97 protein-coding genes, 18 pseudogenes and 1 riboswitch (2 of these 116 running past the window's edge) are annotated in these 113,409 nt (G+C 66.4%); of the genes and pseudogenes, 58 read left to right on the top strand and 57 right to left on the bottom strand.

Annotation, left to right across the window (positions count from 1 at the left end):
• Both QP164_RS14165 and QP164_RS14160 read right to left on the bottom strand, forming a co-directional pair.
• Positions 1–1,119: pseudogene (locus QP164_RS14165) on the bottom strand (ABC transporter permease/substrate-binding protein) (it extends 419 nt beyond the left edge of the window).
• Positions 1,116–1,877, bottom strand: a complete 762-nt coding sequence (locus QP164_RS14160) for an ABC transporter ATP-binding protein (protein WP_333923549.1) — start codon at positions 1,875–1,877, stop codon at positions 1,116–1,118. Before QP164_RS14160 ends, QP164_RS14165 begins: the two are co-directional and overlap by 4 nt.
• A gap of 55 nt (positions 1,878–1,932) precedes the next feature.
• Here QP164_RS14160 and QP164_RS14155 point away from each other — a divergent pair.
• Positions 1,933–2,723, top strand: a pseudogene (locus tag QP164_RS14155) (SDR family oxidoreductase).
• 43 nt (positions 2,724–2,766) lie between these two features.
• Here QP164_RS14155 and QP164_RS14150 read toward each other — a convergent pair.
• Positions 2,767–3,063: a 4a-hydroxytetrahydrobiopterin dehydratase gene (locus tag QP164_RS14150; RefSeq protein WP_128453864.1), complete on the bottom strand. Its 297-nt coding sequence runs from the start codon at positions 3,061–3,063 to the stop codon at positions 2,767–2,769.
• Between the two features lie 48 nt (positions 3,064–3,111).
• Between QP164_RS14150 and QP164_RS14145 the strand changes: the two genes are divergently transcribed.
• From QP164_RS14145 to QP164_RS14135, 3 genes are read left to right on the top strand one after another with little or no spacing between them, the layout of a single operon-like run.
• On the top strand, positions 3,112–3,558 hold the full coding sequence (locus QP164_RS14145) for a metallopeptidase family protein (protein ID WP_435368377.1): 447 nt from the start codon (positions 3,112–3,114) through the stop codon (positions 3,556–3,558).
• Positions 3,559–3,599: 41 nt separating this feature from the next.
• Positions 3,600–4,127: a heme ABC exporter ATP-binding protein CcmA gene (gene ccmA, locus QP164_RS14140; protein ID WP_333923547.1), complete on the top strand. Its 528-nt coding sequence runs from the start codon at positions 3,600–3,602 to the stop codon at positions 4,125–4,127.
• A complete protein-coding gene (locus QP164_RS14135) occupies positions 4,124–4,765 on the top strand; it encodes a heme exporter protein CcmB (protein WP_333923546.1) in 642 nt (213 codons plus the stop codon). The genes ccmA and QP164_RS14135 overlap by 4 nt, the downstream gene beginning before the upstream one ends.
• Positions 4,766–4,851: 86 nt before the next feature.
• Here QP164_RS14135 and QP164_RS14130 read toward each other — a convergent pair whose 3' ends face one another.
• Both QP164_RS14130 and QP164_RS14125 read right to left on the bottom strand, forming a co-directional pair.
• On the bottom strand, positions 4,852–4,977 hold the full coding sequence (locus QP164_RS14130) for a hypothetical protein (protein ID WP_259457500.1): 126 nt from the start codon (positions 4,975–4,977) through the stop codon (positions 4,852–4,854).
• Positions 4,978–5,056: 79 nt separating this feature from the next.
• Positions 5,057–5,470 (bottom strand): DUF1810 domain-containing protein, encoded by a 414-nt coding sequence (locus tag QP164_RS14125; protein ID WP_333924269.1) that lies wholly within the window; start codon positions 5,468–5,470, stop codon positions 5,057–5,059.
• Positions 5,471–5,549: 79 nt separating this feature from the next.
• Here QP164_RS14125 and QP164_RS14120 point away from each other — a divergent pair, with 79 nt between their 5' ends.
• Both QP164_RS14120 and QP164_RS14115 read left to right on the top strand, forming a co-directional pair.
• Positions 5,550–6,059 carry a hypothetical protein gene (locus QP164_RS14120; RefSeq protein WP_332756060.1) on the top strand — a complete coding sequence of 170 codons (510 nt, stop codon included), beginning with the start codon at positions 5,550–5,552 and terminating at the stop codon, positions 6,057–6,059.
• A 3-nt stretch (positions 6,060–6,062) separates the two neighbouring features.
• Complete coding sequence (locus QP164_RS14115; protein ID WP_132895776.1) at positions 6,063–6,680, top strand: YbhB/YbcL family Raf kinase inhibitor-like protein; 618 nt, start codon at positions 6,063–6,065, stop codon at positions 6,678–6,680.
• A 451-nt stretch (positions 6,681–7,131) separates the two neighbouring features.
• Here the strand turns inward: QP164_RS14115 and QP164_RS14110 are convergent, their stop codons facing one another.
• Entirely contained in the window at positions 7,132–8,196 is a 1,065-nt protein-coding gene (locus QP164_RS14110) for a GGDEF domain-containing protein (protein ID WP_333923545.1), read from the bottom strand.
• Between the two features lie 151 nt (positions 8,197–8,347).
• Positions 8,348–8,884, bottom strand: coding sequence for a peroxiredoxin (locus QP164_RS14105; RefSeq protein ID WP_132895774.1), 537 nt, complete (start codon positions 8,882–8,884; stop codon positions 8,348–8,350).
• A 90-nt stretch (positions 8,885–8,974) separates the two neighbouring features.
• On the opposite strand from QP164_RS14105, the gene QP164_RS14100 reads away from it, so the two are divergent.
• Entirely contained in the window at positions 8,975–9,817 is an 843-nt protein-coding gene (locus QP164_RS14100; RefSeq protein ID WP_333923544.1) for an inositol monophosphatase family protein, read from the top strand.
• Between the two features lie 517 nt (positions 9,818–10,334).
• On the opposite strand, the gene QP164_RS14095 is transcribed toward QP164_RS14100, so the two are convergent.
• Positions 10,335–12,470 (bottom strand): AsmA family protein, encoded by a 2,136-nt coding sequence (locus tag QP164_RS14095; RefSeq protein WP_333923543.1) that lies wholly within the window; start codon positions 12,468–12,470, stop codon positions 10,335–10,337.
• Positions 12,471–12,638: 168 nt separating this feature from the next.
• Here QP164_RS14095 and rpmI point away from each other — a divergent pair, with 168 nt between their 5' ends.
• The 7 genes and pseudogenes from rpmI to QP164_RS14060 all read left to right on the top strand — a co-directional run bounded on the left by rpmI (position 12,639) and on the right by QP164_RS14060 (position 20,433).
• Positions 12,639–12,842 carry a 50S ribosomal protein L35 gene (gene rpmI, locus QP164_RS14090; protein ID WP_031395289.1) on the top strand — a complete coding sequence of 68 codons (204 nt, stop codon included), beginning with the start codon at positions 12,639–12,641 and terminating at the stop codon, positions 12,840–12,842.
• Between the two features lie 19 nt (positions 12,843–12,861).
• On the top strand, positions 12,862–13,227 hold the full coding sequence (rplT, locus tag QP164_RS14085; RefSeq protein WP_056054375.1) for a 50S ribosomal protein L20: 366 nt from the start codon (positions 12,862–12,864) through the stop codon (positions 13,225–13,227).
• Positions 13,228–13,512: 285 nt separating this feature from the next.
• Positions 13,513–13,842 (top strand): GIY-YIG nuclease family protein, encoded by a 330-nt coding sequence (locus tag QP164_RS14080; protein ID WP_333923542.1) that lies wholly within the window; start codon positions 13,513–13,515, stop codon positions 13,840–13,842.
• A 22-nt stretch (positions 13,843–13,864) separates the two neighbouring features.
• Positions 13,865–14,959, top strand: a complete 1,095-nt coding sequence (gene pheS / locus QP164_RS14075; RefSeq protein ID WP_333924268.1) for a phenylalanine--tRNA ligase subunit alpha — start codon at positions 13,865–13,867, stop codon at positions 14,957–14,959.
• Positions 14,956–17,371: pseudogene (pheT, locus tag QP164_RS14070) on the top strand (phenylalanine--tRNA ligase subunit beta). The gene pheS and the pseudogene pheT overlap by 4 nt, the downstream one beginning before the upstream one ends.
• 284 nt (positions 17,372–17,655) lie before the next feature.
• Complete coding sequence (locus QP164_RS14065; RefSeq protein WP_333923541.1) at positions 17,656–18,537, top strand: aldose 1-epimerase family protein; 882 nt, start codon at positions 17,656–17,658, stop codon at positions 18,535–18,537.
• Positions 18,538–18,864: 327 nt separating this feature from the next.
• Positions 18,865–20,433, top strand: a complete 1,569-nt coding sequence (locus QP164_RS14060) for a peptide chain release factor 3 (RefSeq protein ID WP_132895768.1) — start codon at positions 18,865–18,867, stop codon at positions 20,431–20,433.
• A gap of 140 nt (positions 20,434–20,573) precedes the next feature.
• Here QP164_RS14060 and QP164_RS14055 read toward each other — a convergent pair whose 3' ends face one another.
• The 5 genes from QP164_RS14055 to rpmF form a co-directional block, all read right to left on the bottom strand.
• Positions 20,574–20,894, bottom strand: coding sequence for a MerR family transcriptional regulator (locus tag QP164_RS14055; protein ID WP_333924267.1), 321 nt, complete (start codon positions 20,892–20,894; stop codon positions 20,574–20,576).
• A 73-nt stretch (positions 20,895–20,967) separates the two neighbouring features.
• Positions 20,968–21,264 carry an integration host factor subunit alpha gene (locus QP164_RS14050; protein ID WP_132734757.1) on the bottom strand — a complete coding sequence of 99 codons (297 nt, stop codon included), beginning with the start codon at positions 21,262–21,264 and terminating at the stop codon, positions 20,968–20,970.
• 99 nt (positions 21,265–21,363) lie between these two features.
• The gene (locus QP164_RS14045) at positions 21,364–22,332 is read right to left on the bottom strand and encodes a beta-ketoacyl-ACP synthase III (RefSeq protein WP_333923540.1); all 969 of its coding nucleotides are present in this window, start codon (positions 22,330–22,332) and stop codon (positions 21,364–21,366) included.
• Positions 22,329–23,357, bottom strand: a complete 1,029-nt coding sequence (plsX, locus tag QP164_RS14040; protein WP_132895865.1) for a phosphate acyltransferase PlsX — start codon at positions 23,355–23,357, stop codon at positions 22,329–22,331. Before plsX ends, QP164_RS14045 begins: the two co-directional genes overlap by 4 nt.
• Positions 23,358–23,398: 41 nt before the next feature.
• Complete coding sequence (gene rpmF / locus QP164_RS14035) at positions 23,399–23,578, bottom strand: 50S ribosomal protein L32 (RefSeq protein ID WP_056054400.1); 180 nt, start codon at positions 23,576–23,578, stop codon at positions 23,399–23,401.
• Positions 23,579–23,861: 283 nt separating this feature from the next.
• Between rpmF and QP164_RS14030 the strand changes: the two genes are divergently transcribed.
• Together QP164_RS14030 and QP164_RS14025 are read left to right on the top strand one after the other, a co-directional pair.
• Positions 23,862–24,227 (top strand): MAPEG family protein, encoded by a 366-nt coding sequence (locus QP164_RS14030; protein WP_443027444.1) that lies wholly within the window; start codon positions 23,862–23,864, stop codon positions 24,225–24,227.
• Positions 24,224–25,837 (top strand): annotated as a pseudogene (locus QP164_RS14025) (M28 family metallopeptidase); the annotation flags it as partial. The gene QP164_RS14030 and the pseudogene QP164_RS14025, both read left to right, overlap by 4 nt.
• Positions 25,838–26,105: 268 nt before the next feature.
• Here QP164_RS14025 and QP164_RS14020 read toward each other — a convergent pair.
• On the bottom strand, positions 26,106–26,735 hold the full coding sequence (locus QP164_RS14020) for an MBL fold metallo-hydrolase (RefSeq protein WP_333923539.1): 630 nt from the start codon (positions 26,733–26,735) through the stop codon (positions 26,106–26,108).
• Between the two features lie 127 nt (positions 26,736–26,862).
• On the opposite strand from QP164_RS14020, the pseudogene pabB reads away from it, so the two are divergent.
• Both pabB and QP164_RS14010 read left to right on the top strand, forming a co-directional pair.
• Positions 26,863–28,622, top strand: a pseudogene (pabB, locus tag QP164_RS14015) (aminodeoxychorismate synthase component I).
• Between the two features lie 50 nt (positions 28,623–28,672).
• Positions 28,673–29,872, top strand: coding sequence for a pyridoxal phosphate-dependent aminotransferase (locus QP164_RS14010; protein WP_333923538.1), 1,200 nt, complete (start codon positions 28,673–28,675; stop codon positions 29,870–29,872).
• A 326-nt stretch (positions 29,873–30,198) separates the two neighbouring features.
• On the opposite strand, the gene QP164_RS14005 is transcribed toward QP164_RS14010, so the two are convergent.
• Entirely contained in the window at positions 30,199–30,339 is a 141-nt protein-coding gene (locus QP164_RS14005) for a hypothetical protein (RefSeq protein WP_333923537.1), read from the bottom strand.
• Between the two features lie 58 nt (positions 30,340–30,397).
• Here QP164_RS14005 and msrA point away from each other — a divergent pair, with 58 nt between their 5' ends.
• Positions 30,398–31,057 carry a peptide-methionine (S)-S-oxide reductase MsrA gene (gene msrA / locus QP164_RS14000; RefSeq protein WP_333923536.1) on the top strand — a complete coding sequence of 220 codons (660 nt, stop codon included), beginning with the start codon at positions 30,398–30,400 and terminating at the stop codon, positions 31,055–31,057.
• Between the two features lie 176 nt (positions 31,058–31,233).
• Here msrA and pdeM read toward each other — a convergent pair.
• Positions 31,234–31,895: pseudogene (pdeM, locus tag QP164_RS13995) on the bottom strand (ligase-associated DNA damage response endonuclease PdeM).
• Positions 31,896–32,020: 125 nt separating this feature from the next.
• On the opposite strand from pdeM, the gene QP164_RS13990 reads away from it, so the two are divergent.
• Positions 32,021–34,027: a potassium transporter Kup gene (locus QP164_RS13990; protein ID WP_333923535.1), complete on the top strand. Its 2,007-nt coding sequence runs from the start codon at positions 32,021–32,023 to the stop codon at positions 34,025–34,027.
• A 40-nt stretch (positions 34,028–34,067) separates the two neighbouring features.
• Here the strand turns inward: QP164_RS13990 and QP164_RS13985 are convergent, their stop codons facing one another.
• From QP164_RS13985 to QP164_RS13975, 3 genes are all read right to left on the bottom strand, one after another.
• Entirely contained in the window at positions 34,068–35,465 is a 1,398-nt protein-coding gene (locus QP164_RS13985) for a M20/M25/M40 family metallo-hydrolase (protein WP_333923534.1), read from the bottom strand.
• Between the two features lie 74 nt (positions 35,466–35,539).
• The gene (locus tag QP164_RS13980) at positions 35,540–36,508 is read right to left on the bottom strand and encodes a retroviral-like aspartic protease family protein (RefSeq protein WP_333923533.1); all 969 of its coding nucleotides are present in this window, start codon (positions 36,506–36,508) and stop codon (positions 35,540–35,542) included.
• A gap of 204 nt (positions 36,509–36,712) precedes the next feature.
• A complete protein-coding gene (locus QP164_RS13975) occupies positions 36,713–39,100 on the bottom strand; it encodes a ligase-associated DNA damage response DEXH box helicase (RefSeq protein WP_333923532.1) in 2,388 nt (795 codons plus the stop codon).
• Positions 39,101–39,227: 127 nt separating this feature from the next.
• Here QP164_RS13975 and QP164_RS13970 point away from each other — a divergent pair, with 127 nt between their 5' ends.
• From QP164_RS13970 to QP164_RS13960, 3 genes are all read left to right on the top strand, one after another.
• Positions 39,228–39,833: a hypothetical protein gene (locus QP164_RS13970; protein WP_333923531.1), complete on the top strand. Its 606-nt coding sequence runs from the start codon at positions 39,228–39,230 to the stop codon at positions 39,831–39,833.
• A gap of 89 nt (positions 39,834–39,922) precedes the next feature.
• Positions 39,923–40,921 (top strand): ligase-associated DNA damage response exonuclease, encoded by a 999-nt coding sequence (locus QP164_RS13965; RefSeq protein ID WP_277984548.1) that lies wholly within the window; start codon positions 39,923–39,925, stop codon positions 40,919–40,921.
• 62 nt (positions 40,922–40,983) lie between these two features.
• On the top strand, positions 40,984–42,609 hold the full coding sequence (locus QP164_RS13960) for a S10 family peptidase (protein WP_333923530.1): 1,626 nt from the start codon (positions 40,984–40,986) through the stop codon (positions 42,607–42,609).
• A 149-nt stretch (positions 42,610–42,758) separates the two neighbouring features.
• On the opposite strand, the gene rpoN is transcribed toward QP164_RS13960, so the two are convergent.
• From rpoN to QP164_RS13935, 5 genes and pseudogenes are all read right to left on the bottom strand, one after another.
• Positions 42,759–44,258, bottom strand: a complete 1,500-nt coding sequence (rpoN, locus tag QP164_RS13955; RefSeq protein ID WP_333923529.1) for an RNA polymerase factor sigma-54 — start codon at positions 44,256–44,258, stop codon at positions 42,759–42,761.
• A 155-nt stretch (positions 44,259–44,413) separates the two neighbouring features.
• Positions 44,414–45,196 (bottom strand): LPS export ABC transporter ATP-binding protein, encoded by a 783-nt coding sequence (lptB, locus tag QP164_RS13950; protein ID WP_056474335.1) that lies wholly within the window; start codon positions 45,194–45,196, stop codon positions 44,414–44,416.
• A 122-nt stretch (positions 45,197–45,318) separates the two neighbouring features.
• Positions 45,319–45,861: an LptA/OstA family protein gene (locus QP164_RS13945; RefSeq protein ID WP_132895753.1), complete on the bottom strand. Its 543-nt coding sequence runs from the start codon at positions 45,859–45,861 to the stop codon at positions 45,319–45,321.
• Between the two features lie 5 nt (positions 45,862–45,866).
• A pseudogene (gene lptC / locus QP164_RS13940) lies at positions 45,867–46,518 on the bottom strand (LPS export ABC transporter periplasmic protein LptC).
• The gene (locus tag QP164_RS13935) at positions 46,518–47,138 is read right to left on the bottom strand and encodes a ribonuclease D (RefSeq protein WP_055881883.1); all 621 of its coding nucleotides are present in this window, start codon (positions 47,136–47,138) and stop codon (positions 46,518–46,520) included. The pseudogene lptC and the gene QP164_RS13935 overlap by 1 nt, the downstream one beginning before the upstream one ends.
• A gap of 304 nt (positions 47,139–47,442) precedes the next feature.
• Here QP164_RS13935 and QP164_RS13930 point away from each other — a divergent pair, with 304 nt between their 5' ends.
• Together QP164_RS13930 and QP164_RS13925 are read left to right on the top strand one after the other, a co-directional pair.
• A complete protein-coding gene (locus tag QP164_RS13930; RefSeq protein WP_333923528.1) occupies positions 47,443–48,309 on the top strand; it encodes a cold-shock protein in 867 nt (288 codons plus the stop codon).
• Between the two features lie 46 nt (positions 48,310–48,355).
• Positions 48,356–49,138 carry a glutaminyl-peptide cyclotransferase gene (locus QP164_RS13925; RefSeq protein WP_207901126.1) on the top strand — a complete coding sequence of 261 codons (783 nt, stop codon included), beginning with the start codon at positions 48,356–48,358 and terminating at the stop codon, positions 49,136–49,138.
• Between the two features lie 89 nt (positions 49,139–49,227).
• Here the strand turns inward: QP164_RS13925 and QP164_RS13920 are convergent, their stop codons facing one another.
• Positions 49,228–50,880: a uroporphyrinogen-III synthase gene (locus QP164_RS13920; RefSeq protein WP_333923527.1), complete on the bottom strand. Its 1,653-nt coding sequence runs from the start codon at positions 50,878–50,880 to the stop codon at positions 49,228–49,230.
• Positions 50,881–50,887: 7 nt separating this feature from the next.
• Positions 50,888–51,793: a hydroxymethylbilane synthase gene (gene hemC, locus QP164_RS13915; RefSeq protein ID WP_333923526.1), complete on the bottom strand. Its 906-nt coding sequence runs from the start codon at positions 51,791–51,793 to the stop codon at positions 50,888–50,890.
• A gap of 64 nt (positions 51,794–51,857) precedes the next feature.
• Between hemC and tsaD the strand changes: the two genes are divergently transcribed.
• Positions 51,858–52,883: a tRNA (adenosine(37)-N6)-threonylcarbamoyltransferase complex transferase subunit TsaD gene (gene tsaD, locus QP164_RS13910; protein ID WP_333923525.1), complete on the top strand. Its 1,026-nt coding sequence runs from the start codon at positions 51,858–51,860 to the stop codon at positions 52,881–52,883.
• Positions 52,880–53,857: an NAD(P)H-dependent glycerol-3-phosphate dehydrogenase gene (locus QP164_RS13905; protein WP_333923524.1), complete on the top strand. Its 978-nt coding sequence runs from the start codon at positions 52,880–52,882 to the stop codon at positions 53,855–53,857. Before tsaD ends, QP164_RS13905 begins: the two co-directional genes overlap by 4 nt.
• Before the next feature lie 127 nt (positions 53,858–53,984).
• Here QP164_RS13905 and QP164_RS13900 read toward each other — a convergent pair whose 3' ends face one another.
• The 3 genes from QP164_RS13900 to QP164_RS13890 all read right to left on the bottom strand — a co-directional run bounded on the left by QP164_RS13900 (position 53,985) and on the right by QP164_RS13890 (position 56,153).
• A complete protein-coding gene (locus QP164_RS13900; protein ID WP_333923523.1) occupies positions 53,985–54,143 on the bottom strand; it encodes a hypothetical protein in 159 nt (52 codons plus the stop codon).
• Between the two features lie 62 nt (positions 54,144–54,205).
• Complete coding sequence (locus QP164_RS13895) at positions 54,206–55,840, bottom strand: AsmA family protein (protein ID WP_333923522.1); 1,635 nt, start codon at positions 55,838–55,840, stop codon at positions 54,206–54,208.
• Positions 55,841–55,994: 154 nt separating this feature from the next.
• Entirely contained in the window at positions 55,995–56,153 is a 159-nt protein-coding gene (locus QP164_RS13890) for a DUF1674 domain-containing protein (RefSeq protein ID WP_082441494.1), read from the bottom strand.
• Positions 56,154–56,257: 104 nt separating this feature from the next.
• On the opposite strand from QP164_RS13890, the pseudogene QP164_RS13885 reads away from it, so the two are divergent.
• The 6 genes and pseudogenes from QP164_RS13885 (at position 56,258) to QP164_RS13860 (ending at position 63,796) form a co-directional block, all read left to right on the top strand.
• Positions 56,258–57,534 (top strand): annotated as a pseudogene (locus QP164_RS13885) (RsmB/NOP family class I SAM-dependent RNA methyltransferase).
• A gap of 71 nt (positions 57,535–57,605) precedes the next feature.
• Positions 57,606–58,262 (top strand): ribulose-phosphate 3-epimerase, encoded by a 657-nt coding sequence (gene rpe, locus QP164_RS13880; protein ID WP_333923521.1) that lies wholly within the window; start codon positions 57,606–57,608, stop codon positions 58,260–58,262.
• Positions 58,259–59,995 (top strand): heparinase II/III family protein, encoded by a 1,737-nt coding sequence (locus QP164_RS13875; protein ID WP_333923520.1) that lies wholly within the window; start codon positions 58,259–58,261, stop codon positions 59,993–59,995. Before rpe ends, QP164_RS13875 begins: the two co-directional genes overlap by 4 nt.
• A 235-nt stretch (positions 59,996–60,230) precedes the next feature.
• Positions 60,231–61,792: pseudogene (gene purH, locus QP164_RS13870) on the top strand (bifunctional phosphoribosylaminoimidazolecarboxamide formyltransferase/IMP cyclohydrolase).
• Positions 61,793–62,111: 319 nt separating this feature from the next.
• Positions 62,112–62,450 (top strand): P-II family nitrogen regulator, encoded by a 339-nt coding sequence (locus QP164_RS13865; RefSeq protein WP_056053652.1) that lies wholly within the window; start codon positions 62,112–62,114, stop codon positions 62,448–62,450.
• Positions 62,451–62,473: 23 nt separating this feature from the next.
• Entirely contained in the window at positions 62,474–63,796 is a 1,323-nt protein-coding gene (locus QP164_RS13860; RefSeq protein WP_431358312.1) for an ammonium transporter, read from the top strand.
• A 721-nt stretch (positions 63,797–64,517) separates the two neighbouring features.
• On the opposite strand, the gene QP164_RS13855 is transcribed toward QP164_RS13860, so the two are convergent.
• The 3 genes and pseudogenes from QP164_RS13855 to recQ form a co-directional block, all read right to left on the bottom strand.
• Positions 64,518–64,916 (bottom strand): hypothetical protein, encoded by a 399-nt coding sequence (locus QP164_RS13855; protein ID WP_333923519.1) that lies wholly within the window; start codon positions 64,914–64,916, stop codon positions 64,518–64,520.
• Positions 64,913–65,341: a TIGR01244 family sulfur transferase gene (locus tag QP164_RS13850; protein ID WP_333923518.1), complete on the bottom strand. Its 429-nt coding sequence runs from the start codon at positions 65,339–65,341 to the stop codon at positions 64,913–64,915. Before QP164_RS13850 ends, QP164_RS13855 begins: the two co-directional genes overlap by 4 nt.
• Positions 65,338–67,105, bottom strand: a pseudogene (gene recQ, locus QP164_RS13845) (DNA helicase RecQ). Before recQ ends, QP164_RS13850 begins: the two are co-directional and overlap by 4 nt.
• Before the next feature lie 276 nt (positions 67,106–67,381).
• Here recQ and QP164_RS13840 point away from each other — a divergent pair.
• The 3 genes from QP164_RS13840 to QP164_RS13830 all read left to right on the top strand — a co-directional run bounded on the left by QP164_RS13840 (position 67,382) and on the right by QP164_RS13830 (position 69,483).
• The gene (locus tag QP164_RS13840) at positions 67,382–67,681 is read left to right on the top strand and encodes a metalloregulator ArsR/SmtB family transcription factor (RefSeq protein WP_333923517.1); all 300 of its coding nucleotides are present in this window, start codon (positions 67,382–67,384) and stop codon (positions 67,679–67,681) included.
• Positions 67,663–68,322, top strand: coding sequence for an SdpI family protein (locus QP164_RS13835; protein WP_333923516.1), 660 nt, complete (start codon positions 67,663–67,665; stop codon positions 68,320–68,322). The genes QP164_RS13840 and QP164_RS13835 overlap by 19 nt, the downstream gene beginning before the upstream one ends.
• An 87-nt stretch (positions 68,323–68,409) precedes the next feature.
• Complete coding sequence (locus QP164_RS13830) at positions 68,410–69,483, top strand: type I restriction endonuclease (RefSeq protein ID WP_333923515.1); 1,074 nt, start codon at positions 68,410–68,412, stop codon at positions 69,481–69,483.
• 474 nt (positions 69,484–69,957) lie between these two features.
• On the opposite strand, the gene QP164_RS13825 is transcribed toward QP164_RS13830, so the two are convergent.
• On the bottom strand, positions 69,958–71,787 hold the full coding sequence (locus tag QP164_RS13825; protein WP_333923514.1) for an ABCB family ABC transporter ATP-binding protein/permease: 1,830 nt from the start codon (positions 71,785–71,787) through the stop codon (positions 69,958–69,960).
• A gap of 133 nt (positions 71,788–71,920) precedes the next feature.
• Here QP164_RS13825 and QP164_RS13820 point away from each other — a divergent pair, with 133 nt between their 5' ends.
• The gene (locus tag QP164_RS13820) at positions 71,921–72,151 is read left to right on the top strand and encodes a hypothetical protein (protein ID WP_121886522.1); all 231 of its coding nucleotides are present in this window, start codon (positions 71,921–71,923) and stop codon (positions 72,149–72,151) included.
• Between the two features lie 72 nt (positions 72,152–72,223).
• Here the strand turns inward: QP164_RS13820 and QP164_RS13815 are convergent.
• The 4 genes and pseudogenes from QP164_RS13815 to crtY form a co-directional block, all read right to left on the bottom strand.
• Positions 72,224–73,171: pseudogene (locus tag QP164_RS13815) on the bottom strand (phytoene/squalene synthase family protein).
• Positions 73,172–73,354: 183 nt separating this feature from the next.
• On the bottom strand, positions 73,355–73,936 hold the full coding sequence (locus QP164_RS13810) for a TIGR00730 family Rossman fold protein (protein WP_333923513.1): 582 nt from the start codon (positions 73,934–73,936) through the stop codon (positions 73,355–73,357).
• Between the two features lie 197 nt (positions 73,937–74,133).
• Positions 74,134–75,561 (bottom strand): phytoene desaturase, encoded by a 1,428-nt coding sequence (locus QP164_RS13805; RefSeq protein WP_333924266.1) that lies wholly within the window; start codon positions 75,559–75,561, stop codon positions 74,134–74,136.
• Positions 75,476–76,774 (bottom strand): lycopene beta-cyclase CrtY, encoded by a 1,299-nt coding sequence (gene crtY / locus QP164_RS13800; RefSeq protein WP_333923512.1) that lies wholly within the window; start codon positions 76,772–76,774, stop codon positions 75,476–75,478. The genes QP164_RS13805 and crtY overlap by 86 nt, the downstream gene beginning before the upstream one ends.
• Before the next feature lie 214 nt (positions 76,775–76,988).
• Between crtY and QP164_RS13795 the strand changes: the two genes are divergently transcribed.
• On the top strand, positions 76,989–77,546 hold the full coding sequence (locus QP164_RS13795; RefSeq protein WP_333923511.1) for a GNAT family N-acetyltransferase: 558 nt from the start codon (positions 76,989–76,991) through the stop codon (positions 77,544–77,546).
• Here QP164_RS13795 and QP164_RS13790 read toward each other — a convergent pair.
• Positions 77,530–77,718, bottom strand: a complete 189-nt coding sequence (locus QP164_RS13790) for a hypothetical protein (protein ID WP_132895730.1) — start codon at positions 77,716–77,718, stop codon at positions 77,530–77,532. The genes QP164_RS13795 and QP164_RS13790 overlap by 17 nt on opposite strands.
• Positions 77,719–78,207: 489 nt before the next feature.
• Positions 78,208–78,618, bottom strand: a complete 411-nt coding sequence (locus QP164_RS13785; protein WP_333923510.1) for a hypothetical protein — start codon at positions 78,616–78,618, stop codon at positions 78,208–78,210.
• 481 nt (positions 78,619–79,099) lie between these two features.
• On the opposite strand from QP164_RS13785, the pseudogene QP164_RS13780 reads away from it, so the two are divergent.
• From QP164_RS13780 to thiC, 7 genes and pseudogenes are all read left to right on the top strand, one after another.
• A pseudogene (locus QP164_RS13780) lies at positions 79,100–79,867 on the top strand (sterol desaturase family protein).
• The gene (locus QP164_RS13775) at positions 79,821–80,222 is read left to right on the top strand and encodes a DUF2141 domain-containing protein (protein ID WP_333923509.1); all 402 of its coding nucleotides are present in this window, start codon (positions 79,821–79,823) and stop codon (positions 80,220–80,222) included. Before QP164_RS13780 ends, QP164_RS13775 begins: the two are co-directional and overlap by 47 nt.
• A 69-nt stretch (positions 80,223–80,291) precedes the next feature.
• Positions 80,292–81,155 (top strand): MipA/OmpV family protein, encoded by an 864-nt coding sequence (locus tag QP164_RS13770; protein WP_132734682.1) that lies wholly within the window; start codon positions 80,292–80,294, stop codon positions 81,153–81,155.
• A gap of 492 nt (positions 81,156–81,647) precedes the next feature.
• Positions 81,648–82,670, top strand: coding sequence for a ferritin-like domain-containing protein (locus QP164_RS13765; RefSeq protein WP_333923508.1), 1,023 nt, complete (start codon positions 81,648–81,650; stop codon positions 82,668–82,670).
• A 52-nt stretch (positions 82,671–82,722) separates the two neighbouring features.
• A complete protein-coding gene (locus QP164_RS13760) occupies positions 82,723–83,772 on the top strand; it encodes a ferritin-like domain-containing protein (RefSeq protein ID WP_333923507.1) in 1,050 nt (349 codons plus the stop codon).
• A gap of 81 nt (positions 83,773–83,853) precedes the next feature.
• Positions 83,854–84,732 (top strand): outer membrane protein, encoded by an 879-nt coding sequence (locus tag QP164_RS13755; protein ID WP_333923506.1) that lies wholly within the window; start codon positions 83,854–83,856, stop codon positions 84,730–84,732.
• 392 nt (positions 84,733–85,124) lie between these two features.
• Positions 85,125–85,233: riboswitch (TPP riboswitch) on the top strand.
• A gap of 39 nt (positions 85,234–85,272) precedes the next feature.
• Positions 85,273–87,186: a phosphomethylpyrimidine synthase ThiC gene (thiC, locus tag QP164_RS13750; RefSeq protein ID WP_333923505.1), complete on the top strand. Its 1,914-nt coding sequence runs from the start codon at positions 85,273–85,275 to the stop codon at positions 87,184–87,186.
• A gap of 147 nt (positions 87,187–87,333) precedes the next feature.
• Here thiC and dprA read toward each other — a convergent pair.
• A pseudogene (gene dprA, locus QP164_RS13745) lies at positions 87,334–88,424 on the bottom strand (DNA-processing protein DprA).
• Between the two features lie 6 nt (positions 88,425–88,430).
• Positions 88,431–89,031, bottom strand: a pseudogene (gene plsY / locus QP164_RS13740) (glycerol-3-phosphate 1-O-acyltransferase PlsY); the annotation flags it as partial.
• A 216-nt stretch (positions 89,032–89,247) separates the two neighbouring features.
• On the opposite strand from plsY, the gene murI reads away from it, so the two are divergent.
• Together murI and hemA are read left to right on the top strand one after the other, a co-directional pair.
• Positions 89,248–90,036 (top strand): glutamate racemase, encoded by a 789-nt coding sequence (murI, locus tag QP164_RS13735; protein WP_333923504.1) that lies wholly within the window; start codon positions 89,248–89,250, stop codon positions 90,034–90,036.
• A 136-nt stretch (positions 90,037–90,172) separates the two neighbouring features.
• Positions 90,173–91,435, top strand: coding sequence for a 5-aminolevulinate synthase (hemA, locus tag QP164_RS13730; RefSeq protein WP_333924265.1), 1,263 nt, complete (start codon positions 90,173–90,175; stop codon positions 91,433–91,435).
• Positions 91,436–91,437: 2 nt separating this feature from the next.
• On the opposite strand, the gene QP164_RS13725 is transcribed toward hemA, so the two are convergent.
• The 5 genes and pseudogenes from QP164_RS13725 to QP164_RS13700 form a co-directional block, all read right to left on the bottom strand.
• On the bottom strand, positions 91,438–91,944 hold the full coding sequence (locus QP164_RS13725) for a Uma2 family endonuclease (RefSeq protein WP_333923503.1): 507 nt from the start codon (positions 91,942–91,944) through the stop codon (positions 91,438–91,440).
• 97 nt (positions 91,945–92,041) lie between these two features.
• Positions 92,042–92,506 (bottom strand): DUF3429 domain-containing protein, encoded by a 465-nt coding sequence (locus QP164_RS13720; protein WP_333923502.1) that lies wholly within the window; start codon positions 92,504–92,506, stop codon positions 92,042–92,044.
• A 10-nt stretch (positions 92,507–92,516) separates the two neighbouring features.
• On the bottom strand, positions 92,517–93,224 hold the full coding sequence (locus QP164_RS13715) for an anti-sigma factor (RefSeq protein WP_333923501.1): 708 nt from the start codon (positions 93,222–93,224) through the stop codon (positions 92,517–92,519).
• A pseudogene (locus QP164_RS13705) lies at positions 93,217–93,781 on the bottom strand (sigma-70 family RNA polymerase sigma factor). The gene QP164_RS13715 and the pseudogene QP164_RS13705 overlap by 8 nt, the downstream one beginning before the upstream one ends.
• 16 nt (positions 93,782–93,797) lie before the next feature.
• On the bottom strand, positions 93,798–94,220 hold the full coding sequence (locus QP164_RS13700) for a hypothetical protein (protein ID WP_333923499.1): 423 nt from the start codon (positions 94,218–94,220) through the stop codon (positions 93,798–93,800).
• A 237-nt stretch (positions 94,221–94,457) separates the two neighbouring features.
• Here QP164_RS13700 and rpiB point away from each other — a divergent pair, with 237 nt between their 5' ends.
• The 6 genes and pseudogenes from rpiB to QP164_RS13670 all read left to right on the top strand — a co-directional run bounded on the left by rpiB (position 94,458) and on the right by QP164_RS13670 (position 98,279).
• Positions 94,458–94,898, top strand: a complete 441-nt coding sequence (gene rpiB / locus QP164_RS13695) for a ribose 5-phosphate isomerase B (RefSeq protein WP_333923498.1) — start codon at positions 94,458–94,460, stop codon at positions 94,896–94,898.
• Positions 94,895–96,205 carry a serine hydroxymethyltransferase gene (locus tag QP164_RS13690; protein ID WP_333923497.1) on the top strand — a complete coding sequence of 437 codons (1,311 nt, stop codon included), beginning with the start codon at positions 94,895–94,897 and terminating at the stop codon, positions 96,203–96,205. Before rpiB ends, QP164_RS13690 begins: the two co-directional genes overlap by 4 nt.
• A 5-nt stretch (positions 96,206–96,210) precedes the next feature.
• Positions 96,211–96,390: a hypothetical protein gene (locus QP164_RS13685; protein WP_056053298.1), complete on the top strand. Its 180-nt coding sequence runs from the start codon at positions 96,211–96,213 to the stop codon at positions 96,388–96,390.
• Positions 96,391–96,854, top strand: a pseudogene (gene nrdR, locus QP164_RS13680) (transcriptional regulator NrdR).
• A 193-nt stretch (positions 96,855–97,047) separates the two neighbouring features.
• Complete coding sequence (locus tag QP164_RS13675; protein ID WP_333923496.1) at positions 97,048–97,569, top strand: GIY-YIG nuclease family protein; 522 nt, start codon at positions 97,048–97,050, stop codon at positions 97,567–97,569.
• Positions 97,570–97,619: 50 nt separating this feature from the next.
• Positions 97,620–98,279, top strand: coding sequence for an RNA methyltransferase (locus QP164_RS13670; protein WP_333923495.1), 660 nt, complete (start codon positions 97,620–97,622; stop codon positions 98,277–98,279).
• Here the strand turns inward: QP164_RS13670 and QP164_RS13665 are convergent.
• Positions 98,276–98,575 (bottom strand): chorismate mutase, encoded by a 300-nt coding sequence (locus tag QP164_RS13665; RefSeq protein ID WP_333923494.1) that lies wholly within the window; start codon positions 98,573–98,575, stop codon positions 98,276–98,278. The genes QP164_RS13670 and QP164_RS13665 overlap by 4 nt on opposite strands.
• 191 nt (positions 98,576–98,766) lie before the next feature.
• Here QP164_RS13665 and rpsD point away from each other — a divergent pair, with 191 nt between their 5' ends.
• The 3 genes and pseudogenes from rpsD to QP164_RS13650 all read left to right on the top strand — a co-directional run bounded on the left by rpsD (position 98,767) and on the right by QP164_RS13650 (position 102,170).
• Positions 98,767–99,381, top strand: coding sequence for a 30S ribosomal protein S4 (gene rpsD, locus QP164_RS13660; protein ID WP_056053294.1), 615 nt, complete (start codon positions 98,767–98,769; stop codon positions 99,379–99,381).
• A 186-nt stretch (positions 99,382–99,567) separates the two neighbouring features.
• Positions 99,568–101,199: a M28 family peptidase gene (locus QP164_RS13655; protein WP_333923493.1), complete on the top strand. Its 1,632-nt coding sequence runs from the start codon at positions 99,568–99,570 to the stop codon at positions 101,197–101,199.
• Positions 101,200–102,170: pseudogene (locus tag QP164_RS13650) on the top strand (agmatine deiminase family protein).
• Between the two features lie 162 nt (positions 102,171–102,332).
• On the opposite strand, the gene QP164_RS13645 reads toward QP164_RS13650, so the two are convergent.
• From QP164_RS13645 to coxB, 10 genes are all read right to left on the bottom strand, one after another.
• Entirely contained in the window at positions 102,333–103,202 is an 870-nt protein-coding gene (locus QP164_RS13645) for a class I SAM-dependent methyltransferase (protein ID WP_333923492.1), read from the bottom strand.
• On the bottom strand, positions 103,199–104,599 hold the full coding sequence (gene thrC / locus QP164_RS13640) for a threonine synthase (protein WP_333923491.1): 1,401 nt from the start codon (positions 104,597–104,599) through the stop codon (positions 103,199–103,201). The genes QP164_RS13645 and thrC overlap by 4 nt, the downstream gene beginning before the upstream one ends.
• A gap of 247 nt (positions 104,600–104,846) precedes the next feature.
• Positions 104,847–105,449, bottom strand: coding sequence for an SURF1 family cytochrome oxidase biogenesis protein (locus QP164_RS13635; protein ID WP_333923490.1), 603 nt, complete (start codon positions 105,447–105,449; stop codon positions 104,847–104,849).
• A 23-nt stretch (positions 105,450–105,472) separates the two neighbouring features.
• Complete coding sequence (locus QP164_RS13630; protein ID WP_333923489.1) at positions 105,473–105,856, bottom strand: DUF983 domain-containing protein; 384 nt, start codon at positions 105,854–105,856, stop codon at positions 105,473–105,475.
• Between the two features lie 270 nt (positions 105,857–106,126).
• Entirely contained in the window at positions 106,127–107,053 is a 927-nt protein-coding gene (locus QP164_RS13625) for a cytochrome c oxidase subunit 3 (RefSeq protein ID WP_333923488.1), read from the bottom strand.
• 30 nt (positions 107,054–107,083) lie between these two features.
• Positions 107,084–107,635, bottom strand: coding sequence for a cytochrome c oxidase assembly protein (locus QP164_RS13620; RefSeq protein ID WP_132734637.1), 552 nt, complete (start codon positions 107,633–107,635; stop codon positions 107,084–107,086).
• Positions 107,635–107,772 carry a hypothetical protein gene (locus tag QP164_RS13615; RefSeq protein WP_165886435.1) on the bottom strand — a complete coding sequence of 46 codons (138 nt, stop codon included), beginning with the start codon at positions 107,770–107,772 and terminating at the stop codon, positions 107,635–107,637. Before QP164_RS13615 ends, QP164_RS13620 begins: the two co-directional genes overlap by 1 nt.
• Positions 107,769–108,668, bottom strand: coding sequence for a heme o synthase (locus QP164_RS13610; protein ID WP_333923487.1), 900 nt, complete (start codon positions 108,666–108,668; stop codon positions 107,769–107,771). The genes QP164_RS13615 and QP164_RS13610 overlap by 4 nt, the downstream gene beginning before the upstream one ends.
• 554 nt (positions 108,669–109,222) lie before the next feature.
• Positions 109,223–110,887 carry a cytochrome c oxidase subunit I gene (gene ctaD, locus QP164_RS13605; protein WP_333923486.1) on the bottom strand — a complete coding sequence of 555 codons (1,665 nt, stop codon included), beginning with the start codon at positions 110,885–110,887 and terminating at the stop codon, positions 109,223–109,225.
• Position 110,888: 1 nt separating this feature from the next.
• A complete protein-coding gene (gene coxB, locus QP164_RS13600; RefSeq protein ID WP_333923485.1) occupies positions 110,889–112,064 on the bottom strand; it encodes a cytochrome c oxidase subunit II in 1,176 nt (391 codons plus the stop codon).
• A 342-nt stretch (positions 112,065–112,406) separates the two neighbouring features.
• On the opposite strand from coxB, the gene pyrE reads away from it, so the two are divergent.
• Together pyrE and QP164_RS13590 are read left to right on the top strand one after the other, a co-directional pair.
• On the top strand, positions 112,407–112,991 hold the full coding sequence (pyrE, locus tag QP164_RS13595) for an orotate phosphoribosyltransferase (RefSeq protein ID WP_056066243.1): 585 nt from the start codon (positions 112,407–112,409) through the stop codon (positions 112,989–112,991).
• A pseudogene (locus QP164_RS13590) lies at positions 112,988–113,409 on the top strand (pyridoxine 5'-phosphate synthase) (it continues 306 nt past the right edge of the window). The gene pyrE and the pseudogene QP164_RS13590 overlap by 4 nt, the downstream one beginning before the upstream one ends.

The raw sequence follows: 113,409 nt of genomic DNA, 5'->3' as shown, positions 1-113,409 counted from the left end.
GCGCGGCCTTCACCAGATCGTCGAGGCTGGCGATGCCCTTCGCCTTGGCCACATCGCCCTTCATCGCGAACGCATAGGCATTCTCGAACCCGAGCGACCCGATCAGCCCGACCCCGTGCTCGCGCTTCGCCCATGCACCGATCGCCGCGACCATCGCGCCGTGCTCGGGCACATCGTTGCGCTTCATCTCGTTCGCCCAGATCGTCCCGGCGTAATCGACATACACATCGATATCGCCGCCCGAGAGCGCGCCGAACACCACCGCGGAGCCCAGCCCGTCACGATACTCGACGGTATAGCCGGCCCGCTCGAGCCGATCGCCGAGCAGCCGCGCAAGGATATATTGCTCGGAAAAGTTCTTCGCGCCGACCACCACCGTTCGGTCGCCACCACTTTTGGCCAGAGCGGCAGCGTCGCCACCGCGGTTCCCGCCACCAATACCGCGGTGCACGCGATCCACAGCCACCGCCGCCGTGCGCGAAAACCATATTCGATCCCACCGATCAGCGCGTCGACCGCCAGCGCCAGCGCCGCCGCGGACACGCAGCCGGCAAGCACCAGTGCCCAGTTTTGCGTCTGGAGCCCGGCAAAGATCATGTCGCCGAGACTCGGCTGGCCGACCGTCGTCGACAGCGTCGCCGCGCCGATCGTCCACACCGCCGCGGTGCGGATACCGGCGACCAGCACCGGCGCGACCAGCGGCGCCTCGACCAGCCGCAGCTTCTGCGCGGGTGTCATGCCCACCGCATCCGCCGCCTGGATCACGGCGGGGTCGATCCCGTGCAACCCTGCCACCGCGTTCCGGATGATCGGCAGCAACGCATACAGCGTCAACGCGATCAGCGACGGCAGGAAGCCGAGCGCCGGGATCCCGCCGCCGACCAGCGCCGACAGGCTGAGCAACAGCGGATAGAACAAGGCCAGCAGCGCAAGGCTCGGGATCGTCTGCACCAGGCTCGCAAACCCGAGCGAGACGCGCGCGACAGTGGCATTGCGCGCCGACCAGATCCCGAGCGGCAGGCTGATCGCGATCCCCAGCAGCAGTGCGGATGCTGACAACAGGACATGCGCGGCAAGCAACGGCGGCACGCGGCCCAGTGCATCGAGAAACGCACTCATGCTACTAACGCCTGCAAGCGTTCGGCCTGCGCGCGCGGCACCTGCACCAGCGCCTGCGCATCGTCGCCACCCTTGCCCGCGACCAGTTCGGCCGGGGTCGCATCGGCGACGATCCGCCCCGCCTTCATCACCAGCACGCGGTCCGCCAGCAGCAGCGCCTCCGCCATGTCATGCGTCACCAGGATCGTCGTCAGCCCGAGCCGATCGTGCAGCTCGCGGATCCGCGTCCCCAGCGCATCGCGCGTCACCGGATCGAGCGCGCCGAACGCCTCGTCGAGCAGCAGCAATTTCGCGCCCGGCGCGAGCGCCCGCGCGATCCCGACGCGCTGTCGTTGGCCACCCGACAGCGCCTCCGGCATCCGCCCGGCGATGTCGCGCGGCAGGTCGACGAGGTCGAGCAGTTCGCCGACCTTCGCCTCGTCGGAGCGCCCCGCGATCCGCAACCCGATCGCGATATTCTCGGCGATCGTCATGTGCGGGAACAGGCCGATATTCTGGAAGACATAGCCGATCCGTCGGCGCAGGTCTGGCGCAGGCTCGGCAGCGACGTCGGCGCCATCGATCGTCACGCGGCCGTCGCTTGGTTCGACCAGCCGGTTGATCGTCTTGAGCAGCGTCGACTTGCCCGATCCCGACGTCCCGACCAGCGCGACGAAGCTGCCGCCGGCGATCGTCAGCGAGACCGCATCGACCGCGATCGTCGACCCGTAGGTCTTGGTGACGCGTTCGAAAGCGAGCGCGGGGGAATTGTCTGGCATCTGCGCGCAGGATGCGGGAAACATACCGGAAAATCAAATCATAGAGAGAGGCGTCATGACCGAGCAGAGCATTTTCATCACCGGCGGCGGATCGGGGATCGGTCGTGCCACCGCGCAGCTGTTCGCGCGGAAGGGTTGGCGCGTCGGGCTGGCGGACGTCAACGTTGCCGGGCTCGCCGAGACCGCCGCGCTGCTCCCCGCGGGCATGGCGACCACCTACCAGATGGACGTGCGCGACCGCGATGCATGGGTGACCTGCCTCGATGCGTTCGTCGCGACCACCGGCGGGCGCCTCGACGTGCTGTTCAACAATGCCGGGATCGGCTCGGGCGGCCCGCTCGCGGAGACCGACTTCGCCGAGATCGACCGGGTAATCGCGATCAACCTGGTCGGCGTGCTGAACGGTGCGCGGATCGGCTATGCGTATCTCAAGCGCACGCCGGGATCGTGCCTGCTCAACACCGCCTCCGCGTCGGCGATCTACGGCTCTTCGGGGTTGGCCCCCTATTCGGCGACCAAGTTCGGCGTTCGCGCGATCACCGAGGCGCTCGACGGCGAATGGGCAGCGGACGGCATCAAGGTGCGTTCGATCGTGCCGAGCTTCATCGACACGCCGCTGCTCGATTCGGGCGCGGGGGAAGCAACCACTCGATCCGCGAGACGGTGACCGGCGCGGGGCTGGAGCTGACCGGCGTCGACAAGGTCGCGGACGCCGCCTGGGCCGCGGTGCACGGCGACAAGGTCCACACCTATGTCGGCAAGACCGCGCACCGCATGGCATTTGCGGCACGCTGGATGCCAGGCGCGCTGCGCAAGCGGATGCGGCGCAGCATGACGCGGGAGTGACATTTGTTGTTTCCTCCCCTGGCGGGGGAGGATTACAGGAGACTCAGGCGTCGCCGACGATCGCGTCGATCGCTTCGGCCATCTCGATATCGCGTGGGGAAAGACCGCCCGCATCATGCGTCGTCAGCAGAATCTCCACCCGGTTCCAGACGTTCTTCCACTCCGGATGGTGGTTCGCGCGCTCGGCGATCAGCGCGACCTGCGCCATGAAGCCGAACGCCTCAACGAAATCGGCGAACACGATCGTCCGCGTGATCGCATCGCGCGCATCGTCGTAATCCCACTCGTCGAGCCCATCGAGCGCCTCGGCCCGCTCGGTCTCGTTCAGTGCTTCGATCATTCGCGTGTCCCTTGCCGCTATCCTCGGGCAACGACTATGGCTGACGACATGAGCGGGCAAGCAGCAATACGGGCAGAGGCGCGCGGCGAAGCACCGGACGCCGACGCGATCGAGGCAATCGCGCGTGCGACGATCGCCCGGTTGCCGGCGCAGTTCGCGATCCATCTCGGCGACATCGTCTTCGCGGTCGAGGAATACGCCGACGACGAGACGCTCGCCGCGCTTGGCCTGGAGCACCCGCTCGATCTGTCGGGGCTGTATCATGGTCGCCCGCTCGGCGAGAAATCGTCGATGGATACCGGCGCGATGCCCGACCGCATCGTGCTGTACCGCCGCGCGATCCTGGAGGAGTGGATCGACACCGGCGTCCGCCTCGACGATCTCGTCGCGCACGTCACGATCCACGAGATCGGCCATCATTTCGGCCTCAGTGACGACGACATGCACGCACTTGAAGACGCGGCGGAAGATTCGGCGGAAGATCCGGCCACGTGACCCTCGGCTTTCGCGACGTCGCGTGCATGCGGGGCGGAAGAATGCTCTTTTCAAACGTCTCGTTCGATCTCGGTCCCGGCGAGGCCGCGATCGTCACCGGCCCCAACGGGATCGGCAAGTCGAGCCTGATCCGGATCGCCGCTGGCCTGCTCGCACCGTTCGAAGGTGCCGTGACCTGTAAGGCGGACAAGGCGTTGCTCACCGAAGCGAGCGCGCTCGACACCGATCGTTCGCTCGTGGCGGCGCTTCGGTTCTGGGCGACCCTCGACAGCGCCCCCGATCCAGACGCACGCGTTGCCCGCGCGATGCAGGCGCTCGATCTGGACGCACTGGCCGACATTCCCGTCCGACTCCTGTCCACGGGACAACGCCGTCGCGCCTCGATCGCCCGTGTCGCCGCGACCGGCGCGCCGGTCTGGCTGCTCGACGAACCCGCCAACGGGCTCGACCTGACCTCGATCACGCGGCTCGAAGCGCTGATCGCCCGACATCGGTCAAGCGGCGGCATCGTGCTGGTCGCCACACATCTGCCGCTGTCGCTACCTGGCGCGCGGGAGATCGCGTTGTGATCGCGCTGATCCGCCGCGATCTTCGCCGCAGCGTGTCGAGCGGCGGCGCGACCTTGGTCGTCGCGTTCTTCCTGCTGGTGGCGACGCTGTTCCCGTTCGCGATCGGCCCCGACGCCGCGCTGCTCGCCAGGATTGGCGGCGGCGTGATCTGGACCGCGGCATTGCTGGCTGCCTTGCTCCCGGTCGAGCGGCTGATCGGTCCCGATCTGGAGTCCGGCGTGTTCGACCAGTTCGCGGTGCGCGGTCTGTCGACGACATTGGTCGCGGTGGCCAAGACGATCGCGCACTGGCTGAGCTTCGGTCCGCCGCTGATGCTCGCCGCGGTGATTGCCGCGGGGCTGCTCAACCTCTCGGGCGAAACGCTGCTCCGCGTCGAGATCGGCCTGCTCATCGGCACGCCGGGTCTGGCGACCCTCGCGGTCGTCACCAGCGCGCTGGTCGCGGGCGTGCGCGGCGGTGGTGCGGTCACCGGGCTGGTGATGCTCCCGCTCGCGGTGCCACTGCTGATCTTCGGCGCCGGTTCGCTCGACCCGGCGGGCGGCGCAGGCGCGATAAAACTGCTCGCCGCGGTCAGCCTCGTGCTGGTCGCGGGGGCACCGTTCATCGCCGCCGCCGCGATCCGCGCCGCGCTCGATTAAGCCGCGACCGGCGCGCTCGGTAGTCCTTACCCTCGCCGCCTCCAGCGTCTCGCCCTCTCCCGAGGGGAGAGGGAAGGCGCGCGCGCTTAGTTGAGCGTCGTCATCTCGACGGGCTTGCCCTTGGTGGTCGGGTTGGACGCATTGGCCTTGGGCGCCTTTTCGGCCTTGGGTTTGCGGACTTCCTTGCTCGACTTCTTCTGGCTCTTGGCCATGACGACACCTCATGGGGCGGAAGGCCCCGCACCATCCTACACCGTTGCGACAGCGCGCGCGCCTCTTATCGAAAAACGCTTATTGGAGCCTGTGCAAGGTCGCCTCGTCCGCCGACCCGTCGAAGAACCGGTCGAGCGCCGCGCGGAACGGCGTAGGGTCGTCCGCGACCGACGCGAACAGCGTCATCGACGATCGCAGCTTCACCGCATCGATATCGCCAAGGATCGTCGCGGCCGAGCCCTGCGCGGCGGTCACGGCCTTGGTCGCTTCGAGCAGACGCGGCCCGAGGACCGGATGCGCTAGATACGCCCGCGCCTCGCTCGCATCGGCGATCGCATAGGTCCGCGCCATCATGCTCTGCCCGAGACCCGCGATTTGCGGGAAGATGAACCACATCCAGTGGCTGCGTTTGGCACCGGCGTGCAGTTCGGCAAGCGCCTGCGGGTACACGCCGTGCTGCGCGGTAACGAAGCGGGTCAGATCGTGCGGCATGTCCTCGAAATGGTCGCGATCCTCCTCGACGCAACCCCCGACAAGGCCGATGCGTTGATCGACCAGAAGAGGAATGCGCATGAAGACGATGGTGATGATCGCGGTGCTTGCCCTCCCGTTGCTGAGCGGTTGCGGCAAGAAGGACGATCCGACCGACACGCTCGCTGCGAGCAACTTCACGCCGCCGCAGACGCGCGCGCCGACGCCGATCCCGGGGCAGGCACAGACCACGCCGATCACCGCTTATGTCGGGAAATACCCGCATGACGCGGTCGGCGGCGTCGATTTCTTCGACCGTACCGATGTCGCCTCGGGGCTGGTCATGGCGGTTGGCGATGCGAAACTGCGCGAGACGATCCGCGGTCGTTCGGGGCCCGAAACACCGGTGTTCAAGATCGGCGAGCGCGTCGCGGCCTGGGGCTGCGAGGAGCATAATTGCGGCGATCACAACTGGACCGTGATCGTCGATAGCAAGGCCGCCAAGACCCAGGTCTGCTACCATGATGCTGCGAAGATGGGCACGCGGAGTGACTGGTATGACGGCGCCGCCCCCGTACGCCGTGCCGAAACCTGCCCTTCGGAAGGATAAGCGATGCTCGAACACATCCCGGCGTGGCTCGGCCACGCGATGAGCGGTCTGCGTGCGGGCGCCGAAAAGCTCGCCATCGTCCAGCTTGGCAACCGGTTCGAGACGCTCGACCTGACCAGCCCGGCATTCGCGCATGAGAGCCGGATGCCGCCGCGTTTCACGGCCGATGGCGAAGGCGTGTCGCCGCCGCTCGTCTGGAGCGAACCGCCGGCTGGCACCACGCATATGGTGTTGATCGTCGAGGATGCCGATGCACCGACCCCGCAGCCGCTCGTCCATGCGATCGTCTGGGGCCTCGAAGCCGATGCGGGGCGTCTTGCCGAAGGTGCGATCGCCGCCGATGGGGAGGGCGATGCGGCAGGACGCGACGTTGGCCGTAATTCCTATCTTCGCGAGGGATGGCTGCCACCCGATCCACCGAGTGGGCATGGCGATCATCGGTATGCGTTTCAGATGTTCGCGGTTGGTGCGGGCGCTGAAGACGTCGGCGCGACACCCGGACGCTCTGCGGTGATCGACGCCATAACCGGCCATGTGCTGGCAGCGGGATTGTTGATCGGTACCTATTCGCGCGAGGCGGAGGCACCGGTCGGGCCGGTGGGCTTGGGTGCGCCTGCATGACGCAGGGCGGCGGTGGCGGTTTGGCCCTGGGGCTGAACCGACGCTGCCGCGGCCGGCTCAGACCAGCGTCGTCCCGCTATGCGTGACGATCAGCAAGAGGGTAGTCGAGAAGGCGGCAAGGCCTATGAGAATGCTGCGACCCATGATGGTTCTCCGTGACGTGAGGATCAGGCGATCGGGATGATCGGCGTGGCGGTGCTGACGGCGATCGCAGCGAAGACGATCGCACCGACGAACGAGCAAGCAATACGCTGGACGGTTTCAAAACGGATCGACATGAGATTTTCCTTCGAGTGTCAGGCGCCGGACCATCCGGCTGCCGATATCGAATGAATTGCACGGTGCGTGCCAGTTTCGTAACGTGTTGAACCGCCGTGAATTTCTGATTTGCCGACGCTTCGAGTGGTAAAACGCACCACGAAACCATCGTAAATTCCGCCAACTTACGGGATCAACCGGCGCAGACCCGATCGCGTCCCTGTTTCTTGGCGGCGTACAACAGGCGGTCGGCCCGCAAGAACGCGATTTCGGCGACCTCGTCGGCATGGATCGCCGTCACGCCTGCGGAAAACGTGATGGTCCCGAGCGCGGTGTCGGTCTCCCGGTTGCGGAAGCGCTTCGCGGCCACGACCGCGCGGACCGAATCGAGCAACTCGGCCGCCTCCGCCAGGCCCAGCCCCCCGAGCAGCACGGCGAATTCCTCGCCGCCGTGGCGCACGACCAGGTGCGGCGCGCATTCTGCGGCCATGGCTTGGCCGATCGCGACCAGCACCCGGTCGCCGACGCCGTGGCCATGGAGGTCGTTGACGCGCTTGAACCGATCGATGTCGCAGACCGCCAGGCAGTACGGACCTGCGTCCAGATCGCGCGCGGCATAGGCTTCTTCGAAGGCGCGTCGGTTGGGCAGGCCGGTCAAGACATCGCGTCGTGCCGTATCCCGGGCTTCGGCCAGTTTGGCGCGTAGCGCATCGGTTTCCGCCGTGGCCAGCGCCAGCCGCACCTCGCTGTCGTGGATCCGCGCGATCATCGAGCTCGTGATGCGGGTGATCTCGTCGAGTTCGGCCAGATGCGTGATCGCCGCCGCGCTTTGCGCGAGTTCATGTCCGAAACCTTCGGTCTCGGCCTGCATCGTTCGCACGATCTGCGCGAACCCGTCGACCTGCTGCTGCGTCTCGATCACCAGCGCGATCGCCGTGTCGGTCCGCATCTCGATGCTAGGCTTGGCGGGCGCCGCTGCATCGGCGTCGGTGCGCGACAGGACGAGGGGAGGGCCCTGTACCACCTGCCCGCCAAGTCGCTCGATATCGTGTCGGGTCAATCTGATGCCGAGGTCGGTCTGCTGCCGTACGGCTTCCGCCAACTCGCTGTCAGGTGACGATAATACGGCAAAGGCGAAGGCGTAGTGGGCGGGATCGGGGCTGAGTTTCTGCGCGTCGAGGAACCTACCGATCCGTTCGAATATCGTCTCGTTCGGAAATGACCCGGCCGTAGTTCTGGCCGCCTGTACGTCGCGCATCTCGTCCCCCGAGTTCTCGCAGTCTCCGATAAACCCGAAAGCGTTAGAATTAAGTCACCAAACCGGCAGGTAATTGCCGGTTCGATGACTATAGGCCGGTGACGACCGAGCCTCATCCATCAAGCGAGAACAACGCTCCGTGTTCGATGGCTTACTTGCCGGTGAGTTTCTCGACTGCGGCAAGTGTCGTCGAGACGTGCGCCGCGGGGTTCATGTCGTCATGGACGAACGCGATGCGACCGTCCTTGGCAATGACGTAGCTGGTCCGCTTGGTGATATCCCGACCCGCCATCTGCTTGCCGAGCGCGACGTCGTAGCCTTTGACCACGCCCGGCCCTGCGCTCGCGACCGCGAACTTACCCGCACACTTCTCGGCCGAGAACTTGCTCAGCGTCTCGACATTGTCCGCCGACATGCCGATCACCGTTGCGCCAGCCTTGGTGAACGCCGGGATCGCCTCGGCAAAGGCATGCGCCTCGGCGTTGCAGCCGCCGGTGTACGCGGCGGGGAAGAAGTACAGCACGACCGGGCCCTTCTTGAGCTGCTCGGCGAGATGGACCGTGAACACCTTGCCGGCGATCGCGCCACGCGTCGTAAAGTCCGGAGCCCTGGCGCCGGGTGCGAGCGCGGCGAAGGCGGGCGTTGCGGCGAGAAGAGCGGCGGCGGCGAGAGTCGAGACGAGGCGCATGGACGATACTCCGGTTGGATTGCAACGACCTACGCCGACGTGAGCGTTCCGTCCATTGCTCCCTGCGTCAGGGGCCGATAGGCAGGGGCCATGCCAGTGACCCAAGCCGATATCGACCTCGCGCACCGCCTCGCGGATGCTGCGGGCCACGTCATCCGACCCTATTTCCGTCATGAGCACGGCGTCGAGATCAAGGACGACCAATCCCCCGTGACGCGCGCCGACCGCGAGGCCGAGGCCGCGATGCGCCGGTTGCTCGATGCCGAGCGCTCGGGCGACGGCATCATCGGCGAGGAGTTCGGCGAGAAGCCCGGCGTCACCAACCGCAAATGGGTGCTCGACCCGATCGACGGCACGCGCAGTTTCACCGTCGGCCGGGCAATCTTCGGCACGTTGATCGCGCTGGTCGAGGATGGCTGGCCGGTCCTTGGGATCATCGACCAGCCGGTTCAGCGCGAACGCTGGGTCGGTGTCGCGGGCCGCCCGACGACTCTCAACGGCGTGCCGGTTCGCACCCGTGCCTGCCGCGAACTCGCCGGCTCGACGATCGCCACCACCAGCCCGCATCTGTTCGAGGACGGCGATGTGCAGCCCTATCTCGCGCTGGTCGCGGCGATCTCGGGCGGCAATCCGCGCCAGGGCCCGGTCTATGGCGGCGACTGCTACAATTACGGCCTGCTCGCGAGCGGCCATCTCGATGTTGTGTGTGAATCCGGTCTCAACCTCTACGACTTCGCCGCCCTGGTGCCGGTGGTCGAAGGCGCTGGCGGCATGATGTGCGACTGGAACGGCGACCCGCTGACCGCCGCCAGCGAAGGCCATGTGTTGGCGATCGGCGACCCCGCGCGCATGGATGACGTGCTCGAGGCGATGCACCGGTTGCAGGGTGAGGCGCACGATCACGACGATCACGACGGCCACGATCACGGATAGAGATTCCCCTCCCGCCTTCGGGAGGGGCTAGGGAGGACACGACGTACGTACGGGCGTCCGGCATGCGATCAGCCCTCCCCAACCCGCAAGCGGGAGGGAGCACTAAAGCGGTATCGCAAACCGCAAAGCCCCCACATCATCCCCCTTCCGTCATCCCGGCGGATGCCGGGACCCACGGACACGGAGCGCTAGCCGTCTAAGCGGACCCAACCATGGGCCCCGGCGTCCGCCGGGGTGACGGGGGTGTCTGGAGACACAGCCTTGGTTTGGAACTGAGTCGCAGGTACGCCGGCCCAATCCAAGCGGCGCGCGTTGTTCAAACGAACGGGGTTCCAATCAGCCCGCCGCATACTCACCGCCAAGCCCCGCTCACATCTCTATCCGTCATCCCGGCGGACGCCGGGACCCATGGACGCGGAACGCTAGCCATCGACGCGCGCCCAATTGTCGGCGACGGTGCCCGCCTGATGCCAGGATGAGCGAGTTAGGGAAGGGACCGTACAGTTCGCCCGCCCCTTCAGAAGATTCCCAGAAACTTCTTCCGCTGCGCTTTGCCCTCCGCGCGGGTTGGCTCGCCATCCTCGGCCTTGGCGGTGGTGCCATGCCCGACGTCGTCGCGCGGCTGACCCTTGGTCGTCCGCTGCGCCGCTGCCGTCGCCCCGGCCAGCACCGGCCCGCAGGCGGTCGACTTCGCATCGCCGACATCGACGAACGCCAAGATTCCCGCGACCGGCGTCGCGACCAGCGCCAGCCCGAGCCCGCTGCCGACGCGCGCGAGCAGGTCCTTCGAGATCACGTTGAGCTTCGGCGCAGCGAACATCCCGCCAACACTCACGGGCGACTGCCCAGCAAACAGGCTGAACTTCTTCGAATCCGCTCGAAACGCCAGATCCACCGCCTCGTTGCGGAAACTGAACCCGCCGCGGCCGACGATCACGTTCTTGCGGGTATCGATCAGGATCGGGTCCGCCGCAGCCACCCCGCCGCGCACGGTAAAGCCGATCAGCCCGCAGTTCATCTGGACCGGCTCATCAAGCTTGCCTTGGAACATCCGCTGCGCGAACGTGCCGATGTCGAGTTCGGCGAGTTGGACGTTACGGACAGACAGCGCCCCCGACGGCAGCACGAATGCGATCCGGCCGCGCGACGACGCCAGTGAATCGTGAATCGAATCGCCACGACCCTCCAGCCTGATCCGCCCCTTAACGGTCCCGGTCGTCCCAGCTTCGGTTAGCCCATAGCCCTTGAGCAGCCGACCCAGCGGCGTCGGCGCAAGGCGGATGTCGTAGGACACCGCGCTCGGCCGTGCGCGCGTATCGAAGATAACGTCCGAAGCCACGTTGCCGCGCGCCATAGAGAAGGTCAGCGGCGACAGTGCCAGCCGCCCGCGCTCAAGATCGAGCGTCAGGTCGATGTTTGAGATCGGCAGGTTGCGCGACTTCACCACGCCGATCGTCCATTTCAGGTCGGCATCGAAGATCTGCATCGTCGCGACCGGCAGGTTCCCGTCGGGGAGCAGGCGCTGCGGTGCGGCGCCCGTCGCCGCTGCCGCCGCGACAGCTCCCTTCGATTCGACGATGTCGGGATTGAAGCCGATGAACGGCGCCGCATCGATGATGTCGAGACTCTTGGTCGTGAGCACCGAATCGAGATGGATGCGCTCGCCGTTGGTAATCGTCAGCTTGCCCGCGAGATCGGTCCGGCCCGCAAAGCCGCGCAGGTGCGTGAAGGCGTATTCGTCGCCCTGCTTGATGAGCTGCGCGCGCAGCTTGTAGGTCCGCGTGTTCGGGATCGCGACGTCGATCACGCCCAGCAGCGTCGACAGGTTTGCGCCGCGTGCGGTGACGGCGAGCGGCACGTTCTCGACATCGGCGATGCTCGGCAGCGTCCCCGCGACGTCGATGATGTTGCCCGCCGCCCGCGCCCTCGCGACCAGCTTGTTCTGCCCGCGATTGGCGGTCGCGTCGGGCGACAGCAACTGCGCGGTCACCGTGAACGGTGTCTCGCGCAACCGCCCCTTGCCGGTCAGCCCGACCGCGCGGCCGATCGTCGCGTCGACCGAGCGGATGTCGGCGACCTTGAGGTCCGCCAGCACGCGCATCCGCGGATCGAGATAGCGCACCGTCGTGCCCGTGACCGTCGCCACGTCGATCCGCGGGAATTCGAGCGGCTTGCCACCCTTCTTGTTCGAAAACGTCCAGGTGTTGGCCGAATGCGACGCGTTCCACTCCAGATCGACCGCGCCGTTGACGAGATCGAGCCAGTACAGCCGCCGCTTGCCGAAGATCAGCGACAGCGGCGCGATCCGCGTGTCGAGCTTGTCCGCCTGGAACAGGTTGGGCTTGCTCGCCCAGTCGGGGTTCGAGAGCGTGAAGTTCTCCGCATACAGCTTGATGCGGAAGGGCGCGAAATAGAGCTGGAAATCGCCGCGCACGGTCAGCGTCCGATGCGTGAGCGAGCCGACGACGCGCTCGAACGGATGCTTCAGGAAACGCCCCTTGGTGATGTACAGCACCAGCCAGATCGCGACGATGACCGCGACGATCCCGAGCAGGATGTTGCGCAGTATCGGCCGCTTGCGACGTTTTTGCACGGAGGCTGCTTCCGGGGCCGCGGAAGGGGTCTCGATCGGCTGCGTCGGGCTGTCGTCCATGCTTGGCCTATCGCACGACAGCCGCGTCAGTTCCACAACGGTTGATATGGCGGATCATTGCGTCTATGCGGCCCGCTTCCTCGAAGGGAACGCGTTCGACGAATCGCCCGGCCAGTGTGGGCTGCCGCGGCGATTTCAGCGTCCTCCTTCGTAACCGAAAGGATAAAAATGCCCAAGCTGAAGACCAAGAGCGGCGTCAAGAAACGCTTCAAGCTCACCGCCACCGGCCTGCTCAAGCACGGCGTCGCCGGCAAGCGTCACCGTCTGGCGCATCACAACGGCAAGTACATCCGTCAGAACCGCGGCACCAAGCTGCTGTCGAAGGCCGATACCGCAGCAGTGAAGGCCTGGGCGCCTTACGGCCTGCGTTGAGCTGAGAAGGAATTAGACAATGGCACGCGTAAAACGGGGTGTTACCACCCGCGCCAAGCACAAGCGTATTTTGGTTCAGGCGAAGGGCTATTATGGCCGTCGCAAGAACACCATCCGCATCGCCCGTCAGGCCGTCGAGAAGGCCGGACAGTACGCATATCGCGACCGCAAGGTTAAGAAGCGCACGTTCCGCGGCCTCTGGATCCAGCGCATCAACGCCGGCGTCCGCGCCGAGGGTCTGACCTATTCGCAGTTCATGCACGGCGTGAAGCTTGCAGGGATCGAACTCGACCGGAAGGTCCTGGCCGACATCGCCATGCACGAGGGCGCAGCATTCAGCGCCATCGTCGCCCAGGTGAAGGCGGCTCTTCCCCAGGCCGCGTAATTTCGCGACTGAGTTGAGTTTCGGGAGGGCGTCGGTGGGAGACCACCGGCGCCCTTTCTGTGTTTGGGGCTTGGTGGGACGCCCCAACTATGATCACCCCTGCCCCCATCCGTCATCCCGGCGAACGCCGGGACCCATGGTTACGGCGGACCCGGCGATAACGTGCTACCATAACCCGCCCGCTACCGTGGGTCCCGGCGTCCGCCGGGATGACGGGGTGTTGATGGACGAAACTGCGAAGCACTTCGCTTTACAGATCAAGCGGGCGATCAAGGGGAGCACGAAATGCGCGAAACCTTCCAGCCCCGCGTCTACATCCTTCACTCCCGCCGCCACGGCACGCTCTATATCGGCGTCACCTCAAACTTGCTCGCAAGGCTGGTTCAGCACCGAGAGGGGTTGATCCCCGGCTTCACTCGCCGGTACGGCATCAAGCGTCTCGCTTATTACGAGATGTTCGACACGATGGAGGCCGCGATCGTACGTGAGAAGCGGCTGAAGGAATGGCGAAGGGCGTGGAAGATCGAGTTGATCGAAGCGTGTAACGAAAATTGGGACGATCTGGGTATCAGCCTCGGGCTGCCCCGCCTGACCGAACCCGCCCTGGGAGTATGACGTGACGCAAGACCTGAACCAGATGCGCGACCACATGCTGACGGCGATCGCCGCCGCATCCGGGCTCGACGCGCTCGATGCGTGCCGGGTCGAGGCTCTCGGCAAGCAGGGCACGATCACCGCGCTGCTGAAGACGCTCGGCAAGATGACGCCGGACGAGCGTCTCGTCCAAGGCCCGCTGATTCAGGGGCTCCGCGAAGCCGTCGCCAACGGCATCGCCGAGCGCAAGGCCACGCTCGAACGCGCCGCGCTCGACGCGCGCCTCGCCAGCGAAACGCTCGACATGACGCTCCCCGCCGACGCGACGCCCGCCGGCACGATCCACCCCGTGTCGCAGGTCATGGACGAACTCGCCGAGATCTTCGCCGACCTCGGTTTCGCGGTCGCGACCGGTCCCGAGATCGAGACCGACTGGCATAATTTCACCGCGCTCAACATCCCCGAGACGCACCCCGCGCGGGCGATGCACGATACTTTCTACCTGCAGCAGGGGATCGACGCGAAGGCTGCCGGCACCGCCGACGAGAAGACGACCTTCTCGCTGCTCCGCACGCACACGTCGCCGGTCCAGATCCGCACGATGTTGAGCCAGAAACCGCCGATCCGCGTCATCGCGCCGGGCCGCACCTACCGCTCGGATTCCGACGCCACGCACACGCCGATGTTCCATCAGGTCGAGGGTCTCGTGATCGACAAGGGCATCACGCTCGGCCACCTGAAGTGGACGCTCGAGACGTTCGTGAAGGCGTTCTTCGAGCGCGACGACATCGTGCTCCGTCTGCGGCCCAGCTACTTCCCGTTCACCGAACCCTCGGTCGAGATCGACGTCGGCTACACGCTGGTGAAGGGCAAGCGCGTCGTCGGCGGCGCCGAGCCGGACGGCTGGCTCGAGATCCTCGGCTCGGGCATGGTCCACCGCAAGGTCATCGAAGCCTGCGGGCTCGACCCCGACGAATGGCAGGGCTTCGCGTTCGGCTGCGGCATCGACCGGCTGGCGATGCTCAAATACGGCATGGATGACCTCCGTCCGTTCTTCGACGGCGATATCCGCTGGCTCAAGCATTACGGGTTTTCGAGCCTCGACGTCCCCACCTTGTCCGGCGGAGTCGGCGCATGAAGTTCACCCTCAGCTGGCTCAAGCAGCACCTCGAAACCACCGCCACGCTCGACCAGATCGTCGAAGCGCTGACCCGCATCGGCCTCGAAGTCGAAGGCGTCGAGAACCCCGGCGAGAAGCTCGCTGCGTTTAAGATCGCAAAGGTCCTCAGCGCCGAACGCCACCCTCAGGCCGACAAGCTACAGATCCTGTCGGTCGATGCCGGTAACGGTCCGCTCCAGGTCGTCTGCGGCGCGCCCAACGCGCGCGCCGGCCTGGTCGGCGTGTTCGGCGCGCCCGGTGCCTACGTCCCCGGCCTCGACGTCACGCTAAAGCTCGCGAGCATCCGCGGCGTCGAATCCAACGGCATGATGTGCTCGACGCGCGAACTGGAACTCGGCGAGGATCACGACGGCATCATCGAGCTGCCCGAGGACGCGCCGATCGGCACCGCGTACCCGGACTATGCCGGCCTGACCGACCCGGTCATCGACGTCGCGATCACGCCCAACCGCCAAGACTGCATGGGCGTCCGCGGTATTGCCCGAGACCTCGCCGCCGCCGGCCTCGGCACGCTTAAGCCGCTGACGTTCGACGCGTTCACGAGCGAGGGCGCAGGCCCCGATGTCCGCACCGACGATACCGCCGGCTGCCCCGCGTTCTTCGCGCAGACCGTCACCGGCGTGACCAACGGCGAGATCCCCCGAGTGGATGCGCCGCAGCCTGCTCGCGATCGGCCAGAAGCCGATCTCCGCGCTCGTCGACATCACCAACTATCTGATGATCGACCTCGGCCGCCCCCTGCACGTCTACGACCGCGCCAAACTCTCCGGCGGCCTCGTCGCGCGCAAGGCAAAGGACGGCGAGCAGGTCGTCGCGCTCAACGGCAAGACCTACACGCTCGACGCGACGATGACCGTCATCGCCGACGACACGGCCGTGCACGACATCGGCGGCATCATGGGCGGCGAGCATTCGGGCGTCTCCGCGGACACCACCGACGTGCTGATCGAATGCGCGTATTTCGATCCCGACCACATCGCGCGCACCGGCCAGAAGCTGACGCTGACCTCCGACGCGCGCAGCCGCTTCGAACGCGGCGTCGACCCGGCGTTCCTCGAAGACGGCCTGGCCATCGCTGCTGCGCTGGTCCTCCACATCTGCGGCGGCACGGCCAGCGACGTCACCCGCTCGGGCGAGCCCCCGCTCGAACCGCGCGTGATCCACTACGATCCTCGCCTGTCAGCAGACCTCGGCGGCCTCCACGTCGCCCCCGAACGCCAGGCGCGGACTTTGTTGTCGCTCGGCTTCACGATCGGCGCGATCAAGTCCGCCGACGCGTTCAGCGACGCGCTGTTCTCGACGATCGAGGGCAAATGGCCGGTCACGATTCCGAGCTGGCGCCGCGACGTCGACGGCCCCGCCGACCTCGTCGAGGAAGTCGTCCGCATCGAAGGCATCGACACCATCCCCTCGACGCCGCTCCCCCGCATGCCCGGCGTCGCCAAGCCGACCGCCACGCCCGAGCAGAAGCTCGAACGTAGGGCGCGTCGCGCGGCGGCGGCCCGAGGGCTCGACGAAGCGATAACCTGGAGCTTCCTCTCCGACGCCGAAGCCGCGCCTTTCGGTGGCGGTGCCTGGACACTCGCCAATCCGATCAGCGAAGATCTGAAAGTCATGCGCCCCTCGCTGCTTCCTGGTCTGCTCGCAGCGACCGGCCGCAACCTCAAGCGCGGGGCACAGAGCGTCCGCCTGTTCGAGATCGGCCGCCGCTATCTGGCCGACGCCGAGCGCGCGACGCTAGGCGTGGTGCTCGCCGGCGACCGCCGCCCGCGAGGCTGGCGCGAGGGCAAGGCCGCGAGCTTCGACGCGTATGACGCGAAGGCCGAAGCGCTGGCGCTTCTCGCGGCCTCGGGCGCGCCGGTCGATAACCTGCAAGTGATGGGGGAGGCCGGCGACGCCTGGCACCCCGGCCAGTCCGGTACGCTCCGCCTCGGACCGAAGACGGTTCTGGCAAGCTTCGGCATGCTCCACCCCTCCGTCCTGAAGGCCTTCGACCTCGACGGCGCCGTCGCCGCGGTAGAAGTCTACCTTGACGCGATCCCGCCCAAGCGTGCGTCTGGCTTCGCGCGTCCGGCCTACACGCCGCCGGCGCTGCAAGCCGTCCGCCGCGACTTTGCGTTCCTCGTGCCGGCGGCGCTCGCCACCGACACGCTGGTCCGCGCGGTCAAGGGGGCGGACAAGGTCGCGATCGTCTCGGCCCGCGTGTTCGACGTGTTCACCGGGGCAGGGGTGGAGGACGGGTACAAGTCGGTCGCGGTCGAGATCGTCCTGCAACCGACCGCCAAGAGCTTTACCGACGAAGAGATCAAGGCGATCGCCGACAAGGTGGTCTTGGCGGCGGCCAAGCAGGGCGCGAGCCTACGCGTTTAAGCGTGCCCTCACCCTTCCCACGGCCAAGCAGCCGCGGGCCCCTTCCCTCTCCCCCGAGGGGAGAGGGAGAGACGCCGGAGGCGGCGAGGGTGAGGGCACGGGCCGTGTACCTTAGTACCACCCCGGCGAAGGCCGGGGCCCAAGTGGCAAGGCCAGTGTAACGGAGCGATGCGCGTCGTTGGCGACGTCTCCCAATTAGGCCCCGGCCTTCGCCGGGGTGGTGCGCGGGCAGTATCGTGAGCGTTTTGAAGCCTCGCGCGTTTGAAGCTCACGGAAGGAACCCCATGACCGACCTGATCACGATCGCCAACGACCACTTCACCGCGCAGATCAATCCGCACGGTGCCGAACTCACCCACCTCCACGACGCCGATGGCCGCGAACTGATGACCGACGCCGACCCGGCCTATTGGACCGGCCACGCGCCGATCCTCTTCCCCGTCGTCGGCGTCGTCAACGAAGGCGTCATTCGCCTCGACGGCCAGGCCTACCCGATGCAGAAGCACGGCTTCGCGCGCCATTCGACGTTCGACGTCATCGCGCAGACCGAAACGTCGGCCAGCTTCCGCCTCACCGACAGCGAGGAAACCTGGAAGGCCTACCCGTTCGCGTTCGCCCTCGACATCGTCTTCACGTTGGACGGCGCGACGCTCGCGATCGAGGCGCGCATCCACAATCGCACCGACGCGGCGATGCCGGCGAGCTTCGGCTTCCACCCCGCCTTCGCCTGGCCGCTCCCCTATGGCGAGCCCCGCGCCGACCACCGCATCACGTTCGACGCCGACGAACCCGGCAAGCTGAAGGCGATCAGCCCCGACGGCCAGATCGCCGTCGACGAGCGCCCCTCGCCGGTCGAGGACCGCGTAATCGCCCTGCGCGACGAGCTGTTCGCGAAGGATGCGCTGGTCTGGGACCCGGTCCATTCGGACTCGGTGACCTATGGCGCCGAGACCGGGCCGCAGTTGAAGATCGCCTTCCCCGACACCCCCAAGCTCGGCATCTGGACCAAACCCGGCGCGGCCTATGTCTGCGTCGAACCCTGGCACGGCATCGCCGACCCCGAAGGCTATACCGGCGACTATCGCGACAAACCCGGCGTGTTCGAGGTGGCCGCGGGGGGCACGAAGCGCATCGAGATGAGCGTGACGCTCGTACCCGATCACTGACGAACCCCCTCCCTGGAAGGGAGGGGCAGGGGTGGGTCGGTTTCTGCATTACGGCACGGTTGCGACCAAAGCTGACCTACCCACCCCCAACCCCTCCCTTCCAGGGAGGGGGAGCGTTGCGTTTGGGGAGCGGAGGCGCTCCTGCCACCGGTCCTCATCCAAGCCCCTCTGTCCTACACGCCTCGCATCTGCCAATAGCACGCGATGATCGCCGCATGCCGCCTCCGCCCGATCCCGCCGCGTCCCGCGCGGGAAGAGGATTGCGAGCGGCACGTAGCCTGAACTTCCTTACCTTCCGAGCCCAGACTCGGCGCACCGGACCTTATCATGACCCAATTTCCCCGCCGCACCTTCGCGATCATCTCGCATCCCGATGCCGGCAAGACCACGCTCACCGAGAAGCTGCTCTATTTCGGCGGTGCGATCCATCTCGCCGGCGAGGTCAAGGCGCGCGGCCAGACCCGCCGCGCGCGCTCGGACTGGATGAAGATCGAGCAGCAGCGCGGGATCTCGGTCACCTCGTCGGTGATGACGTTCGAGCGCCAGGGGATCACCTTCAACCTGCTCGACACGCCGGGGCATGAAGACTTTTCCGAGGACACGTATCGCACGCTGACCGCGGTCGACTCGGCCGTGATGGTGATCGACGCCGCGAAAGGCATCGAGCCGCAGACGCGAAAACTGTTCGAGGTCTGCCGCCTGCGCAACGTGCCGATCATCACCTTCGTCAACAAGGTCGACCGCGAGGGCCGCGATCCGTTCTCGCTGCTCGACGAGGTGGCCGAGATGCTCCAGCTCGACGTCTGCCCGATGAGCTGGCCGGTCGGCATGGGCGGCGAGTTCGAGGGCGTCTACGATCTCTACGCCAACACGCTGAGCCGCCCCGAGGGCGACAGCCGCGAGTTCATGGGCAAGGCGATCCCGTTCACCGGCATCGACGATCCCGAACTCGCCAAGATCCTCAGCCCCGAAGCGATGATCCGCCTGAACGACGAGGCCGAACTAGCACAGGGCGGCTATTCGACCTTCGACCCCGAAGCCTATCGCGCAGGCAACCTGACCCCCGTCTATTTCGGCTCCGCGCTGAAGGACTTCGGTGTCGCCGAACTGATCGCAGCCCTCGCCGACTACGCCCCGCCACCGCGCGCGCAGCCCGCCGAGCCGGCCCCCATCTCGCCCGACGAGCCCGAAGTCACCGGCTTCGTGTTCAAGGTGCAGGCCAACATGGACCCCAACCACCGCGACCGGATCGCGTTCATGCGGCTCTGCTCGGGCGTGTTCAAGCGCGGCATGAAGCTGACCCCGACCGGCCACGGCAAGCCGATCGCGGTCCACTCGCCGATCCTGTTCTTCGCACAGAACCGTGAGCTCGCGGACGAGGCGTTCCCCGGCGACATCATCGGCATCCCCAACCACGGCACGCTGCGGGTTGGCGACACGCTCAGCGAGAAGGCCACGATCCGCTTTACCGGCCTGCCGAACTTCGCGCCCGAAATCCTGCGCCGCGTCGTGCTGAAGGATTTCACCAAGACCAAGCAGTTGCGCAAGGCGCTCGACGACATGGCCGAGGAGGGGGTCACGCAGGTGTTCTACCCCGACATCGGCTCTAACTGGATCATCGGCGTGGTCGGGCAGCTCCAGCTCGAGGTGCTGCTCTCGCGCCTCGACGCGGAGTACAAGGTCGCGGCCGGGCTCGAACCCGCCCCCTACGAGACCGCGCGCTGGATCACGGCGGAAGACCCGCTCGAACTGAAGACCTTCGCCGAGATCAACCGCGGCGCGATGGCCAAGGACCGCGACGGCAACCCCGTCTTCCTCGCCAAGAGCGCCTGGGAAGTGAACTACATCGCCGAGCGCTATGCGAAGATCCGCTTCGCCGCGACGCGCGAGCGATAGGTTACCCGCTAATCCTCCCCTGTGAGGGGAGGTGGCAGTCCGCAGGACTGACGGAGGGGTATCGCGCTATGAGAACGGGTCACCCCTTCGTCTGCAAGCGCCAGCCACCTCCCCTTGCAGGGGAGAATCACGCGGAAAAGTCAGTCCGCCGCCAGCGCCTCGGCAAGCATATCGCGGATTGCACGCAGGGCAGTCATCGGCGACTCGGCCTGCGCGACGATCTCGCCAGGACCCGGTATCGCACCCGCGCCCTTCTCCCCCGCCAGCAACTGCTGTACGCCGCGCACGGTATAGCCCTCGCGGTTCAAATACTGGTCGATCCGCCGCACCAGTGCGACGTCCTCGGCGCGGTAATAGCGCCGGTTGCCCGCGCGTTGCAGCGGCTTCAGCTGGGGAAAGCGCGTTTCCCAATAGCGCAGGATGTGCTGCGGCAGGCCAGTGTCGCGCGACAGTTCGCCGATCGTCCGAAACGCCGCACTGGCCTTTTGCCCCCGGCATCGGGCAGTGCGTCGTCGGTATCAGGCATATCGGGTGTCAGTCGGCACCGACGATGCGTTCCCGCATCATCTGGCTTGCGCGGAACGTCAGCACGCGGCGCGGCGCGATCGGTACTTCGATGCCGGTCTTGGGGTTGCGGCCGACGCGCTCGCCCTTGTCGCGCAGCACGAACGTGCCGAATCCCGAAATCTTGACGTTCTCGCCCTGCGACAGCGCGCCGCACATCTCGGTCAGGATCTGTTCGACGATCTTGGAGGAATCCGAACGTGACAGCCCGACCTCCTTGTGGAGCGATTCAGCCAAGTCGGCCCGCGTCAAAGTACCCGTCGTCATGATCTTCAAGCTCCCACACTCGGCGAACCTCCTACACAAGCACGTCGGCGACCGGAAGAACTTTTGTTCTACAAGCGAGATCGATATGTTTCGAACGGCTTAGAAGCGGATAACTGCAGCGCCCCAGGTGAAGCCGCCGCCCATCGCTTCGAGCACTATGATCTGCCCCTGCTTGATCCGTTCGTCGCGTACGGCGACGTCCAATGCGAGCGGTACGGAAGCAGCCGACGTGTTGGCATGCTGGTCGACGGTGACCACGACTTTCGCCGGGGCAAGGCCCAACTTCCGCGCGGTCGCGTCCAGGATACGCGCATTGGCCTGATGCGGCACGACCCAGTCGACCTGGTCCGACGCCAGCCCCGCCATCGCCAGCGACTCCGTCATGACCGAGGCCAGATTGGTCACCGCGTGGCGGAAGACCTCGCGGCCCTTCATGCGAAGCTTGCCGACCGTCCCGGTCGTCGAGACGCCGCCGTCGACGTAGAGAAGCTCGTTGTGGCGGCCATCGGCGTGCAGCTTCGTCGTCAGGATGCCGCGGCCGCCTTCGTCCGCGGTGTCCTGCGCTTCAAGCACGATCGCACCGGCGCCGTCGCCGAACAGCACGCAGGTCGTCCGGTCTTCCCAGTCGAGGATGCGGCTAAAGGTCTCGGCGCCGATCACCAGCGCGCGCTTGGCGACGCCGCTGCGGATCATGCTGTCGACCACCTGGACCGCGTACAGGAAGCCCGAGCAGACGGCGGCGACGTCGAACGCGACGCAGTCGTCGATGCCGAGCATCGCCTGCACCTTGGTAGCGCTCGACGGGAAGGTCTGGTCGGGGGTCGCGGTGGCGAGCACGATCAGGTCGATGCTCTGCGCCTCGATCCCGGCCGCGGTCAAAGCCGCGCGGCACGCGTCGGCAGCCAAAGTCGCGGTCGTCTCGCCTTCGCCGGCGATGTGGCGGAAGCGGATACCGGTGCGCTCGACGATCCACTCGTCGCTGGTGTCGACCTGCTCTGCCAGTTCCGCGTTGGAGACGCGGCGCGCGGGCAGGGCGGAGCCGGTGCCGATGACGACCGAACGGATCATGCCGCCTTCTCCACATTGCCGAGATCGTCGGCGATCCGCCGGATCAGATCGTTGCGGACCATCTTGGCGGCATTGCCGATCGCGGTCGCGACGCCGCGATCGGTCGCGCCGCCGTGGCTCTTCACGACGATACCGTTGAGCCCGAGGAATACCGCGCCGTTGTGGTTGTTGGGATCGAGATGATCGCGCAACAATTCGGTGGCGGGGCGCGAGATCAGGAAGCCGAGCTTCGAGCGCACCGAACTGCGGAACGCGCGCTTGAGCAGGTCGGCGACGAATCGCGCGGTGCCCTCGGCGGTCTTCAGCGCGATGTTGCCCGAGAAGCCGTCGCACACGACGACGTCGACTTCGCCGCGCGATAGCCGGTCGCCCTCGATGAAGCCGTTGAACTGCATGTCGACCGCCGGGGTCGCACGCAGCTGCGCGGCCGCATCGCGGATCTCGTCCGTGCCCTTCATGTCCTCGCTGCCGATGTTCAGCAGCGCGACACGAGGGTGCGGGATGTCGAGCGCGGTGCGGGCGTAGGCGGCGCCCATGATTGCGAACTGGACGAGGTTGCGCGCATCGCACTCGGTGTTCGCGCCGAGATCGAGCATCACCATGTCGGTATCGCCCAAGGTCGGCAGACGCGCCGCGAGTGCCGGCCGGTCGATCCCGGGCAGCATCCGCAGCGACAGCTTCGCCATCGCCATCAGCGCGCCGGTATTCCCCGACGACACAGCAGCGGCGGCGCGACCCTGTTTGACCAGGTCGATCGCGATGCCCATCGACGTCTTCTTCGCACGCCGGATCGCCTGGGTCGGCTTTTCGCTCGACCCGACGACTTCTGGCGCGTGGACGATCTCCGAATTCTGCGACAGGTTCGGATGAGCCTTCAGCCCCTCGCGAATCGCAGCTTCGTCGCCGACCAGCAGAAAGCGCATGCCCTCGAATTGATGACGCGCGAGCGCGACACCGGCGAGCATCACTGCCAGCCCGTCATCGCCACCCATCGCATCGACCGCGATCCAGCCGCTGTCGGGCATCATCAATCCTTCGTTCAAGTTAGAGGTTCCGGATGGAAGCCTCAGCCCTCGATCGAGAGGATTTCACGACCGTTATAGTGACCGCACGAACCGCACAGGTTGTGCGGACGCTTCAGTTCGCCACAGTTCGGGCATTCCTGGAACGACGCGATCGTGAGCGAGTCATGGCCACGGCGCATGCCGCGCTTGGAGGGCGAGGTTTTTCTTTTGGGGACGGCCATTTCGGCACCTTGTTCAATCTAAAGGTCGGGGCTCCGAGTACGCCCGGACACGGAACTCGGCAACCGACATGAATGCCGGCCGCCTGAAGCAACCCATGCGGCCTGACGCTCGCGAAGCGTGGCGCTATAGCGATTTCGTCCCGCGTTGCAACCATTGGTCACCAGTGGCAGGACCCCGGCCGACATCCAACGAGGGGCAACGCCGTGATATTACCCGTAACGCTGACGATCGCCGCGGCTGCTGCCGTCGTCAACCTGTGGCTCGCCTTCCGAGATCGTGCCGATGCGCGTGAAGGGCAACGTGCTGATCGGCGACAATGGTGATGCGCGGTTGCAGGGGCGGATGCGTGCGCATGCGAATTTCACCGAATATGCGCCGTTCATTCTGATTCTTATCGGGCTGATCGAACTGGCGGGGGGATCGACGCTCTGGCTGTGGATCGCGGGCGCGGTGTTCGTGATTGCGCGTGTAGCGCATGCGTTCGGGATGGATCGGACGACGTCGAGCGTACCGCGGGCAGGCGGTGCACTGGCGACGTGGGCGCTGATGGCGTTGCTCGCCGGCTGGGCGCTGACGATCGCGTATCAAGCGAACGCGGTGCCGGCCGCCAAGACCTTCCAGGTCGTGCCGTCGGGGTCGCAGGCATGAGCGCGCGCTATCTTCTTGCCGCAGCCACGCTGCTCGCCGCGTCGCCCGCGGTTGCACAAGTTTCGCCGGAAAGCCTGTCGGCCGACGTAAAGACGCTCGCCTCCGACGCGTTTGAAGGACGTGCGCCTGGGACGGCGGGTGAGACCAAGACGCTCGACTGGCTGATCGCGCAGTTCAAGGCGATGAAGGCGCAACCCGGCGGCCCGAACGGCAGCTGGACGCAGCCCGTGCCGCTCGTCCACACCCGGATGGGGTCTGGCAACGTCCGCGCTGGCGACACCGCTCTGGTGCAGGGCCGCGACGTCTATCTCAGCACGGTGCGCGGCGTCGACCGGGTTGCGATCGCGGGCGCGCCGATGGTGTTCGTCGGCTACGGCGTCAGCGCGCCCGAACGCGGCTGGGATGACTTCAAGGGCCTCGACCTCAAGGGCAAGGTGGCCGTCTTCCTGGTCAACGATCCCGATTTCGAAGCGGTCGCAGGCGACGATTCGAAGGGCAAGTTCGGCGACCGCCGGATGACCTATTACGGCCGCTGGACGTACAAATACGAAGAAGCCGCGCGACGTGGCGCGGTCGGCGCGCTGATCGTCCACGACACGCCGGGCGCGGGCTATGGCTGGGGTACGGTGACCGCGCCGGCCGGCGAGAATTACGACATCGTCCGTAAAGATCCCGAGTCGCGGGTGATGCTTCAGGGCTGGCTGGAGGGTGGCGTAGCGACCCGGTTGTTCGCGGCCTCGGGCCTCGACCTGGCGGCGTTGCGCAAGGCGGCGCGGCGGAGCGACTTCCGCCCGGTCGCGCTGAAGCAGGCGTTCACCACCGACTTGCCGGTCAAGCACGACACCGCCGTAAGCCAGAACGTGCTCGCCAAGCTGCCGGGCACGAAGCACGCGGACGAAGTGGTCATGTTCGGCGCGCACTGGGATGCGTACGGCATCGGCGCTCCCGACGCGCAGGGCCGCACGATCCGTCCCGGCGCGAACGACGACGGCCTTGGCGTGGCGGGCGTGCTCGAACTTGCGCGCAACTTCGCCAAGGCTCCCCGCACCGATCGCAGCCTCGTCTTCGCGCTATGGAGCGGCGAGGAGCGGGGGCTGCTCGGCTCGGAGACCTACGCGGTGAACCCGGTCTATCCGGCGGCGAAGACGGTCGCCAACCTGACGCTCGACATCCTCCAGACGGCCGGTCCCGCGAAGGACGTCATGCTGGTTGGCGCAGGCCAGAACAGCCTTGAGGACATGCTGGGCGATGCGGCGAAGGCGCAGGGCCGCGTCGTGACGCCCGAAGCGCTCCCCGAACGCGGGCTGTTCTACCGTGCCGACCATTTCTCGGTCGCGCGGCGCGGCGTGCCGACGCTGCTTCTGATGGCGATCAGCGGTGCGCCTGACCTCGTCGCAGGTGGTCGTCCCGCCGGACAGGCGTGGCTCGACGGCTATATGAAATGCTATCACCAGACGTGTGACGCGTGGGGGGCGGACTGGGATCTGCGCGGCGCGGCGCAGGATGTCGGGCTGTTCCAGACGATCGGGACGAAGCTGGCGAACAGCCGGTTGTGGCCCGAGTGGCGCGACGGGTCCGAGTTCAAGTCGGTGCGGGCTGAAAGCGCGGGGAGCGTGAGTAAGACTAACCCTCACGCGGACAACCACCCCGGCGAAGGCCGGAGCCCAGTTGGAAAGGTTGCCGTAACGGAGCGCCGCCCTCAGTCAGTGCCGTTCCCCAACTGGGCCCCGGCCTTCGCCGGGGTGGGGCCGTTGAGTCGTGGTGTCTCTGCCTCTTCTCGTTCTCCCGCGAAGGCGGGAGCCCAGGGTTACAGGCGTTATCGCTTGGTATCCTGGCCCCCCGCCTTCGCGGGGGAACGGGTAGGGCCGCGGGCGGACGTTACGCCGCCAAGACCCGATCGCTAACGAACATATTCGTCGCCCGCTCATGCGCGAACGTGCTCGCCGGGCCGTGCCCCGGAATAAAGCTCGTGTCGCTCCCCAGCGGCCACAACTTCTCGACGATGGACTTCACGAGCGTCTGGTGATTCCCTCCAGGCATGTCCGATCGCCCGACCGACCCCTGGAACAACACATCCCCCACCTGCGCGAACTTCGACGGCGCATGGTGGAAGATCACGTGCCCCTCGGTATGTCCCGGCGTCTCGTACACATCGAGCACCAGACCCCCTACCGAGACCGTATCGCCCTCGACCAGCCACCGGTCCGGCTCGAAATTCACCCCCGAAATGCCGTATTTCGGGCCATCCTGGTCGAGCCGCTGCAACCAGAAGCGGTCGGCCTCGTGCGGCCCCTCGATCGGTACGCCAAGATCGTTCGAGAGCCGCTTGGCACCGCCCGCATGATCGATATGGCCATGCGTCAGCAGGATCTTCTCGACCGTCACGCCCGCCTGTTCGACCGCCGCCATGATCCGCGGCAGGTCGCCGCCCGGATCGATCACCGCCGCCTTCATCGTCGCGGTGCACCAGATAATCGTGCAGTTCTGCTGGATCGGCGTGACGGGCACGATGGCAGCGCGGAGCGGGGCGCAGCGCGGAGGGGAGGATTTGTCATGCCCTCGAAATAGGATAGCGCGCCCGTAGGAGCAATCGCCGCTTGCGGTTTGCCTTGCGCTCCGTGCAACAGTCGCGACGATGTGGACCGCGCCCTTCGTTTTGCTCGATGACGCCCGCGAGGGGGTGCGCCAGCACGATTATACCGCGACCCGGTCCGGATCGTCCGCGCCGACACGCTCTCCGAGGTCCGCCCCGCGCTCGACGCACTCCGCGACGCCCGCAAGGGAGGGCTGCACGCCGCCGGCTACCTGACCTACGAAGCCGGCGCCGCACTCGCGTCGAGGCCGGTCGACGTCCGCACCGAAGGCCCGCTGCTTTGGTTCGGGCTGTTCGCCAAGTACGACACGATAGCGCCCGAAGACGTCGCGGCGTTGCTCCCCGACCCCGCCGGCGCGTGGACCGGTGCGCCCGAGCCGCTGATCGACCGCTACACCTACGACGCCAGCCTCACGCGCGTGCTCGACCTGATCGCGGCGGGCGACATCTACCAGGCCAACCTCACCTTCGCCGCCACCGTCCCGTTCGTCGGCGACCCGCTCGCGCTCTACGCCCGGCTACGGCGCCAGGCGAAGGCGGGCTACGGCGCGCTGATCGACACCGGCGAGACCCGCTTCCTGTCGCTGTCCCCCGAACTCTTCTTCGCGCTCGATAGCGACACGCTCACCTGCCGCCCGATGAAGGGCACCGCACCGCGAGGTGAGACGCCCGACACCGATCGCGCGCTCGCCGAAACACTCGCCGCCGACTCCAAGCAGCGCGCCGAAAACCTCATGATCGTCGACCTGATGCGCAACGACCTGTCGCGCGTCGCCACCCAGGTCGCGGTCCCCGATCTGTTCACCGTCGAGACCTATCCGACCGTCCACCAGATGACCTCGACCGTCACCGCGACGCTGAAACCAGACTGCGACGCGGTCGACGTCCTGACCGCACTGTTCCCCTGCGGATCGATCACCGGCGCCCCGAAGCAACGCGCGATGGAGGTCATCGCCGAGGTCGAGCACGCGCGCGTCCGCAGCATCTATACCGGCGCGATCGGGCGGTTCGACACGACCGGCGACGCGATCTTCAACGTCGCGATCCGCACCTTGGCGATCGAGTACGGTGCAGCCATGATGAGCCTCGGCTCAGGCATCGTCGCCGACAGCGACGCGGACGCGGAATGGGCGGAATGCCATGCGAAGGGCGCATTCGTCACCGCCGGCCAGCGCCCCTTCGACCTGATCGAGACGATGGCGTTCGACCCTGACGAAGGCCTGACCCGCCTCGAAGCCCATCTCGCCCGGATGAAGGCGAGTGCCGAGGCGCTCGGCTTCACCTTCGACCGCCACACCGCGCGCAACGAACTGCAGGCCGCCACCTTCCGGTTACGCGGACCCCGCCGCATCCGCCTGTTGCTCAGCCCATCGGGCGCGATCGCGATCGAGGCAGCGCCGCTCCCGCAATCGCCTGCGCAAGCGACTGTTGCAATCGTACCGCTGCCCGTCGCCGCGACCGACTTCCGCCTCCGCCACAAGACGAGCGCCCGCGCCTTCTACGATGACGCGCGGAAAGCCGCGGGGACGTTCGAGGTGCTGTTTGAGGATGCTGACGGCTTCCTCACCGAAGGCAGCTTCACCTCCTTGTTTGTCCAGCGCGGCGAAGCACTCGTCACGCCGCCGCTACGGCATGGCCTGCTCCCCGGGATATTGCGAGCCGACCTCCTTGAATCGGGCCGCGCAACCGAAGCCCCGCTAACCCGAGCCGACCTGCCCGCCGGATTCTTCATCGGAAATGCGGTCCGCGGGCTCATTCCCGCCATCGTTACGGTTGCGAATTCGACCACGCGGAGCGTATAGCGCCCGCGAATTCCGCGGCGACGTTCGCGGACAACCGCAAAGGTTACACCATGCACGCATCCGCCGCGCTCGGCCGCATCAGCCCCTCGCCGACGCTCGCGATCACCTCGCGCGTCCTCGAACTGAAGCGTGCAGGTGTCGACGTGATCGGCCTCGGTGCGGGCGAACCCGATTTCGACACGCCGGACTTCGTGAAGGAAGCCGCGATCCAGGCGATCCGCGACGGCAAGACCAAGTACACCAACGTCGACGGCACGATCGAGCTGAAGCAGGCGATCGTCGCCAAGTTCGCACGCGACAACAACCTTACCTACACGACCGACCAGATCAGCGTGAACGTCGGCGGCAAGCACACCCTGTTCAACGCGATGGTCGCGACGATCGATCCGGGCGACGAAGTCGTCATCCCCGCGCCGTACTGGGTCAGCTATCCCGACGTCGTCCAGTTCGCGGGCGGCGTGCCGGTGATCGTCAAGGCAGGCCCCGAGGTCGGCTACAAGCTCGATCCCGCGGCACTCGATGCCGCGATCACGCCGAAGACCAAGTGGGTGATCCTAAACTCGCCGTCGAACCCGACCGGGGCCGGCTACACGATCGACGAGCTGAAGGCGCTCGGCGCGGTGCTCGCGCGGCATCCGCACGTGTGGATCTTCGCCGACGATATGTACGAGCACATCGTCTATGACGGCTTCAAGTTCGCGACGATCGCCGAAGCCTGCCCCGAGCTGTTCGAGCGCACGCTGACCGTCAACGGCTGCTCGAAGGCCTATGCGATGACCGGCTGGCGGATCGGCTACGGCGCAGGCGCGTCGTGGTTGATCAAGGCGATGGCCAAGCTCCAGTCGCAGTCGACCTCGAACCCGTGCTCGATCGCCCAGGCCGCCGCTGTCGCCGCCCTCAACGGCGACCAGTCCTTCCTCGCCGAGCGCAATACCGCGTTTCAGGGCCGTCGCGATCTGGTCGTGAAGATGCTCAACGAGATCGACGGCATGCACTGCCCGACGCCGGAGGGCGCGTTCTACGTCTACCCCTCGTTCGCCGAGCTGATTGGCAAGACGACGCCGAACGGCCGCCTGATCGACACCGACGAGGCGATGGTCGGCTATCTGCTCGACGATGCCAAGGTGGCCGTCGTGCAGGGCGCCGCGTTCGGCCTCTCGCCGGCGTTCCGGATCAGCTACGCCACCTCCGACGCGCTGCTCCGCGAGGCCTGCACGCGCATCCAGACGGCCTGCGCCGCGCTGAAGTGAGATCTGATCCTCCCCCGCCAGGGGGAGGTGGCGCGAAGCGACGGAGGGGAGGGCACGGAACAGCGGTAGTCGCTGACCGCCCCCTCCGTCTGGCAAGAGTCAGCCACCTCCCCCTGGCGGGGGAGGATCTCAAGGTTCGAGAAACATTCGAGACACATGGCGACATCGCCCAGCAATCCTGCCGGGCGATGCCTGCTGCACGATGAACGCATCGGCCACGGCGCGTTAATCGAGAGTTTCTAAAAACGACATTGTGGTTGGCCGGCATCTCTACGACATGCCGGTACGTAGCTGATCCCGACCTATCCGGTTGGTGTCGGCAAAATTCATTGGGATCGCATCATGCGCAGCATCATCAAGTCGAGTTTTTCTGGCAGTTCAGCGGCGGGTTCGTCTTGGGTGCGCTCGGATTGCTCGTGATGCAGCCTGCCGAAGCGCGCCAGACCTTCGCCAGCCATTTCGAACACAGCGTCACGCGCTGACGGCTACTTGGCGAAGGCTTGCGGCAACACCATGTATCTACACATGAAAAAGCCGCTCCTCGCCACGCTCGCCGCCGTCGGTATCGCCGGTGCATTCATGTCCACCGGTGCTGCACAAGGCGCTCGCGCGGTCGTCATTCCCGCCGTCAAGACCGACCTTCCCGCGACGCCCAGTCTCCAGACTGCGGTGCTCGCGGGCGGCTGTTTCTGGACGATGGAGGCGGTGTTCGAGCATGTGAAGGGCGTGAAGGCCGTAACAACCGGCTATGCCGGCGGCACCAAGGCGACCGCGACCTACGACCAGGTCTCGGCCGAAACGACTCGGCATGCCGAAGCGATCAAGATCGCGTACGATCCCCGAGTCGTGAGCTACGGCACGCTGCTCCGCGTGTATTTCTCGATCGCGCATGATCCGACGAGCTTGAACCGCCAGGGACCGGACAGCGGCACCAGCTATCGCTCGGCGATCTTCCCGCAGTCGCGGGCGCAGGCGCAGGTCGCCCGCGCGTACATCGCGCAGCTTGGCGCCACGCATGCGTTCTCCGGGCCGATCGTGACGAAGCTGGAGACGGGCGCGTTCTACCCGGCCGAGGCGTATCACCAGAATTTCTACGACCGGAACCCGACCCATCCGTACATCGTGATGTGGGACAAGCCGAAGGTGGCGGCCTTCCGTGCGGCGTTTCCGACGATCTCGAGCTGAGGCGATAGGCTTAAGCTGAGGCGAAACGCTTAAGAAGACGCCCACCCCAAGTCCGTCATTCCAGCGAAAGCTGGAATATCCCAGTTTGGAGGATTTCCCGAGCCACGAGGGAGACCCCAGCGTTCGCTGGGGTGACAGTCGTGGAATAGTGACGCGCGAGCAAGAACCAAGAAGCTCTAAGCAGCCACCGGAAAGCGCAGCATCCGGTCCGCTACCGGCACCATCGCCTCCGCCCCGATCCCAACCGCCCGGACGATCTCCGGATGGTCGACATCCAGTCCCCCGTCAGCGACCCGAACGCGGGTAAAATCAGCTTCGTCGCCGTCGCCACGAAACAGCGTCGCGCGACCGACTTCCCCCGCACGCGCAATCGCAGCTTCGGATGGAAATGCCCCGACAGTTCGGGCCGCGTCTCCGCCCGGTCGGCCTCGTGCCGCAGCATCAGTCCGTCGACGACGACCTCGTCCACGACCTCGCCGCCGCACCGATCGAGGATCGCCGGATCGTGATTGCCCGTGATCCACGTCCAGCGCGTCATGTCGGTCATCGCGCGCAGCATGTCCTGCGCGCGCTGCGGCAACCGTTCGCACCCGTCGCTGTCGTGGAAGCTATCGCCCAGGCACCAGACTTCGCCCGCGCCGGTTGCCGCGACCAGCGCAGTGAGATCGGCCAAGGTCGCGATCGAATCATACGGCGGCAGCATCTGGCCGCGCCCCGCGAACCAGCTTGCCTTCTCGAAATGTAGGTCGGCGACCAGCAACGCGCGCCGCTCCGGCCAGAACAGTGCGCCTTGTGGCAACGCCAAAAGCGCATGTCCACCGAACGAAAAGGGAACCATCCTTCCGCCATGCCGCCCCCGTCGCACCGAATCAACCCGCCATCGTCGCGAACCGGGTGGGGCTTGCGCATGCCTCCAATCGGCGTAAAGCGCGCCGTCCCCTCAGGAGGAGCGCTCTTCGCGCCATGACGTCCGTAGCCGGAACACCCCAAACTGCCGTCGTGACCGAACCGACCGCCGAGCAGACGGCGGCGCAAGCGTGCGCGCCCTCCGATCTTTCCGCAGCGCATCTGCATCCGCACCCGGCGCTGGCCGCGCTGACCGTCGGCGCGATCGGCGTGGTGTTCGGCGATATCGGCACCAGCCCGCTCTATGCGTTCCGCGAGGCGCTCGGGCAGACCTCCGCCGGCGGCATCGATCCGAGCGAGATTCTCGGCGTGCTGAGCCTCGCGCTCTGGTCGCTGTTCCTCGTCGTCACCGTCAAATACGTCATCTTCCTGATGCGCGCGGACAACCAGGGCGAGGGCGGCGTGCTGGCGCTGGCCGCGCTCGCGCGTCGTGCGCTCGGCATGCGGTCGCGGATCGCGATCGTGCTCGGCGCGGCGGGCGCGTCGCTGTTCTACGGCGATGCGATCATCACGCCGGCTTTGTCCGTGCTGTCGGCGATGGAAGGCCTCAGGACGATCCCGAGCGCGGCGCACATCTTCAACGAAGGCGTCGTCCGCGCGCTGACGATCGGCATCCTGATCGCGCTGTTCATGATCCAGGCACGCGGGACGGCGCAGGTGTCGAAGCTGTTCGGCCCGGTCTGCATCCTGTGGTTCGTGTCGATCGGTGCGCTGGGCGTCTGGCACATCGCCGACGAGCCCTCGATCGTCCGCGTGTTCCTGCCGACCTACGGCATCTCGTTCCTCGCGACGCACGGCGTCACCGGGCTGTTCGTGCTCGGCGCGGTGTTCCTGACCGTCACCGGCGCCGAAGCGTTGACCGCCGACATGGGCCATTTCGGCAAGCTGCCGATCCGCATCGGCTGGTTCTTCCTCGTCTTCCCGGCTTTGGCGCTCAACTATCTCGGGCAGGGCGCGTTCGCGCTCGCCAAGCTCGAGGACGCGGCACGGCAGGGCGTGCCCTTCGTCAATCAGGACTGGTTCTTCCTGATGGCGCCCGAATCGCTGCGCCCCGCGCTGATCATCCTCGCCGGGTTCGCGACGGTGATCGCCAGCCAGGCGGTCATCACCGGTGCGTTCTCGCTGACACAGCAGGCGATCCAGCTCGGGCTGCTGCCACGCCTGCGCATCCGCCAGACCTCGGCGGTGTTCGCGGGACAGATCTACCTGCCCGCGATCAACTGGTTGCTACTGATCGGCGTGCTGGTGCTGGTGATCCAGTTCAAGACGTCGTCGGCGATGGCGGCGGCGTACGGCATCGCGGTGACCGGCACGATGGTCGTCACGACCCTACTTGCATATATCGTTGTCAGGCATCGCTGGAACTGGTCGCGCCCGCTGGCGCTCGCAGCGATCCTGCCGTTCCTGACGCTCGACCTGATCTTCTTCGGCGCCAACATCCTCCGCGTGATCGAGGGCGGCTGGGTGCCGCTGGTCATCGCCGCGTCGATCGGGCTGATCATCTTCACCTGGGTGCGCGGCAAGAAGATCGTCAGCGCGTTCGAGAAGCGCCAGAGCATTCCGCTCAGCGATCTTGCTTCCGCGCTGGAAAAGCGTCCGCCCGAGCGCGTGTCGGGCACCGCGGTGTTCCTGACCGCCAATCCGCATGCGACGCCGGGCGCGCTGCTGCACAATCTGAAGCACAACAAGGTGCTCCACGAGCGCAACCTGATCGTCAGCATCCGCACCGCGGACCGACCATTCGTCGAGGAATCCGCGCGCGCGAAGGTCGAGCGGGTCGACGAGAATTTCTCGATCGTCGTGCTCACCTACGGGTTCATGGAATCCCCCGACGTGCCCCGCGATCTCGGCGTCGGCAACAAGACCGAGCAGCTCGGGCTCGACCCGATGCGCACCTCGTTCTTCATCGGCCGCAACACGCTGAAGCCCGATGCGGAGAAGGGCATGCCGCCGTGGCAGGACCGGATCTTCCTGTTCCTGCAAAGGAACGCCAGCGACCCGACCGACTTCCTGAAGATCCCGCCCGGCAAGGTGCTCGAACTAGGCGAACAGGTCACGGTGTAACGCCAACTCCCTCTCCCCGAAGGGGCGAGGGACGAGGCACTCAGCCTGCAAACGCCTTCACCAGGTCGAACAGGTAATCGCGGCCGTCATACAGCGACGTCACACGAATGCGTTCGTTGAGGCCGTGGATGCCGCCCATGTCCTTGTCGATGAAGACGCCCGGCGCGCCGTAGACCGGGATGCCGATCGCCTCGAAGAAAATGCCGTCGGTCGCGCCCGTAGACATCATCGGCAGGATCGGGATGCCGGGGAAGTGCTTCGCCGCGACCTTGGTCACCGGGCCCATGATCTTCGGATCGAGCGTCGGCGGGATCGCGGTCGGGCGGACCGGCTGGTTCGCGGTCACCGTCACCTTCGCCCCCGCCAGTTCCTTCAGCTTGGCGAGCGTGCCGTCGACCGTCTCGCCCGGAAAGATGCGGCAGTTGATGTTCGCCGTCGCGCGCTGCGGCAAGGCGTTCTCCGCGTGACCTGCGTTCAGCAACGTCGCCACGCACGTCGTCCGCAGCGTCGAATGCATCGCCTTGTCGCGGCTGACGATCGCATCCGCCGCCTTGTCCTCCGGATTGGCGAGCAACCGCGTGATCGCGTTGCCCATCTCGCCCGGCATCGCCTTCGCGCTGGCCGCAAAGAACGCCTTGGTCGTATCGGTGAACTTCACCGGGAACTCGTAGCCCTGCACCGCCTTCACCGCGTCGGCGAGCTCGTAGATCGCGTTCTCGGGGATCGGCTGCGAGCTGTGCCCGCCCGGGTTGGTCGCCAGGAACGTATAGTTCTGCGCCGCCTTCTCGCCGACCTGGATCGCCAGCAACTGGCGCTTGCCGTTGTCGTCGAGCCGTCCGCCGCCGCCCTCGTTGAGCGCGAACTCGGCCGCGATCAGGTCGGGCTTCGACTTGGCGAGATACTGCGCGCCGTTCCACGCGAACGTCGTTTCCTCGCCGCAGGTGAGCGCGAGCTTGATCGTCCGCTTCGGCTTGTACCCGCCGGTCTTGAAGCGGATCATCGCGTCGGACCAGATCGCCGCCTGCGCCTTGTCGTCGACGGTGCCGCGCGCGTAATAATAGCCGCCTTCCTCGATCAGCTTGAACGGATCGCGCACCCAATCCTCGCGCTTGGCCTCGACCACGTCGAGATGCGCTAGCAGCAGCATCGGCTTGATCGACGCGTCCGCCCCCTTCAGCACCGCGACCAGCCCGCCATCCTTGGGATGCTCGGGCACCGAAAAATAGGTGATGTCGGCATCCGCATAGCCCGCCGTCTTCAGCCGCGCGCCGATCTGCGCCGCGGCCTGCGTGCAACTGCCGGAGGATATGGTCGTGTTGGTCTCGACCAGCTCCTTGTAGAGCCCGAGAAACGCCTTCTGGTCGGGCCGCGATTGCGCCTGTGCAGTAACAGGCGTGGTCAAGATCGCCGCCGTGAGTAGCCAGCCAGTCGCGCGCATCGTCGTCCCCTTGTTCGTTCCGGTACAGAGAGTTGCAGCGAACAGGCGCCGACGCAACCTCGACGCCGCGGCGCTCACCGTCGGCGTGTTCCGCGGGGCAAAGTGAGCCGCACCTCGCGGTTGGCAAAGTCGATGTCGACGCGGCGGAACAGTTGCAGCACGTCCATCCCGAGCAGCATCGCCGGGCGCTCGGACAAGCCGAACTGGCGGAACGGCGGCGCATCGATCGCGGTGAACGCGACGGGCAGGTCGCCGAGCGTCAGGCTGCCGATCGAGACGCGGTCGATCGTGGTGTAATCCGCGACCACGGTTTCGCCGGTGACGCCGGTCAGCGACACGGGCTGCGACGCCCCCGCGCTGCCGAGGCCCTTGCGCGTCACCTTCCGGCGGAGCGCGGCATTGGCCATGCTGACCGAGGTGCCGGTGTCGAGGATCACGCGGATACGGATGCCGTTGCAATAGGCGTCGGTGACGACGAGCTGCCCGAACAGGCTGCGCGCGCGGATGACGATTTCTTCGGGGGCGGCGCGTTCGCGAGTCTGACGTTTGCGCGAGGGGGTGACGGTCATCGTCTTCGTGTCGAAGTCGATCCCCACCGCATGATCCTGCAACATGTCGATCCCGAGCAACCCGCGCGCGCCGAGGTTGATCGCGCTGATCGCAGGGGCCTCGATCGCCGCGCTGCCGATCACGCTGACCTTGAGCGAGGGGATGATGACGGTACCGATGCTGTCCGATCCGGTCATGCCGGTGACGCGGACGGTCCGGCCGGGGGCAAGGCCGAGCGTCGCGGCGAGTTCGCGGGCGATGACGGTACGCTGCGCACCGGTATCGACGACGAAGGGGAAGGGGCCGGCGCCGGCGATCGTTACCGGTACCGTCATGCGGGTCTGGTCGTCCCCGAACAGCAGCGTGGCGGGGTCGGGGTCTGCTGCGGATTCTGCACTGGTCAGGGGTGCAGCATTGGGCCGCGGGAGCGCTGCGTCCTGGGCGCTGGCCTGGGCGGCGATGGCTAGCAGTAGAGGGGCTAGCCACCTGTGCATGCTGCAAATGCTGCGCCTGAATTCGTCCATGCGCAACTACCGTTGTTAAGCCCGAACGTCCCTCCCAAACGCTACCACCCCGGCGGAGGCCGGGGCCCAATTGGGGGGATTGCTAATGGAGGGCAACGTTCCGTTACGACCACCTTTCCAATTGGGCCCCGGCCTTCGCCGGGGTGGTGTTTGAACGTGGGCAGCCGCAGCCGCTCAATCCGGCCGCATCGCATCCGCGATCATCGCTTCCGCCTCGATCAGCAACGCATCGTCAGAACTGTTCGTCGCCACCTTCTCCCGCCCGATCAGCGTCAGCACCGGCACCGCCAGCGGCGTCACGCGCTCCAGATCGACATGCACCATCGTCGCCGCCGCGCGGTCGAGCAGCGACGCCAGCCGCCCGACATCGGTCATCCGTGCGCGCGCGTCGGCCCAAGCCGCTTCCAGCAACAGATGCGTCGGCTCGTACTTGCGCAGCACGTCGTAGATCAGGTCGGTCGAGAACGTCACCTGCTTGCCGGTCTTGCGTTTGCCGGGATGCTGGCGCTCGACCAGCCCGCCGATCACCGCGACCTCGCGAAAGGCGCGCTTCAACAGATGCGATTGCTGCACCCATTCGACAAACTCATGCTCGAGAATATCCGCCGAGAACAGGGCCGCTGGATCGGTGATCTTCTCCAGCCCGTACACCGCCAGCGCATAATCATTCGCGACGAAGCCGAGCGGTTTCAGCCCCTGCGTCTCCATCCGCCGCGTGATCAGCATGCCGAGCGACTGGTGTGCGTTCCACCCCTCGAAACTGTACGCGACCATGTAGTGCCGCCCCTCGCGCGGGAACGTCTCGACCAGCAGCTGGCCGGGCTCGGGCATGACCGATCGATACGCCTGCATCTCCAGCCATTCGCGCACGTCGTCGGGGAAGCGCGCCCAGTCGCCGGGATGCGCAAGGAACCCGCGGACGCGGTCGGCGAGGTTGGTCGACAGCGGCATCCGGCTGCCGCCATAGGTCGGGATCCGTGCCGGCTTCGACGTCGCGCGCACGACAAGATCCTCAAGGTCGATCTTCATCACCTCCAGGCTCAGCCCCGCGAAGAAGAACGTGTCGCCGTGGCTCAGCTGTGCCGCGAACGCCTCCTCGACGCGCCCCAGCACGCGGCCATTGCCGAACCGCACGTTGAGCATCGTCGCTTCGACGATGATGCCTGCGTTCAGCCGGTGCTGGCCGATGAATTTCGGATGGCTGACGCGCCACGTCCCGTCCGCGTCCTTGGTCAGGCGCTTGAACCGGTCATACGCCTTCAGCGAATACCCGCCGTCGCTGATGAAGTGCAGCACGCGCTCGAACGTCTCGGTTGGCAGCGCGGAGTACGGCAGCGCGGAGCGGATCTCCTCAAGCAACGCAGCTTCATGGAACGGCGCCGCGCACGCGCACGCCATCACGTGCTGCGCCAGCACGTCGAGCGCACCGACCCGAAAAATGTCCGCATCGAGTTCGCCTGCCTCGACCGCGTCGAGCGCCGCGCGCGCCTCCAGATATTCGAACCGGTTGCCCGGCACGACGATCGCTTGAGACGACTCGTCGAGCCGGTGATTGGCGCGACCGATCCGCTGCAACAGACGTGACGATCCCTTCGGCGCGCCCATCTGGATCACGCAATCGACGTTGCCCCAGTCGACCCCGAGGTCGAGACTCGACGTCGCGACCAGCGCGCGCAGTTTCCCCTCGGCCATCGCGTTCTCGACCTTCCGCCGCGCCTCCTTCGCCAGGCTGCCGTGGTGGACGCCGATCGGGAGGTTCCCAGCATTCACCTTCCACAGATCCTGGAAGATGAGCTCGGCCAAGCTGCGCGTGTTGCAGAACACGATCGAGGTTTCGTGCGCCTCGATCTCGGCCATCACCTGCGCGGCGGCATAGCGGCCCGAATGTCCCGACCACGGCACGCGGCCCTCGGGCAGCAGGATCGCGATGTTGGGATCCGCGCCGGGCTCGCCGCGGACCATCGCGACCTGGTCGATATCGCCATCGGGCGCGAGCCACGCACGATAGCCGTCCGCATCCGCGACCGTCGCCGACAGCGCGACGCGGCGCATCCCCGGCGAAATTTTCTGCAACCGCGCCATGCAAAGCGACAACAGATCGCCACGCTTGCCGGTCGCGAACGCGTGCACCTCGTCGACCACGATCGTGCGGAGATTCTCGAACATCGTGATGCTGTCCGGGTAGCTCAGCAGCAGCGACAGCGATTCGGGCGTCGTCAGCAGGATTTGCGGCGGCTTGATCCGCTGCCGCGCCTTCCGGTCGGAGGGCGTGTCACCGGTGCGCGTTTCCACCCGGATGTCGACGCCCATCTCGTCGATCGGCGTCAGCAAATTGCGCTGCACGTCGACCGCGAGCGCCTTCAACGGCGATACGTAGAGCGTGTGGAGGCCCGTCGTCGGCGCCTCAATCAACTCGGCAAGCGTCGGCAGGAACCCGGCGAGCGTCTTCCCCGCGCCCGTCGCCGCTACCAGCAGGGCATGATGCCCCGCACGGCCCTCGGCGAGCATCTCGAGCTGATGCCGCCGCGGCCGCCAACCGCGTGTGGCAAACCAGTTTTCCAAGGGGAGGGGAGGTCGCTCACGGCCTGTTCACGCATTGTCGTCATATGGGGGCATCGCGCCGCACCGCTATGGACCGCGTGCGGAACGACCGCCACTTTGGCTAAAGCTCTGTTGTGAAAGACGATCGGTGTCGCTTTTTCGTTATCTCCTGCCCCTACCGTTGCTCGCACTCCTGCCCTTCGCCAATGCCACTGCCGCCAGCAAGTCGTTCGTCGGCGGGGGCGGCATGGTCCGCTTGTCCTATGCCTCCAGCCTGACGCCGACGCGCAATTTCGCAGGCCGGCCGCTGATGAACAGCGGCTGGCGACAGATGTGGGACGGCGCGCCGGTCGGGCGCGGCGTCGGCATCGTCCGCTTCTGGGAGGTCGCCAAGCCGACCGATGGCCAGGGGCAGGTGACCGAGATGATCCAGGTCGGTTTCAGCCGCAGCGCCGACGTGGTGGCGACCTGCGGCACGGCGGGGATGGTCTCGGGGCATGCGAAGCGCTTGCCGAACCGCATGCTCGGCGGCCATCGCTGGACGGTCTACACCAATGGCGACGCCGGCATGAGCCAGCAGGTCAACGCGACCAACTTCCGCAGCGTCATCAACGGCGCCTGCTACGCGATCGACCGCGTCACCTATGCGGTGAAGGCGGCGGCGCCCGCGGGCCGGAATGCGCCGCCGCAGGCGGTAGCCGCGGCACGGATGGACGCGATCCTCGCGACGATAAAGATCGGCGGACGGCGCTGACCGATCCCCCTATGGCGGGGGAATGACGACGTAAGGCGGTGCATACGCTGCCGACGGCACCGCACGCCGACGTCACGCGTTACTCCCACATGGCAAAACTCGGCGACTGGCTCGAACCGCATCCGCACGGCATCCTCGTCAAGCCGATCGACGCGTGGATCGACCCCTCGATCCCGACCGCAAAGGCGCTTGTCACGCACGGCCACGCCGATCACGCACGTGGTGGTCACGAGGCGGTCTGGGCCACGCCCGAAACGCTCGCGATCATGGACGCGCGCTATGGTCCGCAAGCCGGCAACCCCGTTGCCTACGGCGAGACGATCCGGATGGGGGAAGTCGATATCGGCTTTGTCCCCGCCGGCCACGTCCTCGGCTCCGCGCAGATCGTACTCGACTATCGCGGCGAGCGGATCGTCGTCTCGGGCGACTATAAACGTCGCGCGGATCCGACCTGCACCCCGTTCGAACCCGTCAAATGCGACGTCTTCATCACCGAGGCGACGTTCGGCCTGCCGGTGTTCCGCCACCCCGACACCGGCGACGAGATCGACAAGCTGATCGCCGCGCTGCACGCCAACCCGGACCGCTGCGTCGTCGTCGGCGCCTATGCGCTCGGCAAGGCGCAGCGCGTGATCGCCGAACTGCGCGAGCGCGGGCATACCGCCCCGATCTACATCCACGGCGCGCTGCAAAAGCTGTGCGACCTGTACGCCGAACACGGCGTCAGGCTCGGCGAACTTCTTCCCGTGGCGGACGCGAAGAAGGCGGACATGGCGGGGCATGTCGTGATGTGCCCGCCCGGCGCGCTCAACGATCGCTGGTCGCGGCGGCTGCCCGACCCGATCACCGCGATGGCGAGCGGCTGGATGCGTGTCCGGGGTCGCGCGCGGCAGAAGAACGTCGAACTGCCGCTGATCCTGAGCGATCACGCCGACTGGGACGAATTGACCACGACGCTGACCGAGATCGCGCCGCAGGAGGTGTGGGTCACGCACGGGCGCGAGGATGCGCTGGTCCACTGGTGCATGACTCGTCAGATCAAGGCGCGCGCGCTGGCGCTGGTCGGGTTCGAGGACGAGGACGACTGAGGCCTTGCGCTTTGTGGAGGCTGCGGCAGGATAGGACATTGCCCCTGTCGCAAGGATGATCCGTGGCCCGTTCGACCAAGTTCACCGCTCTGTTGCTGCTAGCGCTCTCGACCACCGCCATCGCGCAGGACGCGCCGAAGAAGGACAAGTCGGAGAGCAACGCCGATCGGATGAAGGCCGAGGCGGAGGCGGACTACGCCAATGCTCCTGTTGCCGAACAGGAGGTCAAGTCGAAGGGCCGCGTCACGGTCGGCGGCAAGTCGCTCGGCTATACGGCAACGGTCGGCACGCTTACGCTGCGCGATACCGAGGGCAAGCCGACCGCGAGCCTGTTCTACACCGGCTATACGCTCGACGGGGTGAAGCCCGGTACCAAGCGCCCGGTGACGTTCTTCTACAATGGCGGGCCGGGGTCCCCCAGTTTCTGGCTGCACATGGGCTCGTTCGCGCCGGTCCGGCTGCGCACCGCCAACCCCGAATACATCAAGCCCGCGCCCTACGACTTCGGCCCCAACCCCGACACGCTGCTCGACAAGACCGACATGGTGTTCATCGATGCGGTCGGCACCGGCTATTCGCGACCGCTCGGCGACACGAAACCGTCCGCGTTCTACGGCGTCGACGAGGATGCCGACGCGTTCGCCAAGGGCATATTGCGCTACGCCACCAAATACGGCCGCTGGAACAGTCCGAAATTTCTGTTCGGCGAGAGCTACGGCACCACGCGCTCGGGCGCGCTCGCCTACCAGTTGCAGGACCGCGGGATGGCGCTGAACGGCGTCGTGCTGCTGTCGTCGATCATGAACTACGGCTACCGCCAGCCGGGACTCGACGAGATCTATCTCAACTATCTGCCGAGCTATGCGGCAAGCGCCTGGTATCACAACCGCCTGCAGAACCGTCCCGCCGACGTCGCGACGACGGTCGCCGAGGCGCGGGCGTTCGCGACCGGGCCGTATGCGGCGGCGCTGTCGAAGGGGCAGACGATCTCGGACGCGGAGCGCGATGCGGTCGCCACCCGGATGAGCCAGCTGATCGGCATCTCGCCCGACTTCATCAAGCGCGCCAACCTCCGCATCGACCTCGCGCGGTTCCAGAAGGAGTTGTTGCGCGATCAGCGGCTGACACTCGGGCGGTTCGATTCGCGCTACACCGGCGTCGACAGCGATGCGGCGGGCGAGCGGCCCGAGACCGTGATCGCCGGCGCGTTCATCGCGACATTCAACGACTATGTGACACACACGCTCGGCTACAAGACCGAAATGCCGTACCGCCTCAGCGCGCGCGATGCGCCCGGCTGGACGTGGAACTGGAAGCACGACGCGCCGGGTCGTGGCGGCCAGTCGCAGAACAACCCCAACACCGCGGTCGATCTCGCCGCGGCGATGCGCGAGAATCCGTATCTTAACGTGCTGTCGATGAACGGCTATTATGACATGGCGACGCCGTTCTTCGGGACGGAGAACGACCTGGGGCACATGATGCTCGATCCGTCACGGCAGCGGAATTTGGCGTTTCGCTATTATCCCGCGGGGCACATGACGTATCTCAACCCCGAGGCGCTGCACCAGATGAAGGCGGATCTGGCGCGCTGGTACGATCAGGCGGTCGGCGAGGCGCGGAGTGCGACGCCGCCAGGTGGCGCGAGTGTTTCGGGTGTGGAGGGTTCGGGGCAGGCGCCGAACTAACCCAACACGCTCCGTCATGCCGGGCTCGTTCCGGCATCCACCGTTCCGCACAATCGAGAGACGTGAGATCGCGGAACCGTGGGTCCCGGAACAAGTCCGGGGTGACGGAGTGGTTGGCGCACGCGGTCATCCGCACCCAAGCCGACAGCCTACCGAACCCCCTCCAGCGCCTTCGCCCGGCGGCGTTGCACCGAACTCCCGATCCCGAGCGCCTCGCGGTATTTCGCCACCGTCCGCCGTGCGATGTCGAAGCCCTTCGCGTTCAGCAACTCGACCAGCGTATCGTCCGACAGGATCTTCGCGCCCTCGGTGTCGATCAGCGCCTTGATCGCCGATTTCACCGCCTGTGCCGACACCGCCTCGCCGCCGTCCGCCGACTGGATCGCGCTCGTGAAAAAGTATTTCAGCTCGTACAGCCCGCGCGCGCACGAGACGTATTTGTTGCTCGTCACACGACTGACGGTCGATTCGTGCATCTCGATCGCGTCCGCCACCTGGCGCAGCGTCAGGGGCCGCAAGTGCGCGACGCCCTTCAGGAAGAACGCCTCCTGCTGCTTCACGATCTCGGTCGCCACCTTGATGATCGTCCGCTGGCGCTGGTCGAGCGCTTTCACCAGCCAGTTCGCGCTGGCGAGGCAATCCGACAGCCACGCCTTCGACGCCTTGTCCTGATGCCCGCCCGACAGCTCAGTATAATAACTCCGGTTGACCAGAACGCGCGGCAAAGTCGAGGCGTTGATCTCGATCGCCCAGCCGGCTTTCGTGCGCGCAACGAACAGGTCGGGCGTCACCGACTGCGATGGCTCGCCGCCATAGCGACAGCCGGGCTTCGGATCATAGCCGCGCAGCTCGCGGATCATGTCGGCCATGTCCTCGTCGTCGACGTCGCACATCCGCTTCAGCCGCGTCAGTTCGCCACGCGCGAGCAGGTCGAGATTGTCGATCAACCGCGCCATGCAGGGGTCGTAACGATCCGCCTCGCGCGCCTGCAATGCAAGGCACTCGGCAAGATCGCGCGCGCCGACGCCGGTCGGGTCGAACATCTGGATCGTCGCCAGCACGCCCTCGACACGGACCAGCGGCACGCCAAGCCGGTTGGCGATGTCGAGCAGCGACACGGTCAGGTAGCCCGCCTCGTCGATCTGGTCGATCAGGTGCGCAGCGATGAACGCGTCCTCGTGCGGAATTGCGGGCCCGGCTTGCGCGAGCAGGTGATCCGCGAGGCTCAGGCTGGTATCCGCGAACGCGTCGAGATCAGGGCCGTCCTCGCCGCCGGCACCGCCCGCGCTCGCGCCGGTCATCGAGAGCGCGCCGTCCATCCCGCTGCCGCCGTCGGCGACGCTGTCCTGCTGGTGGCTTTCGGTGGCGTAGTCGACGTCGAGCGTCGGTTCGTCGCCACTACCCGTGCCCGCGACGAGTTCGTCGGCGGCGACGCGTTCGTCGCGGGCTTCGGGGGCGGGTTCGCGGTCGGGGGCGTCACTGTCTTCGGCGGCGCTGGCCTCAAGCAACGGGTTGCGCTCGACTTCCTCGGCGATGAAACCCTCGATCTCGAGGTTCGACAGCGCCAGCAGCTTGATCGCCTGCTGGAGCTGCGGGGTCATCACCAGCGATTGCGACTGGCGGATGTCCAGGCGGGGGGCGAGGCTCATGCCGGGGAGTCCCGCAGAGAGCCGAACAACTCAATTCCGTCACCCCAGCGAAAGCTGGGGTCTTCCACGATCAGAGCGCGCGCCCTCACCGGGAGATCCCAGCTTTCGCTGGGATGACGGGTGGGGGTGGGGGCTGGGAGGAGGGCGGCATAAGCTTAAAGCGAGAAGCCTTCGCCGAGATACAGGCGGCGGACATTGGCGTCGGCGACCAGTTCTTCCGGCGAGCCCGAGAACAGCACCCGGCCGTCATAGATGATGTACGCGCGGTCGACGATTTCGAGCGTCTCGCGGACATTGTGGTCGGTGATCAGCACGCCGATATCGCGCCGCTTCAGGTCCTTCACCAGGTCGCGAATGTCGGCGATCGAGATCGGATCGATGCCCGCGAACGGCTCGTCGAGCAGCATGATCGACGGATCCGCCGCCAGTGCGCGCGCGATTTCCGCACGTCGCCGCTCGCCGCCCGACAGCGCCATCGCCGGTGCCGCACGCAGCCGGGTCAGGCCGAACTCCTCCAGCAGCGTATCGAGTTTCCGCTGGCGCGCCGCCTTGTCGGGCTCGGACAGCTCCAGCACGGTCAGGATGTTCTTTTCGATCGTCAGCCCGCGGAAGATCGACGTTTCCTGCGGGAGATAGCCCAGGCCGAGGATCGCGCGCCGGTACATCGGCAGCTTCGTGATGTCCTCGCCGTCGAGCATGATCCTCCCTGAATCAGGCTTCACCAGACCCATCACCGAATAGAAGCACGTTGTCTTACCCGCGCCGTTGGGCCCGAGCAGGCCGACCACTTCGCCGCGCCCGACCGACACCGACACGTCGGTCAGCACGACGCGCTTGTCGTAGGACTTGGCGATCGAGACGACCTGAAGTCCGTTGCTGACGGGCGGCTCCGAGATCGGTTCTACGGCTTCGATCGGGGGCAGCGTGGTGGCGTCCATGGGATCAGGCCCTCGCAAAAGTCAGTCGCCGGCGCTCCGGCTGGAGGTTGGCGGCAAGAGGTTGGCAGGAAACATGCATGAGCGCGCCGCGGGAGGGAAGCCCCGCGGACACGCTCAAGCGATCAGTTGCGCTTGGGGACCGAGAAGGTGCCGGTCACGCGTCCGCCCGATTGCGTCACCGTGCCGCCACCGGTGGTCGCGCCCGTGCTGCCACCGACCGACGAGCCGTCGATCACCGCGCGACCGGTGTCGAGATTCATCGTCAGGCGCCCGCCATTGACGACGTTGCCGCCCTGGTTGAGCGTCACCGCGCCGAGCATCGTGATCACGCGCTTGTTGAGGTCGTAGATCGCGTACTGGCTCTTGGCGGTCTGGTCGGGCCGCCTGACCGTGACGCCGCCCGACGCGTCGAGCCGCGAGACCTGCGGGTTCCCGCCGATCACCTGGCCGGTATACGCGACCGTCATCCGCGCCGAGTTCAGCGTCATCTCGGCCTGCTTGACCGCGACGTTACCGGTCAACAGCGCACGGTTCGCCTTGTCCTGCAGCTCGATGTGATCCGCGCCGAAATCGATCGGAGCGTTGGAATTGTGCGGCTGCTGCGCGACCGCGGTCGTGGACAGCAGCAGGGCGGACAGGCCGGCAAGGATGTGGGTGGCGCGCATGGCGGCTATTTCGGCCCTCTGGGGATGATCCGCAAGCGCGCATTGCCATCGAGCGTCACGGTGCGCTCCTCGAGGTTCGCGCGCAGCTTGTTCGCGCTGAACGTGCCCTGCTGAACGGTGCCGGTCGCAGCCCCCGCTTTCGAGCGTGCGCGCCTTCATGTCGATCGTCGCGTTGGTGGTCTTCAGGTCGTAGCCGCCCGCCGCGGTGGCGTTGAGCGGGCCGAACAGCTGCACCTTCTCGGTGTCCATGTCGTAGCGACCGGTGTTCGCCTTGATGTTGGCGGGGCCGTCGGTCAGCTGGATCTGCGCGGCGAGCTGATTGAGCTGGACGATCGGTTCGGCCGAGCTCTTCTGAATCGCGGACTTCGCATCGAGCGTGAACGACTGGCCCTTCGAATCCTCGCCGCGATAGCGCGCGGACTGGATCTTCATCCGCTCCTGCGCGACGTCGACCTTGTTCTTGTCGAGCAGGAACGACACGTCGCCGCCCGCGGTCAGCGGCGCCATCACCAGGAACGCCGCCAGCACGCCGATCGCGGTCGGCAGCGCGACGCGCGCGATCGCCACGAATCGATCGTGGCTGCCACCGGGCGCAGCCCAGTCCTGCCGCGCGGTGCGTGCGCGGCGGGCGACGGGTGAGGGCGGCGGAACGTCCATCAAGCGTGCGCGAAAATGTCGATTTCGGGCCAGCCGGCGAGATCGAGTGCGGCGCGGGTCGGCAGGAAGTCGAAGCACGCCTGCGCGAGCTCCATCCGGCCTTCGCGAATCAGTCGCTTGTCGAGCTCGGTCCGCAAGCGGTGAAGGAAGCGCACGTCGGACGCCGCGTAGTCCTTCTGCGCGTCGGACAGTTCGGGGCTGCCCCAGTCGGACGATTGCTGCTGCTTCGAGATATCCTGGCCGAGCAGTTCGCGGACCAGTTCCTTCAGGCCGTGGCGATCGGTATAGGTGCGCACCAGCCGCGAGGCGATCTTGGTGCAATACACCGGCGCCGCGACGACACCGAGATAATGCTGGACGGCGGCGATATCGAACCTTCCGAAATGGTAGAGCTTCACGCGCGCCGGGTCGGCCAGCAGCGCCTTCAGATTGGGCGCGTCATAACCGGCACCCGCGGCGAAGCGGACAAGATGCTCGTCGGGGCCACCGTCCGAAAGCTGGACGAGGCAGAGCCGATCGCGCGGAGTGATCAGACCCATCGTCTCGGTATCGACGGCGATCGCGGCGCCGGCCGCGAACAGATCGGCGGGGATGTCGCCTTCGTGGAGATAAACTGTCATGACGGTGGCCGTAGCGGTCCGCGGCTGAACGCTCAATGGCCCAGTCATAGGCAGTGGTGTCGAATCGGGCGATAAGATGGCCCGCCTAGCGCACCTGCGACGAGCCGTGGCTTACAAGCGACACTTGCGCCAGTATCGATCCAAATCGCGCGGCGTAGGACAAGAATCTATTCGCGACGGCTTGTAATTTGCGCTAAGGGTCTCCTCAAGGCGCAAAAGGTTTCGCGCTGGAAAACCCGCGTTCGTCGTCCGGCACAAGGGTTTTGAGAAATTTGCGGGCGAACCGGGAAGACGAACAGAGCTTATGGGTTTCGATAAAGGTGGCCGCGGGAACCGTGGCGGGCGTGGCCGCGACAAGCGCGACAGCTTCGGCGGCGGCGACAACGAGTTCGGCGGCAGCAGCAGCTTTGGCGGTGGCGGCGATCGGTTCGGCGGCGGCGGTAGCAGCTATGGCGGCGGCGGTGGCTCGAGCTACGGTGGCGGCGGTGGCAGCAGCTACGGCGGCGGCAGCAGCTTCGGTGGCGGCAGCGGCGGCGGCGGCGGTGGTTACCGCGGCGGCGGCGGTGGCGGCGGCTTCTCGGGCGGTGGCGGCGGCGGCGGTGGTCGCGGCATGCCTCCCCAGGTGGTCGGCGAAGGCACCGGCGTCGTAAAGTTCTTCAACGCACAGAAGGGCTTCGGCTTCGTCGTTCGCGATGACGGCGGCGAGGACGTGTTCGTCCACATCAGCGCAGTCGAGCAGGCCGGCATGGTCGCGCTCGCCGAGGGTCAGCCGCTCGGCTTCACGCTCGTCGACCGCGGTGGCCGTATCTCGGCAACCGACCTGAAGATCGACGGCGAGCCGATGGCCGTCACCGATCGCGGCCCGCCGCGTGACCGTGATGCCGGCCCGGGCGCGCCCCGTGGTGGCGATCGCGACCGTGACGGTGGTGCAGGTGGCGCACAGCGTCAGCTCACCGGCGAGAAGGCGACCGGTACGGTCAAGTTCTTCAACGCGATGAAGGGCTTTGGCTTCATCCAGCGCGACGACGGACAGCCTGACGCATTCGTCCACATCTCGGCCGTTGAGCGCGCCGGCATGGCGACGCTGAACGAGGGCGACAAGCTCGAGTTCGAGCTCGAGGTCGATCGTCGCGGCAAGTACGCAGCGGTGAACCTGAGCGCAGGCGGCTGATAGCTGGCTGCCCCAGAACGCTGATCGTACCGTGTTCGGTAGGATAATGATTGCGGCCGGTCTCGCTATGGCGGGGCCGGCCGTTCTCGTTTCATCGTCTTTTTCGTCCGCCGCGCCTGCGCAGACGCGCGTGCCGGTGCTGTCGGCGACGATCGTCGCGCGCTATCCGCACGACCGCACCGCATTCACCGAAGGGCTGCTCTGGCACGACGGCGCGCTCTACGAGAGCACCGGGCAGGAGCGCCAATCCGACGTCCGCCGCGTGTCGCTCAAGGACGGCCAGATCTTGGCGAAGGCGCAAATCGACCCCGCGCAGTTCGGCGAAGGCCTCGCGCTGTGGAAGGACGAGTTGGTCAGCCTCACCTGGCACGACGGCATCGCCCACCGCTGGGACCTCCGCACGCTAAAGCCCAAAAGCCAGAACCGCTACACCGGCGAGGGTTGGGGCCTGACGAGCGATGGCGTGTCGCTGCTCCAGTCCGACGGCAGCCCCGACATCATCTTCCGCGATCCGGTGACGCTCGCTGAGCGCAAGCGCGTCGCGGTGACGATCGACGGTCGCCCGTTGCGCGACATCAACGAGCTCGAATACGTCGACGGCGCGCTGCTCGCCAACGTCTGGCATACCGGCTTCCTGGTCCGTATCGACCCCAAGATCGGCAAGGTCACGGCAGTGGTCGACCTGCGCCCGTTAGTCGCCGAAGTGGCTGCTACCGACCCCGAGGCGGTGCTCAATGGGATTGCGTGGGATGCAAAGGCAAACCGGCTATTCGTGACGGGCAAATATTGGCCAACGCTGTTCGAGATCAAGGTCGCCGCTACGCCGTAAGCGACGCTTGTTGCGGCGCTATCGCCCAAGGGCATGGCTGGCCGATCAAGCGATCAGTTGCCGGCACCTGCGCCTGGCGTTCGAAGATCTCAGACTCCGTCCGCCGCGGATGTCTCCGGCGCGATGATCTCGGGAACCGGCGTCGGGATCACTACCGGGGCGGGTTGTGGCTGACCCGCCTGGCCGATCAGCGCGGTGTTCTCGATCACGTCGAGCGCCTGGCGTGCGGTGACGTAGCGGCGGGCGGCGTCCATCCAGTTGCCGGCCTGCGCCGCCCCGGGCAAGCGCGCCACTTCCGCCCTTGCCGCCTCGACCTGCCCCGCTTCGAGCAACCGGCGAACGCGCGCGAGGCGGTCGGCGGGCATCGGCGAGGGCGTGCCGGCCTTGCGCAGTACCACCAGCGAATCGATCTGGTGCTGGATCGTGTCGAGCCAGCCCTCGCCGGTCGAGGTCGTGATGTCGGGCGCGATCGTGTCGAGGCCCTGGCGGAGGTCCTCCAGCGTCACCGGCTGACGCGCGGCCTGGATCAGCAGCATCGTCGCGCGCGGCTGCGCCTGACCGAAGCGCAGGCGAAGCTGCTCCTCCAGATAGCCGAGCCCGACCCCGCGATCGAGCGCGCGTCGTGCGGCGAACGCGACCATCAGCCCTTCGGCGCGCGTCGCCTGCCCGCCGGCGGCACTGGCATCGGTGGTGATCGCCGCGGTGCGCGCCTCGAGCGCGGTCAATTGCGCCGCCAGCGTCGCCTCGCGCGTCGCCAGCACCGCGGTATCGACCGGCGCGGCGGCCTGCGGCTGGCCATCGGGGCCGAGTGGCTGCGACGGGATATACCCGGTCGCGGACGACGAAGCCTTTTGCTGCGCGGTCGTCGAAGCGGCGGTCGAATGGGTGAAGCCGAACCAGGGCACCGTCTTGGCCGCATACGCCATCAGGCCAAGGCCCGCGACGAACGCAAGCCCGACCAGGACGAGGATGACGCCCATTTTGGGTCCGCGTGCCCGTGGGCGATCGGTAGGCACGTAGTCGCTCATGGCGTGCTTATCCCCGTCGCGCGCCGGATGGTCAATCGTGCGTGTGTTCGCAGACGCAGCAGCGGTTGCGACAACCGCGGAATCGCTCGGTTCGGGCGCGATCGACATGACGCCCCAGCCTGTCCCGGCGGCGGCGTCGCCGACCGCCCGGCTGATCGCGACCAGCGCGATGCGAGACCGGTCCGCGCCGGCGCCATCGACGAGTTCGGCCAGCCGCGTTGCGGCGCGGGCGGAATGCACCAGGACCACCGTATCCTCGAACGACCGCGCGACGTCAGCCGGCACCGGGACGGCCTCGCTCGCATAGACGGTGACCGCCTCGACGCCGTCCTCGGTCGGCGCCCGCTCGCGCCCGGCGAGATGCAGCAACCGCGCGAAACCCCGATCCCGCGCCTCGGCCACTACTGCGCGCGCATTCTCGCCGCCCGTCACCGCGACCGCGAACCCGGCCTCGCTCGCTGCCGCCGCGGTCGAGGCACCGACCGCGACGACCGGCAACCGCTTGAACAGGTCCAGCCCCGTGCCGCCATGCCGCACCGCGTTCGCGCTCGTCAGCAACAGCCCGTCGAACCCGGTCGGGTTGGGCGGCGTCCAATAGACCGGCACTACCGCGAACAGCGGGACCTGCCGCACCTCCAGCCCAAGCGTACGCAGCGCCGTCGCGGTGCGCGTATTGCCGGGCTCCGGCCGCAGCACCACCACCATGCGGGTCATCGGGGCATCATGCGGCGAACAGTCGCCGGACGCTGGCGGGCGCGCGGGTCAGCAGATCCTCCGCCAGCGCCGTCCCGAGATCGTCGTCGACCGTGCCCTCGATCGATCCCGCGACGTCGCACGCGCCGTCCTCGGCGATCAGTTCGGCGCGCAACGTCAGCGTCTCGCCCGCGAGCGACGCCAGCGCCGCGACCGGCGAATGGCAGTCCGCCCCGAGCCGCGCGAGCAACGCACGCTCGGTCAGCACGCACGCACTCGTATCGCGGTGGTCGATCGCCGCGACGATCTCGCCCGCCGCGCTCCCGGCGAGCACTTCGACCCCGACCGCGCCTTGGGCAGGGGCCGGCAACATCACGTCGGTCGGGATCGCATGGCCGTCGTCGCGTCCGAGACGGTCGAGCCCGGCGGCGGCGAGCAACGTCGCATCCATCTCGCCACTCGCGACCCGGCCGAGCCGCGTGTCGACATTCCCGCGGATCAGCACGATCTCTAGGTCGGGTCGCAGCCGCAGCATCTGCGCGCGCCGCCGCGGCGAACTCGTGCCAACCACTGCATGTGGGCGCAGGTCGGCGAGCGTCTCCGCGCCGATCAGCCGGTCTCTGACGTCGGCCCTCGGGAGCATCGCCGCAATCTTCAGCGTCGCGGGTCGGATCGTCTCGACGTCCTTCATCGAATGCACCGCGCAATCGATATCGCCGTCGTGTAGCGCGCGATCGAGTTCCTTGGTCCACAGCGCCTTGCCGCCGATCTCGGCGAGCGCGCGATCCTGCACGCGGTCCCCGGTCGTGCGGATCACCACGATCTCGACCATTTCGGGCGACCAGCCTTGCGCCGCGCACAGTGCATCGCGCACCATGCCCGCTTGGGTGAGCGCCAGCGGCGAACCGCGCGTACCGAGCCGAAAACGAGTCATCCGGTGGGCCATGCAGAAAGGAGCCCCCTTCGACAAGCTTCTCGCACCCCTATACAGACACGCGATGATCATTCTCGGCATCGAATCCTCCTGCGACGAAACCGCCGCCGCGCTCGTCACCGGCGACCGTCAGGTCCTCGCGCACCGCCTGCTGGGGCAGGAAGCCGCGCACGCCCCGTTCGGCGGCGTCGTCCCCGAAATCGCCGCGCGCGCGCATGTCGAGGCACTCGAGCCGCTGATCGTTGCCGCTCTGGCCGACGCGAAGCTGAGGCTCGCCGATGTCGACGCGATCGCCGCGACCGCCGGGCCGGGGCTGATCGGCGGCGTCATGGTCGGGCTGGTGACGGGCAAGGCGCTCGCGCATGCCGCGGGGAAACCGTTGATCGCGGTCAATCATCTAGAAGGCCACGCGCTGTCGCCGCGTCTGTCCGACCCGGATCTCGAATTCCCCTATCTGCTGTTGCTAGTCTCGGGCGGCCATTGCCAGCTGCTGCTGGTCGAGGGCGTCGGCGCGTACCGGCGGTTGGCGACGACGATCGACGACGCGGCAGGTGAAGCCTTCGACAAGACCGCCAAGCTGCTTGGCCTGGGCTTTCCCGGCGGTCCCGCCGTGGAACGTGCCGCCGCACTCGGCAACCCGAAGGCGGTCCCGCTGCCACGCCCGCTCAAAGGCTCGGCCGAACCGCATTTCTCGTTCGCTGGCCTCAAGAGCGCGGTCGCGCGCGTGGTCGGCCAGTATTCGCCCGAGGACCTCGCCGCCTCGTTCCAGGCCGCAGTCGTCGACTGCCTGATCGATCGCACGACCAAGGCGTTGCGGACCGCACACGGCGCCACCGCGCTGGTCGTCGCGGGCGGGGTCGCCGCGAACACCGCGGTCCGCTCGGCATTGCAGTCCCTTGCGAGCGCACACGGCCTCCGCTTCGTCGCGCCGCCCTTGTGGCTCTGCACGGATAACGCCGCAATGATCGGCTGGGCGGGCGCCGAGCGCTTCGCCGCCGGTCTCACCGACCCGCTCGACGTCGCTGCGCGTCCACGCTGGCCGCTCGATCCTAACGCCGAAGCCGTGCGTGGCGCAGGAGTGAAGGCATGAAAATCGGCGTCATCGGCGGCGGCGCTTGGGGCACCGCGCTCGCGCAGGTCGCCGCGCACGAAGGCCGCGACGTCATCCTCTGGGCGCGCGAAACCGCGGTCGTCGAGTCGATCAACGCGCATCACGAAAACAGCCTCTTCCTCGCCGGCGTAGCGCTCTCCCCAACGATCCGCGCCACCGAAGACCTCGAGGCGCTTGCCGACATGGACGCGATTCTCGTCGTCGCCCCCGCGCAACACGTCGGCAGCGTCCTTGCCGCCGCCCCGGTCGGCCGCATCCCGCTCGTCCTCTGCGCAAAAGGCATCGAAGCCGGCACCAAGCGCCTCGTCGGCGAGGTCGCCCGCGCTGTCCATCCCGACGCGCCGATCGCCGTCCTCTCCGGGCCCACCTTCGCGCATGAGGTCGCCGCTGGCCTCCCCACCGCCGTGACGCTCGCCTGCGAAGATGCCGACCTCGGCGAACGCCTTGCCGCGCGGTTGGCCGCGCGCCATTTCCGCACCTACGCTTCGACCGACGTCGTCGGTGCGGAGATCGGCGGCGCGGTAAAGAACGTCCTCGCGATCGGCTGCGGCGTGGTCGAAGGCGCAGGTCTCGGCCAGAACGCCCGCGCCGCCCTGATCGCGCGCGGATTCGCAGAAATGACCCGCTTCGGCCTCGCTCGCGGTGCGCGCGCGGAAACGCTCGCCGGGCTATCGGGCTTGGGCGATCTCGTCCTAACCTGCTCCTCGACCAGCTCGCGCAACTTCTCGCTCGGCGTCGGTCTGGGGAGAGGCGACTCTGCCGCCACCCTCCTGTCCGACCGCCGGACGGTAGCAGAAGGCGCCTTCACCGCCCCCGTCCTCCGCGAAGCCGCGCGCGACGCCGACGTCGATATGCCGATCACCGAAGCCGTCTGCCGCCTGCTGGAAGGTGCCCCGGTCAGCGACGTAATCGGCGACCTGCTCGCCAGGCCACTCAAGGGCGAGGCGGGCTGACCGCCAACCTTCGTCATGCCGGGCTCGTTCCGGCATCCACCGTTCCGCACACTCAGACAGCGTCGGTTCGCGGCACCGTGGACCCCGGAACGAGTCCGAGGTGACGGCGTGGGGCGGGTCTGACCTGCTACCGCAACACCCGCGCCGCCAACCCCGAACAATCCGCATCGCTCGCCGTCGGCCCCTGATTACCCGAAATCGCGCGGCCGATCGCCTTGAAGATATTCCCCACCGACTTCACCTCGGGCGGGATCGTCACAGTCGGCCGCTCGATCGTCCCGGTCATGTACGCCGACCCCGGCAACCGCAGCAGCGCATGCTGTTTCGGCGTGCCCGTCAGCCTGATGTTCAGCGTCTCCCCGGAAACAACACGCTCCCCTCGCCGCGCAACTGGCTCGCGGTGGTATCGACAATCATCGGATCGACCCGCCCTTGCCCGCGCGTCACATCGAGCTTCAGCACCACGCACCGCAGCCCCGCGCGCTCGCCATCCTTCGCCAGCAACGCCCGCGCCGCATCGAACCCGAGCGCAGCGGCGATACCCTGCGGCAACTGACCATCCCGCGCGACGAACCCGATCGTCCCGTTCGACCGCCCGACCGCCGCACGGATCGTCTCGCCCGGTCCCTTCAGCCGCACCCTCGCGCTGACGTTGCCGCTGAAATCGCCACCGCCGCCCGCCAGCGCCTGCACGCTGCTCCCGCGCAACCGGAGGTCGATATCGACCGTCGGCACCTTCCGGTCGCCGCGCTGGTCGACCGTCACCTTGCCGGTGACATTGCCATGCGACAGCCGTGCGACCAGCTCGCTCAGAGTCAGAAGCTGATGATCGATCGCCAGCACGCCCTTGGCGGACAGGATCGGCGACGCACCCTTCGCGCTCACGATCCGCCCGATCCGAAACCCCATCCGCGCGTCGGTCCTGTCGATCTTGCCGATATCGATCCGCGTGTTCGGCACCAGCCGCGGCCCGATCGCGCGCTCCAGCGCAGCGCCCTCCGCCTTGCCCTCGTCAGACGCCAGATCGCCGAAATCGAACTGCCGCGAGACGATGTCGCCATCGACCTTGCTGCGGCCGGCCTGCTTGTCGACCGTGACGTGCCCCGCGAAGTCCGACCGCCCGACCACGCCCTTCAACTGCGTCACCGTCCATTTCGGCTGGTCGTGGCGGACGTGCGCGCTGAACGATACCGGCTGCGTGCGGAACAGCCCCGCCTCGATCACCGCGTCGATCAATTTGAGATCGGTCGCGCGCGCCGTCACGTCGAGGCTCATCGCGTCGGTATCGAGCGGCCGATCCATCTGGCCCTTGGCGGAGATCGAAAGAGCATCGCCATCAATCGACGCGGTGAACGGCCAGGGCTTGCCCTGGAACTTCGCCACCGACGGCCCCGCGACCGCGATCCGCACCGCCGCCCCGCGGATCGTGCCCGATCCGGTCGCGCGGATACCGTGGACCGGATCCGACACGAACCGCGCGGTGACGAAGCGATCCTGCTTGTCGTCGCGATACTCGATCGCGCTGTCGCTGATCGTCAGCCCGTCGAGATCGGTCGAACTGCCGCCGCCCTTGGGCTTGCCCGGCCGCTCCCAGTTGGTCCGGCCATGCTTGTCGCGCACTAGCACCAGATGCAGCCCGCGCGCTTTCACGTCGCGCGGCCCGAACGCGCCCTTTAGCAGGCTGATGCCAGAGAACGTCGCTTCGGCCTCGCGCAGCTGAACGAAGTCGCCTTTGCCCGCCCATGCCGCCTGCGGAATGCGCACGTTCGTGATCCGGATCGTCGGATTGAACCCGAACGCGTCGACCCGCTCGATCCCGCCGATCGTCACCGGCCGCCCGAACCGCGCGGTCAGCTGCCGCTCGATCACGCCTTTCAGCGACCCCCACGGAAACGCGGCAAGCCCCACCAGCCCCAGCACGAGCACGCTCGCAACAACGATGCCGGTGACTTTAACCCAGCGTTTTGCGAAGAATCCCCTCATCATAGCGGCGACGCGCCGCCGGGGAAATCGTTCCGCCTGCGTCAGGACCGCTGCCGCAGATTACATCCGTCATCCTGACGAAAGTCAGGATCCAGAGCCGAATACGGTGCCGCTTGTGATCCTGGATCCTGACTTTCGTCAGGATGACGGGAGATCAGAAATCGATCGCCATGCCCTTCAGCTCCCAGTCGCCATAGCGCGTAGGATCGCGCGGCTCGGGGTCCTTGTCCGGCACGATCGCCTCGGGTTTCGGCACCGGCGTATTCTTCGCCAGATACTCGGGTGGCTTCAGATGATCGGGGCGCTGGCCCATCGCGGCTCTCCGGATTTGCGTGTTGGCGTCGTAACCGCCACATGGGCCCTGTCGCGCCGCTTTGCCACAAGCCGCGCGCCAAACCGAACGCGAAGGACCTTGATATGCCCGACTATACCCACGCTCCCGAGCCGCTCGGCGTCCCGACCCGCCGCGCCGCGCTCCGCCTGCTCGACGCCGTCCTGCGTCGCGGCGAGTCGCTCGAATCCGCATTGCCGGCCGCAACCCGCGCGATCCACGGCCCCGATCGCGGCCTCGCGCACGCGATCGCCGCCGAGACGCTGCGCCGCCTCCCCGATCTCGACGCGCTGATCGATTCGGTCACCAAGACGAACCTGCCCGACGACGCGAAGGCGCGCATGGCGCTGCGCATCGCTCTGGTCCAGGTGCTGATCCTCGGCACCCCCTCGCACGCCGCGATCTCGACGGTGTTGCCGCTGGTCGACGGCGGCCCGCGCAAACTCGTCCACGGCGTGTTCGGCACGCTGTTCCGCGCCAACATGCTGCTCCCCGAGGTGCCGACGCTGCCGGCCCCGGTCGAACTGCGCTGGGAAGCCGCCTGGGGCGAGGAGATGGTCGACGCCGCGGGTCGCGCGATCGCGCAGGTGCCCCCGCTCGACCTGACGATCGCCGATCCGTCCGAAACCGAAGGCTGGCGCGAGAAACTCGGCGGTGAAAGCTTCATGCCCGGTCACCTGCGCTTGGGCGACCATGATTCGGTCCCCGACATGGCCGGCTTCGGCGACGGCGCCTGGTGGGTGCAGGACATCGCCGCCTCGCTCCCCGCGCGGTTGCTGGGTAAGGGGAGGGCCATGTTCTCGATCTCTGCGCGGCGCCGGGCGGCAAGACGCTGCAACTCGCGAGCGCGGGCTGGACCGTCACCTCGGTCGACAATTCGCAGAGCCGGATCAAGCGCCTGCGCGAGAACCTCTACCGCACGCACCTGAAGGCCGAGGTCGTCAACGCCGACATCCTCGAATGGGCGCCTGCCGAGCCCGCCGACGCGATCCTGATCGACGCGCCGTGCAGCGCGACGGGCATCTTCCGCCGCCACCCCGACGTCCTCCACCGCGTCCGCCCCTCGATCATCGCCGAAACCGCGGCGTTGCAGGCGCGGATCTTCGCGCGGGCCGCGGACTGGGTGAAGCCCGGCGGCACCTTGGTGTACGCCACCTGCTCGCTCGAACCGTCGGAAGGCGAAGCGCAACTCGACGCGTTCCTCGCGGCGCGCAGCGATTACACGATCGCGCCGGTCGACCAGTCCGAAATCCCTGCCGGCATCACGCCAACAGAAACCGGCACGATCCGCACGCTCCCCGGCATGCTGGCCGACCAAGGCGGCTGCGACGGCTTCTTCATCGCCCGATTGAAGCGCAGCTAAGCAATCCTCCCCTTGCAGGGGAGAATCGACGGGGACTTCGCACCGCGTGAATCCCGCGCTAGGACAATCCCATGCAACCCGTCCGCATCGCCCCCTCGATCCTCTCCGCCGATTTCTCCAAGCTCGGCGAGGAAGTCCGCGCCATCGACGCAGCCGGCGCCGACTGGATCCATATCGACGTGATGGACGGCCATTTCGTCCCCAACATCTCGTTCGGTCCCGCGGTCATGAAGTCGGTCCGCGGCGTCACCACCAAGCCGTTCGACGTCCACCTGATGATCTCGCCCGTCGACGCGTATCTCGACGCGTTCGCGGAGGCCGGCGCCGACTGCATCACCGTGCATTACGAAGCCGGGCCGCACATCCACCGCTCGCTCCAGCACATCAAGGGCCTCGGGAAGCGCGCCGGGGTGGTGATCTGCCCCGGCACGCCCGCGAAGATGCTCGACTACCTCATGGACATGGTCGACCTCGTTCTCGTGATGAGCGTCAACCCGGGCTTCGGCGGGCAGAGCTTCATCCCGAGCCAGCTCAAGAAGATCTCGGCGATCCGCACGATGATCGAAAAGAGCGGCCGCGCGATCGATCTCGAAGTCGATGGCGGCGTCGATGCGGAGTGGGCCAGGCGCTGCATCGAGGCCGGTGCCGACGCACTGGTCGCGGGCACTTCGGTCTTCCGCGGCGGACCATCGCAATACGCTGCCAACATCGCCGCGTTGCGGGGGTGAACGAAGCCCCCGATCATGTAACCGATCCCGCCCCCGACGGGATCGACGAAGGCCGCCGCCTGATCCGTCTCGGCGGCGACAAGGGGCTGTCGCTCGCCGATCGGCTGGCGGAGCGCTTCCACCGCCTGACGTGGCGCACCCCGCTCCACACGCTGCGCCTAAAGGGGCGGTATCCGCTGAAGCTGATCGCGGTCCCCGACGACCCGATCCTCGGCGACATCCCGCGCGGTACAATGCTGCTCGAAGGCGTCCTCTCTTTCCGCGGCGAAGCGCGCGATATCGAGACGCTCGATCTATCGAAGCCGCTCCCCAAACCCTTCGCCGAATACCTGCAAAGTTTTGCGTGGCTGCGCGACCTGTCGACCGTCGCGACCCGTGCGCGGGGCGCCCCGATCGCCGAATACCTCATGGGGCTCTGGCTGACCGCGCACGCCGACACGCAGGGTGGGATCGCATGGCGCCCCGACATGTGGGGCCGCCGCATCCTCGCCTGGACCGCGCATGCACCGCTGATCCTGTCGTCCTCCGACCAGATCTACCGTTCGAAGGTGCTCAACGCGCTCGCAAAGGGCGCCCTCCACCTCGACCGCACCGCCGACAAGGCCCCCGCCGGCGCCCCGCGCATCGCCGCATGGTGCGGAGTCGTCGCGGCGGGCCTGCTAATCCCCGGCGGCGAACCCCGCCAGGCGTTCGGTGAAGCCGGCCTGCTCCGCGCCCTCGGCACCGGTCTGTTCGACGACGGCGGTTCGGTCTCGCGCAGCCCGGCGATGCTGCTCGATTCGATCCAGCTGCTCACCCTCCTCCAGGAAAGCTACGCTGCGCGCAGCGCCGAACTCCCGGAGACGGTCGCGGTCACGCTCACCCGGATGGTTGCGGCGCTGCTCGGCGTCGCGCACGCCGATCGCGGCCTGTCGAGCTGGCAGGGCGGTGGCCCGGCAAGCGAAACGCAGGTCGCCGCAGTCATCGAGGCCAGCGGCGTCCGCACGCGTCCCCTCCGCCAGGCGCGCGACTGGGGCTATCAACGCCTCGCAGCCGGTACCGCGGTCCTGATCGTCGACGCCGCGCCACCCCCGATCGCACGCCTCGTCGAAGGCGGTTGCGCCTCGACGCTGGCGTTCGAATTCTCGGACGGCCCGGCGCGGATCGTCGTCAACTGCGGCGGCGCGCGAGCCGGCATCGCGCAACTGCCGCCGGCGATGGTCGAGGGTTTGCGCTCGACTGCCGCGCATTCCACGCTGACGATCGCCGACAGCAACTCGACCGCGATCCTAGCCGACGGCACGCTCGGCCGCGGCGTCGGCGAAGTCGAGCTCAGCCGCCAGGAATCGGATGCCGCCAGCCGGATCGAGGCAAGCCACGACGGTTACGTCCGCCGCTGGGGCTTCCTCCACCGCCGCCAGCTGATGCTCACCGGCGACGGCCGCGAACTCCGCGGCGAGGACGCACTGTTGCCGCAGGGCCGCAAGCGACGGGCCGGATTGTCGCTGTTCGCGATCCGCTTCCACCTGGGGGAGGGCGTCCAGGTCTCCCCCACCGCGGACGGCCTCGGCGCGATCCTCCGCCTTCCCGGTGGCGCGCTCTGGCAATTCCGCTGCCGCGGCGGCGCGCTGGTGGTCGAGGACAGCGTCTGGATCGACGCCGACGGCCGCCCGGTCGCGACGCAGCAGCTGATGATCACGGGTGAAGCAGCGGCCGGCGGCGCGAGTGTGAGCTGGGCGCTGAAGAAGGCCTGACCCAACGTCTGCCCGGACGCAACGCGAAGAACCACGCCAGCCAACCCACCTCCGACATCCTGACGAAAGTCAGGACCCAGGATACCAAACGACCACCTTCGTGGCTCTGGATCCTGACTTTCGTCAGGATGACGGGAAATGGTGGACGGGAGTCACCCGCACGCCCCCTGTTCCCCAACGTCAACCAACGCTAAGGCACCGCCGCACGGTGGCCCCCGGAACACGAAAGACCCTCATGACCAGCATCCCGATCAAGCGCGCGCTCCTGTCCGTCTCCGACAAGACCGGGATCGTCGATCTCGGCAAGGCGCTGGCCGCAAACGGCGTAGAACTCGTCTCCACCGGCGGCACCGCCACCGCCCTCCGCGCCGCCGGGCTAGAAGTCCGCGACGTCAGCGAACTCACCGGCTTCCCCGAAATGATGGACGGCCGCGTCAAGACGCTCCACCCGATGGTCCACGGCGGGCTCCTCGCGGTCCGCGACGACGCCGGCCACGCCGCCTCGATGGCCGAGCACAAGATCGGCGCGATCGACCTCGTGATCGTCAACTTGTACCCGTTCGAAGCCACCGTCGCGAAGGGCGCCGACCGCGACACCGTGATCGAGAACATCGACATCGGCGGCCCCAGCATGGTGCGCTCGGCGGCCAAGAACCACGCCTATGTCGCGATCGTCACCGACCCCGCCGACTACGCACTCGTCTCCGGCGGCACGACGACGCTGGACGACCGCAAGAAACTGGCTGCAAAAGCCTTCGCCACCACCGCCGCCTATGACTCCGCCATCGCAACCTGGTTCGGCACGGTCGATCAGGCCGAGGAATTCCCCGCCACCCTGCCGATCACGCTCAAGCGCGGCGACACGCTCCGCTATGGCGAGAACCCGCACCAGTCCGCCGCCTTCTATACCGCAACGGGTACCGTCCGCGGCATCGGCCAGGCCCGCCAGCTCCAGGGCAAGGCGCTCAGCTACAACAACCTCAACGACGCCGACGCCGCATTGGAGCTCATCGCAGAATTCCGCGACGCCGAACCCTCGGTGGTGATTGTCAAGCACGCCAACCCCTGCGGTGTAGCCACCGGCGCAACGCTCGCCGAAGCCTATGCCGCAGCGTTCGCCTGCGACACCGTGTCTGCATTCGGCGGCATCATCGCCGTCAACCGCACGCTCGACGCCGAGACCGCGCGCGCGATCACCGGCATCTTCACCGAAGTCGTCGTCGCCCCCGATGCCGACGAAGAGGCGATCGCGCTGTTCGCCGCCAAGAAGAACCTCCGCCTGCTGCTGACAGGCGACCTCCCCGATCCCGCCCGCGCGGGTTTGACGGCGAAGTCGATCGCCGGCGGCTGGCTCGTCCAGGGCCGCGACAACGGCACGCCCGGCGAGTTGAAGGTCGTCACCAAGCGCCAGCCGACCGAGCAGGAACTGATCGACTGCCGCTTCGCCTGGACCGTCGCCAAGCACACCAAGTCCAACGCGATCGTCTACGCCAAGGACGGCAGCACCGCGGGCATCGGCGCCGGCCAGATGAACCGCCTCGAATCCGCGCGCATCGCCGCGTGGAAGGCAAGGACGCCGCGGAGAAGGCCGGCTGGTCCACCCCGCGCACGATCGGCTCGGCGGTCGCCTCCGACGCGTTCTTCCCGTTCGCCGACGGATTGCTCGCGGCGGTCGAGGCCGGCGCGACGGCGGTGATCCAGCCCGGCGGCTCGATCCGCGACGCCGACGTCATCGCCGCGGCGGACGAAGCCGGCCTGGCGATGGTCTTCACCGGCATGCGCCACTTCCGCCATTGAGTTTGGCATGGGGCTGGCGGGGGCAAGCAAACCCCGTCATCCACCCACTCCGTCGCCCTCCCACTCCGTCATGCCGGGCTCGTTCCGGCATCCACGGTCCCGCAAACCAAACGCTCGTGAGTACGCGGCGCGGTGGATGCCGGAACAAGCCCGGCATGACGGAAAGATAGCTGCCCGTTTTTCGAGCACCCGCACCGCACTGCACAAGTTTTAACCGCCAATTCCCCTCTGCGCGCCCCCGCAAGCACACCTCACCCCTCCACACCGCAACTGGCACGCACATTGCGAGGCCCCTTCCGTAACAAGGGGAAGGGGCGCGATGAAACTCGTCATTGCCATCATCAAGCCGTTCAAGCTCGACGAGGTGCGCGAAGCGCTCACCACGATCGGCGTGGCGGGCATGACGGTCACCGAGGTCAAGGGGTTCGGCCGTCAAAAGGGCCAGACCGAGATCTATCGGGGGGCCGAGTACAGCACCAACATGGTGCCGAAGATCAAGATCGAGGTGGTCTGCGCCGCCAGCCTGTCCGACCGCGTGGTCGAGGCGATCCAGGCATCGGCGAACACCGGCGCGATCGGCGACGGCAAGATCTTCGTGCTCGACGTCGGCCAGGCAGTGCGGATCCGCACCGGCGAAACCGACGATTCAGCGCTCTGAGGGGGGACATGATGAAGCATGACATGAAAAAGGCCGCCGTCGCGGCTCTGGGACTTGGAGCGGCGATGATCGCTGCCGCCCCGGCTTGGGCTCAGGCTGCTGCCGCGCCTGTCGCGACCGTGAACAAGGGCGACACCGCCTGGATGATGACGTCGACGCTGCTGGTGTTGATGATGATCGTCCCCGGCCTCGCGCTGTTCTACGGCGGTCTCACCCGGTCGAAGAACATGCTGTCGACGATGACGCAGATCGGCGCGGTCGCGTGTCTCGCGATGCTGTTGTGGGTGATGTACGGCTACACGATGGCGTTCGGCGACGGGGGCGGCGAGTATATCTCGGGCTTCGGCAAGGCGCTGCTCCGCGGCATCACGCCCGACTCCACCGCGGCCACCTTCACCGCAGGCGTCGCGATCCCCGAATATGTCTTCATCTGCTTCCAGATGACGTTCGCCGCGATCACCGTCGCGCTCGTGCTCGGCTCGGTGGTCGAGCGGATGAAGTTCTCGGCGGTGATGGTGTTCGCCATCGTCTGGCTGACGATCGTGTATTTCCCGGTCGCGCACATGGTTTGGGCATCGGGTGGCAAGTTCTTCAAGATGGGCGCACTCGATTTCGCCGGCGGCACCGTCGTCCACATCAACGCCGGTGTCTCGGCACTGGTGGCGGCGCTGATCCTCGGCAAGCGCCTCGGCTATCCCACCGATCGCATGGCACCGCATTCGCTGACGATGACGGGAATCGGCACCGGGCTGCTCTGGGTCGGCTGGTTCGGCTTCAACGCCGGCTCGGCGCTCGAGGCCAACGGCTCTGCAGGTCTCGCGATGCTCAACACCTTCGTCGCCACCGCCTCGGCAGGCCTCGCCTGGATGCTGGTCGAGCGCGTCAACGGCCACAAGGGCTCGGCTCTGGGCTTCTGCTCGGGGATCATCGCCGGGCTCGTCGCGGTCACGCCGGCGGCGGGCAACTCGGGCCCGTTCGGTGCGATCATCCTCGGCGCGGTCGCGTCGGTGGTCTGCTATTATGCGGTGACGTTCCTCAAGCCGAAGCTCGGCTATGACGATGCGCTCGACGCGTTCGGCATCCACGGCATCGGCGGCATGATCGGCGCGATCGGCACCGGCATCGTCTACTCGCCCGCGTTCGGCGGCCCCGGCAAGCCCGATTTCGACATGGGCCACCAGCTCTTCGTTCAGGTCGCTGCTGTTGCGACCACGATCGTCTGGGCGGCGATCGGCACCGTGATCGCGATCTACATCGCCAAGGCGCTGACCGGCTTGCGGGTCTCGGAGGAAGTCGAGCGCGAAGGCCTCGATCTCGGCGAGCACGGCGAACGCGCCTACGACTAGTTCGGTAGCGGGCCACCCGAGCCCGCACCCACGACGTTCCTCCTGCGGACAACCTTGGCTCGGTGTGGCAACACACCGGGCCATTTTTATGTCGATCGAAGGGGGACTTCGATCGAGTGTGAGGGGGTAAGGACACCCACCATGTTCTCCCGCGAACGCGGGAGCCCAGGACCAAGCAAAGCAACGGCGGTTCAATCCCCTCCCGCTTGCGGGAGGGGTTAGGGAGGGGCCGACGTACGTACTGGCGTCCGGTCCATGAGGCTAACCCCTCCCCCGACCCCTCCTGCAAGCGGAAGGGGAGCAGAAGAGTGCCGTCTCCCCGCATTGGTCGGCGCTCAAGTCCTACGCGCCAGCTCCTCCCCGGCGGAGGCCGGGGCCCAATTGGCAAGGTCAATGTAACGATGGACAGTCCTTCGTTATCGCCGTCCCCCAATTGGGCCCCGGCCTTCGCCGGGGTGGCGCGGCGCCCCGATACGACCAGCGCAAACACCCCCAACCGATCGTGCTGAGTGGCGACCGAACAGCTCCATCAGGAGAGTATCGAGGGCGCGTATCGAGGATGGGTTCCGCGCGCCAACCCTCCTTCGATACGCCGCTTCGACAAGCTCAGCAGCTACTCAGGACGAACGGGGAGGGGCTGGGCGAGCGGGCTGGCTGCAGGCGGACTGGGCGAGCGGGGCGGCAGACTTGCGCACGCCGCAAACCCCGCCAAAAATCGCGCCTAAACCCGCACGCTCTTCGGCGCCAACCGCCGGATATCCAGCACGTCGACCTGCGCGAGCATCACTGCCCCCAAAGCCTTGTCGCCAGTCTCCACCAGGATACCCTCTTGCGTCGCCCGCACCGTCCGCCAGGACACCTCGCGCACCGCCAGTCGCTTGCCGATCCGCTTCACCGCAGCAACGCGCCCGTCATCCGCGATCGCCAGCGCACCCTGGCCATCGGCGCCGACCACCGCGCCGGCCACGGCAAATCCGGCGAGCTGCGCCTGCGCCGCGTCCGCCGCCTCTTCCGGAGTCTCGATCTTGACGACCCGCCGCATCCGCACGACCACCCAGCCCAGACCGGCGAGCAGCACCACAACGACGGCCACGATGCCGCCGACGATCGCAGGCGTCATCGCGGCCCTGCGAGCGCGTCCAGCATCGGTCGGATTCCGCGCAGGTCGTACCCGGCGTCTTCGGCCTGCGCGAGCAGCAGGTTCGGATTCCGCCCCGCCTTCGCTGCCGCCAGCGCCCAGAGATTGCAGCTCCGCGTTCCCGATCGGCAATACGCCAGCACGGGCCCGTCGGAGTCGGTCAGCGCCTGCGTCATCGCGTCGATCTGCGGATGCGAGAACCCCGCATGCGTCACCGGAATCGAGACGTACTTCAGCCCAGCCGCTTCCGCCGCCGCGCGGATCGCGTCGCCCGAAGGCTGTCCCGCATCCTCGTCGTCGGGACGATTGTTGACGATGGTCGTGTATCCCGCCGCGGCGATCTCCGCGACCTGCTCGACCGCGATCTGCGGCGCGACCGAAATACTTTCGTTTATTTGCCGTATCATGCGAGCTCGCGGACAACCTGGAGGAAGGCATCCCCATAGGCGTCGAGTTTCCGCGCGCCAATGCCTGATAACAGGCTGAGCTCGGCCCGCGACGCCGGCCGCTGCCGCGCAATGTCACGCAGCACCGAATCGTGGAAGATCACATACGGCGGAACGCCCGCTTCCTTCGCCAGATCGCGCCGCCGCACGCGCAACGCCTCGAACAGCGGATCGTCGACCGGGTTCGGCGTAGCGCCAACCGCCCCTTGCGCCGCCGCTCGCGCTTGGGCGGCACGACGATCGACACCGCCGCCTCGCCCTTGAGGATAGCCTTCGCCGCCGGCCCGAACTCCAGCCCCCATGCGGATTGGTCCTGAGCGCATCCTTCAGCATCAGCGCCCGCGACACGGGTTTGAGCAACGCAACCTCGTCGCCATCGACGATCCCGTACACCGACAGCGCCTCATGCCCGTTCATCAGGCTCCGCTCCGACGATACCCCGGTCAGGATGCCCTCGATATACCCCACGCCGAACATCTGCCCGGTCCGGAACACCGCCGACAGGAATTTCCGCGCGGTCTCGGTCGCGTCGACCGCATCAACATTGCCGAGGCAATTGTCGCAATTCCCGCAATCCTCGAGCCGCTCCTCGCCGAAATGCTTGAGCAGGATCCGCCGCCGGCACCCGGCCGTCTCGACCAGCCCGCCCATCGCGGTCAGCCGCTGCCGCTCGCCCGCCTGCCGCTCGGGCTCGACCTCGCCGATCCGCTGCCGAGCGCGCGCGAAATCCTCCGCGCCCCAGAACAGGTGCGCGATCGCCGGATCGCCGTCGCGCCCCGCACGGCCGGTTTCCTGATAATAGGCCTCGATCGACTTCGGCAGCCCGGCATGCGCCACGAACCGCACGTCGGGCTTGTCGATCCCCATCCCGAACGCGACCGTGGCGCAGATCACCATGTCCTCGCTCGCGACGAAATCCGCCTGGTTCTTCGCGCGCACCTGCGGATCGAGTCCGGCATGATAGGCCCGCGTCGGCCGCCCGCTCCGTCCCAGCGCTTCCGCCAGCTTCTCGGTCGCCGCCCGCGTCTGCGCGTAAACGATCCCCGGCCCCGGGATCTTCTCGAGGATGTCGGCGATCTGCCGGTTGACGTTGTCGCGCCCCGAAATCGCATAGCGGATGTTCGGCCGGTCGAACCCCGACACGATCAGCCCTTCCTGCGAGATCCCCAGCTGCTCCAGGATATCCGCCCGCGTATGCGCATCCGCCGTCGCGGTCAGCGCGAGCCGTGGCACATCCGGAAAGCTGTCGAGCAGAGGCCGCAGCAACCGGTAGTCCGGCCGGAAGTCATGCCCCCACTCGCTGACGCAATGCGCCTCGTCGATCGCAAACAAGCTGAGCTTGGCCTGGCTGAGCAGGTTGCGAAAACTCTCGTTCGAAGCCCGTTCCGGCGCCACGTACAGCAGGTCCAGATCGCCCGCCCGAAACCGCGCGATCGTCTCCTCGCGATTGGTATCGACCGAGGTCAGAGTCGCCGCCTTGATCCCCACAGCCGTCGCTGCCCGCAACTGATCATGCATCAACGCGATCAGCGGCGACACGACCACGCACGTCCCCTCCAGCATCGTCGCCGGCAACTGGTAGCACAGCGACTTGCCCGCCCCCGTCGGCATGACCGCCAGCGTCCGCTGCCCCGCCAGCACCCGGTCGACGACATCGCGCTGCACCCCGCGGAAATCGGGGAAACCGAAGATGCGCTGGAGATCGGGGAGGGGGTCGAGTGCCATTGCCGCCTAGGTAGCGATCCTCGGGGCGATGTCGAGGATAGCGCGGGTGTTATCGCGAAGGAGGAACTGGGATTGGGCCTCGCCCCAACCCAAGAGCATAACCCCCGGCGAAGGCCGGGGCCCAATTGGGAAGGCTGGAGTAACCGCGCATCGTCCCTAGTCGAGCAACATTCCCAACTGGACCCTGGCCTCCGCCGGGGAGGTGCTAGACCTGTGCGCTGCGATATAATAATTAGCCATATTGCTAATTAGCCTGTGTCCTAATATAAACCCCCCATGGACTTGGTCTTCGACGCCCTCGCGCACCCGACGCGCCGCCGCATTCTCGAGCTGCTCAAAGGCGGCGCGATGACCGCGGGCGCGCTCGCGGATGCATTCGCGGTGTCGAAACCGACCATGTCGAACCACTTCGCCAAGCTGAAGGCGGCGGGCCTGATCCAGGCCGAGAACCGCGGCACGTCGATCGTCTACACACTCGACCTGTCGGTGATGGAGGAGGTGGTGATGGGTTTCATGGGCCGGCTCCGCGTCGGCGACGCACACGAAAAGGGGGACACATGCGCTATCGAAACCTGATCATAGCCTCCGCACTGACCGCCGCCGGCCTCGCGATCGTCGCCGCGATCGCGCTCGGTCGCCTGCCCGCCGGTACGCAACTCCCGACGCACTGGGGGCCCGACGGTCTCCCCGATCGCTTCGCCAACGCCGGCACCGCGTTGTTCATGCCGGCCGCGCTCACGATCGCAATATCGCTGATGATGGCAGCGCTGCCCTTGATCGAACCGATGCAGGACGAGCTCGAGCAATCCGCGCCGCTCTATCGCACCGGCTGGGTCGGGCTGCTCGGCATCATGATCCTCGTCGAGGCGATGGTCGCCGCGCCCGCCTTCGGGCTCGCGCTACCGCCCACGACGATGCTCGTCGGGATCGGCGCGCTGTTCGTGATGCTCGGCAACGTCCTGCCTAAGTCGCGCCCGGGCTTCTTCGTCGGCATCCGCACGCCGTGGGCGATCATAGACCCCGACAACTGGATCGCCACGCACCGCTATGGCGGCCGGATCATGATGGCGGCGGGTTTCGCGCTGATCCTGGTCGCGGTGCTGCCGATGCACAGCGAAAACCGCACCTCGTTCGTCATCGCGCTGATGCTGGTGACGGTCGCGACGCCGATCCTCTATTCCTTCCTCTACTGGCGCCGCACTCGCCGCGCGCAATAGATCGAGATCGGGTCGGGTTCTCGCGGTCCGCTCATGGACCGCCGCAACTTCCTGCGCATCCTCCCCGTTCAATCCGGGGGGACGCGCATGGAACTGAACATCAGGCTGGCCGAACTGCAGAAGCGCACGATCGAACACCGCGAAGTCCTGCTGACCGAGGAGGCGGCGAAGACCGCGCTCGTCATGCCGTTCCTCCAGTCGCTCGGCTACGACGTCTTCAACCCGTCCGAGGTCGTGCCCGAATTCACTGCGGACGTCGGCACCAAGAAGGGCGAGAAGGTCGACTACGCGATCTGCGCCGGCGGGAAAGTGTCGATCCTGATCGAGTGCAAGCCGTCTTCGGTCCAGCTCAACGTCAACCACGCGGGCCAGCTGTTCCGCTATTTCAGCGTCACCGATGCGCGGCTAGCGGTGCTCACCAACGGCGTCGTCTACCAGTTCTACTCGGACATCGAGCGCCCGAACAAGATGGACGACAAGCCCTTCTTCACCTTCACGATGGACGCGATCAAGCCCGGCGACATCCGCACGCTCGAGAAGTTCACCAAGGCCGCATTCGACATCGACAAGATCGTCCAGGAGGCCGGCAACCTCAAGACGCAGTCGCTGATCCGCCTCGAACTGGAGAAGGAGTTCGCCGAGCCGTCGGACGAGTTCGTCCGGATGATGGCGCAGCGTGTCCATGGCGGCCGCCTGACACCGGCGATCAAGGACGGGTTCGCCAAGCTCCTCGCCCCCGCGATCGCCGCGCTGATCCGCGATTTCGTCAACGAACGGCTGTCATCGGCGCTGAAGGCATCGAGCCCGGTCGAGGACCTGCCGCCGGGCGCGTCCGACGACCCGTCCGACGGGGACGGCATCGTCACCACGCAGGAGGAAATCTCCGGCTTCCACATCATCCAGGCGATCGCCTCGCGCCTGGTCGACCCGAAACGCGTGATCGTCCGCGACGCGAAGTCGTATTGCGCGATCCTGCTGGACGACAACAATCGCAAGACCATCGCGCGGATGCACTTCAACGGGATTACCACCAAGTATCTCGGGTTGTTTGCCGGCAAGGACGAGACGCGACATTTACTGTCGGATTTGACGCACATCTACCAATATTCGGAAGCGATCGAGGCAAGGTTGCGCGAGTTAGACCCGTCCATTCCAGCGTAGCGAGCGCCCCTAGTCCCCGCTCTCTTCTGTTCCCCCGCGAAAGCGGGGCCCAGGACGAAGTAGCGCCATCGCCCGTGATTCCTAGCGGCCCGCGTTCGCGGGTGACCGGAAGGCCGCCTCGTACATCGCGACGCCCCCTTCGATGCTCCCCAGCACCCACTCCACCTCGGCGAAGGTCGGGGCCCAATTGGAAAGGTGGCAATGACAACGAGCTGCCATCCGTTAGCAACGTCCCCCAATTGGGCCCCGGCCTTCGCCGGGGTGGTGGATTGGGTGGATTCACACTCTCACTTCCGTGTTTCCCCGCGAAGGCGGGGACCCAGACTGTGCTCCTGCCTTCGCGGGAGAACACGGAAGGCTAAGCTGTCCTTCGACTGCATCCGGGTCTGTATTAAGGGGATGAGTGCCAAACACGTCTGACATCGCAAAGTCGATGGTGAGCGTTCATCATCAATGACGACGCACTGCCCGTGCCTACTCCGCCGCCAACGCCCCATCATCATCGCCAGCCCGCTCCTGCGCCTGCCGGTTCCACATCTCGGCATACACGCCGTCCTGCCGCAGCAGGTCCGCATGCGTCCCCTTCTCGACGATCCGCCCCGCCTCCAGCACGACGATCTGGTCCGCATGCACCACGGTCGACAGCCGGTGCGCGATCACGATCGTCGTCCGCCCGCGCTCGATCGCCTCCAGCGTGTCGAGGATTTCGGCCTCGGTCCGGCTATCCAGCGCCGACGTCGCCTCGTCGAGAATCAAAATCGGCGGGTTTTTCAACAGCGTCCGCGCAATCGCCACACGCTGTTTCTCGCCGCCCGACAGCTTCAACCCACGCTCGCCCACCCGCGTCTCATACCCGAGCGGCTGGCGCTCGATGAACCCCGCGATCGCCGCGCCCTTGGCGGCAATCTCGACCTCGGGCATTTCCGCACCCTCGCGGCCATAGGCGATATTGTACCCGATCGTGTCGTTGAACAGCACCGTATCCTGCGGCACGATCCCGATCGCAGCGCGCAAAGATGCCTGTCGAACCTCCGAAATGTCCTGCCCGTCGACGGTAATCCGCCCGCCCGTCAGGTCGTAGAACCGGTACAGCAACCGCGCGAGCGTCGACTTCCCCGCGCCCGACGGCCCGACCACCGCCAACGTCGACCCAGCCGGCACGTCCAGCTCGAGATCGCGCAAGATCGGCCGCCCCGCGTCATAGCCGAACGACACGCACTCGAACCGGACATGCCCCGCGTTCACCGCCAGCGCCGGCGCGCCCGGCGCATCGACGACCGTGGCCGGCGTATCGATCAGGTCGAACATCGCCGCCATGTCGAGCGCCCCCTGCCGGATCGTGCGATACACCATCCCCAACAGGTCGAGCGGCCGGAACAGCTGCGCCAGCAGCGTCGAGACGAACACCACGTCGCCCGCCGACGCCTCGCCGCGACTCCACCGCCACACGACGAACCCCATGCCGCCCGCCAGCATCACATTGGTGATCAGCGCCTGGCCGAGATTCAGCCACGCGAGCGAATTCTCGCTCTTCACTGCCGCCTCGGAATAGGCGGTGATCGCGCTGTCGTAGCGCCGCGCCTCGCGCTCCTCCGCGCCGAAATACTTCACCGTCTCGAAGTTCAGCAGCGAATCCACCGCATGCGCGACCGCGCCGGTATCGAGGTCGTTCATGCGTGCTCGCAAGGCGTTGCGCCAGTCGGTCACCATCCGCGTGAAGAGGATGTAGCCGACCACCATGACGACGGTCGCGACGACCAGCGGCCAGCCGAACTTGGTCCAGAACAGCCCGAGCACCAGCACGAGTTCGAACACGGTGGGCGCGATGTTGAACAGCAGGAAATACAGCATCGTGTCGATGCTCTTGGTGCCGCGCTCGACCACCTTCGTGACTGCACCTGTCCGCCGCGACAGATGGAAATCGAGGCTCAGCGCATGCAGATGGCGAAATACCTGCGCCGCCAGCCGCCGCGACGCGTCCTGCCCGACCCGCTCGAACACCGCGTTGCGCAGGTTATCGAACAACGTCGTCCCGAACCGCGACGCCGCGTAGCCGACCACCAGCAGCACGACCAAGGTCAGCGCCCCGCGATCGTTCCCCGCCATTCGGTCGACCGCATATTTCAGCGTGAACGCGGCGCCGAACACCTGGATCAGCTTCGACGCGATCACCAGCAGCATCGCAACGACGATCCGCGCCTTCAGCTTGGGCTGCCCCGCCGGCCACAGGAACGGCAGGAAGCGGCGGAGCGTCGGCAGCAACGGCTGGTCCGCGCGGGTGGAGGTGTAGGTATCAGGTGGCATGGATCGATGCGATGTAGGCGCAGTCAATCCCCGGCGAAAGCAGTTGGCGGAACAATCCTGCCACTTCGTCGCTTTTGGTATCGTGTCTGATGTCGGCCACGTTGCCTGTCACCGCGAGCCACTGGAGAATGAAATGGAACCGCTGTTCTACGTCATGGCCATCATGGGCTGCGGTGACGGCAACGTGAACTGCACCGAGGCGCGGGTCATTCCGGCGCGGTACGAGACAATGGCGCAGTGCCGCGCGGCGCTCCCCGATCAGCTGGCGCAGAATACCGATGTTCCGTACCCGATGATCGGCGCGAACTGCCGTGCGCAGGGCCAGTTGATGGCAAAGGCCGGCAAGGCTAAGTCGCAGGGCTAAACTGTTTCCCCGCGAAGGGGGGACCCAGACTGGACTCCCGCGTTCGCGGGAGAACAAGCTAGACGCCGGTAATCAGCGAGGCCGCGTCCACAGCCGGGCGTCTCGTACCGTACGTGGATACAGTTTTTCCCGCTGAGCCGCCTCCCGCGCCGCCGTTGCGATAAACCCCAGCTTCTGCATCCCCGACGTCGTCACCCGGTGATCCCACGCGTGCTCCCCCGAGCCGCCACGGTCCGCCCGATCGCCCCATAAATCCCCGCCGCCGACAACACCGCCCAGGCCGAGCGGAACGACAACGCCGGTGTCCCTTCCCGCGCGCTAGCCTCGAACGCCGCAGCCCGATCCGCCATTCGCTTCGTCAACAGCGCGAGCCGAGACCGAAACGGCGGCTTCATGTGCTGGCCCGGCGGAAAGTCCATCTCGACCAGCCACTCCTCGGGCACATAGCACCGCCCGACCCGGTCATCCTCCTCGACGTCGCGCGCGATATTGGCGAGCTGGAACGCCATCCCCAGGTCGCACGCGCGGTCGAGCGTATCCTCGTCCTCGGGATCGACGCCCATCGCAATCGCCATCATGCACCCGACGACGCCCGCGACATGGTAGCAATATTTGTAGAGGTCGTTCTCCGACCGCGGCCGCCACTCGCGCGCATCGAGCGCGAAGCCCTCGACGAGATCACGTGCGAACCGCTTCGGCAGCCGAGTCTCGGCCGCAAAGATCTCGCAGCGCATCGAACGCCGGCTCGCCGACCACTTCCCCCGCGAGAGCCTGCTCGGTCATCGCCGACAATTGCACTAATCGGGCCGGAGCATCCTCGACCACGGTCATCCCGTGCCCATGATCCTGCCCATCGGCGATATCGTCGCACCGCCGGCACCACGCATACAGCAGCCAGGCCCGCTCCCGCGTAGGCTTGTCGAACAAGAGGCTGGCGGCGGCAAAGCTCTTCGACCCGCGCGCGATCGACTCATGCGCGGTAGCCACAATCGCCTCGCGCGAGGGGACGGGGTGGGTCACGACCTACCCCCAGCGCTACCACCATTGCAGGCACCACCCCGGCGAAGGCCGGGGCCCAGTTGGGGGACATCAATTGGCTGGCGCTGCGCGTCGTTACTGCAACCTTCCCAACTGGGCCCCGGCCTTCTCCGGGGTGGCGGCGAACATTGGGATGGCGGCAGGTGATGGAGTGAGCCGTCAACCTCACAAATCCGACGCGTTCATCCGCACGATCGGCTGCGTCGGCACGTGGTCCGCCATCCGGTCGAGCAGCACATCCAGCGTATCCGCCACGATCAGCAGATCACGGTGTTGCGGCCGCAAAAACCCAACCTCGCCCATCTTCTCCCAGAACGCGATCAGGTGGTCGTAATACCCAGCGGTATTCAGCAATCCCACCGGATCCGCATGATAGCCAAGCTGCGCCCAGCTCAGCGCTTCCCACAGTTCGTCCATCGTCCCGGTCCCGCCCGGAATCGTCACGAACCCGTCGGAAAGATCCGTGAACATCTGCTTGCGCTGATGCATGCCGCTGACGACGTGCAACTCGGTCAGCCCCCGATGCGCAACCTCCGCATCGACCAGCGCCTGAGGAATAACCCCGATAACCTCGCCGCCGCCCTCCAGCGCGCCATCCGCGATCGCACCCATCAGCCCGGTCCGCCCGCCGCCATAAACCAGGCCAATCCCCCGCGCGGCAAACGCGCGTCCGAGCGCGCGAGCGCCTTCGATATAGGTGGGATCAGCCGGCGTCGCCGACCCGCAATACACAGCAAGTCTCTTCATCCCGCCTCGCTAGGGGAAGCGCGCACGGTGCTGCAAGGGAAGATTTTGTTCGCGCAGAGGCGCAGAGGCGCGGAGATGTAGCGCTTGTCGCGCAGCGACTGCCCAATCACCGTCGACGAACAGATAGTTGTGTCTGCCGACCGAAAAACCGGATGCAACAATCTCCGCGCCTCCGCGCCTCTGCGCGAACAAATTTCCTACTTCTCGCCGTCCAGCATCAACCGAGCCGTCGCCTTTGCACTCCCGACAACCCCAGGAATCCCAGCCCCCGGATGCGTCCCAGCCCCCACGAAGTACAAGTTCGGAATATGCTCGTCGCGGTTGTGCACCCGGAAATACGCGCTCTGCGTCAACACCGGCTCCAGCGAGAACGCGCTCCCCAGATGCGCATTCAAATCCTGCGCGAAATCCTTCGGCGCGTACGAGAATTTCGTCACGATCCGCTCGTGAATATCGGGGATCAACCGCCGCCCGATCTCGTCGAGGATGCGCTTCTCCAGAATCGGCGCGATCTCGTCCCAGTCGACCGGGAACTTTCCGAGATGCGGCACCGGCGCCAAGGCATAGAATGTCGAATGCCCCTCCGGCGCCAGCGACGGATCGGTCACGGTCGGATGATGCAGGTACAGCGAGAAATCTTCCGACAGCACGCCGTGATCGTAAATGTCCTCGAGCAGCCCCTTATAGCGCGGCCCGAACAGGATCATGTGGTGCGGAATGCCCGGCCACGTGCCCTTGATCCCGAAATGCACCACGAACAGCGACGGCGAATATTTCTTCCGCTCGAGCGACCCGGTTTTTCGCTTCGCACTCCGCGAGGTCGCCAGCAGGTCGCGATAGGTGTGCATGATGTCGCTGTTCGCGGCCACCGCATCCGCCTGACCCGACCAGCCGCTCGCCGTCGTCACGCCCGTCGCGCGATCCCCGAGCGTCTCGATCGACGTCACCGGATCGTCGAGCCGTAGCACGCCGCCCAGCCGCTCGAACTGAGTCACCAGCGCCGCCACCAGACGGTTGGTCCCGCCGCGTGCGAACCACACCCCGCCGTCGCGCTCCAGCTTGTGGATCAGCGCATAGATCGCGCTCGTCGTCATCGGATTGCCGCCGACCAGCAGCGTATGGAACGACAACGCCTCGCGCAATTTCTCCGACTTCACGAAGCTCGACACGATCGAATAGACCGAGCGCCAAGCCTGGTATTTCGCCAGCGCAGGCGCCGCCTTGATCATCGACCCGAAGTCGAGAAACGCGACATGGCCGAGCTTCTCATAGCCCTCGTGAAACACCCCGGCGGAGTAATCGAGGAACTTCAGATAGCCTTCCCAGTCGCCCGGATGCAGCCGCTCGATCTCCGACCGCATCAGCGTGTCGTCGTTGGTATAGTCGAAATTCGTCCCGTCGGGCCAGTTAAGCCGGTAGAACGGCAGCACCGGATCGAGCGTCACGTCCTCGCTCATGTCGCGCCCGGTCAGCGCCCACAGTTCGCGCAAACAATCCGGATCGGTGATCACGGTCGGCCCCGCATCGAAGGTGAACCCGTCACGCTCCCAGAAATACCCACGCCCGCCCGGCTTGTCGCGTGACTCGACGATCGTCGTCTGCACGCCCGCGGATTGCAGCCGGATCGCGAGCGCCAGCCCGCCAAACCCTGCGCCGATGACTATTGCGGTCTTCATGATGACATACTGCCTGCGATGGCGCGGACGGCGCGCACGATGGGGACGGGGGCTTGCCGGTCAGAACGCGCGCCTTGTCGGCAAGGGTCGAGCGTCCGGCGTAGAAACGGCCGATGAGCGAGGGGGAGAGGCGGTAGAAGCGCTCGAGGATGCGGTAGCGTTCCTCGGGCTCCGCCGCGCGGAACAACATCGTGTCGAGCATCCGGTAGAACCCGCGCGACTTCCACGTCGCGCGCGCCATCGCATGCGCCGCGTCGTGGAGTTTCGCTCCTGAGAAATCATTGCGCCCCGCCAGCATCGACGCGGTCCGCACCGCATCGGGCAGCGAATACCCGGTGGTCGGGTGGAACATCCCTGCGCGCATGCCAGCTTTGGCGACATGCGCGCCGCCCGAGCGCCAATAGGCCTCGAAATCGCCGCCCATCGCGACCGGCAGCACGCCGGACTCTTCGCGCACGACGTTGTCGACCGACCAGCCGCGCGCCGTAACATACGCGTCAATCCGATCGCCCAGCACCGGGATATCGAGATCGGGCGTGTCGCTATAATAGGTGTCCTCGACGAACATCCGGTCCGCGCTGAACGGCAGGCAATAGACGAAGCGATACCCGTCGATCTGCGGAATGGTCGCGTCCATCACCATTGGCTTTGGCGCCTCGTGCGGCGCGCTCAACGCGAGTTCGCGCCCAAGGAACTTCTGCCACGCCAGGTCGAGCAGCGACAGGTCGCCCGGCCCGCGCGCGTCGATCACGCCGGTGGCTTCGATCCGGTCGCCATCCGCCAGCACCACCGCGGTCGCGCTCGCGCCCGATACCTTCCGCCCGAGCATCAGCGCATGCGCAGGGAGCACCCGGCGGACCTCGCGGTCGAGCCGCTCGCTCTCGATCGAATAATAGGTCTCGTCGATCGTCCGCGCATGCGCTGGAAAGCGCACGTCGTAGCCCTGCCACGCATGCACCACGAGCGGGGCGACGATCCAGCGATCTCCTTGCGCCACGTCGCTGCCGAAGAACGACCACAGGTGATTGCCGCCAACGACCTGCGCGGAGTCGATCAGTCGTACGTCGAGCGCAGGATGCTTGGCCTTGAGCGCCAGCGCGATCATCCCGCCGGCCAAACCCGCGCCAACGATCGCGACGTCGCAGGAGATCGTCGATGCCATGCCTCCGACTAGCGCAAAGCGAGAGGCTCGAAAACAACCTTTGCAAACCAATCACCGCCGAAAACAACCTGCATCGTCGGGAGGGCGGGTGAGGGGGCTGACATATGATCCTCCCCCGGCGGGGAAGGATCGAAGGATTGCGGCGCCTTTGCCGTGAGAAAGGCGAGGGCAGGGGGTGTTCCCCTCAACCCACCAATGCCGCTAGCCTGCCTCCATGCGCACACTCACATCCGCCCCGACACTCACCACCGCCCGCCTGACCCTGACCGGCCACGCTGCCACCGACCTCGAAGACTGCGCGGCGATGTGGGCCGATCCGCGCGTCTTCGCGATGATCGGCGGCCAGCCACGATCGCGCGAAGACGTCTGGATTCGTCTCCTGCGCGCGATCGGCCAATGGACGCTGTTCGGTTATGGCAGCTGGGTCGCGCGCGACGCCGCCGGCCGCCTGATCGGCGAACTCGGCCTGATGGAAGCGCGACGGGCGATTGAACCCCCAATCGACGCGACTCCCGAAGTCGGCTGGACCCTCACCGGCGATGCGCAAGGTCAGGGCTACGCCTCCGAAGCGCTCGCCGCGATCCTCGCCTGGACCGACGCGCGTATCCCCGCGACGACCTGCATCATCGACCCCGCCAACGCTCCCTCGATCCGTCTCGCCGAACGGCTAGGCTATCGCCTGCGCACGCAAGGCACGTACCGCGATGCGCCGATCCTTATCTTCGACCGCACCGCGCGCCGAGAGGATCCCGCGATCAGCGCTGCGCAGTGACGACCGGTTTCTGCACCGAGGCGATCGGCATCGGATCGCCCGCGCGGTCGTAGAACGCCATCAACACCAGCCCCAGGGCCAGGATGCCGCCTGATATTACGTAGATCAGCCCCTTCTTGTTATTGCCCGTATCCAGGTCGGTATCCCCGCGCGCAGCGCTGTGGTTTGCCATGCATCACTCTCCGAATAGGCAGGTCATCCTGCTCTGACACGAAGGCTATCACGATTCCGCGCACTGCATAGAGCCTATTGCAACGGCTAGGGGGCCGCCGGGACAATGTACCAAGCCTCGGCACCCGCGGTAGGCAGGGTATGTCGAAATGCAGGCGGCCCCAGAGGAACTTGCCCGGACGAACCAGGCGAGCATGTCCTCTACGTATCCCGGTTGCGGATCTCGGTCCCAGACGCGCCTCGCCGTCACCACCCCTGTCATGGATTGACGGCATACCTGCCCCCAACCGCCGAATGCGTCGGAAGGGTCGATGTGCGCCTCGAGACTATGTAAACTGACGGAAACCGACGTTTATAAGTATGGATGGCGGGTAGCAATGTCTCTGGCCGTTACCGCCCATGACACCCGCTCGGAATTTGCCGCATACAGATCGGTCATGACCGACGTATGCCACAACGCATTTCGAACGGGTGCCACGACACCGCGGGCTTAGTTGGCCGTAACCGTAAAGAACGGATCATAGGAATATGTCTTGCCCGACATCGAAATGTTCAGGCTGTACTGGTATTTTGCAGATGCCGTCCCCTCATTGATGACGCATGTCCAGTAACCGACGCCCGCAGGCGTTTTCTGCTGTTCGAGATTCTGGAAGATTCCGTCGTTGACGCACTGTCCGGTGAACCCGGTGATCGCGATATTGTCGCTCGGATTGATCGGGTAAATCGTCCAGACGGGTACGTCGCCCGCGTCGCACGGCGTGTTCAATTCGTTCCCTGCTTCGGCCGTACCCTCATACCCGGTCGTATCGATCATATATAACCCCTGGGTTATAGTCGTTCCGCTCGCAGTGGACTGTGCAGTTTCGACGTCGACGGCAATCATGATGTTGATCGTGGACATGCTTCATCTCCTAAGCTTCTTGTTAGAAGATAATAGATCAGCATCAATTACAACTCTAATCAAATGTACGGTCTATGTTCAATTCGGACGATGTTGTTAGATATCTACGTAAACTGGAAAGGTGACTACTGAATAAATGGAATCTATTTTAAACAATTAATAATTAATAAAATAGTTAGTCTTATTAACATGTACTTCGGCGCCAGAATAAGTCTTTTGATCACCAGGCTTTAACCGGCGCTACGCTGGCCGGTGCTAGCGGGGTATGCGGATGGCGCGCTTCGGAACACTATTGTTCCATCGCCGATACGCTATGACGGCCCCCTAAAAACCGATCGGTATCGGTTCGATTCGGTGGCTCGGTCCGTTCCGGCAATATCGACTCCGATCAATGGCCCCCAGCCGGTTATGCCATTACCCAAAACCCCGAATTCCCGTATAAGCCCTCATAAGGCTCGCCATCGTCCTCTCCGCGATCGCGATGACCGCGATCGTCGGCATTCGGTATCTCATCGTCTCCGGCGCGTTCGCCGCCGCGACGCGCGCGCGTCATCCCGGGCTATATCGCGGGTCTCGATGCGCAGATGCGGCGCGAGATCTGGTGGAGCATCGCCTCGGCGGCAATATACGGCGTGCCCGCAGGGATCGTCGCCTGGGGCTGGCAGGATCGCGGCTGGACGCAGATCTACACCGACGTCCACGCCTACCCGCTCTGGTATCTGCCGGTCTCCGTGCTTGCCTTCCTGTTCGCGCACGACACCTGGTTCTACTGGACGCATCGCTGGATGCATCGGCCGAAGCCGTTCAAGCTCGCGCACGCGGTGCATCACGCCAGCCGCCCGCCGACCGCATGGGCGGCGATGGCGTTCCACCCGATCAGGCAATCACCGGTGCTGTGATAATTCCGCTACTGGTGTTCCTAATTCCGATCAATGTCGGCGCTCTGGGTCTGGTACTGACGATCATGACCGTTATGGGGGTAACCAATCACATGGGGTGGGAGGTTTTCCCCCGGTTCATGTGGCGGGGCGCACTGGGCGGCTGGCTGATCACGGCGAGCCATCATCAGCGCCATCACGAACAATACGGGTGCAACTATGGCCTCTATTTCCGCTTTTGGGATCGGCTCTGCGGCACCGACAAGGGACTCGGCGACTTCACCAAGGCGCACGCGAAGGCTGCCGCTCGTAGTAGCGGGCACGTTGGCATGGCTGACGCTGGCAGCGGCGGCTCCCGTCACGCGGCTTGACGTCGAGATCGACAATCTCCGCTCGGCAAAGGGCATGATCCGGATCTGCCTCACCGCCGACCCGGACAATTTCCCCGCCTGCGTCGACGATGCCAATGCGCTGACCCGGTCGATCCCGGCAAGCGTCCATACCACCAGCTTTCCCGGCCTGCCGCAGCGCGGCTATGCGCTCGCGGTCATCCACGACGAGAACAGCAACGCGAAGCTCGATACGATCGCGGGGATCCCGCGCGAAGGCTATGGATTCTCGCGCAATGCCGCCGTCCGCTTCGGTCCGCCGCGCTTTTCGGCGGCCCGGTTCATGGTTGCCGGTGATGCCGAAATGCAACAGGTGAAAATGCGTTACATCTTCTGACCGATCGTAACGGACCGAAAACGAAGGCGCTGCGTTTTGCGCTGGAACCTTTTTGTCCGGAGCATTTCCTTGCGCGCATTCTCTTTCTTCACGTCTGCCGCAATCGCGGTGCTTGGCATCGCCACGCCCGCCTTCGCCCAGACCGACCCGAACCCGTCGCCGACGATCACCGATCCCAAGGACAATAACCGCGTCACGGTCGCGCTCGGCGTGGTGTCGATGCCCGATTACGAAGGTGCGGACAGCAATTCCTTCACCCCCGCCGGCGCCTTCGTCGGCACGGTGCGCGGGCATGACTTCTTCCTCCGCGGCACGCAGCTCTATTTCAACCTGATCCCGAACACGGGTGAGGTCGGCACCAATTTCGAGCTGGGCGTGATCGGTGGCGTCCGCCGCGACCGCACCGGCGATATCGACAACCGTCAGGTCCGCGCGCTCGGCAAGATCGATACCGCCTATGAACTGGGTGGCTATGTCGGCGTCGCCCGGACCGGCGTCATCACCAGCGACTATGATACGCTCACCGCGCGTGTCGCCTATGTTCATGACGTCTCGGGCACCTATGACAGCTACGTCATCACGCCGCAGGTGAATTACACCACACCGCTGTCGGTTCGTACGCTCGTCTCGCTCGGCGTCGCCGCGGATTACGCCGGCAAGGGCTTCGGCCGGACCTATGCGGCGGTGACGCCGATCGGTACGCTCGCCAGCGGCCTGCGGACTTATGACGTCAACGACAGTGGCTTCCGCCGCGTCAACGCATCGCTGTTCGTGGTGCAGAGCCTGTCGGGCGATCTCCGCCACGGTTTCGGCGTCGGTGCCGGCGTGCTCTACGGCCGCATGGTCGGCAAGTACAAGGATACCCCGATCGTCGCCGACGTGGGCAGCGCGGACCAGTGGCTCTACGCGCTGGGGCTGACCTACACCTTCTGATCTGAGGCCGGCTGATCCGAGGCTGGCCGATCCGAGGCCGGCCCAAATGATACTGGGCAAACTTCGAGACCCATCGATCCTCCCCCTGGCGGGGGAGGATCGATGGGTCTCGAACGTCCACATTCCAGCACATCGTGTCCGAGCGGCTTCCGGAAGCGCCAACCCCAAGCGTCACTCCGCCACGCTGACCAACCAAGCGTGCGAACTGCCCAGCCGGAGCTTCTGAAGCTCCCGCAACCCACCCCCCCGAGCGACTCGCAAGATCACCCCGCCGCCGCTCCACCACGTCTGAAATTTATTTCACAACATTGCCGTTAAGGCTGCGTCCATTTCCCGCTTGCGTCCGTTCCTCAAGCTGGACGGCATCATTATGCCCGCAATAGAGCGCGTTACGAGTTGGGCCTTGGCGACAGGGTGTTACTCTCATCGGTCCGGATTGTTCGATTGTTTCAATAACTCCGACGTCTGCAACTACAAGGGGAGGACCCTGATATGACCGAGAGCGTGCACCTAATCGAAGCCCTCGATGCGCGAGTTGAACGGCGCAGCGAGCGGCGTGAATTCTTCAAGACTGCGCTTGGCGCCGCTGCGGTCACCGCGGCTGGTGCGACCGCATTGTCCTTTTCCAGCTCGGCGGCGGCACAGACCATCACCGACGCGGACGTCCTGAATTTCGCGCTCAACCTCGAATATCTCGAGGCGCAATTCTATTCCTACGCCGCCTATGGCACCGGCCTCGACAACAGCCTGCTCTCGGGCATCGGCACGCAAGGTGCCGTCCGCGGCGGTCGCCAGGTCAACTTCACCGATCCGATCGTGCGCCAGTACGCGCGTGAGATCGCCCAGGACGAGATCGCCCACGTCAAGTTCCTCCGCACCGCACTCGGCACCTCCGCCGCCGTCGCGCAGCCGGTGATCGACGTCAGCGTCTCGCCGACCAGCGCGTTCTCGGTCGCGGCACAGGCTGCCGGCCTCGTCCCCGCCGGCACCGCGTTCGATCCCTATGCCTCGGACGAGGCATTCCTGCTCGGCGCGTTCATCTTCGAAGACGTCGGTGTGACCGCCTACAAGGGCGCCGCGCCGCTGCTGACCAGCAAGGCGTATCTCGAGGCCGCCGCCGGCCTGCTCGCGGTCGAGGCGTATCATGCCGCGATCGTCCGTACGACGCTGTACGGCAAGGGCATCGCGACGCCGTCGCTGCGCACGTCCGCAGATGCCATTTCAAAGGCGCGCGACAGCCTCGACGGCGGTGGTGCGAACACGACGATCTTCGGCACCAACGACATCGACCAGGGTATCTCGTCGTACAGCGCGACGCCGATCAACCTCGCCACCACGCAGGCGGCGGTGACCGTGTCGAACATCGTTCCGCTCGACAGCAACGGCGTCGCCTACAGCCGCTCGGCCAGCCAGGTGCTCAACATCGTCTATCTCAACAGCGGTGCAGCGTCGGCAGGCGGGTTCTACCCGAACGGCATGAACGGCAACATCAAGACGAGCACCGCGGCAGCCTGATCTCAATCGGCCTCGCCCAACGCTCTTCTTCGCTATTCAGGGGATTAACCCAATGACCGATTTCAATACCAAGCTGGAAATATTCGACGCGATCGCCAGCCGTCGCAACGAGCGCCGCAGCTTCCTCCGCTTCGCCGGCGGTTCGGCTCTCGCCATCGGTGGTGCAAGCCTGCTCTCGGCATGCGGCAACGACGATTCCGATCTCGCCCCGGCGCCGACCCCCACGCCGACCCCGGCGGCGGCGCTCAACGATGCCGACGTGCTCAACGTCGCGCTGAACCTCGAATATCTCGAAGCGCAGTTCTACGCGTTCGCGGCATTCGGCGTCGGCCTGAACGCCAGCCTGCTGACCGGCATCGGTACGCAGGGTGCGGTCACCGGCGGCGCACAGGTCCCGTTCCAGGATGCCGTGGTGCGTGAATATGCGCGCGAAATCGCGATCGACGAAGTCGCGCACGTCGCCTTCCTGCGCTCGGCGCTCGGCACTGCCGCCGTTGCCCAGCCTGCGATCGACATCTCGGTCGGCACGGCCGCCGCACCGGGCGCGTTCACGGCGGCCGCCCGCGCGGCCGGCGTCATTGGCGCAACGGGCGTGTTCAACCCCTATGCCGACGACAACAGCTTCCTGCTCGGCGCGTACATCTTCGAGGACGTCGGCGTGTCGGCCTACAAGGGCGCAGCACCGCTGATCGCCAACAAGACCTATCTCGAGGCGGCCGCCGGCATCCTCGCGGCAGAGGCGTATCACGCAGGGCTGATCCGCACGATCCTGTACCGCAAGGGTCTGCAGACGCCGAACCCGATTCCGTCGCTCATCACTGCCGCCAACCAGATCAGCGACGCGCGCGACAGCCTCGACGGCACCGTCACCAACACGACGACGGGCGTGATCGGCGACGACGATCAGGGCATCACCGGGTCGGATCCGACGATCTCGAACATCGTGCCGACCGACGCCAACGGCCTCGCCTACAGCCGCTCGGTCGCTCAGGTGCACAACATCGTCTACCTGACGCCCACTGCGAAGATCGGTGGCGGCTTCTTCCCCAACGGGACCAACAACCGCCTCGATTCGCTGCGCACGAGCGGCGCCAACGCGTGATCGTCGTCACGAACTGAAACAGGAAAATCCGGGTCGCGGCGCTCATCGGGAGCGTCGCGGCCCCTCGTTTGGGGAACGACCATGACCAACTTCACGAAGCTCACCATGCTCGCCGGCCTCGCCGCCGCGGGCATTTTTGCCGTTCCGGCCGCCGCGCAGGACATGACCACCGACCGCGACAGCAAGCCGTTCTCGGGCGTCTATATCGGCGCCGCCGGCGGCTATGACGTCCAGGGCAACGACATCGGCTCGTCGATCCTGTTCGATCGCAACAACGACGGCAATTTCAGCGACAGCGTCAACACCATCACCGGCGCCAACGCCTTCTCGCCGGGCTTCTGCAACGGCTCGGCCCGCACCGCGGTGCCCGCCTATGGTTGCCGCAACGACGATGACGGCTGGTCGTATTACGGCCGCGCAGGCTTCGACGTGCAGCGCGGTCCGTTCGTGGTCGGCATCGTCGGCGAATTCGGCAAGTCCGAGATCACCGACAGCGTCGCCGCCTTTTCGACCACGCCCGCCAGCTACACGATGGCGCGCAAGCTGAAGTGGGAAGGGTCGGCGCGCCTCCGCGCCGGTCTCGCCGCGCGCAACACGCTGTTCTACGCCACCGGCGGCGCCGGCTATGCCAAGATCGACAATCTGTTCTTCACCACCAACACCGCCAACGCGTTCGCAGCCACCGGCTCGGACAAGCGCTGGGGTTATGTCGGCGGCGGCGGCATCGAGCAGAAGCTGACCAAGAACATCTCGATCGGCATGGAATACACCTACCACCAGTACAAGGACGACGACGCCCGCGTCCTCGTCACGGCTGGCAGCGCGATCACCGGCAGCCCGGTTCTGCTCGCGAACAACCCGTTCGTGCTCGCCCCCAACACCGCGGGCACCACCTTCCGCCGCAGCGACGAGAATTTCCGCTGGCACTCGCTGCGTGGGACGGTGAGCTTCCGGTTCTAAGGCGCAGGGCGGCTTGCGCCGACCCGGCGCAAGACTCGCCCAAGCCCGGCCAGCGCAGCAAAGCACGCCACAAGGCGTAGCTTAGCTACGACTGACGGCGCGCGGAGTTAGATGAAAGGCCGTTGCCCCAACCAGGGCAGCGGCCTTTTCTCGTTAAGGGACCCCCACCCCAACAACAAACACCACCCCGGCGAAGGCCGGGGCCCAGTTGGAAAGGTGGCTATAATGGAGCACATCGCGTCGTTAGCGCCGTCCCCCACCTGGGCCCCGGCCTCCGCCGGGGTGGTGAACTTTCGATCGGCAGGATGCCCAACCGAATCCCAGGCGCACGTCCCCCGCACACCCCAAGCCACCAATTTCCCCATTGCACCCCAACCACATCGCCCTATGCTCGCCCCACCCCGGGGAGCGCTTATCCGCGCTTGAGAGGAAGGCAGGAGCCTTCGACCCGCTGAACCTGATCCGGTTGATACCGGCGGAGGGAGGGAGCGGTCGCCACAGAACCGCAATCCTTGCTCCGATACCCTTAGGAGCAAGCGCATGGCTGATTACGAAGCAGGCACCCCGACAGCAGACATCGGCGTCACCACCGGCCCGATCCGAGGCTCGCGGAAGATCCACGTCGCGGTCCCCTCCAGCCCAGACGTCCGCGTCGCCATGCGCGAGATCGTCCTCGACCCGTCGTGCAGCGAGCCGCCCTTGCGCGTCTACGACACCAGCGGCCCCTACACCGACCCACGCGCGACGATCGACATCAACGCCGGCCTCCCCCAACTCCGCCGCGCCTGGATCGAAGCTAGAGGCGACGTGGAATCCTACGAAGCCCGAGAACTCCGCCCCGAAGACAATGGCCAACTCGGCCCAGACCGCTCAGGCGGCGTCCCCCAATTCCCCGGCAGCATCAAGCGGCCCTTGCGTGCGAAGGCAGGCCAGAACGTCAGCCAGATGCACTACGCCCGCCGCGGCATCATCACCCCCGAAATGGAATACGTCGCCACCCGCGAGAACCTCGGCCGCGCGATGCTGAAGGACTACAAGCGAGACGGCGAAAGCTTCGGCGCGCAGATCCCCGACTTCGTAACCCCCGACTTCGTCCGCGACGAGATCGCCCGCGGCCGCGCGATCATCCCCAACAACATCAACCATCCCGAATCCGAACCGATGGCGATCGGCCGCAACTTCCTCGTCAAGATCAACGCCAACATCGGCAACTCCGCGGTCGCCAGCAACGTCGCCGCCGAAGTCGACAAGCTCGTCTGGTCGATCCGCTGGGGCGCCGACACGGTGATGGACCTCAGCACCGGCCGCAACATCCACGACATTCGCGAATGGATACTCCGCAACTCGCCCGTCCCGATCGGCACCGTCCCGATCTACCAGGCGCTCGAAAAGGTCGGCGGCGTCGCCGAGGACCTCACCTGGGAGATCTTCCGCGACACGCTCATCGAGCAGGCCGAACAGGGCGTCGATTACTTCACGATCCACGCCGGCGTGCGCCTCGCCTACATCCCGATGACCGCGAAACGCGTCACCGGCATCGTCTCGCGCGGCGGCTCGATCATGGCGAAATGGTGCCTCAGCCACCACAAGGAGAGCTTCCTCTACGAGCGCTTCGACGAGATCACCGAGATCATGAAGGCGTACGACATCGCCTACAGCCTCGGCGACGGCCTGCGCCCCGGCAGCATCGCCGACGCCAACGACGAAGCGCAGTTCAGTGAACTCTACACGCTAGGCGAACTTACGCATCGAGCATGGCAGAGCGACGTCCAGGTCATGATCGAAGGCCCCGGCCACGTGCCGATGCACAAGATCAAGGAGAACATGGACAAGCAACTCGAAGTCTGCGGCGAAGCGCCGTTCTACACGCTAGGGCCGCTCACCACGGACATAGCCCCCGGCTACGACCACATCACCAGCGGCATCGGCGCCGCGATGATCGGCTGGTACGGCACCGCGATGCTCTGCTACGTCACGCCGAAGGAGCATCTGGGCTTGCCGGATCGCGACGACGTGAAGGTCGGCGTGGTCACGTACAAGCTGGCCGCCCACGCGGCGGATCTGGCGAAGGGGCATCCGGCGGCGCAGATGCGCGACGATGCGCTGTCACGTGCGCGCTTCGAGTTTCGCTGGCGCGATCAGTTCAACCTGTCGCTCGATCCTGACACGGCGGAGTCGTATCACGACCAGACGTTGCCGGCGGAAGGCGCCAAGACAGCGCATTTCTGCTCGATGTGCGGGCCGAAATTCTGCTCGATGAAGATCACGCAGGAGGTCCGCGACTTTGCCGCCAAGCAGAACGCGCCGGCGGATACGTTCCTCGCGGCGGACGTCGATGCGGGGGATGCCGAGCGGGCGATCTTCGCGACCGGCAGCGACGCGGAGAAGGGCATGGCCGACATGAGCGAGAAATTCCGCGCAAAAGGCAGCGAGATCTATCTGCCGGCGGAGTGATCGGAGACTATGCGATCCTCCCCCGCTAGGGGAGGTGGCGCGAAGCGACGGAGGGGAGGACACGGAACTGACGTGGTCGTTGACCTCCCCCTCCGTCTGGCAAGCGCCAGCCACCTCCACCTGGCGGGGGAGGATCAGTCTTAGCGATCAGGTCAGGCTGGCGCGGCCGCCGGCGTGGCGGTCGAGGCGGCCGGCAAGTTCGAGTTCCAATAGCACCGTGTGGACGACTGCGGGGCTTAGGCGCGACTGGCGGATGAGTTCGTCGATCGCGACGGGGACGGGGCCGAGCAGGTCGGTGATCCTGCGGCGGTCGGTGTCGCTCGCGTCTTCGGCGGGGAGCTTGCATAGGCGTCGATCGGCGAGCGGACCGAGCGCGGGTCGAACGGGCGGATCTGCTCGAGGATATCGGCCGCCGATTGCACCAGCGTGGCGCCTTCGCGAATGAGCAGGTTGCAGCCCTGCGCGCGGGGATCGAGCGGGCTGCCGGGGACGGCCATGACTTCGCGGCCGGATTCGTTGGCGAGCCTCGCGGTGATCAGCGAGCCGGATTTGGGGACCGCCTCGACCACCACCGTGCCAATCGCGAGGCCGGCGATGATGCGGTTGCGCGAGGGGAAATTGCGCGCCTTGGGCTCGGTGCCGGGGGGCTGTTCGGCAAGCAGCAGGCCTTCGGTGGCGATGCGCTCCTGCAACGCGGTGTTGTCGGACGGGTAGGCGATGTCGATACCGCTGGCGATCACGCCGATCGTGGCACCGCTGGAGCCTCCGCCTAGCGCGCCGATGTGCGCGGCGGTGTCTATGCCGCGGGCGAGGCCGGAGACCACGGTGGTGCCTTCCTCTGCGAGTTGCAGCGCGAGCTGGCGGGCGAAGCGGCAGGCGGCGGCGGAGGCGTTGCGTGCGCCGACCATTGCGATGCAGGGGCGGCTGGCGTGGGCGATGTCGCCGCGGAAGATGAGGGCCGGCGGGGCCGTCTCGATCTCGGCGAGCAGGCGGGGATAGTCGGGGTCGTCAAGGAAAAGGTAGCGCGCGCCGAGCTTGGCGGTGGCGGTCATTTCGCGTTCGGCGAGCGCAGCGTCTGCGATTTTCGGCGCGCGTCCGCCACCGCGCTGGGCGAGCATGGGGAGCGCTTCGATGGCGGCGTCGGCGCTGCCGAAGCGGGCAATGAGCTGGCGATAGGTAACCGGTCCGATCCCGGTCGTGCGGATGAGCCGAAGTCTTGAGACCGTCGGGTCAGTCACTCTTTTCCGGCTGGACCCGATGCGCGGTTCGGTGCCGGAGAACAGGCGTTCGATGTTTTCGCGGTGCTTCCACAGCACGATCAGCGCGAGCGCGAGGAGCAGCAGGACGAGGTCGAAGCGACCGAACAGCGCGGCGGCGAACGGCGCGCTGAGCGCGGCCGCCATGCCGGCGACCGAGGAGATCTCGCAGGCCTGCGAGCAGGCCGAGCCAGACGACCGCATAGACCAGTCCGAGCGGCCAGTGGAGCGCGACGACGATACCCATGAGCGTCGCGACGCCCTTGCCGCCCTTGAACTTCAGCCAGACCGGGTAGCAGTGGCCGATAAATGCGCCGGCCGCTGCCAAGAGTGCGTTGCCGGGGAACAGGTGTGCGACCAGCAGCACGGCGACCGCGCCCTTGGCCATGTCGAGCAGCAGCGTGGCAGCGGCGAGGCCCTTGCGTCCGGTGCGAAGGACGTTGGTCGCGCCGATGTTGCCCGAGCCGATCGTCCGCAGATCACCTGCGCCGCCGAGCCGCGTCAGGATGACGCCGAACGGGATCGAGCCGAGCAGGTAGCTGAGCACGAGTGATAGCGTGGGCGCGACCCAGAGAATTTCCGTCTGCAAGTATGTCCCCCGTTCCGAGGGCGCTTATAAACGACGCGGGGCTGACGGCAAATGGCGTCGAGTGGGTGCCGACCTCACAGCACCTCCCGTCATCCTGACGAAAGTCAGGACCCAGAGCCATGGAGGACAACGCTTGTAACCCTGGGTCCTGACTTTCGTCAGGATGGCGGGGGAAGGCTCTGGTTTGCCTAAGGCGTTCCGTCCTAAGGCGCATGGATGGACACGCGCCCCATCCTGTTCTTCGATTCCGGTGTCGGCGGGTTGTCGATCGTCGGGCCCGCGCGCGGGGCGCTCCCCGATGCGCCGTTCGTCTACGCCGCCGACTCGGCCGGGTTTCCCTACGGCACGAAGAGCGAGGCGGAGATCGCCGCCCGCGTGCCGGTGTTGCTGGGGCGGTTGGCGGAGCGGTATCGGCCGCGGTTGATCGTGATCGCGTGCAACACCGCCTCGACGATCGCGCTGCCGGTAGTGCGCGCGGCGCTCGACCTGCCGGTGGTCGGGACGGTACCGGCGATCAAGCCCGCTGCCGCGCTGTCGGTTACGCGGACGATCGGCGTGCTGGGGACCGAGGCGACCGTGAGGCAGGCGTATGTCGATGATCTGGCTGCGAGGTTTGCGGGCGATTGCACGGTGCTCCGCTACGGGTCGGCGGCTTTGGTCGAGATGGCGGAGGCCAAGTTGCACGGGCGAGCGGTGGCGCCTGACCGCTATGCGGCGGTGCTCGACGGGCTGTTCTCGCAACCCGGCGGGGAGCGAATCGACGTGATCGTCAACGCCTGCACGCATTTCCCGCTGGTCGAGGCGGAGCTGGCCATGGCGGCACCCGGTGTGCGGTTCGTCGACGGTGGTCCCGGGATCGCGCGGCGGATCGTTCACCTGATGCAGGGCGAATCATGGTCGGGCGCGGGCGAGGGCATCGCCGTCTTTACCCGGTTGGGTGACGAGGAGCGGGCGCTGGCACCTGCCCTAGCGGCGCGAGGATTTGCGCGGATCGAGCAGCTTTAGGCGTTAACCTGGGACAATGTGGCACCTTGCTTCGCGGGCGCATCGTGGCAATGTGCACCCCGGATGAGGAAAGCGATCACCGTAAGAGCGGTATTGCGCTGGAAACGAGTGAAAGCGAGGCGTAGTGCCCAAGCCTATGATTACCAACGGCATCACGGCAACGGAGTCCATCTCGGGTCCGCGAGTCGATTATTCGCGCGTGTTTACGCAGGCGATCGACCGGTTGCATGCCGAAGGGCGCTACCGCGTGTTCATCGACATCCTCCGCAACAAGGGCGCTTTCCCGAACGCGCGCTGTTTCGCCGGGCATAACGGGCCCAAGCCGATCACGGTGTGGTGCTCGAACGATTACCTTGCGATGGGCCAGCACCCGAAGGTGATCGCGGCGATGGAAGAGGCGCTGCACGACGTCGGCGCGGGCTCGGGCGGCACGCGCAACATCGGCGGCAACACGCATTATCACGTCGACCTGGAGGGCGAACTCGCCGACCTGCACGGCAAGGAGGCTGCGCTGCTGTTTACCAGCGGGTACGTCTCGAACGAGGCTACGCTGGCGACACTGGCGAAGGTCTTGCCGGGCTGCATCGTCTTTTCCGACGAGCTTAACCACGCGTCGATGATCGCGGGGATCCGCAACTCGGGATGTGAGAAGCGCGTGTTCCGCCACAACGACCTCGCGCATCTCGAAGAGTTGCTGGCGGCGGAAGACCCTGCTGTGCCGAAACTGATCGCGTTCGAGAGCGTGTATTCGATGGAGGGCGACATCGCGCCGATCTCCGCGGTGTGCGACCTCGCCGACCGGTACAACGCGCTGACCTATTGCGACGAAGTCCATGCGGTTGGGATGTACGGCGCACGCGGCGGCGGCATCTCGGAGCGGGACGAGGTCGCGCACCGGATCACGATCCTCGAGGGGACGCTCGGCAAGGCATTTGGCGTGATGGGAGGCTATATCGCCGCCGATCGCACGATCGTCGACGTGATCCGAAGCTACGCGCCGGGGTTCATCTTCACGACGTCGCTGTCGCCGGTGCTGGTCGCTGGCGTGCTCGCGAGCGTGCGGCATCTGAAAAGCTCGAGCGTCGAGCGCGAGGGGCAGCAGGCATCTGCCGCGATGCTGAAGGCGATGCTGAAGGACGCCGGGTTGCCGGTGATGATCGGCGATACGCATATCGTGCCGCTGATGGTCGGGGATCCGGTCAAGGCGAAGAAGATCAGCGACGTGCTGCTCGCCGAATACGGCGTGTACGTGCAGCCGATCAACTATCCGACCGTGCCGCGCGGTACCGAGCGGCTGCGGTTCACGCCGGGGCCTGCGCATACCGAGGCGATGATGCGCGAACTGACCGACGCGCTGGTGGAGATCTGGAGCCGCTTGGACTTGCGCAAGGCGGCTTGAGGTCAGTCGACGACGATGTCGAGATTGAGTTCGGGGATCGCGATAGGGTGGCCGAACGGGATCAGCCGTTTGTCCTCGTAATCACCAGCGCGGGGCTTGGCCATCACGTGCGTCCGGCGCGCGTTGATATCGACCACCCAATAATGCGGCACGAACGCCTCGGCATAATCGCTCCGCTTGGCGCCGAGATCGAGCGCGAGGCTCGTATCGGCGATCTCGACAGCGAGAAACAACGCAACGCGGTCGAATAATGTCGCGCATAGATCCGGGTCGCGAAGCACCGCCACATCCGGTTCGCGCAGCGTATCGGCGGTCAGGCGGACGGTCGGTCCCTGTCCGACGATCCATTCGGTGCCGAGCGCGGCGAAGGCGGACTGCAAGCGCAGGAAAGCGATCCGCTGCGCGTTCCAGTGCGGTACGTTTGCCGGCGACATCCGCATAATCTCCCCGTTGACCAGTTCGACCTTGCCCAGCCAGTCGGCTATCGGCGGATGACGGACGAGTTCCATGAACTCGGCGGTGGTAAAACGCGCGGGCCCGGAGGCCAATTGAGTGATGTGTTCGGCAACGCTCATGGTGTTAGTATAGCATTTCCCCGCAGCCGAGTCACAGTATAGCCGCCAGTAACGTCAGGACGCCAAGGCCAAGCGACAGTGGTACGCGCAACGCCATCCAGCCCGATGGGGCGATGCCGGCGCGAACCAGCGCGCGGTCGACGAGCAGCGCGGCAATCAGGCTGATGCCAAGCACGACCAGCGAGGGGCCCGGCCAGCGCAGGCCGACCATCCAGGGCCAGGCGGTAGCCAGTGCGATCAGCGAGGGGGCAACGCTGGCGAACCAGAGCCAGCGCGGTGGCGAATCGGTGCGCGCGGCCAGACCCCACCAGAGACCGCCGAGGAAGCTCAGGATGATTGCGGCGTAAGCGTAGGCGATCGCCAGCGCGGAGAATCGGCTTTGCGGATCGCCGCTCAGCAGCAGCGCGACCGTCGCGAGTTGCGGGAGGAGGCCGCTCAGCCCAAGCACGCGCGCGATCGGCGGGATGCCGCCGGGCGCGGCGGGTCGCGTCGTCATCAAACGGGCATCAGACGCGCGCGACCACGCCGGTAGCGACGACCGGGCCGGTCGGCAGGCCGGTCGGCGACCCGCCGAGCGGCTCGACCGAGATCGCCAGCGTCGCGCCGGGGGTTATGCGACCGCGATTGACGCCCTTGGGCGCGAGCGAGGTCGGACGTCCCGAGAGCAGGCCGAGCGAATGCGGCACGCCGTCGCCGCCGATCACCCAGAGCTGCGCGACGCGCGCGTCCGGAACGCCGGGGCCGGCCGCGACGCGGAGCGCGCCGTTCGCAGGATCGTACACTGCTGCAACCGGCGACTTCGCATCGCCGAGCATCGCGACGAGCACGCTGGTCGGCCGCACGACGATCGGCTGCGAGACGGGCACGGTCGGCTCTGGGCGGACCATGACGAACAGCAACAGCGATGCGGCGATCGCGCTGGTGACGGCGGCGAGCGCCGGCCAAGCGAAGCGGCTCGTTTGCGCACGGGCTGGCGTGCCATCGAGACTGGCTTCGACCCGGGCTGCGAGATGCGGCGGCGCGGCGTGTTCGGGCCAAAGGTCGAACAGGACCGCCAGGCGTGATCGCCACCATTCGACCTGCGCGGCAAAACCGGGTTCGGCGAGCACGCGGCGCAGCGCTGCTCCGCGCTCCTCGCCTTCGAGCAGGCCTAGCGCGAGCTCGGCGGCCGCCACATCCTCAGGCACACCGGTATCAGTGGTCGGATCAACCATCGAGGCAATCCTTCAGGCGGGCGAGGCCGCGGCGGACCCAGCTCTTCATCGTGCCGAGCGGGACCGCACGCTTGATCGCCAGTTCGGCATAGGTGACGCCGTCAAAGAACGCGGTGCGGATCGCGTCGCGCTGCTGCGGTTCGAGGCCGTTCAGGCACTCGATCAGTTCGCGCGACGATCTCGCTCGCTAGCATCCCCGCTTCGGCACCCTCGCCGGGATCGGCGATGTCGGGCGCGTCGTCGAGCGGGCTCGTGCGGCGGACGCCTTGCGCGCGCTGCCAGTCGATGGCGCGGTTGCGTGCGATCGTCGCCAACCAGGTTATCGGGCTCGCGCGGCCGGGTTCCCAGGCACCGGCGCGTTTCCAGATCGTGAGATAGACCTCGTGCAGCACATCCTCCGCGGCTTGGGCGTTGCCGCAGATACGATGGGTGATGCCGAAAAGCTTCGCGCTGGTCAGCGAATAGAGTTCGCGAAACGCTTCGCGGTCCTCTTGCCCGGTGCGCAAGAGCACCTCGGAGAGATGCGCGCGCGCCGCGTCCGCATTTGAAAAGGCCATTGTCACGATCCGGAACCTAGCGGCTAAGTCCGTCGCGGCAATAGCCTTCGCCCGGCTTGACGGTGAGGCAGTCGGTTTTGCCGAAGAGATATTTCAGCCCGGTCGCGTCGCCGTTGGTCGGGCGCAGCGTTTCGCGGATGCCTTTGCGATCGAACGCTATCGTGTCGCCGGTCGCGGTGCCGTCGTAATTGCCCTTGTTGTCGAGGTCCCACTGCATCGTCAGCGCGTAGTGGCCGGGGGTGGCGGTCGGCGCGACGTCGAGAACCATGCCTTCGACGCCGATCCAGCGGCCGGTGTAGTCGGGTGCTTTGGGCTTTGGGGCAGCGACCTTGCGCTCGACCGATCCGGCGGAGGTCATGTTACCGTCGCTGCTGGTATCGGGGGCAGGGCCTGAGCAGGCGGTCAGCGCGGCGGCGGTTAGGAGGGTGAGGGCTTTCATGGACGTCTCCTATGGCGCAGGCGAGCGAGCCAGCATTGTGCTCCGTCATCCTGACGAAAGTCAGGACCCAGAGTAACGTAGAACTGCGCTTTGTAACCCTGGGTCCTGACTTTTGTCAGGATGACGGCGTGAAATGGGATGCCGTCGTCCATGACGACCCGCGAACAGGTGTGGCAAATCCGCGCTCGGGTCGGTATGGGGCTGGGCACCCGATCCCCCGTCACAGGAATACGCCAGGTGCGCATCGCCATCGCGTCCGATCACGCCGCCGTTTCGTTGAAAGCGGTGCTCGCCGCTTGGCTGCGCGAGGCGGGGCATGACGTGCTCGATCTCGGTCCTGAGGGTACCGCCAGCGTCGATTATCCCGATTATGGGTTCAAGCTTGCCACAGCGATCGCCGACGGTAGCGCCGACCGCGGTATCGCTCTGTGCGGCTCGGGTATCGGCATCTCGATCGCCGCCAATCGCAATCCCGCCTGCCGCTGCGCGCTCGTGTCCGAACCACTGTCGGCGAGCCTTGCGCGCGTGCACAACGACGCCAATGCCATCGCGATGGGCGCCCGCCTGATCGGCGAGGAAATGGCCAAGGCGTGCGTCGAAGCTTTCCTATCCGCCGAATTCGCCGGCGGCCGTCATCAACTCCGTGTCGACAAACTTTCCACAAAGGTCCCCGCATGAGCACTCAGCCCCGCGAACTCCACGACGTCCAGCCTGACGGCTTTTTCACGCGCGGATTGGCCGATGCCGACGCCGCCGTGTTCGCGGGCGTCGCTGCCGAACTCGAGCGCGAGCAGACGCAGATCGAGCTAATCGCGTCGGAGAACATCGTCTCGAAGGCGGTGCTCGAGGCGCAGGGCTCGGTGTTCACGAACAAATACGCCGAGGGCTATCCGGGCAAGCGTTACTACCAGGGCTGCGCGCCGTCCGACGTGGTCGAGACGCTCGCGATCGAGCGCGCCAAGCAGATCTTCGGCTGCGGGTTCGTCAACGTTCAGCCGCATTCCGGCGCGCAGGCGAACGGCGCGGTGATGCTGGCGCTGGTGAAGCCGGGCGACACGATCCTCGGCATGAGCCTCGATGCGGGCGGTCACCTGACGCATGGCGCCAAGCCGGCGATGTCGGGCAAGTGGTTCAACGCCATTCAATACGGTGTCGACGCGACCACGCACCTGATCGACTACGATCAGGTCGAGGCGCTGGCGGTCGAGCATCAGCCCAAGCTGATCATCGCGGGTGGTTCGGCCTATCCGCGGACGATCGACTTCGCGCGCTTCCGCGCGATCGCGGACAAGGTCGGCGCGTATTTCATGGTCGACATGGCGCATTTCGCCGGCATCGTCGCGGCCGGGCTGCACCCGACGCCGTTCGGTCATGCGCATGTCGTGACGACCACTACGCACAAGACTCTGCGGGGCCCGCGCGGCGGCATGATCATGACCAACGACGAGGCGATCGCGAAGAAGATCAATTCGGCGGTGTTCCCAGGACTTCAGGGCGGACCGCTGATGCACGTGATCGCGGCAAAGGCGGTCGCGTTCGGCGAGGCGCTCCAGCCCGATTTTAAGAGCTACATCGCCGCGGTCGTTGAGAACGCCAAGGTTCTGGCGGCGACGCTCAAGGAGCGCGGCTCGGACGTCGTCTCGGGCGGGACCGACACGCATCTGGCGCTGATCGACCTCACCCCGCTCGGCATCACCGGGCGCGATGCGGACGAGGCGCTGGAGCGTGCGGGCATCACTTGCAACAAGAACGGCATCCCCAACGATCCGCTGCCGCCGGTCAAGACCAGCGGCATCCGCGTCGGTTCGCCAGCGGGTACGACGCGTGGGTTCGGCCCGGCCGAGTTCCGCGAGATCGGCAACATGGTCGCCGACGTGCTGGACGGCCTCGCGAAAAAGGGCGAGCATGGGGACCCGGAAGTCGAGGCGGACGTTCGGACGCGTGTGCGAGCCCTGTGCGCGCGCTTCCCGATCTATCAAGGATAAGCAGCATGTCGAAGTTCGACGACGTCCAGAACGACATCAAGGCGACTCCCGGCCTCGGCAAGAGCATGGCCAAGTGGAGCGCACTCGGCGCGGTCGTGGCGATCCCGGTGCCGGTGATCGGCCCGATCTTCGGCGCGCTCGCGGGTGCTGGCTACGCCTATTACAAGGGCAAGAAGAAGGTCTGAATGCGCTGCCCCTTTGCGGACATGAAGACAGCCAGGTAAAGGACAGCCGCCCCACCGAAGACGGGGCGGCGATCCGACGCCGGCGCCAGTGCGAAGGCTGCGCCGCGCGTTTCACGACGTTCGAGCGGATCCAGCTGCGCGAATTGTTCGTGTTGAAGAGCGAGGGGCGGAGAGAGCCGTTCGATCGGGAGAAACTGCTGCGGTCGTTGTCGATCGCGACCAGGAAGCGGGCAATCGAGGCCGGGCGGATCGAGAAGCTGGTGAGCGGGATCCAGCGGCGGCTGGAGACGCTGGGCGAGAACGACGTCACGTCGAAGCGGATCGGCGAGATGGTGATGGACGGGCTCAAGGGGCTCGATTCGGTCGCGTATATCCGGTTTGCTAGTGTGTACCGGGATTTCAGCGAGGCGAAGGACTTCGAGGCTTTTGCCGGGAGTGTGGAGGAGGTCGGGCGAGCGGAGTGAGTTTGGCTTGTCCCAGCTTGTCCTCGTTCATCTCGTCGTCGTGCAGTCTCGTCGTCGTTCAGCCTTGCCCAGGCTAGTGTCCGCACCGCTGGCAGCATCGCAAACTTTACCTTATCGACGGTTCCTCCACCCCTCCCGTTCGTCCTGAGTAGGGACTGAGCGCGGCGAAGGCCCGTATCGAAGGACAGGTTGCATGAGCTTTTACGCCTACATGCTCCGCTGTTTCGACGGCAGCTATTACATCGGCCACACCGACGCGCTCGAACGCCGGATCGCGCAACATCAGCACGGTGAGCTTCCCGGATATACGCACAACCGGCGCCCGGTCACGCTGATGTGGTCGCAGGATTTCCCGAGCCGGATCGAGGCGCTCGAGGCCGAGCGGCAGTTGAAAGGCTGGACGCGGGCGAAGAAGGAAGCGTTGGCGGCGGGCGATTGGGCCGCAGTGCGCTTACTCTCGCGCAAATCCTTCGATACGGGTCTTCGGCTTCGCTCAGCCCCTACTCAGGACGAACGGGGTGGGGTGGGTGAGCGGGATGGTTTGTCCAAGCACGATGAATTGGCTGAGCCGGACGACTTTGGTGAGCATGGCAAGATTGGTGGATTTGGCGACGTGATTGACGAAAACATGACGAGTACGGGCGCGGTTAGCGACAGCTATGTGGTCTCGGATGGGGTGGGGGCGGTCGATGCTGCCACCCCACCCCCGTCATAATCCTCGTCCGCCCCCAACTCGGCGAAAACATCGGCAAGGCCGCGCGCGCAATGCTGAACTTCGGCCTCACCGAAATGCGCCTCGTCTCCCCGCGAGACGGCTGGCCCAACCCCTCCGCCGGCCCCGCCGCCAGCGGTGCCGACATCGTGCTCCAGAACGCGAAGGTCTACGACAGCGTCGCCGCCGCCACCGCCGATTGCGCGCAGGTGTTCGCCACCACCGTCCGCAAGCGCGGCGTAACCAAGCCCGTCGTGACCCCCGAGCAGGCCGCGACCGAGATCCACGCCGCCCCCGGCCGTTCCGCCATCCTGTTCGGACCAGAGCGATCCGGCCTCGAAACCGACGACGTTGCGGTCGCGCGGACGATCATCACCGTGCCGATCAATCCGGAGTTCGGCTCGCTGAACCTCGCCCAGGCGGTGATCCTCGTGGCCTATGAATGGTCGAAGGGTCTCACCGCCGAGCGCGAGCTGTCGCAGCCGTCGATCAACCCGATCATGCCGCCCGCGCCGCAGGAGGAGCTCGACGGGATGATCGGGCAGCTCGATGCGATGCTGATGGGGGCGGGGTTCTTCCACCTGCCCGACAAGATGCAGTCGACGCGGCGGACTCTCCGCACGCTGCTGACGAAACCGGGCTGGTCGAGCCAGGAGATCCGGACCCTCCGCGGCGTGTTGTCGTCGCTGGCGGGGAAGCGGCCGCGAGCCTAGCGCCGGTCGAAGGCGGCGAGTTCGTAGGCGATCGAGGCTTCGACCAGGCGTTCCCACAGATCCGCGACCACGGCCTCCGGAACGCCCAGTCTCACCGCCTCGGCCCGCGCGTTGTCGATCACCTGTGTCTTCCGCGCCTCGTCGCGGACATGCCCACGCTCCGGCTTGATGCGCGCGGCTGCGTCCATGTAGGCGAAGCGCCTGGCGAGCAGCGCGACCAAGTCGCGGTCGAGCGCGTCGACGCCCGCGCGGACCTCGGTCATGGTGGTGCAATCTGGGCCGGGGAGAATGGTCATGCGCCGTCTCTTGCCGAGCCCCATCCGGCCTGTCCAGCTTGACTCTGGACCGTCCCCCGTCTAGGCGCCCGCCTTCGCAATGGCCCTGCACCCCGGTGAAGCGGTGGCCCTGCCCTGTCTGGACATCCGTCTCGTACAGCCAGCAGAGCGATACCGGGAACAACGTTGTTAGCATTTGCCAAGGACTTACTATGTCGAAGCGTCAAAGCGCGAAGTACAAACTCGATCGCCGTATGGGCGAGAACATCTGGGGTCGCCCCAAGTCGCCGGTCAACAAGCGCGAATACGGCCCGGGCCAGCACGGCCAGCGCCGCAAGGGCAAGGTCAGCGATTTCGGTATCCAGCTGCGCGCCAAGCAGAAGCTCAAGGGCTATTACGGCGACGTGACCGAGAAGCAGTTCCGTGCATGCTACCATGAGGCTGCGCGTTTGAAGGGCGATACCTCGCAGAACCTGATCGGCCTGCTCGAGCAGCGCCTCGACATGATCGTCTATCGCGCCAAGTTCGCGCCGACGATCTTCGCGGCTCGCCAGATCGTTTCGCACGGCCACATCCGCGTCAACGGCGTGAAGTGCAACATCGCGTCGCGTCGCTGCTTCGTCGGCGACGAGATCACGCTGGGTTCGAAGGCGCAGGAAATGGCGCTGGTCATGGAAGCCCAGAGCCTCGCCGAGCGTGAGATCCCCGATTACGTCGCCACCGACGGCGCCGCCAAGGTCACCTTCACGCGCGTCCCGACGCTCGACGAAGTGCCTTACCCGGTGAAGATGGAGCCGAACCTGGTTGTCGAATTTTACTCGCGTTAAGCCGAGAAAATTCGTCGACCGGCCGGCGTCGCTCAAGCGACGTCCGACGACGTGGCTTTGCCACGGCGCGGTTTGGAACAGAAGAGGGCGGTCCTGCGGGGCCGCCCTTTTCGTTGCCTCGTGTCGCCTCGTGGACATGCGCGCCCGGCTTTGCCAGAACGCGCGCAACCAAACGGGGATATGACCATGCGCGCTGCCATCCTGCCTCTCCTGCTGCTCGGGACCGCCGCGTCCGCGCAGACCGCTCCCGCGATTTCGGTCGAGACGTTGAAGACCGTCACGCAGGTGTTGTCGTCGGACGCGTATGAAGGCCGCGCGCCGACCACGCCCGCAGAGGCGAAGACGGTCGCGTATATCGTCGAGCGGATGAAGGCGGCGGGGTTGAAGCCCGGCAACAAGGGATCATGGACGCAGGACGTGCCGATGGTGGAGATCACCGCCACGAACGTGCAGCCGTACGTGTTCACCGGCGGCAAGGCGCCCGTCAGCCTCGCCTATCGCACCGACATGGTCGCTGGCACCTATCGCGTAGCGCCGAAGTCCATGGTTGCGAACAGCGACGTGGTGTTCGTCGGCTACGGTATCACAGCACCTGAAAAGGGCTGGGACGATTACGCCGGCACCGACGTGAAGGGGAAGACGGTGGTCATCCTCATCAACGACGCCGACTGGCAGACGATGTCGCGCGAGGGGCCGTTCGAGGGCCGCGCGATGACGTGGTACGGGCGCTGGCCGTACAAGTTCGAGAATGCAGCGAAGCACGGCGCGGCGGCGGCGATCATCGTCCACGATACCGAGCCGGCGGCGTATCCGTGGGCGGTGGTGCAGTCGTCGTGGACCGGGCCGCAGCTCGAGCTGGACGAGAAGGGCGATCATCTCGACCAGTCGCAGATCGTCGGCTGGATGCAGAAGCCGGCGGCGGAGCGCGTGTTCGCGAGCGCGGGCAAGGATTACGCGACGCTGGCGGCGGCGGCGAAGGTGAAGGGGTTCAAGGCGGTACCGCTCGGACTGAAGTTCGGCGGTGGGTTCGACAACACGATCAAGCGGCAGGCGTCTAAGAACGTGATCGGCGTGCTGCCGGGGACGGCGGCGCCGAACGATTACGTGATGTATTCGGCGCATTGGGATCATCTCGGGCGTTGCGACGCGGTCGATGGCGACGACATCTGCAACGGCGCTGCGGACAATGCGAGCGGGGTCGCCGGGTTGGTGGCGCTGGCCGAGGCTCAGGTGAAGGCGGGGCCGGCCAAGCGCTCGATCGCGTTCCTCGCGGTGACGGCGGAAGAGTCGGGGCTGCTCGGGTCGCGCTATTATGCCGAGCATCCGATCTATCCGCTCGCGCATACCGTCGGCGGGGTGAACATGGACGTGCTGAACGTCGACGGGCGGGCGAAGGACTTCGTGCTGACCGGCGCGGGAAAATCCGAGATCGAGGATCTGGTGAAGCCGTTCGTTGCTGCCGAGGGCCGCGTGATCGGCGTCGAGGCGAACCCGGAGCGCGGCGGCTATTACCGGTCGGATCACTTCAGTTTCGCCAAGCTTGGCGTGCCGATGCTCGATGGCGGCAGCGGCGAGGATTTGGTCGTCGGTGGCACCGCGGCGGGGCACGCCGCGCGCGAGGATTATGTCGCGCACCGGTATCACAAGCCGGCGGACGAATATGACGCGAAGTGGGACTGGTCGGGCGCGGTCGAGGATCTGACGATCTATTACGGGCTCGGGCGCAAACTCGCGGACGATACCAGTCTGTGGCCGAACTGGTATAAGACCGCCGAATTCCGCGGCATCCGTGACCGCGATCGCGCAGGAGCCAAGTAAGTGACCACGACCGTCTCGACACCCGCCGAATGGGCGCACCACAAGGCCGTCTGGATCGGCTTTCCAAGCCATGCGGATTTGTGGCTGGAGGATCTCGAGCCCGCGCGGGACGAGGTCGTCGCGTTTGCCAAGGCGGTACATGCCGGCGGCAAGGGCGAGACGGTGATCCTGGTCGCGGCCGACGTCGGATCGGCGACCACCGCCAAGAAGCTGGCGCCGTTCGCGGACGTGGTGGTCGAGCCGTTCGGCGATATCTGGTTGCGCGATACCGCACCGATCATCGTCGGCGACGGCAGCGCGCGGGACTTCCGGTTCAACGGCTGGGGCGGGAAGTACGACCTGCCGGGCGACGACACGATCGGGCAGCGGCTGGCGGAAAGCCGGCATAAGCGGGTCGAGGCATGCGAGTGGGTGCTCGAGGGCGGCGCGATCGATGGCGATGGTACCGGGACCGTCGTCACGACGCAGCAGTGCCTGCTCAACCGCAACCGCAATCCGTCGCTGACCAAGGCGGAAATCGAGGCGCGGCTGGCGTCCGATCTCGGCTACACCCGCGTGGTGTGGCTGGGCGACGGGCTGGTCAACGATCATACCGACGGCCATGTCGACAACCTCGCGCGGTTCGTCGGCGAGGGCCGCGTGGCGATCCCCAAGGCGACCGACAACGATCCGAACTGGCAGGTGTACCAGAACGCCGCGCGCGATGCCGAGGCGGCCGGGCTGGAGGTCGTGACGATCCCGTCGCCGGGCCGCGTGCTGCGCGACGAGGAGGTCGTGCCGGCGAGCTACATGAACTTCTATATCGGCAATGCCGCGGTGGTGGTGCCGTTATATGGGGCTGAGAACGATGCGGCGGCGGTGGTGGCGATCCAGGCGCTGTTTCCGAACCGTGAGGTGGTGGGGCAGCGTGCGGATCATATCCTGACGGGGGCGGGAGCTTCCACTGCATCTCGCAGCAGATTCCGGGGTAGGTCCGTCCGCGGCCATGGACGATAAGCTCTAAACCAATCACCACCCCGGCGAAGGCCGGGGCCCAATTGGGGGACGTAGCCAACGGAGGACCGTCCTTCGTTACGCCAACCTTTCCAATTGGGCCCCGGCCTTCGCCGGGGTGGTGCCTAATAAAAGCGGGCTCAGCGGCTCCAGCGGGCCCAGATTGCCGTCGGCAATACCAGGCCGCGCGCTTCTTCGCGAACGCCGAGTTCGCCGACTTCGATCTTGCCGGGCAGATCGGCGAACACCTGGTTCAGCAACTCGCCGATCGCCAGCGCGGACATCCGCACCGCATAGACCGTCAGGAACAGGAAGCGGGAGTTCTCGTCGAGAAGTTTCCGACAGTCGGCAATAAGCTTGGGGAGGTCCTCTTCAAGCCGCCAGACTTCGCCTTCCGGCCCACGCCCATATTTCGGCGGATCGAGCAAAATCCCATCATACCGCCGCCCCCGCCGAACTTCCCGCGCGACGAACTTCGCCGCATCATCCGTCATCCAGCGGATCGGCGCGTCGGCCACGCCCGACAGTTTGGCGTTGGCCTTGGCCGCCTCGACGGACTTTTTCGACGCGTCCACGTGGACCATGCGGACACCCTTGGTCGCCATCGCCAGCGTGCCGACGCCGGTATAGCCGAACAGGTTCATGCATTCGGGGCTCTCAAGGCCCGCCACGCGCTCGCGCATCCAGCTCCACACGGGCGCCATGTCGGGGAAGAAACCGAGGTGGCGGAACGGCGTGGTCTGCGCGGTGTACGACACCTCGTTCCACCTGAGCGTCCAGCCTTCGCGCGGCACGGGCTCGGAAAATTCCCAGCGGCCTCCGCCATCTTCGTCCGAACCGGGGACGAATTCGCCCTGCGCCTGCCAGTCGGTCGAGGCAGGCGCCCACATCGCCTGGGGTTCGGGGCGGATAAAGCGGAAGCGGCCATAGCGCTCGAGCTTCTTGCCGTGGCCGGAGTCGATCAGGCCGTAATCCGTCCAGGGTTCGCCGACGAGGGTTTCTAGCTTCATGCTGACGGCTTCGCGCGCTCGGTGATGTAGGCGGTAGTTGCTTCGAACGTCGCTGGCAGCGTGGCGTAGCGCTCCTCGCGGTCGAAGAGGTCGCCGACGCGGGCGGGGAGCGAGGGTCGGACCCCGGTCGCGCGCTCGACCGCGTCGCCGAACTTAGCCGGATGTGCGGTGGCCAAAGTCACAATTGGCACGCCGGCGGGGACCTCGGTGCGCAGGGCTGCGGCGAGGCCGATCGCGGTGTGCGGGTCGATCACTTGGCCGGCGTGCTCGTGTGCCCAGCGCATCGCCAGTGTCATGTCGTCGAGGTCGATGCGCTCGCTCTGGAAAAGGGCCGAGGCGCCTTCCGACTGCGCATTGGTGAGACGCATCGCGCCCGAGGATTCGAAGCCGGCCATCTGTGCGGCGAGCGCGGCGCCATCGCGGTCGCCGAGGTCGAACAACAGGCGTTCGAAGTTCGAACTCACCTGGATGTCCATCGACGGGGTCGGGGTCTGCTGGACGCCGCCCTTCGAATAGTCGCCGGTGCTGAGCGCGCGGTGGAGGATGTCGTTGACGTTGGTCGCGACGACCAGCTTGGCCACCGGAAGCCCCATCTTTGCCGCGACATAGCCGGCGAACACGTCGCCGAAATTGCCGGTCGGGACGGCGAACGCGACCTCGCGATCCGGCGCGCCGAGGCGGACGGCGGCGTAGAAGAAATAGACCACCTGCGCCATCAGGCGGGCCCAGTTGATCGAGTTCACCGCCGACAGCGCGAACTTGGTCGAGAAGGCGCGATCGTTGAACATCGCCTTCACGAGCGCCTGCGCATCGTCGAAGCTGCCCTCGATGGCGATGTTGTAGACGTTGGGGCTGAGCACCGTGGTCATCTGGCGGCGCTGCACGTCGGAGATCCGGCCGACCGGGTGGAGCATGAAGATGTCGATGCCGTCGCGCCCCGCGACCGCGTCGATCGCGGCCGAGCCGGTGTCGCCGCTGGTCGCGCCGACGATCGTCAGGCGCTTGTCGGTGCCGGCGAGGAAGCGCTCGAAGAACAGCCCGAGCAACTGGAGCGCGACGTCCTTGAACGCGAGCGTCGGGCCGTGGAAGAGTTCGAGCAGCCACTGGTCGTGGTCGAGCTGCACGAGCGGAACGACTGCGGCGTGCGAGAACCGGCCATAGGCCTGTTCGCAGAGTGCCTTCAGTTCCTCGCGCGTCATCGCGTCGCCGACGAACGGGGCCATCACCGCGACGGCGGTGTCGACATACGATAGCCCGGCGAGCGCTGCGATCTCGTCGCGGGTCATCGTCGGCCAAGCGTCGGGGAGGTAGAGGCCGCCATCGGAGGCGAGACCGGCGAGCGTTGCCGCTTCGAAATCGAGGATCGGCGCCGAGCCGCGGGTGCTGATGTAACGCATGGCCAAGCCGGTTAGCGGTTGGGGGAGAGGGGACAAGCTTTCGGGCGTGCGCGGTGTGCGATCCCGTCAGTTCCCGGTTCCCGGTTCCCGGTCACCAGTCCCCAGTCTCTTACTTCAGCGGCAGTCCGTTGCCCCTAGCCCCATTCCGTCACCCCAGCGAAAGCTGGGGCATCTCACGAGGCAGATGACGCGTGCCACACGGGGATATCCCAGCTTTCGCTGGGATGACGGTGGTTGGTTTGCCGCGTTATCGTACGTCTGGTCTCGTTCGTGACCTGCGGCGCAGCGCGATGGTGTAGATGATCGCGGCGATGGCGGCGAAGAAGAACCACTGGCCTGCATAGGCGAGGTGGTTGTTCGGGACCGACGCGATGTCGGGCTTGCCGTTGGGGCTGAGGCCGGCCTGCGGCGTGTCGGCGACCAGCATCAGGCGCTGCGGCGTGTGATCGAACAGTGATCCGATCAGCGAACGGCCGTCGGGTGCGTGGCTGATAAAGCCGGAGACTTCGCCGCCAGCCCAGTTCACCTTCGCCATCGGGTCGCGGGTGGTGCCGAGCTGGACGATCATGCCAGGGCCTTCCGCGCCAGTCCGGCACTCGGCGATCGCGCGGAAGCCGGATTTGCCGGCGCCAGCAAGTTTGATCTCGGTCGGCTGGAGGCAGAGGCCGGAGGCGCGGCGGAAGAGGAGCGTCTCGTCGGGGAAGCGCGGGAAAGCCATTGGCGGCTTGGCAGGGTTGGCGGCGAGCTGGGCGAGGAACGCTTCCTTTTTCGGGAGGCGGTCGAGGAGTTGCCACAGGCCGAGACCGATCATCGCCGCGATCGCGAGCGTGACGAGGATGGTCGGGATCACGGGGATGCGTCGTGCAGGTCGGGTCACTGGTCGATTCGGCCTTCGCGGGCTGCGTTGCGGTATTCGGCGGACATGAGCGCGCCCTTGGCTGCTCGGAGCGAGAGGACGACTCCGCCGGCGGCGAAGGGAATCCAGATCAGCATGTGCAACCAGAGCGGCGGGTGGACTTTGAGTTCGAGCGTGATCGCCAGCGCAACGACTAGCGCGCCGAGGATCAGGGTCAGGAATGCGGCAGGGCCGTCGCCGACGTTGAACTTGCTGAAGTCGAGACCGCAGTTCGAGCAGCGATCGGCGAAGTTGGACCATTTCGCGAAGAGCGTGGGCTTGCCGCAGCGGGGGCATAGGCCTTTCAGCGCGACCTGGGCGATCGTGGGGGCGTTGGCGAGCGGGTATGGGTCTTCGGTCATGCGGTCAGTTCGCCCATCCTTGTTTCCCCGCGAAGGCGGGGATCCAGACTGGGCTCCCGCCTTCGCGGGAGAACAAGGTTGGAGTGCAAGCGTCGGCTTGCGGCAGTGCCATACCACTAAACTCCACTCCGGCGGAGGCCGGGGCCCAGTCGGGGGATGGCGCTAACCGAGGGCTGCGCTCCGTTACTGCGACCTTCCCAACTGGGCCCCGGCCTTCGCCGGGGTGGCGGCTGGGGCCGGGGTGGTGGCTCACCCCAGAGTTGGTGAAGCTCAACCGCCGTGGACGGGTGCGCCCCAGCCGCCCCAGACGTAGACGGTGACGAACAGGAACAGCCACACGACGTCGACGAAGTGCCAGTACCACGCCGCCGCCTCGAAGCCGAAATGCTGGCGCGGGGTGAAGTCGCCGCGATACGCGCGGACCAGGCAGACGATCAGGAAGATCGTGCCGATCAGCACGTGGAACCCGTGGAAGCCGGTCGCCATGAAGAACGACGCGCCGTAGTTGATCCCCTTGAACGGGAACGGCGCGTGGACGTATTCATACGCCTGGATCGAGCTGAACAGCGCACCGAGGATCACGGTCAGCCACAGGCCCTTGAGCACGCCGTCGCGGTTGCCGACGCCGATCAGGCCCCACAGCCCGGTCTTCTCGCCGCCACGCTGGTTGTGGATCAGCGCGTGGTGCGCCCAGGTCACCGTGGTGCCCGAGGTCAGCAGGATCAGCGTGTTGAGCAGCGGCAGTTCGAACGGGTTGATGACCGTCAGGCCCTTCGGAGGCCACTGCGCGACGATCGCCGCACCGCCTTCGACCGCCCGCGTGACGCTGCCGTCGGCATAGGTCATCGCGGTCGGGAACAGCGAGAAGTCGAAGAATGCCCAGAACCAGCCGACGAAGAACATCACTTCGGAAGCGATGAACAGGATCATGCCGTAGCGGAAATGGAGCTGGACGACCGGCGTGTGATCGCCCGCATGCGCTTCCTTGATGACTTGCGCCCACCAGCTGTAGAAGGTGAAGAGCAGCCCGGTCAGGCCGATAAAGAAGATCCAGCCGCCGCCGTTAGGCTTGTCGATATGGCCGCCGTGCATCCACATGATGCCGCCGACCGCCATGATCAGCGCCGAAAACGATCCGACCAGCGGCCAGATGCTCGGCGGCAGGATGTGGTAATCATGGTTCTTGGCGCCGGCCATCGGTACTCCCCTATTTTCTTTGGCGTCGTTCTAGCTGGCTGTTTTCGCAGAATCCACCGGGTAAAACGTATAGCTGAGCGTGATCGTCTGGATATCGGCCGCGTCGGGGTCGGTCAGGATCTTCGGATCGACGAAGAAGATCACCGGCATCCGCGCGGTCTCGCCGGGTTTCAGCGTCTGCTGCGTGAAGCAGAAACACTGGATCTTGGTGAAATACTTGCCGGCCTGCGCGGGCTGGACGTTGAACGTCGCGGTGCCGGTGAGCGGCTTGTTCGACGTGTTGGTCGCGGTGAAGAACGCCATGTCGCGGGCGCCGACGTCGATCGTATCGGAGCGATTCTCGGGCACGAACTTCCACGGGAGTTTCGGGCTGACGTTGGTGTCGAAGTCGACCGTGATCTTGTGATCGACCGCGCCGGGGGCGACGAGCCCGCGCTGCGTCGTACCGTTGAGGCCGGTGACCGAGCAGAACAGCCGGTAGAGCGGCACGCTGGCCCAGGCGAGGCCGGTCATGAAACAGATGAAGAGCACCGCGAGCGCCGCAGTACGGTTGGTGCGCGACATAGCCTTCCAGCCGGCCATCAGTGTGGCATTCCCGCGCGGATCTTGGCGATCGAGATCGCGAAGACCAGGATGACGAACGCACCGAGGAGCAGCGCCATGACGCGCGCGCGACCGCGCTGGCGGCTGCGGATCAGGTCGGGATCGGGCAGGCTCATGCGAACCACCGGTCGACGACCAGCGCGCCGAACATCACGAACAGATACAGGATCGAGTATTTGAACAAGGCCTTCTCCGGTTTCATCGCATCGTCGGCGTGGGTGGTGCGTCTCGAGACGCGGACGGCGAGCAGCGCGAACCAGCCGGTCAGCAGGACCGCGGCAATGCCGTAGATCGCACCCGTGAGCCCGAGCGGCCAGGGCAGGATCGCGACCGCTGCCATCGGGATCGTGTAGAGCCCGATCTGCGTCCGCGTGGTCCGCTCGCCTGACACGACGGGGAGCATCGGCACGCCCGCGGCGGCGTAATCGCTCTTCATGAACAGCGCGAGCGCCCAAAAATGCGGCGGCGTCCAGAGGAACACGAACAGGAACAACAGGACGGGGAGCAACGCGATGTCGCCGGTCGCCGCAGCCCAGCCGATCAGCGGCGGGAACGCGCCCGCGGCACCACCGATGACGATGTTCTGCGGCGTGCGGCGCTTGAGCCAGACGGTGTAGACCAGCACGTAGAACAGGATCGAAACCGTGAGGATCGCGGCCGCGACCAGGTTGACCGCGATACCCATGAACAGCACCGAGAATGCGCCGAGCCCGACGCCGAAATGGAGTGCCGCCTGACGGTCCATGCGGCCATCGGGCAGCGGGCGCTTCTGCGTGCGGCGCATGACCGCGTCGATGTCCGACTCGTACCATTGGTTGAGTGCTCCCGCAGCGCCCGCGCCGAGCGCGATGCAGAGGATCGCGGTGAAGCCGATCACAGGGTGCACGCCGACGGGGGCTGCGAGCATGCCGCAGAGACCGGTGAAGACGACGAGCGTCATCACGCGCGGCTTGGTCAGCGCCAGGAAATCGCGCCAATGCGCCGGTGGCAGGAGGGGAGTTGCGGGAGTCATGGTTCGGGTACGCTATACGCGTTGAAAGGCTTGGGGGAAAGCGGCGTGGCTTGGTGGCGTGAGGAGCGGCCGCTTTCCACGACCGTCACCCCAGCGAAAGCTGGGGTCTCCCGCGTTGTGCGTGACGGGAATCTCAAGATGAGACCCCAGCTTTCGCTCGGGTGACGGGATCAAGGCAGGGGTGCTGGCTTTTTCGCGCGCTAGCTCATGGGCTCGCTCGCTGCTCTTTAACCCGACAGCCCACTAGCACGACCCTGCCAGATCGGCGAGCGGTCGACCCATTCCCACCGTCATCCTGACGAAAGTCAGGACCCAGAGCCATGGAGGGAGACGCTTTTGACCCTGGGTCCTGACTTTCGTCAGGATGACGTGGCGCGGCGGGGGAGCGTTCGAGTGTCGACGCCAGCGGGTACTGCCTTATCCAACGAGAAACGCCCCGGGTTTCCCCGAGGCGTTCTCTTGCTTGGCTGGCCCCGACACGGAAGCAAGTCCCGTGTCGTCGGACGCGGCGTTGCCGCACCGGCCGGGCGGGGGCCTGATGGCCCTGTTCCGCCTCAGTCGATCTTCGGCAGCGTCTCGAACTGATGGTACGGCGGCGGCGAGGAGATCGTCCACTCCAGCGTCGTCGCGCCGTCGCCCCAAGGATTGTCACCGGCCGGCTTGCCCGCGACCAGCGACCAGATGAGGTTGACGAAGAACACCACCATGCCAGCGGCCATGATCATGTAGCCGACCGAGGCGACCGTGTTCCAATGCTCGTACTGCGGCGTGTAGTCCGGAATACGGCGTGGCATGCCCTGGAGACCCAGGAAATGCATCGGGAAGAACATCACGTTCACGCCGACGAAGAACACCCAGAAGTGCAACTGGCCGAGGAACTCGTTGTACATCTTGCCGGTCATCTTCGGGAACCAGTAGTAGAACCCGGCGAACAGCGAGAAGACCGCACCCAGCGACAGCACGTAGTGGAAATGCGCCACCACATAGTAGGTGTCCTGCATGTAGTCGTCGATGCCGCCATTCGCGAGCACGACGCCGGTCACGCCGCCGACGGTGAACATGAAGATGAACCCGATCGACCACACCATCGGTGTCTTGAAGGTGAGCGAGCCGCCCCACATCGTCGCGATCCACGAGAAGATCTTGATGCCGGTCGGCACCGCGATGACCATCGTCGCCGCGGTAAAGTACATCTTGGTGTTCACGCTGAGGCCGGTGGTGAACATGTGATGCGCCCACACGACGAACCCGACCACGCCGATCGCGACCATCGCATACGCCATGCCGAGATAGCCGAAGACCGGCTTGCGGCTGAACGTCGAGATGATCTGGCTGACGATGCCGAACCCCGGCAGGATCATGATGTAGACTTCGGGATGGCCGAAGAACCAGAACAGATGCTGGTACAGGACGGGATCGCCGCCGCCGGCCGGATCGAAGAAGGTCGTGCCGAAGTTGCGATCGGTCAGCAGCATCGTGATCGCGGCGGCCAGCACTGGGAGTGCCAGCAGGAGCAGGAACGCGGTGACAAGCATCGACCACACGAACAGCGGCATCTTGTGCAGCGTCATGCCCGGCGCTCGCATGTTGAAGATCGTCGTGATGAAGTTGATCGCGCCGAGGATCGACGACGCACCCGCGAGATGGAGCGCGAGGATCGCCATGTCGGTCGACGGCCCGGGCTCGCCGTAGGTCGAGAGCGGCGCGTAGAGCGTCCAGCCATTACCCGCGCCACCGAAGAACGGCGAGGCCAGCAGCAGCGTGAAGGCGGGGATCAGCAGCCAGAACGACACGTTGTTCATTCGCGGGAACGCCATGTCGGGCGCACCGATCATGATCGGCACGAACCAGTTGCCGAAGCCACCAACCATCGCCGGCATGACCATGAAGAACACCATGATCAGGCCGTGCGCGGTGATCAGCACGTTCCAGAGATGGAGCGATTCGTCGAGGCTGGCGGGGCCGCCGTGGAGCATGCTCGCCCAGCCCTGGAGATACTGGATGCCGGGATGCGCCAGTTCGGCGCGCATGAGCCCCGAGACCGAGCCGCCGATGATCCCCGCGACGATCGCGAAGATCAGGTACAGCGTGCCGATGTCCTTGTGGTTGGTCGACATGAACCAACGCGCGAAGAAGCCCGGCTTGTGATCGGTATCGTGATGATGGTCGTGCGCTTCGTGGGACACGAAGGCCGACGGGGTGAGAGCGGTGTCGGTCATCTTACTGTCCCGCGTTGCCGGCGCCGGCCGGGTTTGAGGTGGCGCCCTGCGTCGTCGCAGGGGCTGCGGTGGTCACATTTTCCACGGGGCCGGTGGCGTTGGCGGTCTCCGCGGCCTCCTCGACCTTCGCCGCGGAGCCGTCGGCGCCGGGCTGTGGGATGACCTTGTCGGATGCCTTGCCGGGGGTCGGCATCGTGCCGCCCTTGGCCTTGACCCATGCTGCGTATTCGGCGGGCGGAACCGCCTCGACCGCGATCGGCATATAGCCGTGGCGCGCGCCGCAAAGCTCCGAGCACTGGCCGAAATACAGGCCGGGCTTTTCGATCGTGAAGCTGGTCTCGTTCAGGCGGCCGGGGATCGCGTCGAGCTTGATCCAGAATGCCGGGACCGCCCAGCTGTGGATCACGTCGTTCGAGGTCGTGATCAGGCGGATCGGTACGCCGACGGGGAGGACGATGCGGTTGTCGGTAGCGAGCAACTTGGGGCCGTCGGCATCGGTACGCGGGCGCTCGCCGGCGGCGACGTCAGCCTTTTCCTTCAGCATGTTGGCGGTGATCTCGAAGCCGCCATTGTCCGGATACTGGTAGGTCCAATACCATTGGTTGCCGATCGCCTTCAGCGTGACGGCTCCCGAGGGCGCCGGCTTGAACTGCGCTTGCAGCAGACCGATCGAGGGGACTGCGATCAGCACGAGGATCACGACCGGCGCGAGCGTCCAGATGATCTCGATGAAGGTGTTGTGGCTGGTCTTCGACGCGACCGGGTTGCGTGCCTTGCGGTAGCGGAACGAGACCCAGAACAGCAGCGCGAGGACGAACAGCGAGATGATCGTGATCGTCGGCACCAGGATCGAATTGTGCATCCAGTGCGCGAACTGGCCGTTCTTGGTGACCTGCGGCTGGAGCCCGAACAGCCCATCGGTCGGCTGGCCGATCATCGGCTTGACCGCCATCGCGGGGGCGCCGTCCATCGCCAGCTCGGGGCTGGATGGGTTGGCGGTCGGGGTCGCGGCTGCCGTGGTCGGCGCGGTGTTCGACACGCCACCCGGCGCCGCAGCGGCCTGCGGTGTTGGCGTTGCCGTAGCTGCTGGCTGGGCCGCATGCCCGGCGACACCACCGAGACTCGCCAGTGCGAGCCCCGCTGCTATCGCAAATCCTCTCATCCCCATCTTGCGCATCGTTATTCTTGACCCCGGTTTATAGCGAACCCGAATTCACGGACGCGCGGATGTCTGCTTATGATTTGGGAAGAGCTATACCCAGCGGGGGGCTCGCCTCAAGCATTGTCTGGTATGGGCCCTTCAGGCGGCCGTACTAACCGCCCGTCATCCTGACGAAAGTCAGGACCCAGAGCCACAGGGGGCGGCGTTCGTGATCCTGGGTCCTGACTTTCGTCAGGATGACGGAAGAGGGGCGGGGTGCAATGAAACGCAGGATAACGGTGAGCCGCCGGTTCTCGTTGCACGCAGTTTCGCGCGCTCGTATCAGCGCGGGCAGACCATTTGGAGCGATGACCCGCGATGACCGAAGACGACGTGCTCGCCGAATTTCGCGCTGCCGAAGCGTTGCTCGAAGGGCATTTCATCCTGTCCTCGGGCCTGCGCAGTTCGCGCTACCTGCAATGCGCGCGGGTGTTGATGGATCCCGCCCGTGGCGCTCGGTTGTCGGAAGCGCTGGTGGCGTCGATCCCGGCCGAGTTGCGTGCGCAGATCGATATCGTCGTCTCGCCCGCAATGGGCGGCGTGATCGCCGGCCACGAAATGGGCCGCGCGCTGGGTGTCGAGGCGGTATTTCTCGAGCGGCCCGACGGCGTGTTCGAACTGCGCCGCGGGTTCCGGCTCGCGCCGGGCCAGCGCGTGCTGATGATGGAGGACGTCGTCACCACCGGGCTGTCGTCGCGCGAGGCGATCGCGGCGATCGGGCGCGCGGGCGGCGTGACGGTCGCGGCGGCGGCCTTGGTCGATCGCTCGAACGGGACGGCGGACCTAGGCGTGCCGTTCTTCCCGCTGATTCGGCTCGACGTGCCGACCTACCCGGCGGACGCGTTGCCGCGCGAACTGGCGGCGATCCCGGCGATCAAGCCCGGCAGCAGGGCTGCGGCATGAGCCGGGACCTGCGCCTTGGGGTGAACATCGATCACGTCGCGACGGTGCGCAATGCGCGGGGGCGGGGTATCCCGATCCGGTGCGCGCCGCGTTGGTCGCGGCGGCGGCGGGGGCGGACGGGATCACCGCGCATCTGCGCGAGGATCGCCGGCACATCACCGACGACGACATCGCGCGGTTGTCGGCGGAGCTGGCCATTCCGCTCAACCTGGAGATGGCGGCGACCGACGAGATGCTCGGCATCGCGCTCCGCCACAAGCCGCATGCCGCGTGCATCGTGCCGGAAAAGCGCGAGGAACTGACGACTGAGGGCGGGCTCGACGTCGCCGGGCATTACGATCGGATGGCGCGGCTGGTCGACGCGCTGGCGGGGGCGGGCATCCGCGTGTCGCTGTTCATCGAACCGGACGCGCGGCAG

Origin of the sequence: Sphingomonas sp. LR59 (assembly GCF_036855945.1) — a bacterium.
Classification (GTDB): domain Bacteria; phylum Pseudomonadota; class Alphaproteobacteria; order Sphingomonadales; family Sphingomonadaceae; genus Sphingomonas.
Note: the sequence above shows the minus strand (reverse complement) of the source record. Positions and strands in the feature narration are given on the sequence as shown.

Excerpts from the sequence above, each read along its gene's own strand:
- QP164_RS13755 (WP_333923506.1), top strand. The coding sequence starts at position 83,854 with ATGACCAACTTCACGAAGCTCACCATGCTCGCCGGCCTCGCCGCCGCG.
- QP164_RS13655 (WP_333923493.1), top strand. The coding sequence starts at position 99,568 with ATGCGCGCTGCCATCCTGCCTCTCCTGCTGCTCGGGACCGCCGCGTCC.
- QP164_RS13900 (WP_333923523.1), bottom strand. The coding sequence starts at position 54,143 with ATGACCGGGACGATCGAGCGGCCGACTGTGACGATCCCGCCCGAGGTG.
- QP164_RS14160 (WP_333923549.1), bottom strand. The coding sequence starts at position 1,877 with ATGCCAGACAATTCCCCCGCGCTCGCTTTCGAACGCGTCACCAAGACC.
- QP164_RS13925 (WP_207901126.1), top strand. The coding sequence starts at position 48,356 with ATGATTGCGGCCGGTCTCGCTATGGCGGGGCCGGCCGTTCTCGTTTCA.
- QP164_RS13630 (WP_333923489.1), bottom strand. The coding sequence starts at position 105,856 with ATGACCGAAGACCCATACCCGCTCGCCAACGCCCCCACGATCGCCCAG.
- QP164_RS13860 (WP_431358312.1), top strand. The coding sequence starts at position 62,474 with ATGAAAAAGGCCGCCGTCGCGGCTCTGGGACTTGGAGCGGCGATGATC.
- QP164_RS14115 (WP_132895776.1), top strand. The coding sequence starts at position 6,063 with ATGCTCGAACACATCCCGGCGTGGCTCGGCCACGCGATGAGCGGTCTG.
- QP164_RS14030 (WP_443027444.1), top strand. The coding sequence starts at position 23,862 with ATGCGCGTGAAGGGCAACGTGCTGATCGGCGACAATGGTGATGCGCGG.
- coxB (WP_333923485.1), bottom strand. The coding sequence starts at position 112,064 with ATGCGCAAGATGGGGATGAGAGGATTTGCGATAGCAGCGGGGCTCGCA.
- crtY (WP_333923512.1), bottom strand. The coding sequence starts at position 76,774 with ATGGCATCGACGATCTCCTGCGACGTCGCGATCGTTGGCGCGGGTTTG.
- plsX (WP_132895865.1), bottom strand. The coding sequence starts at position 23,357 with ATGCCCGACAGCGGCTGGATCGCGGTCGATGCGATGGGTGGCGATGAC.
- QP164_RS13935 (WP_055881883.1), bottom strand. The coding sequence starts at position 47,138 with ATGACAGTTTATCTCCACGAAGGCGACATCCCCGCCGATCTGTTCGCG.
- QP164_RS13665 (WP_333923494.1), bottom strand. The coding sequence starts at position 98,575 with ATGACCATTCTCCCCGGCCCAGATTGCACCACCATGACCGAGGTCCGC.
- QP164_RS13620 (WP_132734637.1), bottom strand. The coding sequence starts at position 107,635 with ATGGCCGGCTGGAAGGCTATGTCGCGCACCAACCGTACTGCGGCGCTC.
- QP164_RS13690 (WP_333923497.1), top strand. The coding sequence starts at position 94,895 with ATGAGCACTCAGCCCCGCGAACTCCACGACGTCCAGCCTGACGGCTTT.
- QP164_RS13625 (WP_333923488.1), bottom strand. The coding sequence starts at position 107,053 with ATGGCCGGCGCCAAGAACCATGATTACCACATCCTGCCGCCGAGCATC.
- QP164_RS13855 (WP_333923519.1), bottom strand. The coding sequence starts at position 64,916 with ATGACGCCTGCGATCGTCGGCGGCATCGTGGCCGTCGTTGTGGTGCTG.
- QP164_RS13835 (WP_333923516.1), top strand. The coding sequence starts at position 67,663 with ATGCGCTATCGAAACCTGATCATAGCCTCCGCACTGACCGCCGCCGGC.
- QP164_RS13645 (WP_333923492.1), bottom strand. The coding sequence starts at position 103,202 with ATGAAGCTAGAAACCCTCGTCGGCGAACCCTGGACGGATTACGGCCTG.
- QP164_RS14110 (WP_333923545.1), bottom strand. The coding sequence starts at position 8,196 with ATGCGCGACGTACAGGCGGCCAGAACTACGGCCGGGTCATTTCCGAAC.
- QP164_RS14045 (WP_333923540.1), bottom strand. The coding sequence starts at position 22,332 with ATGATCCGTTCGGTCGTCATCGGCACCGGCTCCGCCCTGCCCGCGCGC.
- QP164_RS14150 (WP_128453864.1), bottom strand. The coding sequence starts at position 3,063 with ATGATCGAAGCACTGAACGAGACCGAGCGGGCCGAGGCGCTCGATGGG.
- tsaD (WP_333923525.1), top strand. The coding sequence starts at position 51,858 with ATGATCATTCTCGGCATCGAATCCTCCTGCGACGAAACCGCCGCCGCG.
- QP164_RS13865 (WP_056053652.1), top strand. The coding sequence starts at position 62,112 with ATGAAACTCGTCATTGCCATCATCAAGCCGTTCAAGCTCGACGAGGTG.
- QP164_RS13725 (WP_333923503.1), bottom strand. The coding sequence starts at position 91,944 with ATGGAACTCGTCCGTCATCCGCCGATAGCCGACTGGCTGGGCAAGGTC.
- QP164_RS13985 (WP_333923534.1), bottom strand. The coding sequence starts at position 35,465 with ATGCGCGCGACTGGCTGGCTACTCACGGCGGCGATCTTGACCACGCCT.
- QP164_RS13700 (WP_333923499.1), bottom strand. The coding sequence starts at position 94,220 with ATGAAAGCCCTCACCCTCCTAACCGCCGCCGCGCTGACCGCCTGCTCA.
- QP164_RS14065 (WP_333923541.1), top strand. The coding sequence starts at position 17,656 with ATGACCGACCTGATCACGATCGCCAACGACCACTTCACCGCGCAGATC.
- rpmI (WP_031395289.1), top strand. The coding sequence starts at position 12,639 with ATGCCCAAGCTGAAGACCAAGAGCGGCGTCAAGAAACGCTTCAAGCTC.
- QP164_RS13895 (WP_333923522.1), bottom strand. The coding sequence starts at position 55,840 with ATGAGGGGATTCTTCGCAAAACGCTGGGTTAAAGTCACCGGCATCGTT.
- QP164_RS13965 (WP_277984548.1), top strand. The coding sequence starts at position 39,923 with ATGGCAAAACTCGGCGACTGGCTCGAACCGCATCCGCACGGCATCCTC.
- thiC (WP_333923505.1), top strand. The coding sequence starts at position 85,273 with ATGGCTGATTACGAAGCAGGCACCCCGACAGCAGACATCGGCGTCACC.
- QP164_RS14145 (WP_435368377.1), top strand. The coding sequence starts at position 3,112 with ATGAGCGGGCAAGCAGCAATACGGGCAGAGGCGCGCGGCGAAGCACCG.
- QP164_RS13685 (WP_056053298.1), top strand. The coding sequence starts at position 96,211 with ATGTCGAAGTTCGACGACGTCCAGAACGACATCAAGGCGACTCCCGGC.
- QP164_RS13920 (WP_333923527.1), bottom strand. The coding sequence starts at position 50,880 with ATGACCCGCATGGTGGTGGTGCTGCGGCCGGAGCCCGGCAATACGCGC.
- QP164_RS13930 (WP_333923528.1), top strand. The coding sequence starts at position 47,443 with ATGGGTTTCGATAAAGGTGGCCGCGGGAACCGTGGCGGGCGTGGCCGC.
- QP164_RS13720 (WP_333923502.1), bottom strand. The coding sequence starts at position 92,506 with ATGACGACGCGACCCGCCGCGCCCGGCGGCATCCCGCCGATCGCGCGC.
- hemC (WP_333923526.1), bottom strand. The coding sequence starts at position 51,793 with ATGACTCGTTTTCGGCTCGGTACGCGCGGTTCGCCGCTGGCGCTCACC.
- QP164_RS13790 (WP_132895730.1), bottom strand. The coding sequence starts at position 77,718 with ATGGCAAACCACAGCGCTGCGCGCGGGGATACCGACCTGGATACGGGC.
- QP164_RS14010 (WP_333923538.1), top strand. The coding sequence starts at position 28,673 with ATGCACGCATCCGCCGCGCTCGGCCGCATCAGCCCCTCGCCGACGCTC.
- rplT (WP_056054375.1), top strand. The coding sequence starts at position 12,862 with ATGGCACGCGTAAAACGGGGTGTTACCACCCGCGCCAAGCACAAGCGT.
- QP164_RS13810 (WP_333923513.1), bottom strand. The coding sequence starts at position 73,936 with ATGAAGAGACTTGCTGTGTATTGCGGGTCGGCGACGCCGGCTGATCCC.
- QP164_RS13820 (WP_121886522.1), top strand. The coding sequence starts at position 71,921 with ATGGAACCGCTGTTCTACGTCATGGCCATCATGGGCTGCGGTGACGGC.
- QP164_RS13945 (WP_132895753.1), bottom strand. The coding sequence starts at position 45,861 with ATGCGCGCCACCCACATCCTTGCCGGCCTGTCCGCCCTGCTGCTGTCC.
- QP164_RS14125 (WP_333924269.1), bottom strand. The coding sequence starts at position 5,470 with ATGCCGCACGATCTGACCCGCTTCGTTACCGCGCAGCACGGCGTGTAC.
- QP164_RS13785 (WP_333923510.1), bottom strand. The coding sequence starts at position 78,618 with ATGTCCACGATCAACATCATGATTGCCGTCGACGTCGAAACTGCACAG.
- QP164_RS14100 (WP_333923544.1), top strand. The coding sequence starts at position 8,975 with ATGCCAGTGACCCAAGCCGATATCGACCTCGCGCACCGCCTCGCGGAT.
- QP164_RS13715 (WP_333923501.1), bottom strand. The coding sequence starts at position 93,224 with ATGGTTGATCCGACCACTGATACCGGTGTGCCTGAGGATGTGGCGGCC.
- QP164_RS13615 (WP_165886435.1), bottom strand. The coding sequence starts at position 107,772 with ATGAGCCTGCCCGATCCCGACCTGATCCGCAGCCGCCAGCGCGGTCGC.
- QP164_RS13850 (WP_333923518.1), bottom strand. The coding sequence starts at position 65,341 with ATGATACGGCAAATAAACGAAAGTATTTCGGTCGCGCCGCAGATCGCG.
- ctaD (WP_333923486.1), bottom strand. The coding sequence starts at position 110,887 with ATGACCGACACCGCTCTCACCCCGTCGGCCTTCGTGTCCCACGAAGCG.
- QP164_RS13990 (WP_333923535.1), top strand. The coding sequence starts at position 32,021 with ATGACGTCCGTAGCCGGAACACCCCAAACTGCCGTCGTGACCGAACCG.
- msrA (WP_333923536.1), top strand. The coding sequence starts at position 30,398 with ATGAAAAAGCCGCTCCTCGCCACGCTCGCCGCCGTCGGTATCGCCGGT.
- rpsD (WP_056053294.1), top strand. The coding sequence starts at position 98,767 with ATGTCGAAGCGTCAAAGCGCGAAGTACAAACTCGATCGCCGTATGGGC.
- QP164_RS13670 (WP_333923495.1), top strand. The coding sequence starts at position 97,620 with ATGCTGAACTTCGGCCTCACCGAAATGCGCCTCGTCTCCCCGCGAGAC.
- QP164_RS13980 (WP_333923533.1), bottom strand. The coding sequence starts at position 36,508 with ATGCACAGGTGGCTAGCCCCTCTACTGCTAGCCATCGCCGCCCAGGCC.
- pyrE (WP_056066243.1), top strand. The coding sequence starts at position 112,407 with ATGACCGAAGACGACGTGCTCGCCGAATTTCGCGCTGCCGAAGCGTTG.
- QP164_RS13890 (WP_082441494.1), bottom strand. The coding sequence starts at position 56,153 with ATGGGCCAGCGCCCCGATCATCTGAAGCCACCCGAGTATCTGGCGAAG.
- QP164_RS14120 (WP_332756060.1), top strand. The coding sequence starts at position 5,550 with ATGAAGACGATGGTGATGATCGCGGTGCTTGCCCTCCCGTTGCTGAGC.
- QP164_RS14050 (WP_132734757.1), bottom strand. The coding sequence starts at position 21,264 with ATGACGACGGGTACTTTGACGCGGGCCGACTTGGCTGAATCGCTCCAC.
- lptB (WP_056474335.1), bottom strand. The coding sequence starts at position 45,196 with ATGGACGCCACCACGCTGCCCCCGATCGAAGCCGTAGAACCGATCTCG.
- murI (WP_333923504.1), top strand. The coding sequence starts at position 89,248 with ATGGACACGCGCCCCATCCTGTTCTTCGATTCCGGTGTCGGCGGGTTG.
- rpe (WP_333923521.1), top strand. The coding sequence starts at position 57,606 with ATGCAACCCGTCCGCATCGCCCCCTCGATCCTCTCCGCCGATTTCTCC.
- QP164_RS13840 (WP_333923517.1), top strand. The coding sequence starts at position 67,382 with ATGGACTTGGTCTTCGACGCCCTCGCGCACCCGACGCGCCGCCGCATT.
- rpoN (WP_333923529.1), bottom strand. The coding sequence starts at position 44,258 with ATGAGCCTCGCCCCCCGCCTGGACATCCGCCAGTCGCAATCGCTGGTG.
- rpmF (WP_056054400.1), bottom strand. The coding sequence starts at position 23,578 with ATGGCCGTCCCCAAAAGAAAAACCTCGCCCTCCAAGCGCGGCATGCGC.
- pheS (WP_333924268.1), top strand. The coding sequence starts at position 13,865 with ATGCGCGACCACATGCTGACGGCGATCGCCGCCGCATCCGGGCTCGAC.
- ccmA (WP_333923547.1), top strand. The coding sequence starts at position 3,600 with ATGCTCTTTTCAAACGTCTCGTTCGATCTCGGTCCCGGCGAGGCCGCG.
- QP164_RS13610 (WP_333923487.1), bottom strand. The coding sequence starts at position 108,668 with ATGACTCCCGCAACTCCCCTCCTGCCACCGGCGCATTGGCGCGATTTC.
- QP164_RS13760 (WP_333923507.1), top strand. The coding sequence starts at position 82,723 with ATGACCGATTTCAATACCAAGCTGGAAATATTCGACGCGATCGCCAGC.
- QP164_RS13905 (WP_333923524.1), top strand. The coding sequence starts at position 52,880 with ATGAAAATCGGCGTCATCGGCGGCGGCGCTTGGGGCACCGCGCTCGCG.
- QP164_RS14130 (WP_259457500.1), bottom strand. The coding sequence starts at position 4,977 with ATGGCCAAGAGCCAGAAGAAGTCGAGCAAGGAAGTCCGCAAACCCAAG.
- QP164_RS13795 (WP_333923511.1), top strand. The coding sequence starts at position 76,989 with ATGCGCACACTCACATCCGCCCCGACACTCACCACCGCCCGCCTGACC.
- QP164_RS13825 (WP_333923514.1), bottom strand. The coding sequence starts at position 71,787 with ATGCCACCTGATACCTACACCTCCACCCGCGCGGACCAGCCGTTGCTG.
- hemA (WP_333924265.1), top strand. The coding sequence starts at position 90,173 with ATGATTACCAACGGCATCACGGCAACGGAGTCCATCTCGGGTCCGCGA.
- QP164_RS14060 (WP_132895768.1), top strand. The coding sequence starts at position 18,865 with ATGACCCAATTTCCCCGCCGCACCTTCGCGATCATCTCGCATCCCGAT.
- QP164_RS14105 (WP_132895774.1), bottom strand. The coding sequence starts at position 8,884 with ATGCGCCTCGTCTCGACTCTCGCCGCCGCCGCTCTTCTCGCCGCAACG.
- QP164_RS13675 (WP_333923496.1), top strand. The coding sequence starts at position 97,048 with ATGAGCTTTTACGCCTACATGCTCCGCTGTTTCGACGGCAGCTATTAC.
- QP164_RS13830 (WP_333923515.1), top strand. The coding sequence starts at position 68,410 with ATGGAACTGAACATCAGGCTGGCCGAACTGCAGAAGCGCACGATCGAA.
- QP164_RS14080 (WP_333923542.1), top strand. The coding sequence starts at position 13,513 with ATGCGCGAAACCTTCCAGCCCCGCGTCTACATCCTTCACTCCCGCCGC.
- thrC (WP_333923491.1), bottom strand. The coding sequence starts at position 104,599 with ATGCGTTACATCAGCACCCGCGGCTCGGCGCCGATCCTCGATTTCGAA.
- QP164_RS14095 (WP_333923543.1), bottom strand. The coding sequence starts at position 12,470 with ATGGACGACAGCCCGACGCAGCCGATCGAGACCCCTTCCGCGGCCCCG.
- QP164_RS13765 (WP_333923508.1), top strand. The coding sequence starts at position 81,648 with ATGACCGAGAGCGTGCACCTAATCGAAGCCCTCGATGCGCGAGTTGAA.